The sequence below is a fragment of the Bacteroides sp. 4_1_36 genome (assembly GCF_003466325.1).
Lineage (GTDB): Bacteria > Bacteroidota > Bacteroidia > Bacteroidales > Bacteroidaceae > Bacteroides > Bacteroides uniformis.
Window position 1 is genome coordinate 57,985 of record NZ_QSOX01000002.1, and the last position, 115,343, is coordinate 173,327.

Below are 115,343 nucleotides of genomic sequence, written 5' to 3' on the forward strand. Positions count from 1 at the left end.
TTGGTTGAGGGCGTTCAGCTCTTTCAGGCGCTTGTCGGCATTGGTGTACATGGAGCGGAACTTCAGGAAGTTGAATATCTGGTAGTTGCTGCCCACACGCTGGGACTTGTAAATCACTCTTCCCTTGCTTTCCACGCGGATGGCTATGGCTGTCGCGATGAGTATGGGAGACAGCACAATCAGTACGGCAACGGCAAAAAGGATGTCGAAGATACGCTTCCACATAGGCAGGTGGAAGGTGTTGAATATCTTACGGTGTGACTGGCTGAATTCCTGCAACTTATGCTCCTTGCGCAGTTGGAGGAATTTTGTCATTTGTTGCAGATTCCCCTCATGGGTCGTAGGGGAGAGGGTGTTATTGACACCTGCCTGCAGATAGAGCTTGCGGTTTTCCTTCTGCAGCTCCTCGGTGACAAGGATGATGTAGACGCGTGGGAAACGCTTGTGCAGGAAAGTGATGTTTTCACAGTCTTTTTGAGGGTCGCTTTGTTCGTAAAGGATAGATGTGTTATATCGTTCGCGGATACCGTCGATGACTTTCGCCGCTTTGTTGCAGGATGAAACAGCCATGAACATGCCTCCCGTAATTTTGCTCAAGTGGTCGATGGTGACGCGGTTGCTACCTATGTAGATATAATATAACATATCCATTGATTTTGTCGTTTAGAGAAATTTCTTGATACGGGCCTTCAGCTCCATAGGATTGAAAGGTTTCAGTATGAAATCCTCGGCTCCGGCTTCGAGCAGGTTGATGCGCTCGGTGGTACTTTCTTCACTGGAAAGCATCACAACCGGAATGTCCTTGAAAAGTGAATTGCTTTTCAGATATGCCAGGAATTCACTGCCGGTCATCTTGGGCATGCGTATGTCCGAAATGATGAGAGCGGGTTCGTTCCCCTCATTCAGCCATTCTATGGCCCTGACGGGATCTTCGAAATAAACCAGCTCATTCTCTTTCCCTAAATAGACCGAGAGTACCTTGCCTATGGCAGGTTTGTCATCTACAAATAATATTTGTTTCATTGTTTATGATAATTGTTTGCTATATTTATCTATATACATTTTCTTCTACCGGGTGTTCGTACCATTCCGTATACTGGGTTCTGTCTTGGGCCCAATAGATGAATTCCGGATATGCGCTTGCCTCGGGGATATCAGTACGTGACACATTGATTGTTTCTTTGGGATAGCGGAAGCCATACGGCACGCAGATTGCCCACGTGTTGTTGCCTGCCAAGTCAAGATTCTCTTGCTGTATGGTTCCGGCGGCAGTGGCGCCATATCCCCAAAATTCGTAAAGATGGACTTCCATGCGTTGTTCCATGCTTTTATATTGATAACAGATGAAGAAGTCCAGATTGTCTTTTGAGAATGGGGGCTCTGTCCGGGTTTGGTCTGCCAGTTCAATAATGACTTCATAAGTGTACTTTTTGGCGGTTACTCCAATGCCGGTATTTACCATCTCACCCGGTTCAACTCCGAATACATTGTGCACCTCGCCTGCGATGGGGATTACGACACTCGGATCGGAATCTTCCATGTAAGTAACGTTGTTATACCTGAATTTGTTGTACGAGCTGTTGAATGACTCCTGGAAACGCGAATCGTCGCCTCCGGTCTTGACTTCCCGGATATCGGATTTATTGATTCCGGTAATCCGGAGCCCTACGCCCAACGGCTTGCTTGCTCCTGCTGCAGCAAGGGTCACGTCGAGCTGTATGCGCTTGATGTGGTTCGTCTTTTTCTCGCGGTGATAGTAGGTCTCCACGTCCAAGACCACGTCGTTGAAGTCATAGTCGCCTACCAACGGGAAGTTGTCTTCGAATACGTACGTATAGGAGACCGGGTCTGTAGGGGTTTCTGAGCCGGACTCGTCCGGAGTATTGCCTTCGCCCGTACAGTCTCCGGCAGGAATGGTGATGGGGGATTCTCCCCATTTGGATATGGTTCCTTCGGTGTTCTTGATAGCATCAAGGAATTTGGCTTCCCACCAGATGTCCTCGGTGATATCATCGTCAATTTCTTTCACTTCATAATGAATGTTTCCCTGGCTGGAGAAATTCCCTATATCTTCAATTTTATTGATTTTTACCAGTGCATATTCATTGTTTGGACCCATAAATTGTGCTTGTGACAATTCTGCTTCATCAAGTACGGTTATCATGGAGTTGTCACCCATCGTGATTTGGGTGTTGTAATTGTTGCTATGGTCCCCGAAATCCTCTATCTCTGCAGAAGAGGTGTCTCCCATGTTCAGTGTGCCTACAAATTCTTCCGCATATAGATAGCATCCGTTGTCTATAGTGATGTTGCTGTCGGTTTTCCCGATATAGGCTTTGCCCTGGTTGATGAATTTGCATCCGCTGTCGAAATTCATTTCATCGACACGCACGGTACCGCAATTATAGAATGCTCCTCCCTGGCTGACATGGAAATCGTCTATTTCCATAGTGCCGGCATTGTAGTTGTAGCTGCCTCCGGATGCATTGGTCAATTCGATGTCGTTCCCTTTGATGGTTCCACCCGCGTAGACGATAAACCGGCTGGATTGCACTAAAGTGAAGGTGTGCTCGTCCGGTATCACGATTTCCCCTCCGTCAATCACATAGAATTCGAAGCCTCGTTCAACGGTCATGTTGTTTCCATTGGGTTCCCAGCTGCCTTCAATGATGATGATGGCCGGATTGTCACTTCCCATGCCGTCCTTGCTGATTTTATTCCTATATATATTGTCTTTGGAGATTTTGTAGGCTTTTCCGTTTTGAAAATCGGTATTCGGCCTTATTTCTTCGGCACTTGATAGCATTGCGGTGATTTCCGCCTCAGACTTTTCCGGTGAATAGGTCTCGATGCTGACACTGCGTGTCCATGCGGCACGTGTAGTTGCAGGGGAACTGCCGAAAGCGGCATGGAGCTGACCGTTTTGGATGGATACGTATTTTACTATGTTGCGGCTGTGTGCATCGGTGCGGCACACAAAAGCGCTCGTCAGCACAGAAGGGCAGTCCATGACGGTAGTAAATACTGTTGTATTATTGGCGGTGCCTTCTGCCAGCAGTTTGGCAGATGACCGGCTGATTAAGGGGTTCTTGTCGTAAATACGTATGGTGTAGTCGATGCCGGTATCTTCGGATACAGAAACATTGACCCGGACCTGCTGAGTCATTTTCCAATCCATAGCCGGGTCTATGTTCTTGACCGGAAACCTATCCTGATAGGCTGCTTTCACTTTTTCGGGGTTAAAAACATCGTCTTTACAACCCTGCAGCAGTATGCCTACTGTAAGAATAACAAGCGGCAGAAAGCGTTTGTATAGGGTATTTTCTCCCATATTTTACATTTGTTTTGCTTGATTGTAAGCAAAAGTACGTTTATTTAAACTAATAAGCTTTATTAATGGGGGATAAAAGCGTGTTGGTTAACGCTTTTTAACGATTTTGTATGGATAGATAATGCAAGTTTGTCTTGAAAATTATCAATATTACTAAATGCCCTCTGTATTGCCGCTTTACTAAATCTTGGTGATTTCTCCTGCCAGGTCGGAATTCATGCGGTGGCGGATTTCGGCTTGGTCCAGTCCATGTCCCAGGAGGAACATGAGTTTGGTGACGGCACATTCGGGGGTACTGTCATAGCCGCTGATGACACCTGCCTGGAGAAGTTGCAGACCGGTTTCGTAACGTCCCATCTCGACGGCGCCACTTTGGCATTGGGTGATGTTGACGATGACAATGCCACGTTCGCTGGCTTCTTTCAGCTGGCGGATGAACCATTCTTTCTGGGGGGCATTGCCGGAACCGAAGGTCTTGAGGACAACAGCTTTCAGGCCGGGAACATGAAGCACGGAGTTGATGATGCTTTCCTGGATGCCGGGAAAGAGGGTGAGCACTACGACATTGGTGTCGAAAAGGTAGTGCGGCTTCATGGGGCGTGACGGGTCGGGACGGTGGATGAGGTGCTCGTTATAACGGATATGGATGCCTGCCTTTGCCAGTGCGGGATAGTTGAAGGAGCGGAAAGCATTGAAATTCTCGGCATTGATTTTGGTGGTACGGTTGCCCCGCATCAGCTCGTTCTCGAAGAAGATGCACACTTCGGGGACGATAGGAGTACCGTCCGGATGCTTGGCGGCGGCTATTTCAATGGCGGTGATGAGGTTCTCTTTCCCGTCGGTGCGCAGGGTGCCGATGGGAAGCTGGGAACCGGTGAGGATGACCGGCTTGGAAAGGTTCTCGAGCATGAAGCTGAGGGCGGAGGCTGTATAGGCCATCGTATCGGTACCGTGCAGGATGACGAAACCGTCGAAATTGTCGTAGTTGTAGTTGATGATTTTTACAATCTTTGCCCAGAGGGAAGGCTCCATATCGGAAGAGTCGATCGGTGGGTCGAACTGATAGGAAGAGATGCGGTAGTTGAAGCGCTTCAGTTCGGGAACATGCTGTAGCAGTTGGTCGAAGTTGAAGTTCTCAAGCGCACCGGTCTCGGGATTTTCTATCATTCCGATAGTTCCGCCAGTGTAAATCAATAGTACGGAAGGGCAATCGACTTTCATGATATTCGTATTAGAGCTTTTTTCGGGCACAAAGATAGTGAAATATGAGATGGGGAGAAAATAAAAGAGACAAGTCTTTGCAGATTTTGTCTCTTTTATTTTTTCATTGCGAAAAATATATTGTATGAAATTTGAATAAGCTCACTGTTTCAAATCTTCCTTCAACTGCCTGATAGCCTTTTCCGCATCTCCTTCCTTCTCGTTGAGCAGCGTGACGAAGCGGCTGCCGATAATGGCACCGGATGAGTGGGCGCAAGCGGCATCGAATGTCTGCTTGTTGCTGATGCCGAAGCCTACCATGCGTGGATTGCGCAGGTTCATATCCTCTATCTTCTTGAAGTAGGCTTGCTTCCGGGTGTCGAAGTCTTTCTGGGCACCGGTGGTGGCGGCACTGGACACCAGATAGATGAAGCCGTCGGTGTGGGCGTCTATTTCGCGGACGCGGGCTTCGCTGGTTTCGGGGGTAATGAGCATGATGACACGGATGTCATACTTCGAGGCGATGGCTTTGTAACTCTCTTCGTAATCGCGGAAAGGGAGGTCGGGAATGATGACGCCATCGATGCCGCATTCCACGCACTTCTGGCAGAAGGCTTCGAAGCCGAACTGCATGATGGGATTGAGGTACCCCATAAGGATGAGGGGGATGCGGACATCGCGACGGATGTCGCGCAATTGTTCGAAAAGCAGGCGGAGGGACATGCCGTTGTGCAGGGCGCGGGTGGCGGCGTTCTGAATGACAATGCCGTCGGCCATGGGGTCACTGAACGGAATTCCGATTTCAATCATGCTGACTCCGTTTCTTTCGAGGGCACGGATAACGTCGGCAGTACCGTCGAGGTTGGGACAGCCTGCACAAAAGTAAATGGACAGCAGATTCTTGGGGCTGTCCTGGAAAAGTTGGTTAATGCGGTTCAACATACTATTTTTATTTACTATTTTACAATTTACTATTTACTATTTGGCTGCGCAATAACGCTGCATGGTACTATTTACTATTTGACAATTTACTATTTACTATTTACCATGTACAATGTACAATTTGCCATGCGGCGTATATTGCGCAGCCAAATAGTAAATAGTAAATCGTCAAATCATACCTCCCTTCAGTTCTTTCAGGAAGTTTGAGATGCGTTCCACATCCTTTATTCCCGGTGCCGTTTCGAAACGGCTGTTGATGTCGATACCTGCGAAATAGGGATGGCGAAACTCCCGGAGGGCTTTTACGCTGTAGGGGTTGATGCCACCGCTAAGCAGGAACGGGGTGGGACCGTTGTAGCGGTGCAGGAGGTTCCAGTCGAACTGGTTGCCGGAACCGCCGTACTGCGGGGTCTTGGTGTCGAAGAGGTAGTAGTCGCACAGACCATTGTAGGCAGATACGGCAAGCAGGTCCTTGGGCAGCAAGATAGAGAAAGCCTTGATGAGGTGCAGGCCTGCATTGCGCAGGGAACGGCAGTATTCGGGAGCTTCATGGCCATGCAGCTGGATGTAGTCAAGGCCGAAACGGTCGGTATACATTAGGATGTTTTCCTTACTTTCGTTGACAAAGACGCCGACGCGCTTGGCGCAGGCTGGCAGATACCCGGGCATCTGGCACAGACAACGGGGAGATTTGGGGTAGAAGATGAAACCAATCATATCTACACCTTGCAGTTCTACATTGCGGATGTTTTCTGCTTCGGTCATTCCGCATACTTTGATGAGAGGAGACATTTTATTTACGATTTACAATTTGGCTGCGCGATATAACGCTGTATGAGAGACTTTTGTATTTACAATTATCAACTTTCAATTATCAACTTTCAACTTTTAATTATCAATTAAGAGACTGTCTTGGATGAACTCTTTCAGGGTTTCGCCCGGGTTGGCTGTTTTCATGAAGGTTTCGCCGATGAGGAAACCGCGGAAGCCGGCGGCACGCAGGCGGCAGATGGTTTCGGGGTCGGAGATGCCGCTTTCGGAGACAAGGAGCGGGGATGCCGGTCCGTGGGTGGCTTCGCGCAGTTGCCGGGCTATCCGGAAGGAGTTTTCTACATCGGTGACGAAGGAGCCGAGGTTGCGGTTGTTGACACCCACCATGTCGACCTCCTTATTTATATAGGAGAGTTCCGAAGGGCTGTGGATTTCGAGCAATACCTCCAGCCCGAGTTCGTGGGCTTGGGCGGTGAGGGTGCTACACTGCTCCGGACTGAGGCAGGCGGCAATGAGCAATACGGCGTCGGCACCTACAATGCAGGCTTGCAGAAGCTGGTACTCGTCGATGATGAAGTCTTTGCGCAGGATGGGGATGCGGACGAGCGGACGGGCCGTGCGGATGTCGCGCAGCGTACCGCCGAAGAACCTCTCATCCGTCAGGATGGAGAGGGCGGCGGCGCCGGCGGCTTCGTAGGAGGCGGGTATTTCCTCTGCCCGGGCAGCCTCGTTTATCCAGCCTTTGGAGGGTGAACGGCGTTTGAACTCGGAGATGATTCCTGTAGAAGAAGCGGCAAGGGCCTGCTTCATGCTGCGGCGGTGGGCTGCATTCTCCCGGATGATGATTCCGGCTTGCTCCTGCAACTGTTCCAGAGAGACGGTTTGCTTTTGCAGTTCAATCTCTGTTTGCTTATGGGCGATGATTTCGGACAGTATATCTTTCATTGCTTCATTTATTAATCTCGATAAATTTTTTCAGTGTCGCCAGCGCCCGTCCGCTATCCAGCGATTCGCGTGCGATGGCGATGCACTCTTCAATCTCTTTCTGCGGCTCCATCACCTGGATGGCAAAGGCGGCGTTGACAATGACGCATTGCGTTTGTGCAGGTGTGGCATGCCCCGTAAGGATATTGTCGAAGATGCGGGCGGCATCTTCCTTGCATGCGCCGCCGAAGAGTTCTTCGGGACGGGCATCCTTGAAGCCGAGAGCCTGCGGACGGTAGATGCGCTCGTAGTTGCGGGTCATCACCTTGAACTCGTCCGTCAGGGAGATTTCGTCGTAGCTGTCGAGGCTGTTGACCACGGCAAAGTCAATGCCGAGTTTATAGAATACGTTGGTGTATAGGCGCATCTGCGAGAGGTCTGCCACACCGAGCAGCTGGTATGCCGGACAGCATGGATTCACCAACGGGCCGAGCAGATTGAACAAGGTGCGTACTCCCAGCGTCTTGCGTACGGGACCGACAAACTTCATCGCCGGATTGAAAAGCTGGGCATGAAGGTAGGCGATGTTGCACTCCTCCATGCTGCGTTTCAGTGTGTCGGGGTTGTTGGTGAAGCGTACGCCGTGCTGCTCGATGACATTGCTGGCTCCGCTCACGGAAGTGGCTCCGTAGTTGCCGTGCTTGGCAACCTTGTAGCCGGCTCCCGCCACCACGAAGCAAGCGCAGGTGGAGATGTTGAAGGTGTTCTTTCCGTCGCCTCCCGTACCCACAATGTCGATGGGGCGATAGGGGGCGAAGTCGATGGGAAGGCGTGTCTCCATCAGTGCTTCGCGGAAACCGATAAGCTCGTCCACAGTGATGCTTCGCATCTGGAAGGCAGTGAGCAAGGCTGCTATCTGCGCCTCAGGATACATTTCCTTGGTGATGTTGAGGAGGATTTGTTTGGTCTCCTCCGACGTAAGCTCTTCGTGATTGAAGAGACGGGTGAGTATTGCTTTCATCTATTTATTTACGATTTGACGATTTACGATTTGACGATTGAATTTACTCTTTTTCTGAAGTGCCTCATTTGAAAAGCCAGTTTTTTATGATTGTTTTTCCGTCGGGTGTCAGTACCGATTCAGGATGGAACTGGATGCCGTGTATGTCATACTCCCGATGTTTCAGCGCCATGATTTGTCCTTCGGGGCTGATGGCGGTAATGGCCAGCGCTTCGGGAAAGTCCTTCGTATCCACTACCCAGGAGTGGTATCGTCCGACGGGAATCCTATTGGGTAAACCGCAGAAGATATAGTCTTCTTCGAGAGAAATACCTTCATAATCCTTTCCCCCTAATCCTTCATCCCTAATCCTTAATCCTTCCTCCTTCCTCCTTATCTCCGTCTGTACCCCATGGAACACCTCTTCCAGATTGACCAGCTTTCCACCGAACGCTTGTCCGATGGCTTGTTCGCCCAGACAGACACCGAGTATGGGTTTCCGTCCGGCATAGGTGCGGATGACATCCAGCAACAGTCCGGCTTCCTCGGGGACACCGGGGCCGGGTGAGAGGATGATTTTATCGTATGGCTCCAATTCTTCGAGCCGGAATTTATCGTTGCGCAGCACATCCACTTCTGCGCCAAGCTCTTTCACCAGATGGGCAAGGTTGTAGGTGAAGGAGTCGTAATTGTCTATGATAACTGTTTTCATCTATTTATTTACTATTTACAATGTACAATGTACCATTTAGCTGCGCAATGTACGCCGCATGGCAAATTGTACTTTGTACATTATACATGGTACATGAACTCACATTTTTTCTGCCATCTCAATCGCCTTTTTCAGTGCGCCGAGCTTGTTGTTCACCTCTTGCAGTTCGTACTCGTCGTTGCTCTTGGCTACGATGCCGCCGCCTGCCTGGAACCAGAGGACACCGTTGCGGCTGACAAAAGTACGAATCGTAATCGCCTGGTTCAGCGAGCCGTTCAGTCCGATGAAACCGATGCAGCCGCCGTAGGCTCCACGGTTGTGCGGTTCCAGCTGGCTGATGAGTTGCATGGCGCGTACCTTGGGGGCACCGCTCAGGGTACCGGCAGGGAAGGTGTCGATGAAGGCCTTGACGGGGTCGGCCTCTTCGCGGAGCGTTCCGCTGACACGGCTGACGAGGTGGATGACATGGCTGTAATACTGCATCTCCTTATAGAAATCCACCTTTACATCGTGGCAGTTGCGGGAGAGGTCGTTGCGGGCAAGGTCCACCAGCATCACGTGTTCGGCGTTCTCTTTGGGGTCGTCGTGCAGGTACCGGGCATTGAGGGCGTCCTGCTCTGCATCGCCGGTGCGCTTCGTGGTTCCGGCAATGGGGTCGATGTAGGCATGGCGGCCTTCGATGCGGCAATGGGTTTCGGGGGACGAGCCGAAGATACGAAATCCTCCGAAGTCGAAATAGAACAGATAGGGCGAAGGGTTGATACTGCGCAGGGCACGGTATAGCTTGAAGTCATCGCCCGTGAAACGCTGCTCGAAACGGCGGGAGAGGACTATCTGGAAAACGTCGCCGCGCAGACAGTGGGCGATGCCCCGGCGGATATTCGCCTTGTGCTCCTCGTCCGTAAGCGGAGAGGTGGTGGGGCCGATGGCGCGGAAATCGTAGGCGGTGTAGTTGCGGTTATGGATGGCCTTCTGTACCTGGTCCAGTCCGCTGGTCTCGCCGGGCGCCAGCATCTCGAGGAGCAGCATCTCATTCTTGAAGTCGTTGAAGACGATGAGGTACTTATATAATATGTACAGCATGTCCGGCGCATCGTTGGTAGCTTCGCGGCTGTCCTTCACGGGGATATTCTCGAAGTAGCGGACAGCATTGAAGGAGGTGTATCCGTAGAGTCCGCAGTAATTGCTGTATTCGCCCTCCACGCGGAAGCGGGCGCGGAAATCGTTCAAGGCATTCTCCACCCGGTATGCATCGGTTATGGGATGCTCTTCGCGGCTGTCGTCCGGCAGGCGGAAGATAGCCGTGCCGTGGTCTATGCTGACACTAGCCAGCGGACACAGAGCGATGAACGAACGGTTGTTCTCACTGCCGTGATAGTCGGAACTCTCCATAAGTGCGCTCTGCGGAAAGATGTCACGCACCTTCAGATACGTGCTCACCGGCGTATGCAAGTCACCGAGCATGGTGCGGCTGACTGTTTTATAATCATATTGTTTCATTGTATCTTGTATTTTATTTCATTGCATCTCGTATTTTCAAATAGCTCATCACTTATCACTTATAACTCATCACTCAAATACGTCTCTATATCCTTATCCCCCCGTCCCGACACCGTCAGCACCACCACGTCCGTCGGCTTGAACCTCATCTTCTCCAACGCACCCAGTGCGTGGGCGCTTTCCAATGCGGGGATGATGCCCTCGAGCCGGGTCAGTTCGTAGGCGGCGCGGATGGCTTCATCGTCGTTGACGGCGAGGACGATGGCACGTTTCTGCTTGGCAAGGTTGGCGTGCATGGGGCCGATGCCCGGATAGTCCAGTCCGGCAGAGATGGAATAGGGCTCTTCTATCTGTCCGTCCTCGTTCTGGATGACGTAGGTGCGCGAGCCGTGGATGATGCCCATCTTGCCGAGGGCGATGGTGGCGGCTGTCATTCCCGTTTCAATGCCTTTTCCGCCGGCTTCGGCGAGGACGATTTGCACGTGCGGGTCGTTGACGTAGTGATAGATGGTGCCGGCTGCATTGCTTCCTCCACCTACGCAGGCGATGAGGTAGTCGGGGCATTCGCGTCCCTCGTGTTCAAGGAGCTGCTTCCTGATTTCTTCGCTGATGACGGACTGCAGGCGTGCCACCATGTCGGGGTACGGATGCGGGCCGACGGTGGAACCTATCACGTAGTAGGTGTCCGAGGGATGACAGCACCAGTCGCGGATGGCTTCGTTGGTGGCGTCCTTCAACGTCATATTGCCACTGGTGACGGGAACGACGGTGGCACCGAGCATCTTCATCTTCTCCACATTGACGCGCTGGCGCTCTACGTCGGTCTTACCCATGTAGACGATGCATTCCATGTTCATCAAGGCGCAGACGGTGGCTGTGGCCACACCGTGCTGTCCGGCTCCGGTTTCGGCGATGATGCGGCGCTTGCCCATGCGGCGTGCCAGCAATACCTGCCCGATGCTGTTGTTGATTTTGTGGGCACCGGTGTGGTTCAGGTCTTCACGCTTGAGGTAAATCCGGCAACCGTACTTCTCGGACAAGCGGTGTGCCAAGTAGAGTGGGGAAGGGCGTCCCACGTAGTCGCGCAGCAACTGGTCGTATTCACGCTTGAAGTCCTCACTTTGCAGCACCTTGAGGTAGGTGTTCTGCAACTCTTCTACACATTTGTGGAGGATTTCGGGAACGTATGCCCCGCCGAACTCTCCGTAATAACCTTCTTTGTCAACTAAGAAATTCATCATGTTATTTACTATTTGACGATTTACTATTTACTATTTCAGAAATCAAAACGCATTATTGCTTAAACGAAAAAAGCCCCGTCGCTTGGTGCGACAGGGCTCTTTTTGTTTTTTACTATATATTACATATATACATACGAGCGCTGCTCCCTTACGACTGTCGGAGTTGTAACGGGTGCCACCACCAATATGTATTTACGAACATTGTTTTCATTGACTTTTTTTGTTTTATCGGGGGCAAAGACAGTGCAAACCGAATGTATAATAAAATGAACTTGTTCATTTTTTATGCTGAGGTGCAGCCTGTCTTCGTTTTCGCGACAAATATAAGCACTTTGTTTTAACTGCCAAAATAAATATGACTTTTTTTCTGGATAAGAACATTTTTCTTGAAATATTGTTCTTATAAGTGTAGTAAAAACGAATATTCATTCAAAAAAAGAAAGGAACAAACTATGAATAGAAAACATTTAGTTGCCATAGGCGTGGTTATTGCTGTACTATTGTTATTATACTGGCTCTTTGTGGCCGAAGATATGAATGCCTGGCTGAATGTAAACTGATTTTTCGGGATTTTCGTGTGGAGTTATTCGGATAAAGATGTATCTTCGCAAAAAAACATAAACTCATGAAAGGATTAAGTTATTCATTTTTGCGTGCGATATGTGCGCTGGTTATCGGTTTGGTGTTGGTGATGTTTCCCGACCAGGCCGGTGATTACTTTGTGATTACGATAGGTGTCATTTTCCTGGTGCCTTCGCTTGTCAGCATCATAGGCTACTTTGCACAGAGCACGGAGATGCGCAGCCGTTTCCCTATCGAGGGGGTGGGCAGCCTGCTGTTTGGCTTGTGGCTGATTATCATGCCCGGTTTCTTTGCCGACCTGCTGACATTTGTATTGGGATTTATCCTGGTGATGGGAGGAGTGCAACAGATTGCCTCGCTTTCCGCTGCCCGTCGCTGGATGCCGGTACCGGGAGGTTTTTATGTGGTTCCGGTATTAATTCTGCTTGCCGGCTTGGTTGCGCTGTTCAATCCTACGGGAGTACGCTCCACGGCATTTATTATTATCGGTATCAGCAGTCTGGTCTATGCGGCTTCGGAACTGCTGAACTGGTTCAAGTTTACGCGTCGCCGCCCGAAGACACCGGATGCTTCAGTAAAGGCAGTGGACGATATTGAGGATGCACAAATTATAGAATAAAAAAACAGACCATCTGTTGAGGTTGAACAGATGGTCTGTCAGGAGTAAACGGATGGTCTGTTCATGCCACACGGACCATCCGTTTTTATTGTTTCAACCATTCATTTATCAGCTCCATCACTTGCTTCTTTTCCTCTTCGGGCAGTGTGCCGATGCGTGCCCGATGGCTTCCGCCGGGCTCGACGAATACATGGATGTTCTTCTTCCCTTTCAGCCAGGTCACTCCGGCAGCCGTCCACGGGTCGTTCTGTCCGTAGATGAATATCATTTTCGGGTCATTCTCTTTTAGGAACTTCGTGATTTTCTTGCTTAGGGTCTTGTCGAAGGGCATGTCTTTCAGCTCTTCGGGAAGCATCAGGCGATGCAGGTAATCCTTGCTCGATTGGATGGAAAGATACTTCTTGAAAGGCTTCGTATCGTAGCCGTAATAGCCCAGTTCGCGGGCGGCCTGCACGAAGAATGAGGCTGTGGGACTGTCGGCAATGAAGTAGTCGGGATTACTGATGTTGAGCAGATGGGCAAATATCTCATCGTCCGAGGCCGTGGTGGCAGGGATGCTGCTGACGGGAGTTCCCCACTGCCAAAGGGCAAAAGAATACTCCAGCACGCAATAGTCGTATATCTCTTCAACGGGCGCACGGAACTTGAGTCCTTTTTCATTGCAATATTTCTCAAAGCGGGGGAGCAGTGCGGCTTTCCGTTTCAACACTTCCAACTGGAAGTCCTCAATCCGTTTGCGGTCCTCCGGAGTAGACACTTTCCTGAGGAAAGGCTCGTGGCGTCCGTCTTCCACCCCGTAGCAGAGCGGAGCTACATAAGGCACGGAAATATCCACGTCGTCCGGATAGAACGTGCGGTAGAGCAGGGTAGTCTGCCCGCCCTTGCTGATGCCGGTCGCAATCCATTTGCCGGGATAGATGCTTTTAAAGGCGTTGCGGACGGCGTGCAGGTCGTCTGCGGAATTCTCGGCGGTGAGGTATTGCCAGTCTTTGGGCTCAGGGGTGGATTCCAGGAAATAGCGGTATTCCACAAAAATCATGTTGGCATCGAGCAACTCTGAAAGTTCCTCGCGATACTTGGGGTTGAGGGCATAGGCAGCTCCATAGCCTTCGGTTACAATCACCGTGGGACGGTCGAAGCCGACGTGGGAGACAATCACGCGCTGGCGGAAACTGCCCTTTTCGGGACGACGGTGGTCCAACGGCTGGGTAAAATAGGTTACATACTTCTCGGAGAACCGGGTGGACTCCAACGGACGGGTTTCCGTAATAGCGGAAATCCGACCCAGTTTTTGCTGCAGATCGGTTTGTGCCGGGGCGGCAGCCGAAACGAACAGCAAGGCAAACAGCAGGAACGCTGCATAGCAGTTACGTAAATTCTTCATGATGACAGGATTGTTTTATCTGACGGGCAAAGATAGGTTATTTCCCGCTTACCGCCAACAGTTGGCATGGACGAAAAAAGAGAGAGAACTGCCTCGCGGCACCTCTCCCCCCTGCAAACTTAAAACAACCAACAAAAGAATGAGATAGGGATTAAGGATTCATCCTTCATCCTTCATTTTTCATCTTATAAACAGTAACTCGCGATATTTGGGCAACGTCCACATCTGATTGTCGACGATGAGTTCCAGCTTGTCGATGTGGTAACGGATTTCCTCCATCATCGGTACGATGTTGTCGTGGTAGGCGATGGCTTTTTCACGTTCACTCTCAATTTTGTTGGCCACTTTGCGCGCCTCGATCATGGCATCCACATGCTCCTTGATGAAGGCGGTACGGTCGGCAATCTCTTCGATGAGTTCCAGATTCTTGGCAGACAGTTTTGCAGCCTTCTCTGCGGGGAACAGGTCTTTCATCTTGTAGACGTTGTCAATCAAATCCGACTGATACTGTGTAGCTACGGGGATAATGTGGTTCATGGCCAAATCTCCGAGCACGCGGGCTTCAATCTGTATTTTCTTGGTGTACATTTCCCATTTCACCTCGTTGCGGGCTTCCAGTTCCTTCTTCGTCATGACACCGATGGACTCGAACATCCGGATGCTTTCCGGTTTCAGGTAGTTGTCGAAAATGACGGGAACACTTGTCTCGCAGTCCAGACCGCGGCGGGCTGCTTCGGCTTTCCATTCATCGCTGTAACCGTTGCCGTCAAAGTGGATGGGTTTGCAGACTTTGATGTACCGGCGGATGACTTCGAGGATGGCGGAGATTTTCGGCTCCCCCTTTTCAATCAGTTCGTCCACATCTTTCTTGAATTCCACCAACTGCTCGGCAAGGGCGGAGTTCAGCGCAATCATGGCACTGGCGCAGTTGGCCTCGGAACCCACGGCGCGGAACTCGAAGCGGTTGCCGGTGAAGGCGAACGGGCTGGTGCGGTTGCGGTCGGTATTGTCTATCATCAGTTCCGGAATCTGCGGGATGTCCAGCTTCATGCCTTGCTTGCCGCTGAGGCTGACGAGGTCGTCCTTGGTGCTCTCTTCGATGTGTTCCAGCACCTGGCTCAACTGCTTGCCCAGGAAGGAAGAGATGATGGCCGGAGGCGCTTCGTTGGCACCCAGCCGGTGGGCGTTCGTCGCACTGGAGATGGAGGCTTTCAGCAATCCGTTGTGACGGTATACGGCCATCAGCGTATTCACTACGAAGGTGATGAAACGCAGGTTCTCTTCGGGCAGTTTGCCGGGTGCGTGGAGCAGGATACCGGTGTCCGTACCCAGCGACCAGTTATTATGCTTGCCGCTACCGTTGACACCTTTGAAGGGCTTTTCGTGCAGCAGTACGCGGAAACCGTGGTTACGTGCCACTTTACGCATCAAGGCCATGATGAGCATGTTGTGGTCTACCGCCAGGTTGCATTCCTCGAAGACGGGAGCCAGCTCGAACTGGTTGGGAGCCACTTCGTTGTGACGGGTCTTGACGGGGATGCCGAGTTTCAGCGCTTCGATTTCCAGTTCCTTCATGAAAGCGGCCACACGGCTGGGGATGGCCCCGAAGTAGTGGTCTTCCAACTGCTGGTTCTTGGCGCTGTCATGGCCCATCAGCGTGCGTCCGGTCATCAGCAGGTCGGGGCGTGCGGCGTACAACCCTTCGTCAACCAGAAAATATTCCTGCTCCCAGCCCAGATAGGCAACCACTTTCTTTACTTCCGGATTGAAATAGTGGCATACGTCGACGGCAGCCTTGTCTACGGCACGCAGGGCTTTCAGCAACGGTGCCTTGTAGTCCAGAGACTCACCGGTATAGGCGATGAAAATAGTCGGGATGCAGAGCGTGTCGTCTACGATGAATGCCGGGGAGGAGGGGTCCCATGCCGAGTAGCCACGTGCCTCGAACGTATTGCGGATACCGCCGTTCGGGAAACTGGAAGCGTCCGGTTCCTGCTGCACGAGCAGTTTGCCGGTGAATTCCTCCATCACGCCGCCTTTGCCGTCGTGTTCCACAAAAGCATCGTGCTTTTCGGCAGTACCTTCGGTCAGCGGATGAAACCAGTGCGTATAGTGGGTCGCCCCCATTTCAACCGCCCATTTCTTCATACCTGCGGCAACCTCGTCGGCTATGCTGCGGTCCAGCGGAGCTCCGTTGTCAATCACATCCGTCAGTTTGGCATACACCTTGCTCGGCAGATAGCGGAACATCTTCTCCTTGTTGAATACATACTTGGCAAAATACTCTGACGGACGTTCCGCCGGGACTGCCACTGCAACGGGTTTCTTCTTGAACGCCGTCTCTACTACTCTGAATCTCAATTTTGACATAATACCTTAGAGTTGTAATTGTTGGTTTAATAAAATATAAAATCATTATGCACCGTAGGCAGACTCGCCGTGTTCGTAAATGTCGAGTCCTTCTTCCTCCACACGTTTGGAAACGCGGAGGCCGTGGATTTTGTCGAGTCCTTTGAAGATGATGAATCCCATGCCTGCTGCCCATGCGCCTACTACGAGTGCACCGAATACCTGCGCTCCGAGAAAGCTCCAGCCTGCACCGTAAAACAGTCCCTCACTGGTGGAAAACAGTCCGGTGAGGATGGTTCCCGTGAAACCGCAGACGCCGTGTACGGAACTGGCCCCTACGGGGTCGTCAATTTTCAGTGTCCGGTCGATGAATTCCACCGAATAAATCATCAGGATGCCGCAGATGGTGCCGATGATTACCGCCCCGAAAGGAGAAACCATGTCACAACCGGCCGTGATGCCTACCAATCCGGCCAGAATGCCATTCAGTGTCAGAGACAAGGAGGGTTTGCCATATTTCATCCAGCTTACCGCCAATGCAAAGAAACCGCCTGCGCAGGCTGCCAGATTGGTGGTGAGGAATACATGCGAGATGGCCCTTGCATCGTTCGTAGTGGCTGCTGCCAACTGTGAACCGGGGTTGAAGCCGAACCATCCGAACCAAAGGATGAATACACCCAGTGCCGCAATCGTGAGGTTATGTCCCGGAATGGCTCTTGACTTGCCGTCTTTGCCGTATTTTCCGATGCGCGGGCCGAGGATGGCCGCACCTACCAGGGCAATCCAGCCGCCTACGGAGTGGACGATGGTGGAACCTGCGAAGTCATGGAAAGTTGTTCCGAATGTTTCCATCATGAAGGAACCTGCCTCACCGTTCATCAGCCAGCCGCCGCCCCAAGTCCAGTGACCGGAAACGGGATAAATCAGCACACTGATGAAGATGGTGTAAACCAGGTACATGGAGAATTTGGTACGTTCTGCCATAGCGCCGGACACGATGGTGGCAGCCGTTGCGCAGAATACAGTCTGGAATACCAGGAAACCTTCCGTGGGAAGCCCGCCTCCGTCGTAGAACGAGAGGTCGAAGAAATGGGGCATTCCTATGAATCCGCCTGCACCGAACATCAGTCCGAAACCGATGAACCAGTAGAGCAGGCTGCCAAACATGAAGTCAACGAAGTTCTTCATCAGGATATTGGCCGTATTTTTTACTCTGGTGAAACCGGCTTCGACCAGTGCAAAGCCCGGCTGCATGAAGAATACCAGCATGGCTGCAAGCAACATCCATACAGTGTTCAGTCCGTTGGTCAGTTCACTTAAAATAAGTTTATCCATAATTTCTTGTTGCTTTTAGTTGTATTGTATTTTCTTAGTTGTGGTTTGTAGCTGCCCGTTATCTTTCTTGTTCGGCATTGTAGAGTGCGATGTCGCCTCTCTCTGCAGTACGTATGCGTATGGCATCCTCAATGGGGATGACGAAGATACGTCCGTCGCCGATTTCACCGGTTTGTGCAGATTTGATGATGGCTTGTACGGTCTTTTCCGCATTCTTGTCGCGCACCACGATGGAGATAAGGATGCGCTCGATGGAACTGGTGTCGTACATGACACCACGGTAGATACGGGCTTGCCTGGATTTCCCGATGCCCCGTACATCATAATAGGAGAACCATTCGATGTCCGCTTCGAGCAGCGCGTCCTTCACGTCCTCGAACTTGGTCTTTCGGATTATAGCTTCAATCTTTTTCATACCTTAAATAATTTACGATTAGACAATTTACGATTTACTATTTGCCTTTCGGTGTGTGTAAATCATAGGTTTTTCATCTTAGAAACTTAGTCCGACTACGAAATAGGCACCTTCAGACCTTGGATTCCAGGTTGCTTTGGCAAACAACGGGAGGGAGAAGGAATCGGTGATTTTGATGTCTTTTGATACTCCCAGGCTGACGTCGCATACGGCAAATCCGTTGGCTCCATAGAAGTCCGTGGCCCAAGGGGTAGCGCCTATCTCGGCCGTCCAGTCCAGACCGCCCAGTGTGAAGGGGGCTGCCACGGAGATGTAGGATGAATAAGCACGGTCACCGTCTTTGTCAACACCGTCGTCGCCTGCAAAGTTGGTGTACCAGTTTACGGCTACGGGGCCGAAATCATAGCCGATTTGCGCCTCGAACAGATGTGAGTTGGCAGCATTGTGTGCACCGTACTGGAAGTATTTGGCTGTCACCCCATCTCCGGTCACATTGTACCAGTAGTCCGTCACCGATACGCTGAAGCCTCCGGTTGAATATCCCAGTATGAGGTCGAACTCTTTCGTGTCCGAACTCTCGATGCCTACGGAGCCCCAAGCTCCCAGAGAGAAACCTTTGTAGGCGATGGATGCGCTCGGCTGGAGACTTACCCCTCCCAAATCCTGGCCACGCCACACGTAACCGCTTACGAGGTCGACACCTGCCGACGCTTCCACTTTATCCTGAGCCTTTGCCGTGAAAGGCATTGCCATTGATAACAGCGCCATTGCCATTATTCCCCATTTTACACTTTTTGTTTTCATACCTTTTTACCTTTAAGTTTAGAAAAATTCCGGATGATCAGTCCGACTCGATTATAGCAAGTACCTCGCTAATTCAATTGTTTTTTTATTTCAGCCACTTCCGGATGCGCTTCATGGCTTCCACGCAGTCTTCGTGCTTGCCGAAGGCCGTCAGCCGGATATATCCTTCACCGCTGGGGCCGAAACCTACACCCGGTGTGCCCACTACATTGGCTTCGTACAGCATCTGTTCGAAGAACCGCCAGGAACTTGTTCCGTCAGGTGTTTTCAGCCAGATGTAAGGAGCGTTCACACCACCGTAGACTTTCAGCCCGGCCGCTTCAAGGCCCTGCTTCATGGTCCGGGCATTGTCCATATAATAATCTATCGTTTCCTTTATCTGCCGCTGTCCCTCCGGTGTGTAGATGGCTTCCGCCGCCCGCTGGGTGATGTAGCTGGTGCCGTTGAACTTGGTAGATTGGCGGCGGTTCCAGAGCTTGTTCAGCGGGATGCGTTCGCCTTCCAGCGTGGCGGCAGTGAGTTCTTTCGGCACAACGGTGTAGCCACAGCGTACTCCCGTGAATCCGGCAGTCTTCGAGAAGCTGCGGAACTCGATGGCGCATTTCTTCGCTCCCTTTATCTCATAGATGGAGTGGGGCACGTCGTCTTCGCGGATGAAGGCTTCGTAGGCGGCGTCGAACAGAATCAGCGTGTCGTTGGCGAGCGCATAGTCCACCCATTTCTTCAGCTCGGGCTTGGTCAGGGTGGTGCCCGTGGGGTTGTTGGGGTAGCAGAGGTAGACGATGTCGATGCGCTTGTCCGGAATCTCCGGGATGAAGTCGTTCTCGGCGGTACAAGGCATGTAGGTGACGTTGCTCCACTGGCCGTTTCCTTCCAGTACTCCGGCACGTCCGCACATCACGTTGCTGTCTATATAGACCGGATAAATAGGGTCGGTCACTCCCACGCTGTTGTCGTGGCGGAGAATGTCGCCGATGTTTCCCGTGTCGCTCTTTGCTCCGTCGTTCACGAAGATTTCCGTAGGACCGAAGTGGATGCCTCGCGGAAGGTAATCGTGCTTGATGATGGCTTCTATCAGGAAGTCGTATCCCTGCTCGGGACCATATCCACGGAATGTCCGTGTGTCAGCCATCTCCTCCACTGCCTTGTGCATCGCTTCGATGCAGACCGGTGGCAGTGGCCGGGTAACGTCTCCGATACCCAGACGGATGATCTCTTGCTTGGGATGTGTTATCCTGAAAGTATTTACCTTCTTGGCTATGTCTGAAAACAGATAACTACCCGGTAGCTTTAAAAAATGTTCGTTTACTAATGCCATAATCTTTTCTTGGTTGATAGTTGGTGGTTAGTCAATTAATTCAATTTTGCCGTCGAATACTTTGGTGGCTTCTCCCGTCATCAGTACATGCCTGGTGGCGATGTCCCATCGGATGGTGAGTGAGCCTCCGTCCATGATGATGATGGATTCCCTTCCTGCGCGTCCGGTGAGGAAGGCTGCCACGGCGGTGGCACAAGCTCCGGTTCCGCAGGCTTGGGTGATGCCCGAGCCTCGTTCCCAGACACGCATCCTTATTTTTCCTTCTCCCAATATCTGGGCAAATTCTACATTGATGCGTCCGGGGAAGAGAGGGTGATTCTCCAGTTTGGGACCGATGACTGTAAGGTCGATGGCTTCAATATCATTGACAAAGATTACCAGATGCGGGTTTCCCATGGATACGGTGGTCCCTACATATCGTTCTCCGTCCACTTCGATGGGCTGTTCTTTCATCGGTTTGGCTCCTTTGCCGTCGTAGTCTGCCGGTTCGTCGGCAGGTATGCCCATGTCTACGGTTACAGAGTTGACCTTTCCGTCTGCCAAGTGCAGGTTTAGCATCCTTATACCTGACAGTGTATCGAGTGCGATTTCTGTTTTGGAGGTCAGTCCGTAGTCAAAAAGATATTTTCCGATGCAGCGGCTTGCATTGCCGCACATCCGGGCCTCCGAGCCGTCGGCATTGAATATCCGCATGCTGAAATCGGCCTTGTCCGAAGAACCGATAAGTACCAGACCGTCACTTCCAATTCCCGTATGCGGTGCACTCCATGCCCTCGCAAGTTCTTCCGGATGGCTGATAGGATATTGGGTCGTATCTACATAAATGTAGTCGTTTCCGGCACCGTGCATCTTGGTGAATTTTATAGCTCTTGTCATTTTGTCCTTTATCGGTTGGTTAATATATCCTTTTGTTTTATTTCGATGCAAATATATGACGTTTTGTTTTATAATTAACTGTAAAGCATATCTATTTTCTATTATTTTTTAGCGAAACTTTCATTCAATGAGAATATCTACTGTCAGGCTTTCAATTTAAAAGCATATGGCTTTGTTTTTATATAAATTGTAATCCATGTGAAAGTTTAGTTTGATTCAAAATAAGAAAAAAGATTTTTTATAAGACTAATTGCTATCTTTTTGAAAACAAGAAACCGCTCCATTGCGGACATAATGAAGCGGTTTGTTTGGTTTTTGTTTCTAAATGTATAAGGAGCGGCTATTTTTTCTTTAAAATTTCTTCCAGCACTACCGGTTCATTGGTTGTGATGAAATCTACTCCTTGGCTGATGAGCCATTCCATGTCTTTGGCTTCGTTTACGGTCCAGGCGTTTACTTTCATGCCGAGGTCGTGGCATTCCTTTATCCATTCGGGATGTTTTTGGAAGACACTGAAGTGATAGTCGGGACCGGCACAACCCCATGCTTTCAGCTCCTTGGGGGTAAGGTCACCGGTCAGGTAGTAGACGGGGGTGCCTTTGGGTGCCAGACGGATAAACTCCTTGGTGGCATGTTGGGAGAAGGTGATATATTCCGTACGGTCCTCCAGTCCTTTGTCCTTTATCATTTTTACGATGCCCTCTACGGCTCGTGTTTCCTGTTCGGGAGTCTTGTGGGCTTTCAGTTCGAGGATAAGGCGGGTTTTCAGGCTTTTTGCCTTGTCCAGATACTGTTGCAGGGTAGGGAGTTGTTCGCCGTTGTCCAGTTGTACGGCGGTGCATACCTTGGCTGTGGCATCTTGCATAGTCACGCCTTTAAAGGTGGCGTCATGATTGACGACCAGCTGATTGTCTGTGGTGAGCCAAACGTCGAACTCGGAGCCGTAGCAGTGGATAGAATCGGCCTTTACAAGTGCGGCAAGGGAGTTCTGGGCCGAGCCGTCCGTAGTCCAGAAACCACGGTGGGCAATGACTTCCTGGGCCTGGATAGTGCCGCATGCAGCAAAGAGCAGGGCGGAAGCAAAAAATAGTTTTTTCAGATTCATAATGATTAGGGTGTTTTGTTATGGACACAAAGATAAGTATTATATTTCTTTTATTAAATCTAACCCCTGAGTAATTTCAGTATGTACTTTCCAGGCATCACGATACGGGCTTTCAGTTGGGGTGAGCTGTTCAACTCATATAGGATTTTCCAGATTTTCCCTCCCAGTTTTCCAAAATCCGTCAGTCTCAGGATGGCATTCAAATCGTGGATGTCGGTTACTTTCTGCCTTGCCAGCTCTTCCATCAGGCCTTGGTAATTATGCGTCTGTCTGTTGAGCGTGTACTCCGGTGGAGTCAGAAGAATCTCCTCCTTCCTTCTTCCCGTCTCCCCTTGGGGAGATAGAGAGGGGTTTTCTTTATTCTCTTTATTTAGTTTATTTGCTAAAGCGCTGCTTGTCTTGGCATCCCTGATTCTCTGCTGGTTAACCAGTCCACCGCGACGTCCGGCCTCTTTTTTAGCTTCTTGTTGGGCGTCCCATGGCTCCATGCGGCGGCTTAGTCCGGGGGATGAGAAGCTTGTCTCGTTCACCTCGAACAGCGCATAGTCATAGATGATTCGCTTCAGTGTGGCGGTTGTCACCCTTGCTTTTTGTGCTAGTATGGGAATCACTTTCAGGCTGGCTTTATATTCGTTCTGCAATCTGAGGAATTCGAGCACTGTCCAGTAAATGCCATATCCTTTCATACCTTCTTCTTGTATCATAATCATTAATTTTAAGTTGCTGCCGGCATTGGCATCATGTAGTAAATAAGCCTCCATAGCTTTTGATATTGGTGTTTTTTATTAGTTTACTATCGGTCTCCACTCCATAAAATTCTCAATCAGAAAAGTCCGCCAGCCTTGTTGTTCCGCGTCCCAATAGGCTACGTGAGCTTTAATGCTTGTCACGTCATGTTTCTTTTTGAAGTCGTTTTCGTAGGAAACAAGGGTTCCTTTTCCCATGTAGAAGCTACCGTCCTGCTTTCGGTAGGCTATCAATGCATATCCGTATTGCATGTATTCCAGTAGGGAATTTATGCGCTGTGCCATCCATTGTACAGACTCCATGCTCAATGTCGTGTTTTCCGTAATCCGCTTTTCCCATAGTTTTTTTGTTTTTTCTGTTTTGGATACAAATTGCTCCTCAAATTCAGTTTTCTCTTTTCCCATTTTTTATGTTTTTAGGGTTATTAAATGTATGATAATCAGCAATGAAAAAGGGCTACTCCTTTCAGTACGGATGGCTACGCCCTTGCCTTGTTGAGGCTACACCATCCGACGAGAAAGGTGTAGCCCTTCTGTCCGGTTGCTGACGGGGGCAAAATTACTGCCTTTCCAGGTACTGAACTATCAGTGATTTATCCTTACATCATATCCGTATGGGTCAATCAGTGTGGTATCTTCCCGTTTTATGATGGCCCATACCTTCTCCAATTCGGTAATTATCGTACTGTAAGTCAAAGGCTTTTGCTCTCCTCTGGTTCTCTTTGTGAAGTTTTCGGAAGCAACGAATAGTTTGGCTATATCTGTAATTTTCTTGATATTTGTTCCTTCAAAATAGCCTGATTTAAAGGCTCTTAAGTAACCTACATAAACATGGGTCTGGTCTCCGTAGTAAACCCGTTCTGCCAATAGCTTTTCATCCACTATGGAGCTGTGTTCTTTTACTTTTTTTGTTTTTAGTTTCTGTGTATCAGATTGATACGACATGCTTCTCTGCTCGTTACTGTTGAGATGCTTCTTTTTTTGAGTTCTTTCATTTGTGTAATTCTTCGTTCGTTTAACTGTTTTTTATTCTGGTTAAAAAATGCGAAAGTATAAAAAGTGTGGGAGAAATAAGGGAATTTTGGAGGGAAATGTGAAGGGTGAGTTGTAAATGGTTGATATATAAGATGATATGCTGTTTAAAAAACGTACGTTTAATGAACGCAAAGATAGAGACGTTTTTTGTAATGGCAAAATGTTTGATAGAAAAATGTTCCTAATAATAAATAATGATAAGTATATTGCATTGAATTTCAGTAGTATATACAATATATGTAATCAGTTAAAATCTTCTTATTTTTAGCTCTTTGAGTATGTCTTGTATAAGTTCGAAATAGCTGTTTTTTAAACGTACGATTAAAAAACGCTTTTTTGTTTCTAATGCGTTCGTTTATAGTCTCTTACCAAAAGGTAATGAACAACTGCAGAGAATCTGTTGACAAGAAGAGCATAGTGCTTGTCAAACTTCCCATAAAATGCTCGCAAGTGATTGAACTACAGTCTTGTAATGGTAGTTCAAAGCCCCCAAGGAATACCTTTTTCTAAGTAAAATTAGCAAGAATAGAAATGGATAAAGAGACCGAAGTTTGGTTTGCCATGCGTGCCACATACCGCAGGGAGCTTGAAGCTATGCATCTTCTCGAAAAGGCAAATCTTGGCTGTTTCATTCCCATGCAATATAAGATAAGTATCCGTAGGGGCAGGAAAGTCCGTGCTTTGGTTCCCGTCATCCGTAATCTGGTTTTTGTCCACGCATGTCCTTCCGAAGTACAGCGATTTAAGTCTCAAATTACTTATTTGCAATATATCACCGATACCCGTAGCGGTCAGAAAATAATCATTCCCGACCATGATATGCAGCGTTTCATAGCCGTCGCCGGTACCTACAATGACCATCTTCTCTATTTCCAGCCCGAAGAACTGAATCTCTCCAAAGGTACGAAAGTCCGTATCACCGGTGGCGACTTCGAGGGTCAAGAAGGCGTTTTTCTAAAGGTAAAAGGCGCCCGTGATCGTCGTGTAGTGATTGCTATACAAGGTATCATCGCCGTTGCCATGGCGACCATCCATCCGGACCTCATCGAAGTAATCAAATAATCGTCGATAATCAATGATTAGTCATTGGTGATAGATAAATCATAACTCTGAAATCATAAATCAAAATAGCATGTCTCTTTTAGAAGAAGCACTCCTCCTTCAGCGTGCCGCGCACGATCTGATGTATTTGGGTATGGACGGCAGTCCTGTCTATAGCGATGACTTGTCTCGTCGTAACAGCGAAGTCTATCGCTTGACCACAACTTTGTATAATTCTGGCACTTGGGGCACCACGGTGGAAGAGCAGGCAAATGTATGTCTTGCGCTCTTGAAGGGGTATAGTGCCTCGTTCATTGACCATGGTGAAAAACAACAGCATGTGCAGGAGGTATTGAGGCGTTGCTGGGATACCCTTGATACCCTTCCTTCCTCTTTGTTGAAACTCCGTTTGCTTACGGCTTGTTATGGAGAGGTTTTCGATGAGCCTTTGGCCGACGAGGGCCGTTCTATCATTGCTTCCTGGAGTGTTGCATCACTGACTGCCGAGCAGCAGGAAGCAGTTGATGAGTTTCAGAATGTGGTGGATAATCCTTATCCGTGGGAAGAACTGGAGGAGTGAAAGCATAAGGTTGAAGAAAGACAGAAATATGAGAAACTTTGAAGATTTGCAAATAGCAGTTGCTGGTACCGGTTATGTAGGTTTGAGCATTGCTACTTTGTTGTCACAGCATCACAAGGTGACAGCCGTTGATGTGATACCTGAAAAGGTGGAAAAGATTAACAATCGTATATCTCCGATTCAGGATGAATATATAGAGAAGTATTTTGCGGAGAAGGAACTGAACCTCACTGCAACTCTTGATGGGGCATCTGCTTATAAGGATGCAGACTTTGTGGTTATTGCAGCTCCTACAAACTACGATCCGGCTAAGAACTTCTTCGATACACATCATATAGAAGACGTTATTGACCTTGTACTATCAGTGAATCCTGAAGCAACAATGGTTATCAAGTCAACCATTCCAGTTGGCTACTGTCGTTCCCTTTATGTGAAGTATGCTCAGAAGTTTGCTCAGATGGTACCATTGCCAGATGGAAAACGTCGTGAATTCCGCCTTTTGTTTTCTCCTGAGTTCCTTCGTGAATCGAAAGCCCTTGAAGACAATCTCTATCCTTCACGTATTATCGTGGGTTATCCAAAGATGATGTCTGCTGAATGGGAGGAGGAGAACGAGGCAATCCGCAAGATTCAAGGTAATCACATGAAAGAGTCTGCTGAGATATTCGCTAAGCTTCTTCAGGAAGGTGCCATTAAAGAAAACATTGATACTCTCTTTATGGGACTGAAAGAAGCCGAAGCAGTCAAACTCTTTGCCAATACTTATCTTGCCCTTCGTGTAAGTTACTTCAATGAGCTTGATACCTATGCCGAAGTAAAAGGTTTGGATTCAGCTGCCATCATTCAGGGAATTGGTCTCGATCCTCGTATTGGCACTCACTACAATAACCCATCATTTGGTTATGGTGGCTACTGCTTACCAAAAGATACTAAACAGCTCCTTGCAAATTATGAGAGCGTACCCCAAAATATGATGACAGCGATTGTAGAGTCAAATCGCACTCGTAAGGATTATATAGCAGATGCTGTTCTTCGCAAGGCTGGCTACTACAATGAGAATGCCGTATGGGATGCGAACAAAGAGCATGAGTGTGTAGTAGGTGTTTATCGCCTAACTATGAAGTCAAATTCAGATAATTTTCGTCAATCTGCGATTCAGGGCATCATGAAACGTATCAAGGCAAAAGGTGCAGAGGTGATTGTTTACGAGCCTACTCTTGAGAACGGCACCAGTTTCTTCGGCAGTCAGGTAGTCAACAACCTCGATGAGTTCAAACAAAAATCGAAAGCTATCATTGCCAACCGTTATGACTCTTGCCTCGATGATGTGGTAGGGAAAGTCTATACTCGCGACATTTTTAAGCGCGATTAATCTATGGTAACATATAATGTAAATTTGGAGGGCAAAACAGTCCTCGTGACAGGTGCTGCTGGTTTTATAGGTTCTAATCTTGTGAAGCGCCTTTTTAAGGATATAAATAACATCAAAGTAATCGGCATTGATAGCATTACCGATTATTACGATGTGAATATTAAGTATGAACGCCTAAAAGAGATTGAGGTTTTAGGTTGCGACTGGCAGTTCTATCAGACTTCGATTGCTGATAGAACATCATTAGAGAATATTTTTACGGAGAACAAGATATCCGTTGTTGTAAATCTCGCGGCTCAGGCAGGTGTGCGTTATAGTATCACCAATCCCGATGCCTATATTGAGAGTAATCTCATTGGTTTTTACAATATTCTTGAGGCATGCCGTCATCATGAAGTGGAGCATCTGGTATACGCTTCTTCGAGTTCGGTTTATGGCTCGAACAAGAAAGTACCGTATTCTACCGATGATAAGGTGGATAATCCTGTGTCGCTCTATGCAGCTACGAAGAAGAGTAATGAACTGATGGCGCATGCTTATTCAAAACTGTATAACATTCCAAGTACGGGTTTGCGATTTTTTACGGTCTATGGTCCCGCAGGGCGTCCTGATATGGCATACTTTGGCTTTACAAATAAGTTGCGTGAAGGCAAGACGATTCAGATATTCAACTACGGAAACTGCAAGCGTGACTTTACGTATGTGGATGATATTGTGGAGGGTGTAGTTCGTGTGATGCAGCATGCTCCTAAAAAACAGGGTGGCGAGGACGGACTGCCAATCCCACCTTATAAGGTGTATAACATTGGTAACAATTCTCCTGAGAATCTATTAGATTTTTTGATAATCCTTCAGGAGGAGTTGATTCGTGCGGGTGTGCTACCTGCGGATTATGATTTTGAGTCACACAAGGAACTTGTGCCCATGCAGGCAGGTGATGTGCCTGTGACATTTGCAGATACTACTCCTCTAGAGGAGGATTTTGGGTTTAAGCCATCAACTTCGCTTCGAGTTGGTTTGAGAGCGTTTGCTGAGTGGTATGTTAAGTATTACGGTACGTGCAAATAAATATTTGATTAAGATTTATAGATATATAGGGAAAAGACTACGTTAATGTATGTTAGAGAAAAATCAAAAATATACGTTGCAGACCATAGAGGGCTTGTTGGATCAGCAATATGGAACTATTTTTTTCAGAGAGGTTACACCAATCTTATAGGTCATACCATAAGGAGCTTGACCTTACAGACCAAGTGGCCGTCAAGAACTTCTTTGACGAGGAGCAGCCTGATGCAGTAGTTCTTGCCGTAGTTTTGTTGGTGGTATAATGGTCAATTCGCTCTATCGTGCCGATTTCATTATGATGAACATGAAGATTCAGTGCAACGTCATATAAGAGGCTACGCTCATGGTGTGGAGAAGCTCCTCTTTCTCGGTTCTACCTGTATCTACCCGAAAAATGATCCACAGCTTATGAAGGAGGATTGCCGTCTTACTAGCGAACAGGAATACGCCAACGAGGAGTATGCCATTGCTAAAATTACAAGGTTCGAGATATGTGAGTCATATAATCTGTAGTATGGCACCAATTACATTGCCGCAATGCCTGCCAACCTTTACGATTCGAACGATAACTTCCACTTGGTCTGCCATGATGCATAAAGTTTATCTTGCAAAACTCATTAACGACGGTAACTGGGAAGTAATTTGCAAAGCCCTTAGTATCCGCCCTGTGGGAACTAATATCAAGGAGAATGGTGAGACTTTCCGTTACGTTATTGATAGCAATAGCTCAGAGGTGGACATCTTTAGAGTATAGTATTAAGAACAATAAGGTTTCTCTCTGGGACACAGGTAACCCTCTTCGTGATTTTTTTTGTAACGAGGATATGGCCGATACAAGTGCTCATATCCTTCTTAATGTTAACTTCTCCGACGTCATTGGTGTCGAGGAATACTCATCCGTTCACTACGGTAACAAGGTCAATGGAGTCGTTGATTGCAATCATTCAATAGGTCGAGGTGGAGCTATCCCGAGCCTTGGTGAGATTCGTAACTGCCGTATCAACGTCGGTACAGGCAAGGAAAACTCACCATTCGTCAACTTTCAGAACTTGTAGTAAAGGCGGTTGGTTTCATAGGAGCCGTAGAATTTGACACTACCAAGCCCGATGGTACCATGCGTAAACTTATTGATGTTAGTAAACTTCATTCACTAAGCTAGACTCACAAGCTTGAGATTGAGGAAGGTGTACAACACTTGTTCCATTGGTACACTGAGAGTTTGAAGGTTTAAACGTAATTGAAAAATATAGCATATTTATGTCACAGAACATTGCACTTATTACCGGTGTTACCGGTCAGGACGGTAGCTATCTTTCTGAGTTCCTTCTCGCTAAGGGTTACGAAGTTCATGGTATCATCCGTCGTTCATCCGTTGATTACCGTGAGCGTATCGCACACCTCGAAGGTACCTCTAACTTTCACCTCCATTATGCCGATATGGGCGACTCAATGTCACTTGTGAAACTTGTCGGCAAGGTGCAGCCTACTGAGATTTACAACCTCGCAGCACAATCGCACGTTCAGGTGAGTTTTGATGCTCCGGAGTTTACGGCCGATGTTGATGCTGTAGGCGTCCTTCGCATCCTTGAGGCTGTTCGTACCAACCATTTGGAGAAAACTTGTAAGGTTTATCAGGCATCAACTTCTGAGCTCTATGGTAAGGTCGAGGAAGTTCCACAGAACGAGAATACTCCTTTCCATCCATATTCTCCATATGCAGTAGCAAAGCTTTATGGTTTCTGGATTGTAAAGGAATATCGTGAGGCATATAATATGTTTTGTTGCTCAGGTATCCTCTTTAACCACGAATCTGAGCGTCGAGGCGAAACTTTTGTAACCCGCAAAATCGCCCTTGCTGCTGCACGCATTGCTCAGGGAAAACAAGATTGCCTCTATCTTGGTAACCTTGATTCCCTCCGTGACTGGGGGTATGCCAAGGACTATGTAGAGTGTATGTGGCTTATTCTTCAGCACGATAAGCCTGAAGATTTTGTGATTGCAACAGGTGTTCAGCATACTGTACGTGAGTTTGCTACTCTCGCTTTCCATTATGCAGGCATTGAACTTCGTTGGGAAGGGGAAGGCGTAAACGAAATAGGGGTTGATGCAGCAACTGGTAAGGTTGTAATTGCTGTAAGCGAAGATTTCTATCGTCCTACAGACGTAGTTAACCTTTGGGGTGATCCTACCAAGGCAAAGAAAGAACTAGGCTGGAATCCTCAAACCACCAGTTTCGAACAGCTCGTTGAACTCATGGTAAAGCACGATATGGCCAAGGTTGCTGCTGATAATGCCGCAGCTGATATTCGCAAGATGAATCTTGCTGAATATCTTGAGAAGGGTATAGTCAAATAATATTTATAGTTCATTGTGGTATATGTTCAGAAATCAATAGTAAAATCTTTAGGAAATGCAAGATAAAAAACAAGAACATATTACATATTTTTATTTTTTGAAAGGATTACTGACCATGGAAGCGATAATAAACTTGAGGACAAACCTGCTGCAGGGGTTGAAAAGTGAGGAGGAGCAGAAAAGTTGTTATATGCGGGAGGCCCTGAATTATCTTCACAAGTTCTGGAAGGAAACCTTCACTTGTAGATCACTACAATAAAGTTCATAGAAAAAAATCCAATGATAAATATCATTAATAAATCAGAGTGTTGTGGCTGCAATGCCTGTGGCGACATTTGTCCTAAGGGGGCTATCTCATTCAAAGAGGATATAGAAGGATTCTTATATCCTGTTGTGGATAGAGATACTTGCATAGATTGTCATCTCTGTGAGAAAGTTTGTCCTGTGATACATGCGGGAGAACTAAAAAAAAACGATTTTGAAAAGCCCAAATGTTTTGCTGCTCAATGCAAGAACTTACAATCACTTTTTGACTCAACTTCAGGAAGTGCATTTGCTACGTTAGCAGAAAAGATGTACAAATGTGGAGGATATGTAGGAGGTGCCGTTTTTAATGATGATTATTCTGTAACTCAATTTTTATCTTCTGATAAGGCTGATTTGGAAAAACTGCGTAATTCCAAGTACGTACAAAGCGATTCACAGGGGTTTTTTAAGCAAGTACAAGAGTTGCTTAAGGCTAGAGAAAAAGTATTGGTGTGCGGTCTTCCTTGTCAGATGGCCGGTTTGCGTTCTTTTTTAAGAAAAGAGTATGAGAATTTGATTATTCTTGATTTAATCTGTTTGGGCATTAACTCTCCAAAGATACTTCGAGGCTATCTTGATTATATGGAAGAAAAGCATAATAGCAAGATAGTCTATTATAAGGCAAAAAATAAGGAACTTGGGTGGAGGCAACTAACTACCAAGATTGTTTTTGAGAATGGTGATGTAGAATATGATAAGAAGGATACCAATTACTTTACTTACGGATTCATTGGTACACATGCCTATGCGCGTCCATCTTGCTATGAATGTAAGTTCAAAGGGTTCCCAAGAATAGCGGATATTACTATAGGTGATTTATGGGGAGCAGAAAGAATTGTAGGTAAGGAGTATGACCATGATTTGGGAACTTCTGTAATTCTTGTCAACTCCCAAAGGGGGGGGGACTTTTTCAATTCTGCACAAAGCTCCTTCAAGGTACAAGAAATATCTTTAGAATCAGTGGTAAGAAGCAACCTACCATTGGTTACACCAATATCAAAACCTGCAATTAATAGAAATGCGTTTTATAACGATTTAAACAATCTGAAGTTTGTTGATTTTGCTAAGAAATATATAAAGATTCCTGTAGATCAGCCTTTGTCATTTAAGGCGATTCTTAAGAATTACGTGCGTTACTTTTATCACATTGCACGAGCCTCAAGATTAAACCCATTAGTGTGGATAAAGAATATCTATTATAACACTCTTAATAGAAGAATAAAAACGAATATTTCGAAGGGGTGTTTCTTGATTATCCAAAAACATTGTGTGTTGGATATTGCGAAAGGTGGACAGATTGTAGTCGAGGGAACTGTGAATTTGGGTTATAAGCGTGTTAAAGGTTCAAAACTGGAAACTCGATTACTTGTTGATAAAGGTGGCACATTACAAATAAAGAGTTGTTCAATCGCCTATGGAGCAGACATAGAAGTCTTTAATGGAGCTAAGTTGGAAATAGGTTCGAATAACATTTATAACATAGGGACTACAATTATTTGTGGCAACCACATTACTATCGGCGACGACGTGTATTTTGGTCGAAATGTGACGATTCGTGATAATAACGGTGGTCATTTTATGTCCCGTCGAATATATAAGGACAAACGACCAGTAAAGATTGGTCAACATTCATGGCTTACAGAGCAAGTAACAGTCATGCCAGGGGCTAAGATAGGTATAGGCGTAATTGTGGGTGCGCGATCTATGGTATATGGAAAATTGCCTAATTTTACATTGGCCATTGGTTCTCCAGCTGAGGTAGTTGACGAAGATATTTATTGGAAAGCATAATCAAAATGATAACATTCAAAGAACTAAAACGTAACTTGAAGAAGGAGGTGTTTAACCTTCCAATCGTCAAGGTTTCGCTCCTTGGTGATTCGGCTACTCAGTTCCTTGCAACTTCCATCAAGGGTATGGGCATTGAGAGAGATTACAACATCGATCTTTTTGAAGCGGAATACAATCAGGTGGAACGTCAAGTGCTCGACCCTACAAGTGACCTTTATCAGCATGATGCGAAGTACACCATTGTGTTCCAATCTACTCACAAGCTGCTGGAGAAGTATGCAATGATGTCTGCTGATGAGCAGGCGCGTATGGCAGACGATCGTCTTGAGTTTATCCGTACCATTTGTGCGCAAGTTTCAGGGTACATCATCTATTATAACTATCCTGAAATAGAGGATACTGTCTTCGGTTCATATGCCAACAAGGTGCAGACCAGTTTCACCTATCAGCTTCGCAAACTTAACTATGAGCTGATGAATCTGGCTCAGGAGTGTCGGAACCTTTTCATTTGCGACCTCTGCAGTTTGCAGAACAAGTTCGGTCGCGACATGATGTTCGACTCTACCGTCTATGTCAGCACCGAAATGCTCCTATCGCTTGATGCGCTTCCATACGTTGCATCACGTACCATGGATATCATCGGCTCTATTGAAGGTAAGTTCAAGAAGTGCTTGATTCTTGACCTTGACAATACTATTTGGGGTGGTGTCGTAGGAGATGACGGTTGGGAGAACATTCAAATAGGCCATGGATTGGGTATTGGTAAGACATTTACCGAGTTCCAAGAGTGGGTGAAGAAACTGAAGAACCGTGGAATTATCGTGTGCGTATGTTCGAAGAATGATGAAGATAAGGCTAAGGAACCTTTTGAGAAGAATCCTGAAATGGTCTTGAAACTCGATGATATTTCTGTTTTTATTGCCAATTGGGAAAACAAAGCTGACAATATCCGCACTATCCAAAGTATTCTGAACATTGGCTTTGATTCGATGGTCTTTCTTGATGACAATCCTTTCGAACGCAATATGGTTCGCGAGAATGTACTTGGGGTGACGGTGCCTGAACTTCCTGAAGATCCGGGAGAGTATCTTGAGTTCCTCTATACTCAGAACCTTTTTGAGACTGCATCTTACAGTAATGCCGACAAAGACCGTACAAAGCAATATCAGGTAGAGGCAAAGCGTGTGACGGCAGCCAAGACATTCGCCAATGAAGCAGAATTTCTCAAGTCGCTCAATATGGTAAGTGAGGTTAAAGGCTTCGATAAGTTCAACATTCCTCGTGTGGCCCAACTCTCGCAACGAAGCAATCAGTTCAACCTTCGTACCGTTCGTTATACCGAAGATCAGATTACTGCCATTGAGCAAAGCGACCGATACGTGACTTGCAGCTTCACTCTTGAAGATAAGTTTGGTGACAATGGTCTGATTGCTGTCGTTATTATGGAAAAGTCCTTTGATAATGCTCAAGAACCAGCATTGTTCATTGATACTTGGTTTATGAGTTGTCGAGTACTGAAAAGGGGAATGGAGAACTTCACGCTCAACACCCTTGTAGAGTATGCACGTCAAAATGGCTTCAAGAAGATTATTGGGGAGTATCTTCCAACCGCAAAGAACGGAATGGTAAAGGAGCACTATTCCAACCTTGGTTTTGAGACAATCGAGGGTATCGAAACTGATCAATGGATGCTTGATGTGGAGAAGTATCAGAATAGAGAATGTTATATTGAAAAGAAGTAAAGTTAAGTATGTCTGTTAGAAAATCAAATTTTGAGCTTCTCAGAATTATAGCTATGATGATGGTCATTATGTGGCATTTCATCGTGAGGTGTATTATAAATACTGTTTATGGGGTGCAAATATCTGTGTATCAATGTGATATAAATGAGTTGGGGTAATATTGCCCTGCAGTTTTTTATGTATCGCAGTAAACCTTTTTGTCCTTATATCAGGTTATTGGAGTATAAGGTTGACTGTTAAGAATGTTTTAAACCTTTACTTTTTATGTTTATTCTATAATTTACTGGCATTCGTTGTTCTGAGTTACACAGAAAGCAATAGTATCAAGGATTTAGTGAAATGCTTCTTCATTACAAAGACTGATAATTGGTTCTTTCCAACGTGTAAGCAGTCAAAAATTGGCTCATAATTGAAATCTCTATCTTCGCTGCGAACAAAAATTTTAGAATTTATGTATAGCAGTGAAGATCTTGAAAGGTTTTACTTTCAGTACCAGACCGAGGCTTTGCCTCATGGAGAATCTCTCCAATCGTTTTGTGTTAAGAACAAAGTTCCTTATAACATCTTTCAGAAATGGTACAGGGATACCCGGAAAAAAGTAGTTGGAGTCCAGGTTGATGGTGTTCCTGTAATCGGTCATGAGGAAAAATCCAGTGCCATTGATCAATCTCAACCGGTATCACCAGGCAGAAATGATCACCCGGTTCGTATTTGGGTTGAGATTCGTATCAGCAATGGCTTGCATTTGTCCCAAAAGAATTTAAGCTACCCGGATTTGGTTCGTATGGTAGAGCAGTTGGAGGGGTTATGTTGAGTGTTACCGGTCTGAATCATTTTTATTATGTCCGTGACTTTACCGATATGCGTTGTAAGCACAGCCGTGTGCTGTCTGTCATTCGTGAACGGCTTCACCGTGAGCCCAATGATGGAGACGTCTTTATAGTCATGTCTCGCAATCGCAGAATAGTCCGTATGTTTTCATTTGATAATCGTTCATATAGTCTGTTCGAAAAGAAGTTTGTGGCAGGCTATCAGTTCATGAAGGTGGAGCGGAACGGGGCAGATACTGTTTATCGGATTGCCTGGAAGGACGTGGTTTTGATTCTTGAGAATCCTATAGTTAAAACATTAAAAATCAGATAATCAATCTATTTATCCACTTGCGGTTTTGTGATTATTTTATTACCTTTAATGCTGTAAATCAAAGGTTTAAGTGTGATCGATCTGCAAGATATAATTACAACAAAACGAGAGTTGTTGAGTAGGGAAACCTACTCACGCAACCCTATAAATTATAGTGCAGGTATGGCAGAGGATCAGAAAGAGCGATACATACAATACCTTGCCGAACAGAATCAGGATCTTCGGTTGACAAGTGATGCCATGAAGCTTGTTTTGGAGGATTTTATGGCTCAGATGAAGGATCTGAAGGCTCAGGTGTCCTCTATGGAATCGAAACATGCTGACCTTGAAAATCGGTTATCGGAAGAGCATAAACTTCGCAAATCGGCTGAGCGTAAGATAAAATCACTTCAGGAAAAACTTGATTATGCCCATCAGGAACGTTTTGGTGATAGACGTCAAAAGATACAATCTAAAGCTAAAACAAGTGATTCAGACCGCCGGAAGGAGAAAGATGATTATGATGGAACCGATGATACGCTTCGTACGGATTCGGTTGATCATGCTCTATCTCAAGAGGTAAAAGAGTCTTCCAGGAAAGAGCGTGATTTATCCAATCGTCCTGACGGTTATAAAACGACGGGAGTATCCGGAGAAGTAATAGAGCATCCTTCTGACTTGACAAAGGTTCCCGGTCGCCTCATTGAAAGAAGAATGGTACGGGTATTCAGTTTTCGTACTTTCCTGACGGAAGAATGTTTTGAGATGGTTCATTATGCAGAGCCTGGTAAAAAGCCGAAGTGGGGCTATTTCCCTTCTGAAGTCCATCCGGAGGTAGTAACCAGTTTTGAAGGCACTAGGGCCACTCCTGAATTTCTGCAGGCTATTGCCTATGAAGTTTATGTAAAGAATGTGACTTTTGGTCTTCTTCACCAATGGCTGACAGATATGGGCATGACCATTTCTAAAAACACGTTGCGCAACTGGCTTAAGAAAGGTAAGACATACCTGGACGAACTGGTTTGTGTATTGAAGTCTATAGCTTTGGAAAAAGATTCGATTGTGAACTGCGATGAGACCTGGTGTAAAGTGCGCAAATACGATCACTATAAGAAGTGCTACATTTGGGTTCTGGTCAACAAGGCTCAGAAAACAGCCATTTTCTTCTATGAGAATGGCTCGCGCGGTCGTGATGTACTTACAGACTTTTTGGGCGATGCAGAGTTGAAGAGTATTATGTCCGACGGATACAATGCTTATGTATTTATCGGCAATGAGCTGAAATCAGCCCGGTTTAAAGATACTGTACACCAGGTTTGTATGTCACATGCCAAGAACAAGTTTGTCAAGGCTTCCAATCAGGGTGGTGAACCGACTGCAGAACGCTTTTCCGAAATTTTAAAGGAGTTCTTTATGAGGGAGCGTAAATACGATGATGCCGGATTAACTCCCAAGGAAAGGTTCCGAGAAAGGCAAAGCCTGGCAACGAAGGAACTTCTGATAGAGTTACGCAGCTTGTTGGACAGTGAACTGACAAAGGATTCAGAATTTAGAAGCCGGTATTATAAAGAAGCTCTCAATTATCTGAACCGGTTCTGGAAAGAGCTCTTTGCTTACTTGGATGATGGTGAATTACCGATAGACAACAACCTGGCTGAGCGAACCATTCGAAAGCTGACCACTCAACGCAACAATTCACTTCATTATGGTAGTGATGCCGGTGCAGAGATGGCAGCAACTTATCACAGTGTGATAGGAACGGTAAAGCTTCATGGCAGTTCTATCTGGAACTTCATCGGAACTTTTTTCAAAAATATCTTTAACGGGTGCAGGGATTATGTTAACATGGTTCCTGACAAAATCACTTTGGCTGCCAGCCAATGTTAAATTCAAGACTAATTAATTAACAAAACTCGGTTTAGGGCACTGAAAAGTGCCCTTTCAAAGGGGGATGCCCTAAATTGAGTGCTTACTTCCAACGTGTTTCTGGCTTATGTTCTTTGCTCCTATTTGTAACTTTTGTATACAAAGCATGGAAATAAACAAGCTGAGAATCGTTGTTGGTCTATTAGTCTTTTTGAATGTGTTTTCGGGGTATTTTGCAGGTTTTAATGCAAATGCAAATGGATATACGGTTCAACATTTGATTTTGATTTATATGATAGGTGGATACATTCAAAGAGATGCAATAGAACTGAAAAGTAAAATTTGCATATTTGGATATGTATTAATCGCTGTAATAAACGCTTTACTTTGTTTCTTTTTTGTTAAATATACCCATCTTAATGGTATGTATTTCTTTGGGTACAATAATCCATTGGTTATTGTTGAGTCTGTACTTGTATTTTTGTTTTTCAAAAACATACAGTTTCAATCAAAATCTGTCAACAGCCTCGCAAAAACCGTAGTAGCCGTTCTTTTGATACAGGATGTTGTACTACGAAATATAATGGTCGAAAATTTGAAGTCACGTTTGCAAGATAGTTATTTGAGCTTCTTATCACATGCTTCTCTTTGGTTAATATTCTTTTTTGTTGCAGCTTATGTAATTGAGCAGATACGTAGACGAATAGCTAATAGAATTATTGAGCAGATAATCGGTGTGTTGCCAAAGAAAATATCGAAAATTCAATTATAAATATATTACCGTAATGGAAAAGAAAGAAATTATAGAAAAGTTGCAGGAGATTTTCCGGGACGTTTTTGATAATGAGGAAATAGAAATATCCAATAATACTGTAGCTGAGGATATTGATGAATGGGATAGCCTCGCACATGTGCAACTCATTAAAGAGATTGAAGTCGTATTTGACATAAAACTCACATCAAAGGAAATCCTTTCGTGGGACAATGTCGGTGAAATGGTTGACGCAATTCATGCTACACTTTAATACGTATGAAGCTTACAAACAAAAAGGGTGTTGAGATACCGATGATTGGTCTTGGCACTTTCCCGTTCCAAGGGAGAGTTATGGCTGATATGGTGTTTAATGCTTCAAAGATTGGCTATCGACTCTTTGATACTGCCGATGATTACAGGGGTGAATTCGGAATTGGATTGGCTGTTTCTGAACTTGGCTCCCTCGGTCTTACAAGAGAAGACTTGTTTCTTCAGACTAAAATTTCTGACAATAATGCTCATGCTGATGAACCACTGATAGGGGTCTATTTCAATGAGAAAAGCATGTTTATGAAACGGCATACAGCCGCTGAAGTTGTTCGTGAGAAAGTATCAATATCGCTACGTGAGATGAGGACAAATTATATAGACTCTTTGTTAATACATTATCCTTATCCTGCCTACTATATAGACATTTGGAAAGAAATGATTAAATTGAAGGAAGAAGGAATTGTTCGATATATTGGCGTTTCTAACTTTCATGAGCGTCACATTGAGAATCTAATTCATGAAACTGGAGTATGTCCTGAAATAAATGAGGTATATGTTAGTCCTATAGGAACGAAACAAGGAATTATTGATTATTGTAATGAACATAATTGCTTAATTATGACATATTCCCCTTTAATGGATTTGGCCTCAGATAGGATTCCACTCGAACCTTTGAAAACAATTGCCACGAAATACAGTAAATCTATTGCACAAATAATACTTAGATGGAATGTCGAAAGAGGATGTTTACCTTTGCCAAAATCAAAAAAAACGAATCGTCTTGTCGAAAATTTTCAGATTTGGGATTTTGAAATCACCAAAGAGGAAGTTGAAGAGATTTCTGCACTAAATAAAGACTATCAGTATATAGTAGAATCAAAAACTTGTCCAGGAATATGATTAGAAATATATTCAAAAAGATATTCCATATTTTTAATGCGATAATCCGACGTAGCCGATGGTTTAATGATATCTTGTTTCAAGATTGTCGCAAGCTAATAATTCATTCAACTTTTAATCTTGATGTTGTCAATCTTGGAAGTACTTCTGGGGTTTATGCTTTTAATTATGAGGGCATGAATATCAAAGCGGCAAATTGGGCTCTTTCTTGCAATCCGCTTGTTTGTGACGAAGAAGTGTTGAAAAATTATGTCAGTTACTTAAAACCCGAGGGCACCATTGTGATATTGTCTTTGTGTGTTTTTAGTGCGCTTTCAGGAAGATATGATTGTTTTGAGGATAGGTATTATGCTATTCTTTATCCAAGTTCTATACCTAATTTTTCAAAGAGAAAGCAGAATGAGGTGATGGCAAGGTATAATAGACCATTATTGTATATGCCCCTTTATAATATGGTAAAAGAATTTTGGTATCTTTTAAAGAGACCATTCATTAAAGGGGAAAAAATTTTATCAGAAGAACAACTGCAGAAAGATGCACAACGATGGTTTGATGGTTGGTTGAAGGAGTTTAACGTAAATGATTTTTCTTTACCGTTGTCTTTGGTAAATCAAGATAGTGTGTTGGATGCTGCATATCATCTTAATAAAATAATTACATTTTGTAAGGAGCACAATGCCACTCCTGTTATGGTATTACCTCCTATGTATCATACTCTTGCCGAAAAGTTCTCAATAAAAGCTCGCGAAATTCTACTTGATTCTTTATTTGCCCAAATTGATGACCAATCTGTTCGTTTCATTAATTATATGGACGATTCTGAATTCTCAAATGATAGAACATTTTTTTTAGATTCATTCTTGTTGAATCAGATAGGAGCTAAGGCTTTTACAAAGAAAGTGTTAACTGATATTGGGATAATGAGGAATTGAAGTAAATAATAGTTGATTTGCAAAAACTGAATGAGTTACTTCTGAAATATATGCTTGTATTGACTTTATGCAAAAATGTATTCGAGGAACTTGCTGCTTTCAGAGGAAGCAAATATGTGTATCCAAGATATGCGAGAAACTTTTTTGAAAAAGGATAGAACTATGTTGATGGATGGGAATAAGAATTATGAAAGCTTCGATCTTATGCTTTTAGCTGTATAATCTAGTTATAAATAATTAATAAAAACAAAGAATTATCCTCTTGATTTTCAGGAGGGTGTATAACACTGAGTACTTATTATAAATATGAATAAAATAGTTATTGTAAATCATGTTTTCACAAAAGAATATATTAGAAAACGTTGGTTATTATTTGCTAAAGAGCATAAAGATATTGATTTGACTTTAATTTCGCCCAAAAACTGGCAATATGGAGGAGTAGGCGCAATGACAACTGGTGGTAATGACTTATCTTATTGCCCCAAAATTGACGACAATAATTATCATGTATTACCTGTAGAGTACTCAATTGATAGAACTGGTTCTTGGCAATCAACAGAAATGTTATACGAAATTGAGAAAATAAAACCTCAATTAGTATATCATGTTGGAACTCATCTTCAATCATCTTTGTTTCCTGTTTTGAAGTTATCAAAGATACTGCCCAACACCAAGTTTGTAACTTTTAGTATGAGGGGACCAAACTGGGATATTTTCTATAATTGGGAGAAGCATCCTATAAAGTCTATGCTTAAATTTTTTTACCACTTCAATCATTTAAGGTGCTTAAATAATTATAGTGATGCTATTATATGCCATTATCCAGATGCAATAAAAAGTTTTAAGAAAGAGGGGTATAAAGGTCCAATTTATATGTGTACACAAGTTGGTGTTGATACAGACGTATATAAACCTAATGGTGACTTTAGAACTGAAATCCGGAAAAAATATGGGTTAGGGGATTCTTTTGTATTTGGAAGTGCAACAAGATTCACGGCAGCCAAGGGGCTTGATGACATAATCGAGGCATTACCGAAAGAAGGGGATTGGAAGTATCTGATGATTGGTGGTGGTCTCGAATCTGATGAAAATCGCTTATTACAACATTTAAAAGCTAGAAAAATCGAAAACAAGGTTATCATGACAGGACATATTAGTCAGCAGGAAATGCCTAAATATTGGAATGCAATGGATTGTGCGTTGCACACACCTAGGACTGCCGATTGGATTGAAACTTTTTCTGTTGCTCTTGTACAAGCAATGGCAACAGGCCTTCCTGTGATTGGATCTGATTCTGGTTCTGTTCCTTATCAGTTAGGTCCTGATGCATTAATCGTTAAAGAGAGAGACACTGTAGCTTTAAAGGATAAAATACTTTGGGTACTTAATAACCAAGAGGAAGCAAAAAATATTGGATTTAAAATGAAATGGCGAGCAGAACATTGTTTCTCAACTCGCCATCTTAATGATTGTATCTATGATATATTCATGGATATTATCAATGATACTTTTGATCCTAATAAAATAGACCAAGCACAATATAAAGTGCCAGTGGAAAATTTATCTATCAGCAAGTAGTTTGCCTATTCAATGAAGTTAGATAGTAGAAAACAAATAGCTTTGGGAGCTATCATGTCATACATATCTATAGGAATAAACATTGTTACTGGATTAGTGTTTACTCCCTGGATGATTCATTCTATTGGGAAGGAGAATTATGGATTATTTACATTAGCTCTTTCTGTAATTTCTCTTTTTGTATTTGACTTCGGGTTAAGTTCTGCGGTTACTCGATTTTTGTCCATTTATCTGGCAGATGGTAAGAAAGACAAAGTGGAACAGTGTCTTGGACTTGTACTTCGTATGTATCTTGTTATTGATATATTCTTGTTTTTAGTTTTATGTAGTGTATATTTCTTTATTCCATATATATACAAAGAATTAACCTTAGAAGAAATAGAAAAGTTCAAGGTTATCTATATAATGGCGGCTTCATTTTCTATTTTTTCTTTACCATTTATTCCTGTAAATGGAGTCTTAACAGCTAATGAGAAATTTGTACAAAACAAAGTGTGTGACATAATTCATAAGATATTAGTTGTTTTGACTATGACAATTGTGTTGTTATATGATGGTGGTTTGTATACTCTTGTGATGGTCAATATTTGGTCTGGAATGATTGCATATTTGGCGAAATTATGGTGTATATATAGGTTTACAGATACAAAAGTTGATTTGCGTTATTTGAATAGATTGGAAATTAAGGAAATACTTCACTTTTCTGGTTGGATTACAATTGTATCTATATGTAAGAGATTAATTTTTACTATAGCACCTACGATATTAGGAGTCTTCTGCGGTTCAGCCAGTATCGCAATATTTGGCATTGCTAATGCCATAGAAGGGTATGTGTTTTATTTTGCAGACGCTTTGAGTGGATTGTTCTTGCCACGAGTTTCTAGGGTGTATATTAAGGAATATGGAAATGTCCTGCCTTTGATGATAAAAGTCGGGCGTATGCAATTTTATATAGTTTCTGCTATTGTTTTTGGATTTATAACCCTAGGGCAGGATTTTTTAAATTTGTGGTTAGGTGAACAATTCGCCGATTCGTATATTTGTATAATATTATTAATTCTTCCATGTGTTTTTCAACTACCACAAGAAGTAGGATCTCACGCAATAGTTGTTCAAAATAAGGTTAAAGAACAAGCGAAAGTCTTTATAGTCATGGGGGTGCTGAATATAGTATTAGGTATTATACTAACTTCATTTTTTGACGTTTTAGGTATGTGTCTATCTATATTTATCTCTTCCTTTGTGAGGACAATAGGACTAGATATAATTATGTACAGGAGTCTTAAAATAGATGTTTTTAAGTTCTTTAAGTATACATTTGTAAAACAAACAGTACCTCTTATCTTGCCCATGATAATAAGCATATATATCAATACATTCTTTGAATGTAGTGGATGGTTGTTATTTGCAGCAGAGAGCTTACTCTATTGCATATTATTTTCAGTTTGTTCGTTTGTTGTTATGAATGAAGACGAAAAAAGAATAACTAGTAATTTTTTGTCTAAAGTTAAAATATGAAAATCGGTATTATGACAATGTGGAATGCTATTGATAATTATGGTGGTATTCTGCAAACATACGCACTTCAACGATATTTACGAGATTTGGGACATGATGCCTATGACATCAGATTCACAAATCTTGAAGGAAGATATAGATATTTAAAGTTTTGTATCAAAAAAATAATCTCTTTTTTACATATTAGCTTGAGAGATGTAGACCGTGCTGAATTTGATGCAAAAAAAAGGCGATTTGGTGATTTCAAAAAAAAATATCTAAATTTAAGTAAGGACACCTATGTTTCTCTACAAGAGCTTCAAACTAATGCTCCTATAGCAGATGTTTATATAACAGGTAGTGATCAAGTTTGGGCCAGATCTTTGAAAAAATCTATAAATGAAAGAGCATGGTATTTGGATTTTGGATTAAAGAATACAATTCGAATTGCCTATGCTGTAAGTTTTGGACATAGCTATTGCCCAGTAGAAGATGATGTATTATTTAAACAATTGGTAAGTAGATTTTCCTATGTTTCTACAAGAGAGATAAACGGAATTCGATTCTGTCGAGAAAGAGGTATAAACGCAGAAAGATGTATAGACTCAACTTTTCTTTTGTCAGCAGATCATTATATAGGGTTAGCGACAAATAGGAAATATCAATCTGATTTCGCATACCTTTATTTATTAAACGTAGGGACTCCAAACGAAATCCATTTCAATGAGGTTCTCAAAGAAATTAATAAAAAAGGCTATAAAGCCATTTGTACGACAGCTTCTGGTTATAGTCCAGCAAAAGAGATTTATGAAGGAGTTGTCTATGATTATGCATCGGTAGAGGAATGGTTAAGTAATATTTTATACTCAAGTATTTTTTTTACCACATCATTTCATGGTATAGTTTTCGCACTGATGTTAAAAAAACAATTTATTTATTTGCCATTACAAACTAATGGTTCTGGTAATGACAGAGTGTTTGATCTATTGGATTGTGTTAAACTAAAGAACAGAACAGCATCAATAAATAATATTGTTGAATTGATGGAAAATTCAATAAATTATGATGATGTGGATTTTTCATCTATTATTTCAATGATAGCCCAATCTAAATATTTTTTAACTAAATCATTAAGCGTTAATGATAAAGAAAATTTTGATTAAGATATATAATAGAGTCTCTAACTTTCAATCCCTTTTGTTGACTATTTTGTATAAGAATATTTTCGGACAGGTCGGTTCTATTAGAATTTGGGGAAGTATAAAAGTTTTGTATCCTCAAAATATAAGCATAGGTGATAGATGTAGCATTAATCATGGCGTGTATTTAAATGCATATAATCCTATTATTATAGGAGATGATGTTACTATTTCTGCAAACTCAATGCTTGTTGCTACAGGTATAAATATTCAGTCATGGCTACGCAAAGAAACAGGTGACAAACACTTGCACAATACAACGATTAAGATAGGAAATAATGTGTGGATAGGTGCTAACTCATTGATATTAGGGGGGGTAAATATTACTGGTAGTAATGTAGTCATTGCAGCCGGCTCAATTGTTACTAAGTCTTTTAGTGAATCCAATGTTGTTTTGGCTGGATGTCCTGCAAGGATAATCAAGCAAATTAATGAATAAATTAACAGTGTAATAAATGATAGTATGAAAGTAATACAAGTTAACTGTATGTATAAAAGGGGAAGTACAGGTAAAATTGTATTTGATTTACATAACGAATTGTTATCAAAAGGGTATCACGATTTAGTTTACTATGGTAGAGGAGCATCCTCCCAAAGCGATAATGTAAGAAAATTCTGTTATGAAATAGAAGCTCATATTCATCATTTTTTTGTTAAGTATTGTGGAATATTAAGATATGGAGGTAATTTTATATCAACTTATCGTGTAATAAAAGCGATTGAAGAGCAGAAACCGGATATAGTACATATTCATTGCATTAATTGTTATTGTATAAATATATATAGACTGTTGTATTATCTTGGTTCGAATGGCATCAAAACAGTTATTACGCATCATGCGGAGTTTCTTTATACGGGCAATTGCCCTCATGCATACAACTGTAATAAATGGCAGAAACCTAATGGATGTTTTGATTGTAATAATTTGGAGGAAGCCACAGGTACTAAGATAATAGATAGATCCCATATATCTTGGTTAAAAATGAAGAAAGCATTTGATTCTTTTCAAGAAGACAAATGTATAAATGTTGCAGTATCTCCTTGGGTGAAAAGCAGAATAAAACTATCAATTATTGCAAAAAGACTAAATTGTGTTGTAGTTAATAATGGCGTTGATACAGATATATTCAAATACAGCCCGACAAGAAAATTACATTTTGAAGGTGATTATGATACAACAATCTTGCATGTAACGTCATCATTTTCTCTAGATAGGAAAGATCTTAAGGGAGGGTGGATGATTGTTCAACTAGCAAAAATGATGCCTGACATTCGTTTTGTTGTGGTTTGCTTGAATAATCAAGTAGAAGAAGGCAAATTACCAAATAATATTCATTTATGGGGAGCTGCAAAAAGCCGAGAAGAATTAGCTTCTTTGTACAGTGTTGCTAATGTTACTTTGATGTTGTCAAAAAGAGAAACTTATTCTATGGTAACAGCAGAGTCTCTTTGTTGTGGAACGCCAGTTGTTGGATTTCTGGCAGGAGGGCCAGAGAGTATAGCAATAGAGAAGTTCAGTGCCTTCGTTGAGTATGGTGATTTAAAAGCAATAAAAGCATCAATCTGTAAAATTATTACTGCTAATATACAAAAAACAGATATTGAACATGAAGCAAAAAAGGTATATGCAAATTCTACAATGCTAAGTAACTATTTAAGTATATATAATTCTTTATATAAAACGAATCAGTAATATGAGTTTTGATATATTTTTTTTTCTGTTTCTATATCTTATTTTAGTTGGTTCGTTTGTTAGCAACGAGAAGAAAGTCTCAAAAATTATATTATTATGTCTTGGACCTGTTTTAGTACAGTCCTTAAGATCTCCAACTTGTGGTACAGATGTATGGGGTAATGGTTATGGTTACTATCAGAAATTTACATTAATAAGTGAAATACCATTAAACGCAATATTCACTGAAAAAATAAATAGTTTTGAACAAGGTTATGTTGTTTTTAATAAATTGATATCTTTTATATCTGATAATCCTCAGATATTTTTGGCTGTAACGTCGTTATTTATTTTTTCTTTGATTGGTTATATATATTATCGTTTCTCTGTTAATGTTTATTTGTCAATAATCATTTTCGTGTGTTTTGGCCTTTATGTGTTTAGCTTTACAGGCTTAAGACAAACTATAGCATTTTCAATAACACTATTTTCATTTAAATTTATTGTAGAGAGAAAAATTAAATATTTTTTAGTTAGTGTATTTTTAGCTTTTTCTCTTCATTCTTCAGCTATTATTTACTTTTTTGTGTGGCCTTTATGGAATATAAGGCATACGAATAAACTCACAATTAGTTTATTAGGTATTACGCTTCTTTTGTTACCTTTCTATGGTGCAATATTTTCGTTTATCGTACCATTATTATTTAGAGAAAAATACCTTATGTACATGAATGGAGGAAGCGCTATTAATCTTATAATTTTATATTTATTTATATATCTATTGCCACTATTTATTAAGTCTAACGATTTTTCTGTTAAAAATGAGGTTTACAAAAATAACGTTGAGCTTCAAATAGAAAATTTTATAAGGTGGATGGCATATTGTTCTTTTTTATTTCAGAGTTTAGGTTTGATAGGTGGAGATTCAATAACTCGTATTGCTTTTTATTTTAGCGTTTTCTTACCACTATATATACCGATAATCTTCAAACGTACAAAATTCAAATCACTAATATATCTATGTATAACAATATCGTTTATAGCTTTTTTTTATTATGATACATCTAAGGAATTTTACAATGTTGTTCCGTATATGTTTTTTTGGGAATTAATATACCCCAAATGAATAAAATTTGAATTTCCAATAATTTTTTTTGAATGCTTTTTTCGATAATAACAATTTGCTTTAATAGCGAAAGAACTATTGAACGTACAATAAAGTCGGTATTGGTGCAAACTTTTAAAGACTATGAATATATCATTGTAGATGGAGGATCGAAGGACTTAACTCTTGATATAGTCAAGAAATATGAACCTCTGTTTGAAGGTCGTATGAAATGGAAAAGCGAGCCTGATAGAGGAATATATGATGCCATGAACAAGGGTATCATGCAATCCTCTGGTACAATCATAGGTATTGTGAATAGTGACGACTGGTTAGAACCAGATGCTTTATGTCTTGTGGAGGATTGTTATCGTAATAATGATAGCAAGTACATGTCTATTTGTTGTGGTTGGATGAACTTTTATTATGATAATGGTGCCATTCAGGTTCTTAAAACAGATGAGAAATTGATGAAATCAATGGCGAAAGTATATGAGATGGGTGGTATTAGACATCCTGCAACATTTGTTCCAAAGTCCTTATATGAAAAAATAGGGTTGTTTGACATCTCAATACGAATAATGGCAGACACTGATTTGATCTTAAGGTTTGTAGAGAATGACGTGAATTTTATTTTCCCGAATAGAATTATCACAAATATGAGTGATGGAGGTGCTTCAAATCTTGGATTGATGAAAGCTTGTAGAGATTATTCTATAATTTTAAAAAAACGCAATGTAGTGGGAGGGAAATATCTTTTGCTTTATTACAAATGGTGTACCAAAAGATATATTAAAGGACTTTTACCCATAAGAATTATTGAGATAATCAGAGACATAAAAAAGAGTTAGTTTTCTATATATTATATATTGTTGTAGAAATGGGGATAGAACAGAAAATCAACTATCAGTTGAACAAGTATCCAGCTGTGAAGAAATATATCAAGCGTGTATACCAGTTGGGGTGCTACGCTGTGAGCTCGAAAATTAAGTCGGAGGGAAATATTGTACGTGTATCGCCTAACGACCCTAATCATGAGTATTTCTTTGGTTATTACGATAAGTCGCCTTGGGATGCAAGTATGCGTTATATGATTTGCATGAGGGCTAAAGATACTTGGTCTAATCCTGATCCAATTGGAAAAGCAGATATTTGTTTACTCAACCTGAATTTTGATTCTAACAATGAAAGGTATTGTAAGAGGATTGCGACTACTCACACATGGAATGTTCAGCAAGGTTGTATGGCTCAGTGGTTGGGACCTGATTTCAAAAGTCGCATTCTGTATAATGATATGCGTGATGGTAAGTACTGTTCAGTAATCTTGAACATTGATACCATGGAGGAGCGTGTATTGCCAATGCCTTGCTATACAGTTTCAGTTGATGGTAAGACAGCCTTGAGTTTGGATTTTTCTCGCCTACATTCGCTTCGCTTGGGTTATGGCTATGCAGAACTTCCTGAGGTAACAAAGGGGGTAGCGCTTCCTGATACTATTGCTATATGGAAAATGGATATTGAAACTGGTGAGGTAACAGAATTGTTGAAATATACCGACTTTGCCAACTTCCAACTTCGACCAGAAATGTTGGAGAAAGGAAGCGTACATAAGGTGAACCACCTGATGCTGTCACCTAACGGCAAGCGCTTTATGGTGTTGTACCGTTGGTTCTGCGGTCAGAGAAAGTACACTCGTCTGGTGACCTGCAATGTGGATGGTACGGGTATGTACGTGCTGTCTGACGATGATATGGTGAGTCACTGTTATTGGAAGAATGATGAGGAAATCATCGCCTTCGAACGTAAGAAGGAGTGGGGTCCTGGATATTATCTAATGAAAGACAAGACTCAAGAGTGGCAGCACCTGTGGGGGCAGTTGAGCAACGACGGTCATCCAAGTTACTGTCCTACGGATAGCAGTTTGGTGGTGACGGACTCATATCCTAATCGTGCACGTGTAGCTGATATCAAGTTGCTCAGAGATACCGATTCTGACGCAAAGGATATGAAGGTGATTGCTCGTGTGTTTGCGCCTTTCAAGTATGACAATGATACTCGTTGTGACCTTCATCCACGTTGGCGGCAAGATGGTAAGGCGGTTTGCTTTGATTCAATTTTCGAAGGTCACCGTGGATTATATATCGTGAACTTGGATTAAGGCGAATATATTTCGATTAACTCAGCATAAATGAGTTGAACGAATCAAATACTTCAATAATGGAAAAAATAGCGGTAATATTACCAGTATACAAGAACGATAAAGCGCCTCATGTACGCTTGTCTCTTAATAGTATCTTAAATCAGACTTACAAGGGGGATTTCAAACTTATCATTGGAGTAGATGGGCCTGTGGAAGAAGAACTGGTTTCTTGTTTAAAAGACTATGAAACCAAGGACAATGTATCCGTACAGTGGTTCTCCAAGAACAGAGGCTTGGCTATTGTGCTGAACGACCTACTTGACATCTGCTTCAAGGAAGGCTATAAATATATCGCTCGTATGGATGCGGATGACATTTCAATGCCTGAGCGTTTAAAGAAACAGATGGCATACTTATTGGCTCATCCTGAGATAGATGTAGTGGGAGGGGCTATTGAGGAGATTGACGAGAATAGCGAGAGCCGTGGTAAGATGATTGTCTATCCTGAAGGTTCGAAGGAGTGCTATGAGTTCTTTGCTCGTAGAAATCCTCATGCGCATCCGGCGGTTCTGTTCCGCAAGAGCTTCTTCGATAAGGCTGGATGCAAGTATCGTCCAGAGTATCGCCAAAATCAAGACACGATGCTTTGGGTGGATGGTATGAGCAAGGGAACGAAGCATGCTAACATTCCAGATGTTGTTCTTCGCTTCCGCTTCACCAATGCTCTCTTCAAGAAGAGACGCAATGGTTGGGCTTTTGCCAAGAAGCAACTCAAAGATCGCAAGAAGATCAACAAGACTCTGGGTTATGGCTTTGGAGCAACAGTCTTCGGTTATATGATGTTCATCGTGCTGGTAAGTCCTGCATGGGTGAAAAAGATTGCATATAAAGTGTTCAGATGACAAGTCTTGAAAATTTAGCGAAATAGTATGTAAAAGAATATTGAAATAGCTGATATCATAGGTAGTGCACTCTCTCATGGAAGAACAGATACTTAGTTTACTTTTGAAGAAATTGAAGTGGATTCACAGAAAGACCAGTTTATCAGCATTGGAAGCAAGAACAAGTCATTCAACATATAATGGATATGGTGGAGGTTGATAATGTAATACATTGTTCTCCCAAAAAACAAGGCTATACAAGATTGCTTTGAACGTCAGTTCTATCGTCTTCGAAACACGAGACTCACTTTCTGAAATCGTTAAAAACATCTTTGAATTATGAGAGAAAAGAAATTTTTAGATACAGTACATGGGCATATCTCGGTTCCTGAAACTTATATTAGATGTGTTTCATCTTGGCAGTAAGATTGTAGCCTCTATATTACGTCGTTGAGATATCCGAACCTCTTAAATATGCATTGGAAGAGCTGTTTGGAACACGTAAAAAACTTTTTGATGCGTATAAGCAGGAGATTCATGATAGAAAACTTGATGTAAGAATTGCAGATGTAGATATTACAGATGAGTGCTTACTGGCGAAGTTTCAAAATTTGAATAAATACAAGAAAAATGATACTAAAATGGCTATTTGACCGAATCGTAGCGCTTTGGGGATTACTTTTTCTTTGGCCGGTATTACTTGTAGTGGCAATAATGGTAAAGGTAAAGATGCCAGGAGGATCAGTATTCTTTGTTCAGAAGCGCGTGGGGAAAAATGGTAAGCTGTTCAATTGCCATAAGTTTCGTACGATGACTGTCAAACATAATGGTTCTACTGTTTCTGTGGCAGGCGATAGCCGTATTACTCCCTTTGGCGCAACTCTTCGTCACTATAAGTTGGATGAACTTCCCGGTCTTTGGGATGTACTGATTGGCAATATGTCTTTCGTGGGGCCACGCCCTGATGTGCCTGGATATGCCGATAAACTGACAGGCAATGATAAGGATGTATTGAAACTTCGCCCAGGTATTACTGGCCCGGCGACGTTGAAGTATCGACTGGAAGACGAAATGATTAGTGAATTTGTGGCGAAACGTCAGGCAGAGGGTGATGTTCGTCCGATGCAAGAAATTGCTACAGAATATAATGATACTGTTATCTATCCAGATAAGGTACGCCTAAACTGCTATTATTATCGTCATTATAGCTTTATCAAGGATATTGAGATAATCTTTGCTACGCTACTTGGATTCAAAGTGAAATTTGCCGGTGAGGAAGTCTAATTGATTGAAAACAACTAATCAAAATATTATGTCTACGGAAGAAAGAAAAACAATATACCTTTGCCTTGCTCATATGAGTGAGGAAGGCTATGAACAGAAATATGTCAAAGAGGCATTTGACACCAATTGGGTGGTTCCGATGGGGCCAAATGTTAACGCATTTGAACAGAATCTTGCTGATTTTGCAAATGCGAATTCTGATGGCTCAAAGCTTGCCCGAAAGGTGGTGTGCCTCTCTGCTGGTACTGCTGCTGTTCACTTAGCATTGATTGCATGTGGCGTAAAGACGGGGGATGAGGTGTGCGTGCAGTCGTTCACCTTCTGTGCTTCTTCGCATCCTATTACTTATCTTGGTGCAAAGCCAGTGTTCATCGACTCGGAGCGAGAAACTTGGAATATGGATCCGGAGCTGTTGGAAAAAGCTATCATTGAGCGCAAGGCGGCTATAGGTAAGTATCCGAAGGCAATAATTCCTGTGGCACTCTATGGTATGCCTTACGACTGTGAGCGCATTATGGCGATAGCAGACAAGTATGGTATTCCTGTGATTGAGGATGCCGCCGAAGGGCTGGGTTCTCGCTTCAATGGTCAGGTGCTGGGTACGTTCGGTCGTTTTGGTGTGTTGTCGTTCAACGGCAACAAGATGATTACGACTTCGGGTGGTGGTGCGTTGATTTGCCGTAACGAGGAGGATGCAAACAATATTATGTGGCACGCTACTCAGGCGCGCGATGCGTACTCTTATTATCAGCATACGGAAATCGGTTACAACTACCGTATGAGTAACGTGTGTGCAGGTGTTGGTCGTGGTCAGATGAAGGTGCTCGATAATCATATTGCGCATCACAAGCATGTGCAAAAACTATATAAGGAACTGCTGAAGGACGTTAAAGGTATACATCTGCATGAACAGCCTGCCGATTCTCGTTACGACTCAAACTTCTGGCTCTGTGCAGCTACTCTTGATGAGGACATTTATATCCAAGGTCAGGAGAAAGCTTACAAGGAAGTCATCAAAACTGCCGTAGGTGGTGCTGCCGGTGTGGTTAAAGAGGTAAATTCGGCTGTTACGGATTGTCAGCCTAACGCCAATGTGGAGGCTCTTCGCATGTTCATGTTCTCGAAGAAGATTGAATGTCGCCCTGTGTGGAAGCCGATGCATAAGCAACCGGTATACGCTGATGCTGTGGCATACGTGAGTGGTGTGTCGGAAGAAATCTTTAAGATTGGTTTCTGTTTGCCAGCTGGTCCGTATGTGACGGATGATGATGTACGTTATATTGTTGATTGCATCAAGGAGGCGATTATCAATTAATATGAAACAGTTTTTTATTGGTGTTTGGCAGTTCATTAGTTATTTGTTCTGGCCTCAGAAGACAGATAAATCAAGGTATGACGCTTAAATAGTTGATTATGATTTTACTATTATTCTTAAAATCAATACTTTATAAATCATTTTCAAAAAACAGTTCTTGTAGGGCTGTTTCCTTTGTTTAGTACCCTATATGTTCTCACCTTTGCGTCGTTGATTGGGATGGAAAAATAAAATATTTGAGAATATATTTTGTAGTTTAAGAGATAAGCTTATTCGTACTCAGTAGAACCTGCCAAGCCTCTTCACCATGCTTAAATTGGCAGGTCGTTTTATATAATATACCTATGAAGCTTCATTTCAACAAGACTTGTTACACTCCTGAACAGCATATCAGTATCTTGAAAACGAGAGGATTGGCGATTGAAAGCCATCAGCTACTTGATGAATATTAGCTATTTTCAGTTAAGTGCTTACTTTTATCTTTTTTGAGAATTTCCCCAAGAACAACATAAATACAAGGTGGATGCTATTGAGATACCCCAGCAATGGGATTCCCAAAAGATTGGGAAAATGGAAAACTATGATGAAGAGATTCTTTGTTCAGCATCAATTATCTTATAATTAATACTTTATCACTTTTCTCAGAAAAACTACTCCCAAACGTCTTTTTTCTTTGGCTACATAGTTTTTAATCCTCACCTTTGCATCGTTGATCAACGAAACGTGTGAATAGGAAAACGAATTTAAATCTCTAAAGAAAAAAAGTATGAGTGTAATTTTCAGGACGGTGGAGAGACCGTCGGACCCCAGGGTTGAAAACTCTCCCAAGAAGTATTATCCGCAGTTGGTAACATTGGGGCAAAGCGTGGATTTGGCGTTTATTGCACAGAAGATGCAGGACCGCTCTTCTCTGTCTATCGGTGACATCAAGAGTACGATGCAGAACTTTGTGGAAAAGCTGAAAGAGCAGTTGCTGGAAGGAAAGACGGTTAATATAGCCGGGCTGGGTGTCTTTATACTGGCAGCCAAATCGAAAGGTGAGGAAAAGGCTGATGACGTGACAGCCAAGAGTGTGGAGAGCGTCCGTATCTGTTTTCAGGCGAATAGGGAACTGAAGATATCGAAGGCTGCTACCCGTGCTGGAGAAAGGCTGGATTTGGTGAGTTTGGATGATTATCTTAAGGGGAAGACTTCTACAGATGGCGGCTCCGGTTCGGAAGGAGGAGGCTCGGATTCGGATGGAGACCAAGGTGAGAATCCACTGGGATAACAGTAGCGATGAATTATTAATCAGATAATGGATAATCTTTATGAAGAAAACGTGGAATGTGATTTTGAAACTTATTATTGCCGTAGCGAGTGCTGTGGCAGGTGTGATTGGTGGACAGACAATGATGTTTTAGTCCGATAGGATTTGATAAATAAAAAATGAGAAGAGCTGCTGGCAGGAAATCTGTCGGCAGCTCTTTTTTTAATCCTTGTATGCTTCTTCGTGTACCCCCGCTACTGCTCGTCCGCTGGGGTCGTTCTTTCCTTGGAAAGAGGCGTCCCATGCCAGCGCTTCGGCGGTGGAGCATGCCACACTGGGTACGCTGGGAACACTCCGGGCTGCGCTTTCACTGGGGAAATGCTCTTCGAAGATGGTGCGATAGTAATACTCTTCCTTATTTTGCGGGGTATGTATCGGGAAGCGTTCGGCGGCATGTGCCATCTGTTCGTCGCTGACGGCAGCGGCAGTGACGGCTTTCAGCGTATCAATCCAACTGTAGCCCACACCGTCGGAGAACTGTTCTTTCTGCCGCCAGGCAACGCTCTGTGGGAGCATGTCGGCAAAGGCTTCGCGGACTACTTTCTTTTCTATTTCCTTGCCGGGGCACATCTTGACTGCCGGATTGATGCGCATGGCAACATCCAGGAATTCTTTGTCGAGGAAGGGGACACGTCCTTCCACTCCCCAGGCTGCAAGGCTTTTGTTGGCACGGAGGCAGTCGTACAGATGCAGTTTGGAGAGCTTGCGCACGGTTTCTTCGTGAAAGGCTTGCGGTGTGGGCGCCTTGTGGAAGTAAAGGTAACCACCGAACACCTCGTCCGCACCTTCGCCGCTGAGTACCATCTTGATGCCCATGCTTTTGATGACACGTGCCAGCAGATACATGGGGGTGGAGGCGCGGACAGTGGTTATGTCGTAAGTCTCAATGAAATAGATGACGTCGCGGACAGCATCGAGGCCTTCCTGAACGGTATAGTTTATCTCGTGATGCACGGTACCGATATGACGGGCCACTTCGCGGGCTTTAATCAAGTCGGGAGCACCCTTCAAGCCGACGGCGAAGGAATGGAGCTGTGGCCACCAGGCATCTGCCTTGTTGTCTGTCTCGATGCGTTTGGCGGCATATTTCTTGGCGATGGCAGAGATGACGGAAGAATCGAGTCCGCCACTGAGCAGGACACCGTAGGGGACGTCGGACATCAACTGGCGCTGTACGGCGGCTTCAAGGGCGTCGTGCACAGCCGTGACTTGTGTGCTGTAGGCTGTCCGGCCTATCGAAGCCGGCGCGGCATTGCGTTCGGCGGCAGGGGTGTAGTTGTCTTTCACAGCGGCATAGTCCATCCAGTCGCGGGTGTACCAGCGGTGCATCTTGCCCTCGCGCCCACGGTAGTAGTGGCCGGGAAGGAAAGGCTCGTACTCATCGCAGAAACCCTCAAGGGCTTTCAGCTCACTGCCGAAGTAGATGTGTCCGTCTTTGTCGCGTCCTATATAAAGGGGGATTACGCCGATGGGGTCACGGGCGATGAGGTAATCGTCCGTTTCTTCATCATAGAGGGCGAAGGCGAAGATGCCGTTCAGCTCTTCGAGGAAGCGGATGCCTTTGTCTTTGTAAAGGGCAAGGATGACTTCGCAGTCGGAACCTGTCTGGAAGGCGTATTTTCCGGCATAGCGGGCACGGATGTCGCGATGGTTGTAAATCTCGCCATTGACGGCAAGCACCTGTTTGCGGTCGGGTGAATATAAGGGTTGTCCGCCGGATTCCGGGTCGACAATGGAGAGGCGTTCGTGGGCGAGGATGGCGGAGCCGCCTACGTAGATACCACTCCAGTCCGGTCCGCGATGACGGATTTTCTGCGCCATCCGTAGCGCTTTGTTTCTCAATTCAGGAGTTTGAGACTGTATGTTGAAGATTCCTGCTATTCCACACATGAGAATTAAAAATTAAAGGTTAAAAATTAAAGAAAGGGAAATCATTTCTTGCTTTCTTTTAGAGGTTCGAGGTAACGGTCTATTTCTGTTGCCACTCGTCGTCCGTCGGCCAAGGCACGTACCACGAGGCTGGCGCCGTGGGCGGCATCGCCTGCCACGAATACGTTCTCTGCAAACTTCGGTTGCTCGGGCTTGAGGAAACCCATGGCAAGAAGCACCATATCGGCTTCGATGACCTCTTTCTTACCCGTAGATTTCATGGTAGGGCGGTTACCGTCTGTTGCCGGAAGCCACTCCACTTCTTCCACTTCCACACCGCATACCTTGCCATTCTTCCCGATGAACCGGGTAGAGGCGAGGGACCATCGACGGGTACAGCCTTCTTCGTGGCTGCTGGTGGTTTTCAGTACGACGGGCCATTGAGGCCAGGGAGTATCTGGGTTGTGTCCTATGGGCGGTTGGGGCATGATTTCAATCTGGGTTACGCTGACGGCTCCCTGTCGGATGCTGGTGCCTATGCAGTCGGACCCGGTATCGCCGCCGCCGATGACGAGTACCCGTTTGCCGCGGGCGTTGACGAGTTGGTCTTTCGGGAAGGTATCTCCATCCAGAATATGGTTCTGCTGTGCCAGCATGTCGAGGGCAAAGTAGATGCCTTTCAGCTCCCTGCCCGGAATGGAGAGGTCGCGGGCGGTGGGCGTACCGGTACAAATGGCGTAGGCATCGAATCCGGCGGGCAGTTTCTGCACATCGACATGGACTCCCATCTTGAACAAGATACCTTCGGCCTCGAGGATTTTCATGCGGCGGTCGATGACGGCTTTGTCCAGCTTGAAGTTGGGGATACCATAGCGCAGCAGTCCTCCCGGCATCGGTTTGCTATCGAATAGGGTAACTTCGTAACCTTTGGCGTTCAGCCGTACGGCAACGCTCAATCCGGCAGGGCCGGCGCCGATGACGGCTACTTTCTTTCCGTTGCGTTCGGGCTGGAGGGGGGTGATGTAGCCCTCGCGAAAAGCAGCCTCGGCGATGGCGGCTTCGTTCTCGCGGATAGTGACCGGTTCGTTGCACGAGAGTTTCAGTACGCACGACTTCTCGCAAAGGGCAGGGCAAATGCGTCCCGTAAATTCCGGAAAATCATTCGTACTGTTCAGTATTTGATAGGCTTCGCGCCATTTGCCCCGGTAGAGCGCGTCTTGGAATTCCGGGTCTTTATTGCCTAGCGGACATGCCCAGTGGCAGAAGGGTACGCCGCAGTCCATACAGCGCGAGGCCTGGAGCTTGCGGTCGTGGCTGTTCAGTGTCTGTTCCACTTGGCTGAAGTCTGTGATACGTTCGTGTATCGGACGGTAACCCGCCTCTTGGCGGGGGATATTGAGGAATGCTTTTGGATCTCCCATGATGAACAAATTAAAAAGTTAAAGAATTAAAGAATGAAAGGGGAATTTCCTCAGTCTTTCATTCTTTCATTATTAATTCGCGATTCAATAATCGCGTTGCATTTCTGCAATCTTCTGTTGCAATTTCTGCATCTGCTCCTCTTGCAGCACTTTTTTGTATTCGATAGGGACTACCTGGATGAACTGGTCGGCATAGCGTGGCCAGTCATCGAGCATGGTGCGTGCCAGTTTGGAACCGGTGTACAGGTAGTGCTGGCAGATGAGCTCGTGCAGTTCCTTGCGGTAGGAGGCCTCTTCGATGAGGCTCAGTTCCACCATTTCCATGTTGCAGAAATAGTCGAAGTTGCCGTCCCGGTTCCATACGTAGGCCACACCGCCGGACATGCCTGCGGCAAAGTTGCGTCCCGTCTGTCCGAGTACTACCACGCGCCCGCCGGTCATATACTCGCAGCAGTGGTCACCTACACCCTCCACTACGGCTGTGGCACCGGAGTTGCGGACGGCAAAGCGCTCGCCTGCACGGCCGTTGATGTAAACTTCACCGCTTGTGGCGCCATAAAGCAGGGTGTTGCCTGCAATCGTGTTTTTCTCCGCCTCGAAGTTGCTCCGTACCGGGGGCAGGACGGCGATGCGTCCGCCACTCAGACCTTTGCCCAGATAATCGTTGGCCTCGCCTTCCAGCTTGAAGTTGACACCCGGGACAAGGAATGCCCCGAAACTCTGCCCGGCGGAGCCTTTGAACTTCACGTTCAGCGTATGTTCGGGCAGCCCTTTTTCTCCGTATTTTGCGGCAATGACACCAGAGAGCATGGCGCCGCAGGCACGGTCGGTATTGGCGATGGTGTACTCCAGCGAGATTTCCTTCTGGTTCTCTACGGCTTCGGCGGCGGCATGTAGCATCTCTACATCTTTCACATGGTCGATGCCATGCTGTTGGTCGGTGACGTGGCGGATGGCGGCTTCGTTGTCTACGCGTGCCAGTAGTTTGTCGAAGCTTATCAACTGATGTTTCTTGATTCCGTCATCCGGCTTGCGGACGATAAGGTCTGTGCGTCCAATGATGTCATCCAGGCGTTCCACACCGATTTCCGCCAGGTATTCGCGTACTTCCTGCGCCAGGAACGTGAAGAAGTTCACCAGATACTCGCTGCGTCCGCGGAAGCGTTTGCGCAGTTCTTCGTTCTGTGTCGCCACCCCTACGGGGCAGGTGTTCTGGTGACATTTGCGCATCATTACGCAACCCAGTACAATCAGGGCACTGGTGGCGAAACCGAATTCTTCGGCTCCGAGCATTGCCATCAGTATGATGTCGCGGCCTGTTTTGAGCTGTCCGTCCACTTGCAGCATCACTTGTCCGCGCAGGCCGTTCAGCACCAGTGTCTGCTGCGTTTCGCTCAAGCCGAGTTCGGGCGAGATGCCGGCATAGCGGATGGATGATGCAGGAGAGGCTCCCGTACCGCCCTCTGCACCCGAGATGACTATCAAATCGGCCTTTGCCTTTGCCACACCGGCGGCAATGGTGCCCACACCGCTTTCTGCCACCAGCTTCACGCTGATTTTTGCCCGTGGGTTCACGTTCTTCAGGTCGAAGATGAGCTGTGCCAGGTCTTCGATGGAGTAAATGTCGTGGTGGGGCGGGGGGGAAATCAGCGAGATGCCCGGAATGGAGTGGCGTGTCTTGGCAATCACTTCATCCACTTTGAAGCCCGGCAGCTGCCCACCTTCGCCCGGCTTGGCGCCTTGGGCAATCTTTATCTGTATTTCGTCCGCATTCACCAGATATTCTGCGGTGACACCGAAACGTCCTGAGGCCACCTGCTTGATGGCGCTGCGCAGATTGGTGCCGTCTTCGCGCGGCATGAAGCGTGCCCGGTCTTCGCCTCCTTCGCCCGTATTGCTCCGGCCATGCAGCTTGTTCATGGCAATAGCCATGGCTTCGTGGGCTTCGCGGCTGATGGAGCCGTAGGACATGGCGCCGGTGACAAAGCGCTGTACGATGTTCTCTACCGGTTCCACCCGGTCTATGCTGATAGGAGCGCGGCGGAAGTCGAGGAAATCGCGCAGGAAGATGGGAGATTCCTTGCTGTCTACCATGGCAGTGAACTCCTTGAATTTCTTATAGCTTCCCAGGCGTGTGGCAAGTTGCAGTGTGCTGATGGTTTCCGGGTTCCAGGCGTGCTTCTCACCATCCTTGCGGAAGGCATACAGTCCGCGGTTCGGCAATAACTCCGCTTCCCCCTTCTTTTTAAGAACCTCCATCCCTTCCTTGTGGAAGGCGATGGCGTCGCGTGCCACTTCATCCAGGCGTATGCCTCCGATGCGTGAACTCAGTCCGCCAAAGTAGGCATTGCTCAACTCCTCGCTCAGTCCTACGGTCTCGAAAATTTTCGCGCCCCGGTAAGAACGGATGGTGCTGATGCCCATCTTGCTCATAATCTTGAACAAGCCTTTGCAGACGGACTTGATATATTTCTTTTCGGCAGTGGCGTAGTCGAGCTGTATTTCCTTTTCGTTCACCAGTTTGTCGATGACGGCAAAAGCCATATACGGATTCAGTGCGCTGGCTCCGAAGCCCAGCAGCAGTGCGGCGTGCATCACTTCGCGGATTTCGCCGCTTTCTACAATCAGTGCCGTCTGCACCCGTTTGCCCACGGAGATAAGATGGTGGTGTACCGCCGACACGGCAAGCAGTGACGGAATGGCGGCATGGGTGGCGTCTACGTCGCGGTCGGAAAGCACGATGTAGTTCACTCCTTCGTTGACGGATTCTTCCGCCTGCTTGCAGAGGGTTGCCAATGCTTCCTGCAATCCCTGGCACCCTTTTGCCACTTCGAAGAGCAGGGGCAGTTTCACGGTCTTGAAGCCTTTGTACCGGATGTTGCAGAGAATATCCAGCTGGGCGTTGTTCAGGATGGGATGGTTCAACCTCACCATCTTGCAATGGTTTTCGCTGGGTGTCAGTATGTTCATGCCTACGGCTCCGATGTACTCGGTCAGCGACATTACCAGTTCTTCGCGTATCGGGTCGATAGGAGGGTTGGTGACTTGGGCAAACTGCTGGCGGAAATAGTTGTACAGTAGTTGCGGCTTGTCCGAGAGTACTGCCAGCGGGGTGTCATTGCCCATGGAGTTGATGGGTTCGGCACCGATGGTACACATCGGGACAATCAGCCGTTCCACGTCTTCTTTGGAGTAGCCGAAGATGCGCAGCATGCTGTCGTAGTTCTCCACGCTATGGGAGACTTTGCGACCGCTTTTCAGTTCGTCCAGCTCGATGCGGTTGCCGGCCAGCCAAGTGCGGTATGGTTTGGCTTCGGCAAGTTGTTTCTTCAGTTCGCCGTCATAATATATTTCGCCTTTCTCGGTGTCTATAAGCAGTATCTTGCCCGGTTGCAGGCGTCCTTTTTCCTTGATGTCTCCCGGCTCGAAATCCATCACGCCGACTTCGCTGGCCACTACCATCATGCCGCCCTGCGTAATCAGGTAGCGTGCAGGGCGCAGTCCGTTTCTGTCGAGCATGCCGCCTGCATAGCGCCCGTCGCTGAAAAGCAGTGCCGCCGGTCCGTCCCACGGCTCCATCAGGATGGAGTGGTATTCATAGAAAGCTTTTAAATCTTCGCTGATGGGATTCTTTTCGTTGAAAGATTCCGGCACGAGCATGGCCATGGCGTGCGGCAGGCTCAGGCCTGACATGATGAGAAACTCGAGCACATTGTCCAGCGAGGCACTGTCGCTCATGCCCGGTTGCACGATGGGGCGTATCTCCCGGATGTCTCCCAAGGCGGGAGAGGAGAGTACACTCTCACGGGCTTCCATCCAGCCGCGGTTGCCGCGGATGGTATTGATTTCGCCGTTGTGTGCCAGCAGGCGGAAAGGCTGTGCCAGTCCCCAGGTGGGGAAAGTGTTGGTGCTGAAACGGGAGTGCACCAATGCCAGTCCGCTGGTGAAGTAGCTGTTGGTGAGGTCGGGGAAGTAGTTGCGCAACTGCAAGGAAGAGAGCATGCCCTTGTAGACGATGTTCTTCGTAGAGAGCGAGACGATGTAGAAATCCTCGCGGGTGGGGATGTCCGACTTGCGTATTCTGTTCTCTATCCTTTTCCTTATTATATAGAGTTTGCGGTCGGCGGTTTCGCTTTCCGTAAATCCGGTGATGAAAATTTGCTTGATGTCCGGTTCGTTGGCAAGAGCCGCTTCTCCCAATATTTCGGGGCAAGTGGGCACGTTGCGCAGATGCATCAGGGTCAATCCCTCCTTTTCAATCTCTTCGATAATGACGCTCAAGATGACAGCCTGGTCTTTTCCGTCTTTGGGAAGGAAAAGCAGGCCGGTGCCGTATTTTCCCTTCTCGGGAACGGGAATGCCCTGCAACAGAATGAATTCGTGCGGTATCTGCAGCATGATGCCGGCGCCGTCTCCGGTTTTGTTGTCCGCCCCTTCCGCTCCACGGTGGCGCATGTTTTCCAGTACCTTCAATGCTGATTCTACCAGTTCATGTGATTTTCCTCCCTGGATATTGACCAGCATGCCTACTCCGCAGGCATCGTGCTCATGGGATGCCTCATACAAGCCCAACTGTTTGGGCTGTCGCTGGTAATCCTCTGCTTTTGTTTTGTTGTTAAAAAGTTCTTGTTTCATGATTATAAGCTTTCTTTATTGCTGTATAATATTGTTTGTGGTTTCAAAATGTTCGGCAAATATATGGTATTAATTGCAAAATGCTAATATGTATTCCTGCCTTCTTTCTTGCAAAATTCCTGCGATAGAAGATGAAGTTATGAATTGATAGAAAACACCCTCTGTTTTCTTTTAATCCTAAATCAAAATCAGACGGTTTGATTTGGATTTGTAAATTAAGCCTTTTGCTTTTAAAATAACACTTTCTTTAACTTTTTGATGTAAAAACAACTTTTTTCTATTCTTTTGATAAATAAATAGTGGAAAGATTAACTTTATGTTCTTAAGAATATGTATATTTGCAGCGCAAAATCAAATACTGATACATTATGTGTGGAATAGTAGGCTATATAGGTCAAAGGAAAGCCTACCCCATTCTTATCAAGGGTCTGAAGCGGTTGGAGTACCGTGGATATGATAGTGCAGGGGTAGCATTAATCAGTGATAACCGACAGTTGAACGTGTACAAAGCGAAAGGTAAGGTTTCGGAACTTGAAACTTTCGTTGCTCAAAAAGATATTTCCGGTAACATTGGTATTGCACATACACGTTGGGCTACTCATGGAGAACCTTGTTCCGTCAATGCCCATCCCCATTATTCCTCTTCCGAACGCCTCGCCCTCATCCATAACGGCATTATTGAAAACTACGCCGTCCTTAAAGAAAAACTTCAAGCCAAAGGTTATGTATTTAAAAGCAGCACTGATACCGAGGTGCTGGTACAGCTCATCGAATACATTCAGGTGACAAACCATATTGACCTGCTGACGGCAGTGCAACTTGCCTTGCAGGAAGTGATTGGGGCGTATGCCATTGCGGTGCTCGACAAGGACAATCCGGATGGGATAATCGCTGCACGCAAGAGCAGTCCGCTGGTGGTGGGCATCGGTGAAGGTGAGTTTTTCCTGGCTTCGGATGCCACGCCGATTGTGGAATATACGGATAAGGTGGTGTATCTGGAAGACGAAGAGATTGCCCTCATCCGCCGGGGAGAGAAGCTGAAGGTTGTTAACCTGAAGAATGTGGAATGTCCGCACGAGGTAAAGACGGTAGCGCTCAATCTCGGCCAGCTGGAGAAGGGAGGCTATCCGCACTTCATGCTGAAGGAAATCTTCGAACAGCCCGGCTGCATTCGCGACTGCATGCGCGGGCGTATCAATGTGGAGGGTACGAACGTGGTTCTTTCTGCAGTGATTGATTATAAGGAACGTCTGCTGGCGGCCAAACGCTTCGTCATCGTGGCATGCGGTACGTCATGGCATGCCGCCCTCATCGGCAAGCATTTGATTGAAAGCTTCTGCCGTATTCCGGTGGAGGTGGAGTATGCCAGTGAGTTCCGTTACCGCGACCCGGTGATTGACAGCAACGATGTGGTGATTGCCATCTCGCAAAGCGGTGAAACGGCCGATACGCTGGCTGCCGTGGAGCTTGCCAGAAATCGTGGGGCATTTATATATGGCATCTGCAATGCCGTCGGTTCCAGCATTCCCCGTGCCACGCACACGGGTTCCTATATCCACGTGGGACCGGAAATAGGGGTGGCATCCACCAAAGCCTTCACCGGGCAGGTAACGGTGCTTACCATGCTGGCCCTGACACTTGCCAAAGAGAAAAAGACGATGGACGAAGGGCAATACCTGGCAATTGTCAAGGAATTGGGACATATCCCCGACAAGATGAAGGAGGTCTTGAAACTGAACGACCGTATAGCGGAACTTTCCAAGATATTCACCTATGCACACAACTTTATCTATCTGGGACGCGGATACAGTTATCCCGTAGCCCTGGAAGGTGCTTTGAAGTTGAAGGAGATTTCGTATATCCATGCCGAGGGCTATCCTGCCGCCGAAATGAAGCACGGCCCCATTGCCCTGGTGGATGCCGAGATGCCGGTGGTGGTTATTGCCACCCGGAATGGGCTTTACGAAAAGGTGCTGAGCAATATCCAGGAAATAAAGGCGCGTAAAGGCAGGGTTATCGCCATTGTGACAAAGGGAGATACGGTCATCAGTAAAATAGCCGACACTTGCATCGAGCTTCCCGAAACAATGGAGTGCCTTGATCCGTTAATAACTACGGTACCTCTGCAATTACTTGCCTATCACATTGCCGTGTGCAAGGGAATGGATGTGGACCGGCCGAGGAATCTTGCGAAATCGGTGACTGTAGAATGAGGACATGTACAATTTACCATTTACAATGTACAATGTACAATGGGGCTGCGCTTGGGAGAGGTAAATGTAAATGGTAATTGTATGCTATAATAAGGAAAAGAAAATTGTACACTTAAAATTGTACATTGTAAATGGTAAATTGTAAATAAATAGATGGAACAACTGAAGCATGAATGCGGCGTCGCCATGATACGCCTGCTGAAACCGCTGGAGTACTATGAAGAGAAGTACGGAACATGGATGTACGGACTCAACAAGCTCTATCTCCTGATGGAGAAACAACACAACCGTGGGCAGGAAGGTGCCGGACTGGCCTGCGTGAAACTGGAAGCCAGTCCCGGCGAGGAATATATGTTCCGTGAGCGTGCTCTCGGCTCGGGCGCCATTACCGAAATTTTCGGTACGGTGCAGGGCCACTTCAAGGACTTGACCAAGGAACAGCTGCACGATGCGGACTATGCCAAGCGTGTGCTGCCCTTTGCAGGGGAGGTCTATATGGGACACCTGCGTTACTCCACTACCGGAAAGTCCGGCATCTCGTACGTGCACCCGTTCCTCCGGAGAAACAACTGGCGTGCCAAGAATCTTGCCCTCTGCGGCAACTTCAACATGACGAATGTGGATGAAATCTTCGCACGCATTACCGCCATCGGCCAGCATCCGCGCAAATATGCCGATACCTACATCATGCTGGAGCAGTTGGGACATCGCCTCGACCGCGAAGTGGAGCGCCTCTTCAACCTTGCCGAAGCGGAAGGGCTGGCAGGCATGGACATCACCCGTTATATAGAAAACCACATCGACCTTGCCAACGTGCTGCGCACTTCGAGCAAGGAGTGGGACGGGGGATACGTGATGTGCGGACTTACCGGCAGCGGAGAGACTTTCGCCGTACGCGACCCATGGGGCATCCGTACAGCCTTCTGGTATCAGGACGACGAGATAGCGGTGCTTGCCAGCGAACGTCCCGTGATACAGACAGCCCTTAATGTTCCTGTCGAATCCATCAAGGAGCTGCAACCCGGACAAGCCATGTTTATCAACAAGGCCGGCAAGGTGCGCACCGTGCAAATCAACAAGCCGCGCGAGGTGAAACCTTGTTCCTTCGAGCGCATCTACTTCAGCCGGGGCAGTGATGTGGACATTTACCGGGAACGTAAACTGCTGGGTGAGAAACTTGTACCCAACATATTGAAAGCCATCGACAACGATGTGGACCATACCGTCTTCTCCTTCATCCCCAATACGGCGGAAGTCGCCTTCTACGGTATGTTGCAGGGATTGGACGACTACCTCAACGAGGAGAAGGTGCAGCAGATTGCCGCCTTGGGGCATAGTCCCAGCCACGACGAACTGGAGCATATCTTGTCGCGGCGCATACGGAGCGAGAAAGTGGCAATCAAGGACATCAAGCTGCGTACCTTTATTGCCGAAGGAAACAGCCGGAACGACCTTGCCGCCCATGTGTACGACATCACTTATGGAAGCCTTGTCCCGGGAGTGGATAATCTGGTCATCATCGACGACTCGATAGTGCGTGGAACCACCCTGAAGCAGAGCATCATCGGCATCCTTGACCGTCTGGAGCCAAAGAAGATAGTCATTGTAAGCTCTTCACCGCAGGTACGCTATCCCGACTACTATGGCATCGATATGGCTAAGATGAGCGAATTCATCGCCTTCAAGGCTGCTGTGGAACTGCTGAAGGAGCGTGAGATGCGCGATGTGATTGCCGCCGCCTACCGCAAGTCCAAGGAGCAGGTAGGCCTGCCCAAAGAGCAGATGGTGAATTACGTGAAGGAGATTTATGCTCCTTTCACTGATGAGGAAATCTCTGCCAAGATGGTGGAGCTTCTTACTCCGAAAGGGACGAAAGCCAAAGTGCAGATTGTCTACCAGCCTCTCGAGGGGCTGCATGAGGCCTGCCCCAAGCATCCGGGTGACTGGTACTTCAGCGGCGATTATCCTACGCCGGGCGGTGTGAAGCTGCTGAACAAGGCATTTATTGATTATATAGAACAAGTTTATCAATTTTAATTGAATCAATGAGAAATGTAACTCTAATCCTCGACGACGGGAGCCGCTTCCACGGCAAGTCGTTCGGTTTTGAAAAACCGGTAGCGGGAGAGGTGGTCTTCAACACAGCCATGACGGGTTATCCCGAAAGCCTGACCGACCCTTCGTATGCCGGACAGCTGATGACGCTCACCTATCCGTTGGTGGGCAATTACGGTGTGCCGCCTTTTACTCTCGAACCGAATGGGCTTGCCACTTTTATGGAGAGCGAGCATATCCATGCCGAAGCCATTATTGTAAGCGATTATAGCGAAAATTATAGCCATTGGAATGCGGTGGAAAGTCTCGGTGACTGGCTGAAACGCGAACAGATTCCGGGCATCACGGGCATCGATACCCGCGAACTGACAAAGGTGCTTCGCGAGCATGGGGTGATGATGGGACGTATCGCCTTTGATGATGAATCGGATGAAATGCCTGAGGCCTCTTATGCCGATGTGAATTATGTGGATAAAGTTAGCTGCAAGGAGGTTATCCGTTACAACGAAGGAACCGGTAAGAAGAAAGTGCTCCTTGTGGATTGCGGCGTCAAGCATAACATCATCCGCTGCCTGCTGAAACGTGACGTGGAAGTGATTCGCGTTCCCTGGGACTATGATTATACTGGGATGGAGTTCGACGGGTTGTTCATCTCCAACGGCCCTGGCGACCCCGATACCTGCGATGCTGCCGTGCAGCATATCCGCAAGGCAATGCAGAACGAGAAACTGCCCATCTTCGGCATCTGTATGGGAAACCAGTTGCTTTCCAAAGCTGGGGGCGCCAAGATATACAAATTGAAATACGGTCACCGCAGCCATAACCAACCGGTGCGTATGGTGGGTACGGAACGTTGCTTCATCACCTCACAGAATCATGGGTATGCCGTAGACAACAACACGCTGACAGAAGACTGGGAACCGCTTTTCATCAATATGAACGATGGTTCTAATGAAGGAATCCGCCACAAACGCAATCCCTGGTTCTCCGCACAGTTTCATCCCGAAGCTGCCAGCGGGCCGACGGATACGGAGTTTCTTTTTGATGACTTTGTGAAGTTGCTTTAGTAAGAGAATTTTATCAAGAATGATTGCGTTCATAATCTCTTGATAATCAGTATGTAAAAGACGGTATAATGAGTCCCATACTGAATGTCATTCAGTCCCAGAGTGAATACCTTTCAGTCCTATACTGAATGCCATTCAATTAGTGACTGATTGTGTAAGGTAAGAGAAAGATAAGGTTTTATTACTACTATTACATTTTTAATAAACAGATATGCAAATGAAAGAAAACAATATAAAGAAAGTCCTGCTGCTCGGTTCCGGTGCACTGAAAATCGGTGAGGCAGGAGAATTTGACTACTCCGGTTCGCAGGCGCTCAAGGCATTGAAGGAGGAAGGCATCTACACGGTTCTCATCAATCCGAACATTGCCACGGTACAGACCTCGGAAGGAGTTGCCGACCAGATTTACTTCCTGCCCGTCACTCCTTACTTCGTGGAGAAGGTGATAGAGAAGGAGCGCCCGGACGGCATCATGCTTGCTTTTGGTGGGCAGACGGCACTGAACTGCGGTGTTTCCCTCTATAAAGACAAGATTTTCGAGAAGTACGGCGTGACGGTTCTCGGCACTCCCGTGCAGGCCATCATTGACACGGAGGACCGTGAAATCTTTGTGCAGAAACTGAATGAGATTGATGTGAAGACCATCAAGAGCGAAGCTGTGGAGAATGCAGCGGATGCCCGTCGCGCAGCCCGGGAACTGGGATACCCGGTCATTGTCCGTGCCGCATACGCGCTTGGCGGACTGGGTTCGGGTTTTTGCGACAATGAAGAAGAGCTGAATGTGCTGGTGGAGAAAGCCTTCTCCTTCTCCCCACAGGTGTTGGTGGAAAAATCGCTGAAGGGATGGAAGGAAGTGGAATACGAGGTGGTGCGCGACCGCTTCGACAACTGCATCACGGTCTGCAACATGGAGAACTTCGACCCCCTGGGCATCCATACGGGTGAGTCCATCGTTATTGCCCCGTCACAGACGTTGAGCAATACGGACTATCATAAATTGCGTGAACTCGCTATCCGCATTATCCGTCACATCGGCATTGTGGGAGAGTGTAACGTGCAGTATGCCTACGACCCGATGAGCGAGGACTACCGGGTAATCGAGGTAAATGCACGCTTGAGCCGTTCGTCTGCACTTGCCTCTAAAGCAACGGGTTATCCGTTGGCGTTTGTAGCGGCAAAACTCGGCTTGGGCTATGGCTTGTTCGACTTGAACAACTCTGTGACAAAGACTACAAGCGCTTTCTTCGAACCCGCCCTGGACTATGTGGTCTGCAAGATACCGCGTTGGGATTTGGGCAAGTTCCACGGGGTGGACAAAGAGCTGGGTTCGAGCATGAAGTCGGTAGGCGAGGTGATGGCTATCGGCCGTACTTTCGAGGAAGCCATCCAGAAGGGGCTTCGCATGATAGGCCAGGGCATGCACGGCTTCGTAGAGAACAAGGAACTGGTGATTGCCGATTTGGACAAGGCTCTGCGCGAACCTACCGACAAACGTATCTTTGTCATCTCCAAAGCCTTCCGTGCCGGGTATACGGTGGACCAGGTGCACGAATTGACCAAGATAGACCGTTGGTTCCTGGAGAAGTTGATGAACATCATGGATACCAGCAGGGAACTGCACTCTTTTATGGCTGATGGAGAGTTGCCAATGATTCCCGTGGACTTGTTGCGTAAAGCCAAAGTACAAGGCTTCTCTGATTTCCAGATAGCCCGTGCCCTCGGCTTGGAACAAGCAATGGACGGCGAAGAAGCCATCCTTGCCGTCCGCAATTTCCGCAAGAGTGCAGGCATTCTGCCCGTAGTGAAGCAGATAGATACCCTTGCCGCCGAATATCCCGCACAGACCAACTATCTCTACCTAACGTATAGCGGCACGGCAAATGATGTCCGTTACCTCGGCGACCACAAGTCCATCGTCGTATTGGGCTCCGGCGCCTACCGCATCGGTTCTTCCGTAGAGTTCGACTGGTGCGGCGTGCAGGCCCTGAACACCATCCGCCAGGAAGGCTACCGCAGTGTCATGATAAACTACAACCCCGAAACCGTGTCTACGGACTATGACATGTGCGACCGTCTTTACTTCGACGAGCTCACCTTCGAGCGCGTGATGGATATTCTCGAACTGGAGAATCCCCACGGGGTGATTGTCTCTACCGGTGGTCAGATACCGAATAACCTTGCCCTGCGCCTCGATGCGCAGAAGGTACCTATTCTCGGCACAAGCGCCAGGAGCATCGACAATGCCGAAGACCGTGACAAGTTCTCCGCCATGCTCGACCGCATTGGTGTAGACCAACCCGAATGGCGGGCGCTGACCTCCCTGGAGGACATCAACGCCTTTGTGGATAAGGTGGGCTTCCCGGTATTGGTCCGTCCTTCCTACGTATTGTCCGGCGCTGCGATGAACGTCTGTTCCAACCGGGAGGAGCTGGAACGCTTCCTGAAGCTGGCGGCGAATGTCAGCAAGAAACATCCCGTAGTGGTGAGCCAGTTCATTGAGCATGCCAAGGAGGTGGAGATGGATGCTGTGGCGCAAGATGGAGAGATTATCGCGTACGCCATCAGTGAGCATATCGAGTTTGCCGGAGTGCATTCCGGTGACGCCACTATCCAGTTCCCGCCACAAAAGTTGTATGTGGAGACGGTGCGCCGCATCAAGCGCATCAGCCGCGAGATTGCCCGTGAGCTGAACATCTCCGGTCCGTTCAATATCCAGTATCTGGCACGCGAGAACGACATCAAGGTGATTGAGTGCAACCTCCGTGCCAGCCGTTCGTTCCCGTTTGTCAGCAAGGTGCTGAAGATAAACCTTATTGAACTTGCCACGAAGGTGATGCTCGGCATTCCGGTACAGAAGCCGGACAAGAATCTGTTCGATTTGGATTACGTAGGCATCAAGGCGAGCCAGTTCTCCTTCAACCGTCTGCAGAAGGCCGACCCGGTACTGGGTGTGGATATGGCAAGCACGGGCGAGGTGGGTTGCATCGGCAGCGATACTTCCTGCGCCATTCTCAAGGCGATGCTCTCCGTGGGATATCGTATTCCAGAGAAAAATATCCTGCTTTCTACCGGTACTCCGAAGCAGAAAGTGGACATGCTTTCTGCCGCGCGTATGCTTCAGAAGAAGGGGTATAAGATATTTGCCACGGGTGGTTCCAGCAACTTCCTTACGGAGAACGGTGTGGAGAATACGCGCGTCTACTGGCCCAGCGAACCCGAACGCCAGCCGCAGGCACTCGACATGCTGCACCGCAAGGAGATAGACATGGTGGTCAATATTCCGAAGAACCTCACCGCAGGCGAGTTGGATAACGGCTACAAGATACGCCGTGCCGCCATCGACCTCAATATTCCGTTGATAACGAATGCCCGTCTGGCAAGTGCGTTCATCAATGCATTCTGCACGATGATGCCGGATGATTTGGCTATCAAGTCGTGGGCGGAGTACAAATGATGATTTAATTTGTTATCTTTGCCCGCGAATTGGTTCCGGATGCATGTTTCCATCATCTGGATTAAAAGGGAATCGGGTGTAAATCCCGGACAGTCCCGCTGCTGTGAAGCTCCGTTTATATCATGAAAAACACCCTTGCCACTGATATGCATTGAAATATCGGGAAGGCTTCAGGATTAGGAGTCAGTCAGAAGACCTGCCATTCATTAAAGGCTGCCTTTGCTCGTGGGTTAGGAAGACAGTACGAAGATATTAGTTGAACATTTAAACAAGAAATGGAATGCCTTTGTTAAAGGTATGTCCGCATTGTGGTGTGACTATATATATCCTTTATATATTAAAGAAAAAGTAAAATGATTAAGAAAGTATTGATTGCCAACAGAGGTGAGATTGCCTTGCGCGTCATGCGTTCGTGCCGGGAGATGGGACTGCTTACAGTTGCGGTCTTCTCCGAGGCCGACCGCACCTCTCATCATGTGGCATATGCCGATGAGGCTTATCCGATAGGACCGGCCGTGGCAAAAGAGAGTTATCTGAATATTGAAAAAGTGATTGCCACGGCAAAGCGATGCGGTGCCGATGCCATCCATCCGGGTTACGGCTTTTTGTCGGAGAACTCGGAGTTTGCACGCCGTTGCAAGGAGGAAGGGATTATCTTTATCGGTCCCGCCGCCGAGACGATGGAGGCGATGGGCGACAAGATAGCTGCCCGCAAGCGAATGATTGCGGCAGGCGTACCCGTGGTTCCCGGAACGGAACAACCTTTGCAGAGTGCCGAAGAAGCCGTGCGCATCTGCAACGAGGTAGGTTATCCCGTGATGCTGAAGGCGTCTATGGGTGGCGGTGGTAAAGGTATGCGCCTTATCCATAACGAGAGCGAAGTGGTGGAAGCCTACAACACGGCACGCTCCGAGTCCATGTCCTCCTTTGGAGACGACACGGTCTATCTGGAAAAGTTCGTGGAAGAACCCCACCACATCGAGTTCCAGATATTGGGCGACAACCACGGCAACGTCATCCACCTCTTCGACCGCGAATGCTCCGTGCAGCGTCGCAATCAGAAGGTGGTAGAAGAAAGCCCGTCACCCTTCCTTACGCCGGAATTGCGCCGGGAGATGGGGGAGAAGGCGGTTGCCGCAGCCAAGGCAGTGAACTACTCCGGTGCAGGTACCATCGAGTTTTTGGTAGACAAGAACCGTCGGTTCTACTTCCTCGAAATGAATACGCGCTTGCAAGTGGAGCACCCCATCACGGAAGAAGTGGTAGGCGTGGACCTGGTGAAAGAGCAAATCCGCATTGCTAACGACGAGGTGCTGCACCTCAAGCAGGAGGAACTGTTCCAGCGCGGCCATGCTATAGAGTGCCGCATCTGTGCCGAAGATACGGAAAACAACTTCATGCCGTCTCCCGGTGTCATCAAGCAACTGACGGAACCGAACGGAATCGGTGTCCGCATTGATAGCTACGTGTACGACGGCTATGAGATTCCCATCTACTACGACCCTATGATAGGTAAGCTCATCGTATGGGCAACCACCCGCCAGTATGCCATCGAGCGTATGCGCCGTGTGCTCTACGAGTACAAGATTACGGGCGTAAAGACCAACCTTGCCTATCTGAAGCGCATCATGCACGTGCCCGACTTTGTGAAGGGAGAGTACAACACCCTCTTTATCGAGAAGAACGCCCGCATGCTGGTACGTACCAACACTGCCAACGAAGAGTTGGAGAACATCGCCATGATAGCTGCCTATATGGACTATCTGGTCAATCTGGAGGAGAATGTTTCGGCACAGCTGTCCGATGGCCGCCCCATCAGCCGTTGGAGGGAATTTGGCTTGCAGAAGGGAGTGCTCAGGATTTAAGGAATGGATAATTGATAATGGATAATTAATAATGGAAATACATATAGGAGACCGTATCGCAGACATTACCCTGGTGGGTAAGGAAGGGAATAAGGTACAACTTACCATTGACGGAAAGCCCTACGAAGTGGACATTGTGATGGCAGAGAACGGAAGTTGCTCCATCCTGCACAACGGAAACTCGTTCAACGCAGGCCTTGTGCGCGGCGAGGGCGGCAAGAGTTATGACATCAGCATGCTCCAGCGTTCCTTTCATGTGGACATCGTGGACACGCAAGCCAAGTATCTGCACATGAAGAAAGGAGCCGACGAGAAGCAGGGCGACAAGATTCTGGCGCCGATGCCGGGCAAGGTAGTGAGCATCCCCGTCAAGGTGGGCGACCGACTGGCTGCCGGAGACATTGCCGTGGTGCTGGAAGCCATGAAGATGCAGAGTAACTATAAGGTAAATGCCGACTGCATCGTCCGCAACATCCTCGTGGGCGAGGGCGAACCGGTAAATGCCAACCAAGTATTGATTGAATTGGAGTTGATAAAGGAGGAATAATCCCGAGTCGCATTCAGTCCGTATATTATAAATCACTAAATTGTAAATGCAAATATGAACAGAGAAGAAATATACCGCCAGTTTGAGGAACTGGATAAACGTGCCTCGCTGGGTGGGGGCGTAGACAAGATAGAGAAACAACACGCCTCCGGCCGCATGACTGCCCGCGAACGTATTGACATGCTGCTGGACAAAGGCTCGTTCAATGAGCTGGACAAGTTCGTGAACCACCGTTGCACCAACTTCGGCATGGAGAAGAAACAGATTGCCGGAGACGGCATGGTGTCCGGTTACGGAAAGATAGACGGCCGCCTTGTATTTGTCTATGCCTACGACTTCACGGCGCATGGCGGTTCGCTCAGCGAGACGAATGCCGCAAAGATTGTAAAGGTGCAGCAGCTTGCCCTGAAGAACGGTGCTCCCGTCATTGCCCTCAACGATTCGGGCGGCGCACGCATCCAGGAAGGTGTGAACAGCTTGGCAGGCTATGCCTCCATCTTCTATCAGAACACCATTGCGTCGGGTGTCATTCCGCAGATATCCGCTATTCTGGGTCCGTGTGCCGGTGGGGCATGCTACTCTCCGGCGCTTACCGACTTTATCTTCATGGTAAAGGAGCAGAGCCACATGTTTATCACCGGTCCGGACGTGGTAAAGACCGTGACCCACGAGGAGGTGGACAAGGAGGAACTGGGCGGTGCCTATACGCATAGCAGCAAGAGCGGCGTTACCCACTTCATGTGCAATACGGAGGAGGAGACACTGATGAGCATCCGCGAGCTGCTGAGCTTCCTGCCGTCCAACAATATGGAGGATGCTCCCTTCACTCCCTGCTCCGACGATATCCATCGCCGGGTAGAGGCGCTTCAGACCGTCATTCCTGAGGACCCGAACATGCCCTATGACATCAAGGATATTATAGAACCGGTGCTGGACAACCAGTACTTCTTCGAAGTGATGCCTCACTTTGCCAAGAACGTCGTTATCGGTTTCGGTCGTCTGAACGGGCGTTCGGTAGGTATCGTGGCAAACCAACCTGCCTATTTGGCGGGTGTGCTCGATATTGATGCCAGCGACAAGGCGGCACGTTTCATTCGTTTCTGCGACTGCTTCAACATCCCGCTGATAACCTTCGAAGATGTTCCTGGCTTCTTGCCCGGAACGATGCAGGAGCACAACGGCATCATCCGCCACGGCGCCAAGATTGTCTATGCCTATGCCGAGGCCACCGTGCCCAAGATAACGCTGATTACCCGCAAGGCATACGGCGGCGCCTACATCGTGATGTCCAGCAAGCCGACGGGTGCCGACGTGAACCTGGCTTATCCGCAGGCGGAAATTGCCGTGATGGGTGCCGAGGGTGCAGTGAACATCCTCTACCGCAAGTCCTCTGCCGAAGAGAAGCAGGAGATTATCAAGGAGTACGAAAGCAAGTTCTCCAACCCTTACCGCGCCGCCGAGCGTGGCCTCATAGACGAGGTCATCATGCCGCGCGATACCCGCTACAAGCTGGTGCAGGCATTGGAGATGGCGCACAACAAGAATCAGAGCAATCCACCGAAAAAGCACGGCAACATGCCTTTATAATAGTAGTTATTTTTTATGTGTGAAATGCGTATCCCCGGAGAAGTGATTTCTGTGGGGATACACTTTTTAAATAGAGAATTAAGAATTAAACAATAAGGCTGAAAAGTAAAAACTAAAGATAGAAACTATGGAACTATTAAGAAACCTCTTTGAGGGTTATCCCAATCTTTGGGGCGGAGGAGTGGCACACTCTGTCCTGATTCTGTCCCTGGTCATCACCTTCGGTATCATGCTGGGCAAGTTGAAGGTGGCGGGTATCTCGCTGGGTGTCACCTGGATTTTGTTTGTGGGCATTGTCTTCGGACATTTCGACATGAACCTCGACGAACATCTGCTGCACTTCCTGAAGGAGTTCGGCTTGATACTGTTTGTCTATTCCATCGGTCTGCAAGTGGGACCGGGATTCTTCTCCGCTTTCAAGAAGGGCGGACTTACGCTGAACATGGTAGCAATGCTTTCTGTCTTCCTCAGCGTGGTTATCACCATTGTGTTGCACTTTGCCACCGGAATCCCCATTACTACGATGGTGGGTATCTTGTCCGGAGCCGTGACCAATACCCCCGGTCTGGGTGCTGCCCAGCAGGCAAACAGTGACCTCAACGGGGTGGATGCTCCGGAAATCGCACTCGGATATGCCGTTGCCTATCCGCTGGGTGTGGTGGGCTGCATCTTGGCGCTGCTTGCCTTGAAGTTCTTCATGCGGATTAATACCCAAAAAGAAGAGGAGGATGCCGAGCACGGGCTGGGTCATCTGCAGGAGCTGACCGTGCGTCCCATATCGGTAGAGATACGCAATGAGGCAATAGACGGCAAGCGGATCAGAGATGTGAAACCATTGTTGAACCGTGCGTTTGTCATCTCCCGCATCCGGCACACCGGCAGTCAGGAAACAGAACTGGCGAATGCCGATACGGTGCTGCACATGCAGGATGAAATTCTGTTCATTGCCAACCCGAAAGATGTGGAGGCCATTGTTGCCTTCTTCGGAAGAAAAATTTCGGTGGAGTGGGAACGGGAGGACAAGAACTTGATTTCACGCCGCATCCTCATCACCAAGCCGGAACTGAACGGCAAGTCTCTGTCTCAGCTCAAGATACGTAACAACTTCGGTGCCTGCATCACCCGTATCAACCGTTCGGGCGTGGATCTGGTGGCAACTCCCCACTTGCAGTTGCAGATGGGAGACCGTGTGACGATTGTAGGCAGTGAGCTTGCCGTGAGTCATGCGGAGAAGGTGCTGGGTAACTCGCTGAAGCGTCTCAACCATCCCAACTTGATTCCTATCTTCCTGGGTATTGCCCTGGGATGTATCTTGGGCAGTCTGCCGTTCATGTTCCCCGGCATTCCCCAACCCGTGAAACTGGGACTGGCCGGTGGACCGTTGGTGGTTTCCATCCTCATCAGCCGTTTCGGGCCTCAATATAAGCTGATAACCTACACGACGATGAGTGCCAATCTGATGATACGCGAAATCGGTATCGCCTTGTTCCTGGCCTGCGTGGGGTTGGGTGCAGGAAAGGGATTCATCGATACCATTATCTACGAAGGCGGCTATGTGTGGATTGGCTATGGGGCCATCATCACGGTCGTTCCGTTGCTGGTGACAGGATTCATGGGGCGCTATTTCTGGAAGCTGAACTACTATACGCTGATAGGTGTGCTGTCCGGAGCTAACACCAATCCGCCTGCATTGGCCTATTCCTCGGACTTGACATCCTGCGATGCCCCTGCGGTGGGATACGCCACAGTCTATCCGCTGGCTATGTTCCTGCGGGTGCTGACGGCTCAGTTGCTGATACTGGCGTTGGCGTAGTTTCACCATAGATAATCTATGGTACATAGGTTGATTTGATAACAAGTAATGTAAAGGGAGCTAACAAGTAATGTTAGGCTGCTTTACATTACTTGTTATTTTTGTTTGTAGTATTCCTCCGCTTGTGCCAGTGTCTCCGGTTTGCCGATGTCGAACCAGCGGAATCCTTGCAGCGGATAGCCTTGTATATGCACCTTTGTGCAGGCGGACAAGTAGAAAGGAATGATGGAGAACTTGCCGTCCCACTGCCCATCGTCCATCAGGTGGAAGAGGGAGGGGGAGATGATGTGGATACCTCCGAAGGCGAGTTCCCGGTACTTCGTTTCCCGGTAGTCGAAGCCTGCCGGTTTCACCTCTCCGGTGGACTTGTTTATCCAGCCGTGCAGGTGGTAGTCGTCGTCAAAAAGGAGATAGCGGGAAGTCTTGCGCTCGCTCACAAGCAGGGTAGACTCCGCATCGCTCTCCAGATGGTGGCGGTAGAGACCTGCAAGGTCAATGTCCGTCAGAATATCCGCGTTGTGCACCAGGAAAGGTTCTTGTCCGTCCAGAAAGGGGCGTGCCTTTTTGATGCCTCCTCCGGTGTCGAGCAGCATGCCGCGTTCGTCGCTGATGTGAATCTCCGTGCCGAAGTTGTCGTGGGCACGGAGGAAGTCGATAATCTGCTCCCCGAAGTGGTGGATATTGACCGTTATCTCGTTGAATCCTGCTTCCTTCAACCGCAGTATCACCCGTTCCAGCATGGGTTTTCCTGCTACGGGAACGAGGGCCTTGGGCATGTGGTCCGTCAAGGGGCGCAACCGGGTGCCCAGGCCGGCGGCGAAAATCATGGCTTTCATATTGGCATATTCTCACATTAGCACATTAAACTTTGGCCTTAAACGTCTGTTCAATATTCTGTTCTCTATGTATCAGGTTCACTTGCACGCCGAACTTCTTGTGCAGATGTTCCGCCAGGTGTTGTGCCGAGTACACGGAGCGGTGCTGTCCGCCGGTGCAGCCGAAGCAGACAGACAGATTGGTGAAGCCGCGTTCCATGTAGCGCTTCACGGAAGCGTCGACAAGGGCGTAGGCATGCTCCAGGAATACGGCTATCTCGCCGTCGTCTTCCAGGAAGCGGATAACGGGTTCGTCCAGTCCCGTGAAGGGTTTGTAACGCTCGTACTTGCCGGGGTTGTTCACAGCGCGGCAGTCAAAGACGAAACCTCCTCCGTTGCCCGTGGAATCTTCGGGGATACCTTTTTTGTAGGCAAAGCTGGTGACTTTCACCACGAGGCGGCGCTTTTGCAGGTCGTCTGTAAACTGTTTCAGCTCGGTGAGTTCGCGCAGAATCCGGCAGAGGTAGGGATATTCGGGATAAGGCTCTTGGAGCAGCTGGCGCAGGTTCTCGATGGCGAAGGGGACACTTTGTATGAAGTGGGGCTTCTTCTCGAAGTAACCGCGGAAACCATAGGCACCCAGCACCTGCATGGTGCGGAACAATACGAAGTGGCGAAGCTGGGCATAGAAATAAGCCTCGTCCACGGGCTGGTACTTGCGCAAGGCGTCGATGTATTCCTTCAGCAACTCTTGGCGCAGGCTGTCGGGATAGTTTGCTTTGGCCTGCCACAAGAAGGAGGCAACGTCGTAGTAGACCGGACCTTTGCGTCCGCCCTGGAAGTCGATGAGCCACGGTTCGCCGTCCTTTATCATGACGTTACGGCTCTGGAAGTCGCGGTACATGAAGGTGGCGGAGCTGCTACGGAGCAACACGTCTGCCATCTTCTGGAAGTCGTCTTCCAGCCGGTCTTCCTGGAAGTCCATTCCCGTAGCCTTGAGGAAGCAGTATTTAAAGTAGTTCAAGTCCCACAGAATGCTGCGGCTATTGAACTCTGCCTGCGGGTAGCAGTAGGAGAAGTCCATGCCGTCGGCTCCGGCAAACTGTACGGCAGGCAGCAGACGGATGGTCTTGCGCAGTAACTGCTTCTCATCCTCGCCGAATACGCTGGTCTTGCGGCCTTTTTCGATGGCATTGAATAGGAGCGAGTCGCCCAGGTCTTCTTGCAGATAATAGATATCATCTTCGGAGCGGATGAACACTTGCGGTACGGGCAGCCCTTTCTGTCGGAAATGTTCTGCCATGTAGAGGAAGGCGCGGTTCTCCTCCACAGACTCTCCGCTGACGCCGATAAGTGTAGGACTTCCGATGAGGCGGAAGTAACGGCGGTTGGAGCCGGAGGAGGGGAGTTCGTCAATCTGTTCCGGTTCGTGTCCGGTATGTGCGATGTAGAGTTTCTTAAGTTCTTCGGTTATCATGGTGGTATGTTTTATTTTTGCAGCTAAGATAAAACTTTTGTCGGAGATATGCTTACCTTTGCAGGAGGAAAATATTTAATTTGATAGCTTCATAATGGATTCCATTCCTCAGTTTCTCATAGCCGCCCCTACATCGGGCAGTGGAAAGACCACCGTCAGTCGTGGACTGATGGCATTGTTTGTGAAGAAAGGTCTGAAGGTGCAGCCTTTCAAGTGCGGTCCCGATTATATAGATACTAAGTATCACGAGGCGGTATGCGGCCGTCCTTCCATCAATCTGGATACTTTCATGGCATCTCCGGAGCATGTCCGCAGTCTGTATGCACGCTATTCGGCAGATGCTGATGTTGCCGTGGTCGAGGGGATGATGGGGATGTACGACGGGTACGACCGCGACCGGGGCTCGTCGGCAGAAGTGGCACGGCTCTTGGGTATTCCTGTGGTGCTGGTGGTCGATGCCAAGTCGGCTGCCTATTCCATGGCTCCTTTGTTGTCGGGGTTCATCAATTTCCGTCCGGATATACGTATTGCGGGAGTTATCTTCAATCGTGTCGGCTCACCCCACCACTACCGGATGCTGCAGGAGGTCTGTGAAGACTTGAACGTGACTTGTCTGGGCTATCTGCCCAAGCAGAAGGAACTGGAGCAGGAGTCACGCCATCTGGGGCTGGATTTCAGCCGTTCTAAGGAGACGGAGGGGCTGGACATGCTGGCAGGCTTGCTGGAGGAACATGTGGACTGGGAACTGCTGCTCTCGACAATCGGGCTTCCATTGCCTGCGGCGGCTGTGGAGGAGAAGTCGGTACTATCAGAGCCGGGGAAGCTACATATCTCGGTAGCGCGCAACGAAGAGTCCTTTTCCTTCCTCTATGCGGAGCATCTGGATATTCTGCGCCGTATGGGCACGGTCACTTTCTTCAATCCGGAGCAAGACCGGGCTATTCCGCAAGAGACGGATTTGCTCTATCTGCCCGGCGGCTATCCCGAGAACCGTCTGGAGGAACTTGCCGGGGCAAGGCTTGCCAGGGAGTCTATCCGCAGCTATATAGAGGCCGGTGGCAGGACGCTGGCAGAATGCGGGGGGATGATATATCTTTCGCAGTCCGTTCTTTCTGATGGGGATACGGACGGGGGAAGTATTAATACCGATGGAAGAAGCACCGGGAACAGTGTAAGCAATGTCGGAAATGAGATGGTGGGAGTATTACCTTTCAGCATCACGAACGAGCGTAAACGCAGGAAACTGACATTGGGATACCGTCGGTTCGACTATAACGGATGGCGGCTTAAAGGACACGAATTCCATTATACGCAGCTTGCTGTGCCCGAAGCTGGTGGAAAAGAAAGTGGTGCGTACAGTCTTACTCCCTCGATAGTGCAGGTTTTCAATGCCAGAGGAGAGAAGGTCGCTACTCCCATTTTTCGTTATAAGAACCTGATTGCCAGCTATACACATCTGTATTGGGGCGAGATGGATGTGATGTCTTTGTTCGGTGGAGCCTAATCTTGTAAAACATCTTTTGAATCTGCTGGACTTTCCTTCTTTTTCCTTTCATGTTTTGCTTGAAAAGTCCCGGTATTTCTGCATATTTATATTCCAAATTTGTTTGTATCTTTGCGATAGAGAAAAGGTCTACGGGCTGTGAGGGAGTCCCCTTTACAATCCGGGCTATAGTAGCTGATTTTGAAGAGTTATCCCATGCAGGAAAGTCCTCTACACGTACCTCTGTAAAGGATGAACATCTTAAAATGGAGTTTGTCGATGGTGATTCGATTGGTGTTTTTGCCATAAAGGACGGTGCTATAATGGATGATATTGATAATGCCAAATTGGTTTACAATAGGTCAAGCGGCAGTTGGAATCCGGTGGGAAATGGTACACTTTATTGGTATGATGGAGTGAGTTATGTCGCATACTATCCATATAGGAGGAATATCACAATAGATGTCTCAAAGGGTATGGACGGAGCTATTGCCTCACTGACCGGGAATGAAAAACTGCAACCTTCGAAAGACCAGTCCACAACAGAAAAGCATATTGTCAGCGACTTGTTGATTGCCACCGGCGTACCTGCTATTGACAATTCTTCCGGAATAATCTTGAGCTTGCAGTTTCAACACCAGTTTGCATTGCTTGTGTTGCAACCGCAAGTATACGTAGGTTGTTTTGCTCCTGAAAAGGCAGGCTTTGTTTACCATATGGAATCGAGGGTTTTAGGAACAGACTCGGTAGCTATTAATGTGAGTCTGAATGGTATTACTCCATATCAGATAGATTCTTTGAAATATTGTGCCATTGTTCCGCCACAAGCAAATGCACGGGTTACCGGAAACTATACGACTACCAATGGAAGAGATGATACGAATATAAAGATAAATTATTCGGGCAGCTCCATCACTCTTGTTTCTGGAAAATGCTATACTCTGAAAGTTATCAGTCCCGTACCCGGTAAAGGAAGTATAGAAAGAAAGCTTTATCCCGGGGATTTTATCTTTCAGAACGAAATCGATAGAAGAATAGAGGTACATCCAGGAAATGGAATGTTGGAAGAAGATGGGAAAATCTATGATTATAAAAATGCTATCGGAATGGTAATTACTTGCGATCCGAAAAGGATGACAGACAAGAAGTGCAATGAAAAGGGATGGAATCATGCCTATGTGATGATGTTGGATAGTTTGAAAGAAGGGAATTGGGGACCGGTGGATTTAATCGAAGTGGGTATTGACACAATATCAATAGCTGATGTAAAGTCAAAGCATGATTTTAGTAGAATCAAGAATAACATGAATGGCTACTCTGAAACTTTACAGATGCTGGCAAATCATGAGGGTGATGCATCTTTTGTAAGCGACTGTCGTGCTTTTTATCTGGTGAAAACTTACAATAACAGCAATAAGGTACCGGATGGGATTGAACGCAGTCCGTGGTTTCTGCCAAGTATAGGGCAATGGTTTGATATGTTGGTGAATATTTGTGGAAGATCTCCGGAAAACTTCCAACACAATACCGGTAATGGTTTACAAGATGAAAAGTGGGGACAGGAAACGTTAGATAAATTAGAAGGACAGTTATCCAAAGTTGGTAAATCGTTACCGCAGTTTAACGTGAACTACAGACTTGGTTTCAGTTGCAGTTCTCAATATGATAAAGATAGAAGCTGGATGCTTCTCTGGCATATTGATGATCCCTTATATAAGTGGGAAAGGGTTTGCTTACAAGGATATAATAAGACTTCTGCATGGCATGTCCGGCCGTTTTTTGCATTTTAATCATTCCTTGATTAAAAATAGTCCTAATCTAAGTTTGAATTCATTATGAAAAAGTCCGGATAGCGCATTGATATTTTATGTAATTTCGTTTGTGTTCTCGAAATAGTGGAGTATCTTTGTTTTCATTTAAATATATTATGATTATGAAACTGAATACTTATCGCTTGTCTTCTTTGGAAGACCCTACTGATGAACAACTGCATGCTTTGATGGAACAAGTGGCTGTTGCGGCCCGTGAAAGTTCTCGCAAGGCAAAAAGAGAATTGGAGCGGAGAATGCAAGAGGTGAGAGAAAAATTGAAAGCATATAGAGCTAAAAATGTAAGTGATATATCCATGTGATGAACGAAAAAAATCCGACACTTTGTATAGTAGCTGGTCCGAATGGTTCGGGTAAAACTTCTACGACAGTGCAACTGCTTCATAATGAATGGGCAGAAAATAGCCTTTACATTAATCCTGATAATATAGCGCAAGAACAATATGGTGATTGGAATTCTCCCGTTGCAGTATTGAAGGCAGCAGAATTGGCGACTAAAATGCGTTATGAGTGTTTAAGGAAAAGGCAAGATTTTGTATTTGAAACAGTCTTTTCCTCAGACGAAAAACTTGCATTTGTTGAAGAAGCAAAAAAAGCAGGATTTTTTATTCGCATTTTTTTTGTCTGTACAAATAATCCTGAGATAAATGTACGGCGTATTACACAGCGCTATTTGAATGGAGGGCATGAAGTTCCCATTTCCAAAATTATTTCCCGTTATTATAAATCGTTATTGAATATAGGCAAAGCAATATCCTTGGTTGATAGGGTATATGTCTACGATAATTCAATAGAAAATCAAATTCCTCGATTATTGTTCCGCACTGTAAACGGGACCCTCTTCAAACAATATGTAGAGGAAATCCCGCAGTGGGCACAGTTCCTTATCAAATAGAGAATGAAAAGAGTCTATACCAAAACTGGAGACAAAGGAACAACAGGTATTCATGGTGGCATGCGCGTGCCGAAAGACGATATCCGTATCGAGGCAAACGGATGTCTTGATGAATTGAATGCCGTGATTGGTATCGTGCGCTCCATGCTGGCGGCAAAAGATGCCTGGCAGGAGTTGCTGCATGCTGTCCAGCGGGAACTGATGGTGGTGATGAGCCATGTGGCCACTCCCTCGGGAGTGGTGAACCCTAATCCGCTTTCTGCCGCAGAGCTCACGCTGCGCTGTGAGCAGGAGATGGATGCCATGACCGTCCTGCTGACGGACAACGGCTACTTCCTTTTGCCTGGTGGCACTCCCATATCAGCCCAACTGCAGTTTGCCCGTACCGTGGCCCGCCGTGCCGAACGCCGTTTGTGGACACTCCATCGCCAAGACCCCGTGAACGAGGATATTCTGCGCTTCATCAACCGCCTTTCGGACTTGTTCTTCGTCATGGCCCGCATGGAGATGCAGCGGCAGGACTGGCCGGAGGAGAAATGGCAAGAGTTTGCCTACAAAAGGAAAAGACAGTAAGCACTTATCGCTAACCGCCGGGAAGCTGTTTTCAGCATAGGGGTTCTATTTGCTGTCCGAGCCTTAAATCATACAGACATGCCCGTACTTCCGCTTCGCTGCCGATATGCTTTCCTGCATCGTCGGACAGCTTCACGCATTCGCGCCATTCCTGGTTGACGTTCATCTTGCATTGCGTCAGTTTCATTACGATGTTGGAGGGCTTGAATCCGGTATCATTCGTCAGATTGGTGCCGATGCCGAAGGAGCAGCGGATTTTGCCCCTGCAATGCTCCTGGATGTCGAGTGCCTTGCCAAAATCGAGCGCATTGCTGAAGACGATGGTTTTAGTGGTAGGGTCGATACCCAGTTCGCGGTAGCGGGCAACGAGCTTGTCGGTGAAATCGAATTCATCGCCGGAGTCGCAGCGTACACCGTCGAATAGTTTGGCCTGCTTGCGGCTCAGGTTACTTAAGAAAATGCCGGAGGTATAGGTATCGGACAGTGCGATGCCCAAGTCACCGTCGTACACGTTCACCCAGTTTTCCAAGGCCATGTAGTTGGCGTGTTTGTAGCCGAACTGTGCGCCGTGGAACATGAACCATTCATGCGGATGCGTCCCCATAGGCTTCATGCCGTATTTCATGGCGAAGTGGCAGTTGGAAGTCCCGGTACAGTATTCGGCGGTTTCCTTCAGACGGTCTATGACTTTGTCCTGTACCTCGAACGAGAAGCGTCTCCGGGTGCCGAACTCCGAAAAATACAGCTGGTGTCGGTTGGAGAGTGCCACCTTTTCGGACAGTTTGCAGAGTATGCCGTCCATGTCGGCCACGTTTCCCAAAGAACGGTTCTTTATTTCGGATACGATGGAAAGCAGGGGGACTTCGTAAAGGGTGGCCTTGTACAGATAGTCCGTGATTTCAATGTTCAGGTGCCGGTCCTCGTCCAGATGGATGCTTACCTTCTCCGGCTGGAAGCGGAAGGAGGAGAGCCACTCCCAATAGACCCTCGGCAGGAAACGGCAGTGGCGGGTCATGTATTCCAGCTCTTCGGCAGTAAGTACGGTCTGTGCCAGGCTGTCCACCGCCTCTTGCAGTTCCTTCAGAAACGTGTCCGTATAGGCGGTGTCGTCTCTGTCCTTGAAGCTGAAAGTGCCCATGGCATAGGGAAACAATTTGATGTAGGCATACGAGGTGGTGAATTTGTAAAGGTCTGTATCGAGTATGGTATGAATCATGGCAAAATATTCTTTAGTTATGATGTTCGATTTTGGGGATGAAGATAGTGAAAATTTCTTATTTGACCAGCCTCTATCTGTTAACAACGGCATATTCCTATTAAACCATGTTATAAATGAGACCGTCATGGACAGAAATTTTGGATATTTCGGGGAAGTCCGTACATTTGCAATGTGTTTTTCATAGTATTAGATTTAAGGTTAACAAAAGATTGGCTGTCTGGGATAGATAGCCTTTTTTTATGCCTTCACTTTTCCTTTTCCGTAGAGGTGGCGTGTAGTGCAGAGCGCCAAAGTTCCATAGACCAATACTTGTATCCACATCGTCAGCATCTGCGGCCATACGTCGGCCAGCGTTCCACCCATTGAATTCAGTTTTACAAAAGCAAGTACGGCAGGACCTGCCGGAAACAGATAGTGGGCTGTCTGCCAATACCACGGCATCAGCTCCAGCGGATAGGACACGCCCGAAAGGAAGATATAGCCCACAGAGAAGAAGGCTATCATCAGCAACGGCGCTTCGGAGTCTGTAAACCAGCGGGAGACGGCCAGGGCAAGGAAACTCGTGCCCAGCAGGAAGGGTATCATCATTGTGACGATGTCTCCTCCGCTGCCGATGTGTGGGATGCTGAACAGGTGCGGCAACAGTCCCAGCAGGAATAGGGAAAACACCACGTAGAGCATGAAGTATACGAAGGTCCTGCCTCCGACAATCCGTAATGTATCCTTCAATGAGTCGGCACGCATCAGCCGTATTCCTTTTCTTCGGGCTTCCGCTTCCTCGCCCGTCAGCATGGCAATCACCATCAGCATCGTCTGGAAGATGATGACAATTAGGACGGCGGGAATCAGATAGGAACCGTAGCCCTCTGTATAGTTGTAGAGCGCCGTGCCGGACACGCTGACGGGAGCGGACGAAGCCACTGCCAGCAGTCCTTGCGGAGGTAGGAATACGGTGCCCTCCATGCGGTGGGCATCGTTCACGGCAAGCATGACGCGCGCACTGGATTCTTGCAGTCCTTTGAAGTTGAGGAAAGCGTCCGTGGCGGCATAGAGTACGAAGACCGAAGTCTCGCCCCGTGCCACACGTGCCTCGAAGTCGGCAGGCAGGTAAAGGATGCCTGCCACGTCGCCCTGCTTCATCCATTGGCGGGCTTCGAGGATGTTGGGTGTCTGGCCGTAGACGGCGGTCTGGGGAGTGGCGTCGAGCAGTCGGATGTATTCGCGGCTGAGGGCGGAGTGGGAGAGGTCTACCACTGCGACGGGAGCCTTGCGCACCAGGTTGGGGGCGTACATGTAGTTGTAGAGCAGTCCGTAGAGGAAGATACCGCCTGCCAGCACGAGCAGGATGGCGGGATTGGTGGCGATGGCATGCCACTCGTGGCGGATGACGGAAGCTGTTGACAATGCGGTAGGTGGGCAAGGTGATGGGGAGGCGGAGATTGCTTCTTCCCTTATCTCTTTTTTTATCCACCATTTCAGCAATGGCAGTATCAGCAGTGCTGCCAATAGGAAGATGAAGAGTGTAGCTACCGACTGCCAGAAGTAGGCAAACCCTGCATCGAAGTAAATCATGGCTTGTGCCGCCTCCGTGAAGTGCCGCACGGGGAAGAGGTAGGAGGCCGCATGCACGGGCGCATACATGGCTGTAACGGGAAACGTGACTCCGGACAGCGTAGCCCCCAACGACCCCACCATGGATACTACACTGATGATATAGGCAATCTTGGGAAAGATAGAATAGATAAAGACCGCCAATGCCTGGGTAGCGATGATGAAGAGCACGGTCACTGCATTCATCAGCCACAGACTGCCAGCGAAGGGGATATGTAGCGGGCCGAACAGTACATAGTTTGCCAGGATACCGATGGACGAGAAGATGAGGGTATAGGGCAGCAGTTTCCCTGCTACGGCAGTGAGGATATTGCCTCGTGCCATCTCCAGCCATTCGCCGGCGCTGCCGAATTTCAGTTCGCTGCCTATGGAGTAGACGGTGGTGAGCAGGATGAGTATCTGGAACAGTACGAAAAAGAAAGGCTGGCTCAGGTAGATGGAGTAGTCCATGTCCGGATTGTAGAGGGGATGGGTACTGGCTTCTACGGGGAGCAGAAAGGTCTGTATCTGTTCTCCGCTGACTCCCAGAGCTTCGGCCTGCATCACGATGGGCGAGAGCGCCACGGGGGCAAGCGTATTCTCGAACGCCGCCATCAGCTCGCTGCCTACCGAAAGAAGGGCATAGTGGTAATAATAGGTGAGCGTTGCGCCAGTTCCCGTCACCGCCTTCTGTTCGAAGCGGGGCGGGATGACGAGGTAGCCGTATATGTCCTTTTGTTGCAATGCCCGGCGGGCGTCGGCTTCGTCGGTGAAGTGCTCCGTCACACGGAAGGTGGGGGCGGCAGAGATGCGTCGGGAGATATTGCGCGAAGTGGCAGTGTTGTCCAGGTCGACGATACCCACGGGAATGTTCTCCATCTGTCCGTTTCCAAAGATGGTGGCCATGAAGAACAGACAGAGCAAGGGTAGCACGACGCAGACGCCGAGGTATAGACGGCGGGAGGTCATGCGGTGCCATTCGCGACGGATAACCATGCGGAGCGCTTTCATTGCGTAGCCAAATTCTTTATCTTTCATTTTTTATTCTTCATTTTTAAGAGTACGGACATCCCCGGTCTCAATCCCTCTACCTGCTGTGTGGGACGTGCGTGTATCTCGAACGTCTGCATGTCATAGCTGCCCGTCTGTTTGGTGGATTTCCAGGTGGCGAAGCTGCCCAGCGGACTGATGTAATAGATGCGGAATTCAATGTCCTTGCCGTCGATGGCGGGGACATCGGCACGGAAAGTGCCTCCCATCTTGAACTGCGGCATCAGGTCCTCGCGTATGTTCAGTACCACGTGTGCATCGTCCATCACGACAAGGCTCATGATGGGAGTGCCGGGGGCCACCAGCTCTCCGCGTTTGGGGAAGATGGTAGCTATCTGGCCGTCTTCGGGAGCAGTCAGGCGGGAGTCGACGAGGAGGGAGGAGACTTCATCGACGGTGCTTCGCGCCGCTTCCACCAGGCTGCGGGCCGAGGCGCGGTCCTCGCTCTGCGCTCCGTCTACGGCCATTTGGTATTGCTCGTAGGCGGCACGTTCGGCGGCTTGGGCGGCTTTGTACATGGCTTCCACCTCGTCACGCCGCTGGGAGGTGACGACACTGTCCTTATAAAGCGTTACAATGCGCTGGTAAGTGGTCTTGGCGAGGGCAAGGTCGCTCTGCGTCTTGTTCCAGAGTTGCCGGGCGGTGGCCACAATCTGGCGGCGGGTACCGGCGTCTATCTTCTTGTTCTGCTCCTGGGCCACCTGCTCCAGGGCATTCACCTGGCGGTATTTGGCTTCGATGGTGGGGCTGTTGATGACGACAAGCGTATCGCCTGCCTTCACCCAGTCGCCCTCTTGTACGAGGAAGGAGTCCACACGTCCGGGCAGCTTTCCGCTGATACGTATTTCCGTTGCTTCCACTTGTCCTTGCAGGACCAGGGGCTGCCGGCTCATGAGTAATATGCCGGCAAGCGAAATGATGACCGTTGCGGCCAGGATAATGACGAATGCAATGCTGATGCTTTTATTATTGATTTTCATAAAGGGTCGGTTTTAATAAGTTGTCTCGAAATATTTCTCGAACCGTTCCGGCGTTCCGCAGATAGCCAGCAGGTTCATCAGTGCCACATCATATTCGTAGTAGGCTGCCAGACGCGCCACGCGGACGGTTGCCAGCATCGTTTCCGCATCTACGACCTCGGTACTGGTTGCCATGCCTTCGGCAAAGGATTTCTTGCGGATTCGCACCAGCTCTTCGCTCAGCTCGATGGTGGTATTCAAGGCGCGTACGTTGTCTTGTGCCTTTTGCAGTTGGGTGTAGAGCTTGTCGATGCCTACGCTCAGGTCTTCTTTGGCTTTTTCTTGTCCCAGGGCAAGGGTCTGCTGGGCTATCTTCGACTGGCGGATGCGCTTCTCACGCGCCAGTCCGTCGAACAGGTTCCAGGTGAAGCCCACACCTACGATGGTGCGGGGGACAAGATTGCTTTGTATACCGTGGGCATAGAGGGTCTGCTTGCCGAATACGGCGATGTCCGGCAGGTAGCCGCTCTGGTCGATGCGGAGCTGCTGGCGGGCAATCTGTGACTGTAGTTGCAGTTGGTTCACGGTGTAGTTCTCCACCCGCATGGCTTGCAGGAACTCCTCTTTGGCGGGCAGTTGGTCGTTGATGAAAAGCTCCGAGGTAGGATGGATGCTGCATGTGTCTTGCAGGTTGAGCAGGGTGCGCAGGGCACTTTGCACGACGGAGGCCTCCTTCCGGGCAGCCTCCAGTGAACGGGCAGCTTCATCCATATTCACTTGGGCAAAGAGCCGGCCTGCCTTGTCTATCATGCCGGCAGCTTCCAGTTTAAGGGCATTCTGGTAATGGCGTTGCAGGCTGTTGTAAGTCTCCTGCCGCACGCGTACTACCTCTTGCGCAAGTTTCAGCCCGAAGTAGCTTTCTGCCAGCAGGGTGCGTTGCGTGGCATCGGTCTGTCCCCGGTTTTCGCGGGCAATGTCTATCATGGTGTTGCCTATCTTCGAGGCCCGGATGCGCTTGCCGCCGGAGAATACGACCCATTCGGCGGTCAGGCCGACGGAAGTCAGGTTGCGTGGAGCCAGTGGAAAGGCAAGGGTATGGGAGCCTATCTGGTCGAGTATGCTGCTGATGAATTGGTCGTCCGGCACGATGTTGTGCACAAAGTCCTTTGCCGGGTCGGTGAACTGGGAAAGGGGCTGTTTTACCTCTATCTTTTCGGAAAGATGCACGAACGTACCGGCACCTTGCAGGGAGGGGTACCAGAGGGCATTCAGTTTGTCACGTTCCGCACGGGCGGCTTCAATTCCCTTGTCGGCTATTTTCAGGCTGCGGTTGCCGTTTTGCATCTGCCTTAGGGCATCACCGAAGCTAAGGGGAAGGGAGGTTTGTGCGGCCACTCCACCGATGGCAAGCAGTACGCAGGCAGCAGCCGGAAAGAATCTCCGGCATAATAGATTATTCATAAGTTCGTTCGGTTTAGGGGTTCTTGTTTCTCTAAACAAGAGGAGGTGGGAATTGTTCAGTAGTCATCTTTTTGAATAGAACGTTACAAATATAACGAATAGTTTCCGAAGATATGGCTTATGAATGGGAGAGATATTCGGATTTGCACTATCTTTGCATTCGCTAAAATGGAATTTATGGAGAAACTTCATCCGATTATGTTTGCCGGGACGGGTAGTGATGTGGGAAAGAGCATCATTGCTGCCGCCTTCTGCCGTATCTTCAAGCAGGACGGCTATCAGCCCGCACCGTTCAAGGCACAGAATATGGCGCTCAATTCATTTGCCACTCCCGAAGGGCTGGAGATAGGCCGTGCCCAGGCTGTGCAAGCAGAAGCCGCCGGAGTGCCTTGCCACACGGACATGAATCCGCTGCTGCTGAAACCACAGTCGGACCATACCTCGCAGGTTGTTCTTAACGGGCGTCCTATCGGCAACCGCAATGCTTATGATTATTTCCGCAAGGAAGGACGCGACGAACTGCGCTGGGAGGTTTGTGCTGCCTACGACCGCCTTGCCGCCCGCTATAATCCCGTTGTGCTGGAAGGCGCGGGAAGCATCTCCGAAATCAATCTGCGGGATACCGACCTTGTCAATCTGCCGATGGCCCTGCATGCCGGAGCCGATGTAATTCTTGTGGGCGACATTGACCGTGGCGGTGTGTTTGCCAGCGTCTACGGTTCGCTGATGTTGCTTCGTCCCCATGAGCGGGAGCGAATTAAAGGAATTCTTATCAACAAGTTCCGGGGGGATATACGTCTCTTCGAGTCGGGCATTACGATGCTGGAGGAGCTTTGCGGCATTCCCGTTGTCGGGGTGGTGCCTTACTACCGTGATATCTACATTGAAGAAGAAGACTCCGTGGCGCTTGCCGCAAAGTCTGTCCGTGCCGAGAAGGGAAAGGTGAACATCGCCGTCATTCTGCTGCGCCACCTCAGTAACTTCACCGATTTTAATGTCCTGGAACGTGACCCGCGCGTACATCTCTTCTATACCAACAATGTGGATGAGCTGGCAAAGGCCGACGTCATCCTGCTGCCCGGCTCCAAGAGCACGCTTGATGACCTTTACGAATTGCGCCGTAACGGTGTGGCGGCTGCCATCATCCGTGCCCACCGTGAAGGTGCCACCGTGATGGGTATCTGCGGCGGCTATCAGATGATGGGGCAGGAGGTGCTCGACCCTGAGCATGTGGAGGGGGACATTGAACGCCTGCCCGGACTGGGGCTGTTGCCCATCAGTACCCGCATGTCGGGAGAGAAGGTGACCCGCCAGGTGAAGTTCGGTCTGTGCAATCCCCATTCTCCATCTTCCACTCTCCATTCTCCATTAATGCAGGGCTATGAAATCCATATGGGAGTGACCACCCCTGTGGAAGGTACTCCCGATTCTCCTTTGAATCTTCTGGAGAACGGCTCTACCGACGGTTACTACGTGGACTCCACCTGCATGGGGACCTATATTCATGGCATTCTCGACAATCCGGAATTCATAGATTTCCTGCTTGTGCCTTTTGCAGACAAACTGTCCGGGAATGCCGGCGCTTTCGATTACCATACATTCAAAGAAGAACAATACGATAGGCTTGCCGAGCACGTGCGCCGCCACGTCAACCTGCCGCTTATCTACCAAATATTGACAAAGAACCATGATTGAAGGACACGGAGACGATTCCTATAAATACAGCCGTCCCATTACGGCAAACTTCAGCTCGAACGTTTACAGCAGGGTAGACCTCTCTGCCTTGAAGGCGCATCTGTGTACCCGGATTGACGGCATCGGCAACTATCCCGAACCGGAGCCTTACACGCTTGAGGCCTGTCTTGCCCGCCACCACCGTCTTCCTGCCGAGGCAGTGTGCGTGACGAATGGAGCTACCGAAGCCATCTATCTTACCGCACAGACTTTCCGCGGGACAAACACCGCCATTGTGCAGCCCACTTTCAGTGAATATGCCGATGCCTGCCGCATGCACGGTCATCGGGTCACTTCCCTCTATCGGCTTCCTGCGGAGAGCGAGGGGTATCGCTTGCCGGAAGAGGTGCGCATGCTGTGGCTGTGCAATCCCAATAACCCTACCGGAACGGTTGTGGAGAAGGAATATCTGGCAACACTTATCAGTCATAATCCGCAGGTATGTTTCGTCATCGACCAGTCCTACGAGTTTTTCACCTTGCGTCCGCTTTTCTCTGCTGCCGAGGCTGCGGAGTTTCCCAACGTCTTGCTGCTGCACTCCATGACCAAGCGTTATGCCGTTCCCGGTCTGCGACTGGGATATGTCATCGGCGCCCCCCACCTGCTGCACCGTCTGCGTACCAACCGTATGCCCTGGTCGGTCAACCAGCTTGCCATTGAGGCAGGGCTCCATCTGCTGGAACATGATGTTCCCAATCCGCTGGATGTGGCGTCTTACTTGCAAGAGGCTGCCCGCCTGCGCAGTGCGCTCGAGGCATTGGGAGGACTGGAGGTATGGGCCACCGAAACCCATTTCATGCTGGTGTGCCTCCGTATGGGTAGGGCTTCCGCTTTGAAAGACTATCTGGCAGGGGAGCATGGTATCTTGATTCGGGACGCCTCCAACTTCGACGGACTGAATGAGCGCTTCTTCCGTATAGCCGCCCAGAGCCGGGAGGAGAATGACAGGCTTGTAAAAGTAATAGGACAATGGCTTGAGGAGGAATAACCGATGGAAGAAGATGTGCTTATACTTTTGGGTGTCGCCTTCAACTTGAACCTGCCGCTTCTCACTGCCTGGCTGCTCGACCATTGGCTGGGCGACCCGGCGTGGCTACCCCATCCGGTGGTCGCTTTCGGCAAAGCCATCTCTTTCTGTGAGCACCGGTTGAACCGGGGCGATTCGCGTTTCCTGAAAGGTGCGTTTGTGGCGGTGTCTCTTGTCTTGGGGGTATATGTCATTACGCTTTTGTTGCTCCGCTTGGCGGCACTCTTTTCTCCGGGCATGCTTCTGACGGTGCAAATATTGCTGATATTCTATTGCTTGGCGGGCACTACGCTGGTTCGCGAGGTGCGTATGGTGTTCAAGGCGGTGGACCGTTCCTTGGAGGAAGGGAGGATGCAAGTGGCACGTATCGTAGGGCGTGATACGTCTGCACTCTCGGCGCAGGAGGTGAGAACCGCGGCATTGGAGACTTTGGCAGAGAATTTGAGTGACGGGGTAGTTGCCCCCTTGTTCTGGTATCTGCTGTTGGGAGTTCCGGGCATGCTTGCCTATAAGATGGTGAACACGCTGGATTCCATGGTCGGCTACAAGAACGAGCGCTATCGTCGGTTCGGCTGTTTCGCCGCCCGTCTGGATGATGTTGCCAATTATATTCCTGCTCGTCTGACAGCCTTTCTGATGGTGCTGGTTTCCGGTCGTCTTTCCTTGTTTGCTTTTGTGGGCAGATATGGCAGCCAGCATGCCAGTCCCAATTCCGGTTATCCGGAAGCCGCCCTTGCCGGTATTCTGAATTGCCGTTTCGGGGGTCCGCACAACTATTTCGGCGAGGAGGTATGGAAACCTTATATCGGTTCTAATGAACGGCCTCTGAAGACAGAAGATATGCGTGTGGCTGTCCGCATCAACCGGCGTGTGGAGTGGTGGATGGTGGTTGCCGTAATAGTGACATCGACCTTGGCTTCCTTTTGTTTTTAAAATGTTGTTATTTTAACTGATTCTTTGTCCGTTCCAAAAAGATATAATATCTTTGCAAGACCGCGTTGCATTAAAAATGTAACTTTTAAAGCAGACAAAGTCTTATAAATGAGGATAAAGCAACTATATATATTCCTTTTCTTTATTTGGTTCGGGAGCACAATAATTGCATCGACAACAGATAAAGCGGATTCTTGGACTAAAGAAAAGGAAAGTATAGTCCATGAGGTCATCTCCACTTTTCACAATAGCCTCGGTTTCGACTATCTGACCCGGGAGGAGTGTGACTCGCTGAATGCCGACGGCCTTTTGTCCCAATTGGATGAATCCCAGCGCTATTACACCTATTTCGAACTGGAAAGAATACTTATAAAATCCTCCCTTTTCCGTGGAGAAATCCGTATGGCTATTGCCCAGAGCGACCAGATGTACTCCAAAGCCCGCGCGCTTGCCTACCCCTTCGGCAATGCCCTTGCGCTGAATGCCATGGGAGAGGTGTACAGCTATACCGGCAGGCTCCGGGAAGCCGGTGCCGCTTACGAAGAGTCTTTGAGACTGCTGGATGGGATGGACGGGGAGGATGTGCATATCCGTATGCTACTGGTGGAACTGATAGATTATAACCTGCGCATACGGAATGTAAACGGTGCCTTGCGTTATCTTGCACGTCTGAACCTCTATCCGGAAGACCGGCTTTCTCCGCTGGAGCTGGCCATGCGTCACACCTCCAATGCTTCCTGCCAATTATTCAAGGGTGACTTGAAAGCTGCCAGCCATTGTCTGGCACAGATAGGCCAGCTTGAAACGCAGCTGATTCCGGAGATACGGCAATACCTTCTGATTATAGATGCCCGTTATCTGGTGGCCACCGGAGAGCATGAGGCAGCCTTGACCGCCTACAATGATTTCCTTCAAACCGAATATGCCCGGATAAACCATAACATCTACAAGGAAGCTCTGCTCGAAAAAGCGGATTTACTGGTGAAGATGGGAAACAAGGAAGAAGCCTACGGACAGTACGGCAAGGTCTTTTCGTATATCAAGACTTCGTTCGAGAAGAACTATCCCAAGGAGATAGACCGGCTCTGTACCCGTTTCCAGGCCGACCAACTGGCCTACCAGAACGAACGCGACCGCATTGTATCCATGCGTTTCTATCTGGCAGGCATCATTGTGTCCGTACTGTTTCTGATATTCCTCCTGGTGCTGGGCTGGAAGAAGATATTCCGTTTGAAGCATTCCCAAATGCGGCAGGAGGCGATGAAGGAGAAAGCGGTGCAAGCCATACAACGGAAGAATATGTTTCTTTCGAACATGAGCCATGAGGTACGTACGCCGCTGAATGCCATTGTCGGATTCTCGGCGGTACTGACGGATGAGGACGAGTCGTTCGATGACGAATCGCGCCGGGAGTTCTCCGAAATTATCAAGGTGAATTCCTTTCAGTTGCTGAAACTTATCAATGACATTCTGGATTTCTCGGATTTCGAGAATGACAATATAACCTTCAACATCCGCACGCATGATGCCGTGAAGTTGTGTAATGAGGTCGTGGAGACCGTGATGGCCTCGCGCAAGCTGGAGGTTGAAATGCGTTTTGACACGGATTTGTCCGTCCTGATGCTGGATACGGACGATGCGCGCCTCCGCCAAGTCTTGATAAACCTGCTGGTGAATGCCGCCAAGTTTACGGAACAAGGCTCCATCGTGCTGGAACTGAAGATGGCTGATGCCGGTACGGCACTTTTCTCCGTGACGGATACCGGATGTGGCATTCCACCGGAAAAGCAGCACTTGATTTTTGAACGCTTTGAAAAGCTGAATGATTTTGTGCAGGGAAGCGGACTGGGTCTTTCCATCTGCCAACTGATTGTGAAATATATGAACGGCAAGCTGTGGGTGGACAGTGGGTACACCCGTGGCGCGCGTTTCTGTTTTACGCATCCTTTGAAGTATAATCCCGCATTACACGGAGGAACGGCGCAATGAAACGAATACTGATTCTCATCCATGTTTTGTTTTGCGGATATATTTGTCCGCTGCTGGCAGAAGACACGGGGGCTGTCCGGTATCAGGACAGCATCCTGAAGGTTGCCGATACCCTGCCGGCCACCCTTGTCCGGCTGACGTATCTCCGTGACATGGCCTACAAGCACCAGTATGCTCCCTATAACATGACTTTTTCCACCCGTTTGTACGAGGAGGCGCGGCGGCAGAAGAACGCTTTCTATGAGAATATGGGCGCTTACTATCTGGCGGCATGTTATGACAAGAAACACGACCCGGACAGTCTGTCGTATTGGGTGGATGTGCTGAAGGATTTTGTCTCCCAGGTAGGCACTTACGATTATTATCTGGAGCAGAAGGCTGCCATCAGCCGCGCCCTGGCTTCCAAGAGACAGATAGAGAAAGCGGTGTATGTGGCTAAGGAGACGTTGGAGGAATCAAAACTCCGCCATAGCAATAACGGGATGATAGCGGCGTATAACAGTCTGGGATGTGCCTACGGAGTGTCCAGCCGCCCGAATGAGGCACTGGACTCTTTCTTGGAGGCTTACCGGAATTTCTCTCCCCAGACAAAGGCCAGCCTGAAGGTGGATATACTGTCGCGTATTGCCCAGGTATACGGCAATGGCGGTAAAGACAGCCTGAAGCTGCCCTATTTGCATGAAATGGACACGACGTTGCAGACGGTTATTTCCAAAGAACCCGAGACACGGAAGAACTGGAGCAATTTCGAGATTGACTGCGAAGTGAAGTATATCCTGCACTACATGAACCAGAAGAACTTTACAGTGGCGCACGAGCATATCGAGAAAGTAAAGAAACTGCTTGAACCGCATGTAGATCCCGTCTTCTGGCTGAATGTCCAGTTGATACAGCTTCAATACTATGCCAAGACCGATGAGTATGACAAAAGCATCGCATTGATAGACGAGGTGACCCCTACGGTACTGAACAACTACGTCTCCACCTTTGCCACTTTGATAAACTACAAGGCGAGTACGCAATATGACAAGGGGGACATTGACGGGGCCATCGAGACCCGGCGCTACCTCATACGCAAGCAGGATTCGCTGAACAATGCCTTCTCGGCCAACCAGTTGAAGCAGGTGAAGGAGATTTACCACATTGACGAGCTGTTGTTGGAGAAGCAGAAGATTCAGGACATGAATTACCGTATAGGATTTATACTCCTGGGCGTCTGTCTGCTGCTGATGCTGCTTTTCTATCTGTATACGCGCTATGTCTCCGGAAAGATTGCTGTCGTAGAGAAGAAGACGGCTGAAGCCGCTTTGCAGGCAGAGACGGACAACATCGCGAAGGAACGTCTGAAATCGGAAATCAGCCATGATATACGTACCCCGCTGAGTGTGGTGGTGGGCTTTGCCGAATTGCTGACCGGGAAAGAGGAGCTGGATAAGGAGACTAAGAGGGAGTACGGACAGATGATTCAGACCAATGCGGAGAGCCTGCTGAATTATGTCAACAGCATTCTGGAGTTGTCCCGCTTGGAGTCCGGCAAGATTCAGTATGAGGACGAGGAGTGTGACATTATTCAGTTGTGCAGTGAGGTGCTGGATAAAGTGAACGGCCGTGAGGAGAGCACTGTGTCTGTCAGCCTGCAGACCGACCTCAAGGAACAGTTTGCGAGGACAGACCGGAGGTGGTTCGATACATTGCTTGTCAGCATGCTGACTCCGTCAGAGAATGACACTGCCCGTTATGAGGCGATTATCCGCATCAGACGGGACCGCACTAGGTCGGTCCTCTATATCGATGTGGTCAACGCCCCGTTTGCAAAGGTGCATTTTGAGAATAAAACGAGCTTGATTCGCCATGAAATCAATGCCCATTTTATTCATTATTTTGGAGGTATCTACAAGGTACAAACCGAAGCGGAGGAAGGCCCTACTATTTCGTTCACTATTCCTTGTCGAGATTGATGCGGACGATGCCGCCGTAGGGCGTCAATGCGTCGAAGGCTTCTTCGGCTTTGAGGATTCCGGCATAGAGTTGTGCGCAGATTAATACGCCTCCGTGTGCGAAGATGGCAACGCGTGTATAGGGCTTCTTCTTTAATTCGTCCAGAAACTGGCCGACACGCCGGTATTGCATAGTAAAAGATTCTCCACCGGTAGCTGCCACGTTCATGTAGTCGGCATACCATTCCTGCAAGCGTGGGTCTTCATTCTGCTCGAACGGCTTCATCTCCCAGTCGCCAAAATTGATTTCCATAATCCGTTTGTCCCGTTCTGCATCGGGATAGCCGCAATAGGTGGCGAGGCGCACGCAGCGGGTTAGGGGACTGGTGTAGACGTGGTCGAACGGAAGGTATGCCTTCAGGTTTTCTGCTGTCACGGCGGCTTCCGCTTCAAACGTTGGTTTCAGGGGAACATCGGTCTGTCCGTAGCATACGCCCGGAGGAACATCTACCGAAGTGTGTCGAATGAGTATTACTTCCATCTTTAATTTTTGGTTTTAATTTATAATTAGGATAAGGCTTCCCAAGTAGAAGGACAGTTCGCATAGCAGGAAAGTGGCCCCGCAGCAGTCCCCCGTATATCCTTGCAGGCGTCGCTTCATCAATCGGTAGAGCAGGAAGAAGGTGAGCAGTGGGAAGAGGGTGGCAATCCACAGTTTTATAGGCAGCAGCAGTACGAAAGGAAGCAGGCCGCAAAGAAATCCGGCCAGTAACTCGTGCCGACTCATGCGGTTGTAGACGGTTTTGCTTTTGCTGTCTTCCTCTTTCCGGGCATAGGGCAGGTAGTTGACAATCTGGGAGGCACAGAACTTGGACCAGCAGTCACCGCTGAGCACAAGGATGCAGAGAAGTCCCAGTGGCAGGTGATGAAGTTGGAGCAACAGCAGGAAATAGCATATCAATCCGATGACACCGTAGCTTCCGATGTGGGAATCCTTCATGATGGCAAGAGTCCGTTCTCGGGTGGTGCCGCCACCAAAGCCGTCGAAAAAGTCCGCCAGTCCGTCTTCGTGCAGGCAACCGGTGACAAGCAGGCGTGCGATGAGGGCAAGAATCCATGCCAATGACACCGGCATAATCTGTCCGGCAAGCCACAGCACTGCCGCCATCACGCCTCCCGTCAGCCAGCCTATAAGCGGCCAATAGGGAACCACATGCTTGAAACATTCTGCCGGTACTTCCTTGATTTTCCAGAAGGGCAGTCGGGTGAGCATTATGAATGCAGCCAAGACATTGTTCATGTTAAAAGTATTTGGTGATGGAGGCATGTACAAAGTTATCCATTTCATTGAGCATCCGCACGGCCGAGTCGACAATGGGATATGCACAGATGGCCCCTGTTCCTTCTCCCAAACGCAGCCCCAGATTCAGCAGCGGACGGGCATGCAGGGCGTCGAGCACCAGTTTGTGGCCCGACTCGTCTCCGCAGTGTCCGAAGATGGCGTAATCCGTCACTTCCGGGTAGAGCCTGGCGGCGGCAAGCAGGCAGTTGGTCATGATGAATCCGTCAACAAGGATAATCATCTTCAGCTCGGCAGCTTGCAGCATGGCGCCTATGGCCATTACCATTTCCAGTCCACCAAAGTAGCGGATGATGTCCCGGGGAGAGCCGTCGCCTTTGTAATTCTCCATAGACTGTTTCAGCACTTCGTATTTGTGGCGGATGCCCGCGCTGTCGAGTCCGCTGCCTGCGCCGACACATTGTTCCAGAGGAATACTGGTAAAGCAGGTCATCCACAGGGAGGATGAAGAGGTGTTTCCGATACCCATTTCACCGAAGCTGAGGACATTGCTGCCTTCTTCATGGCATTGGCGCACCACCTCGGCACCCCGTTCCAGGCACATCTCCATTTCCTCTTCCGTCATGGCTGCCTCGTGCAGATAATTTCTGGTACTTTTGCGCACTTTCATATTGATGATGCCTTTCTCGTAGGGGAGGTCGTAGTCTACTCCTGCATCTACTATTTTCAGGGTAAAGCCGTGCTGCCGGCAGAGGAAATTGACACCTGCCCCTCCATGAAGGAAGTTGCTGATTTGCTGCCAGGTGATTTCCTTTGGAGACAGACTGACACCTTCTTCTACAATGCCGTGGTCGGCGGCGAAGATAATGTTTTGCGGATGTTTCAAGGCGGGGGATAATGTCTGTTGTATGAGTCCGATTTGGAGTGCCAGTTCTTCTAAAATGCCCAATGAACCTTTGGGTTTGGTCAGGTTGTTGATTTTGTCAATCAATGCGGGACGGATTGACTCGTCCGGACGGGTGATATGAAATGTTTTCATCAGTCTGTTGAATTTTAATTGTTTGTTGTTTTATGAATGAGTGTTTTTTACGGTAAGTGGGATGCCGGATACCATCAGTATCACTTCGTCGGCACGGGCGGCTACATATTGGTTCATCCAGCCTTGCATGTCCGTGAACTTTCGTTGCAGTTCGTTCTCGGAAGCTCCTCCCATACCTATTTCATTGGTTACAAAGATGAAGGTTGCGTCTTGTGCCGTGAAGCGGTCGAACTCTGCCTTTACTGCGGCAAGTGCCCGGTCGGTATCTGAATGCAGGTCGAAGAAAAAGTTGGTACACCATAAGGTGATGCAGTCTATCAGGACGATCCGTCCCTCCAGCCGGTGGCGGCTGAGTTCTTTCTGCTCTTCGATGTTTGTCCATTCCGGTCCCCGGCGTTCCTGATGCCGGATTACCCTCTGGCGGAATTCTTCGTCCCAAATGCGTGCTGTGGCAAGATAAACGGGAGTGGGAGAGAGCTCGAGTGCCAACTTTTCCGCATAGGTGCTTTTGCCGGAACGTGCTCCTCCGGTGATGAGTATGATTCGTTTCATTGGTATTTAGTCTGTATTTTGAAAGAATATCTTTGTTTTCCCGAGCAAAAATAGGAAATATTTGACGAAACGTTTGTTTTTTTAGGAAGGAATTTATTAACTTTGCCACCGTTTTTAAGGCATGACCTTGGAAATGTTTATGCGGCAGTAGCTCAGTTGGTAGAGCATCAGCTTCCCAAGCTGAGGGTCACGAGTTCGAGTCTCGCTTGCCGCTCTTTATAAAAGGCTGAATACTTAGTTATTCAGTCTTTTTCTTTTTTAAGAACATTCATTCTCAGGTATTAATAATTCTTCTAAACTATTTTTTAAGCTGCACTTATATTGTTTTTCCCCTTTTTCTGTTTTTCTTATTGTTTGTTCGCATATGTAATATAGCCGAAACATATATTACATCGTGAATAGTAAATTTGCAAAAATGCAACACTTTAAAAGTTAATAAATATAAAAGAAGAAATAATATATTCTTTATATGTTGCTTTTATTAAAAATTATCCATTTATTTGTCTGACAAATAATACTAATAGGACTAATAATAACACGATTTAATATATGGAAAACTTAAAAATTGATGGGCAGTCGATTACTTTGGTAGACCAAGTGGAAGACAAGTTATTGAATTATTTCAGAAGTCAGGACTTGAAAGTGGGTGATTCTATCCCTAACGAAATTGAGTTGTCGTCAGCGTTGGGGGTAGCTCGTAGTGTTCTTCGGGAAGCTCTTAGCCGTCTGAAAATGATGGGAATGATTGAAAGCCGTACACGTCGTGGAATGATATTAACTGAGCCTTTCATCTTAGGGGGAATGAAGAGAGTGGTTGATCCCCGTATTATGAGCCAGGAATCACTTCTCGATCTTTTGGGATTCAGGGTTGCCTTGGAGATAGGAATCAGTAGTGACATATTTCATAATATTAAAGAGCAGGATATTATGGAACTGGAAGAGATTGTTAATGCAGGCGTTGCATTGGGGAACAACGAATATGCCAATCTCAGCGAATATACTTTCCATTCAAAACTATACGAAATAACGGGGAATAAGACGATTGTACAGTTCCAAAGCATCATTCATCCGGTTATGAACTTTGTAAAAACCAATTTGAGGGAACGGGTGGAAGCTATAAATATAGAACTGGAGAAAAAGGGAAAGATTGTAACTCACACCGATTTATTGAACTTTATCAAGAATAAGGATGAAATGGGCTACAGAAATGCTATCGAGCAACACTTTTATGTCTATAAGAAGCTGATTTATGATAGGGCAGTGTTAGGAGAACAGAATAAGGGTCAATCACAATAAAAATATGACAAATGACACGGATTGTAAATAATTGTGTTGCATTGGTATGCCTTTGTTTGTTTTGGGGGCAAAGCCTAAGAGCTGCAGATGCTTCTCATTCTGAGCAGATAAAGTGGGGCAACGAGAGTGTTTTTAATGAGGAACACAACACTTTGGGACTCTTTTCCGGAGTACTTGGCGGACAAATTGTCTTGGCAGGCGGCACTTCCGATGATTATAGCCGATGGGGAAGAAATGCGGTATGCCTTTCTGAAAATGCCGGATTCGCTTTGTATGAAGATGTGTTGTCCAAGCCGTTGGCTTATGGCGCTTCCATAACACTCTCTGACGGTATCTTGTGTATTGGAGGGCGTGATTCTTCCCAATGCTACGAAGATGTATTTCTTGTCACAATGCAGCAGGGCAAACTGAATGTTTCGGAAGATTGGCCGCCACTTCCTTTTCCGTTGTCTAACGTGGCAGGAGCACTACTGGACAATAAGGTATATTTGTTTGGAGGCAGGAAGTCGGTAAGTCCGTCTAGGTTATCGGATTCTTTTTTTGTGCTGGACTTGTCGAACAAGTCCAGAGGATGGAAAGAACTACCGGGCTATCCGGGATGCGTCCGGGAAGATGCAATTCTCGTGGTACAGAACAACGGCGTTTCCCCTTGTCTGTATTTATTGGGAGGACAGACGGAAACGGAAGAAGGGTTGTCTTCTTGCTTGACTGATGGATATGTCTATAACCCCCAATTGGGTAAATGGAGTTCATTAGGTTCGGATTTTCCGAAAGGAATATGTGCTGCTGTCGCCAGCGGAGCCAACCATATACTTCTTTTTCAGAAAGAGCCGGAAGATACACAGCATCTTAAAAAAGAGAATGCTTTATGGAAATACCATACAATTACGCAGACTCTTGTCAAGTCTGAATGTATTCCAGGTACCTATGACACCATGCAAGTCTTGCAAAGAAACCGTTCCTTCGTTATACTCGGTAGCAATGCCAGTTCCGGACCGAATAGACTGTACAGCCTTCAAGGGGATATTGTTCCTTTGGAAAAGGGGTTGGGACTTGTCAATATCCTTGTGATTATCGGTTATTTTGCCGTATTGGCCGGAATTGGAATTTACTTTTCACGGCGCCAGAAAAGTACGAATGACTATTTCAAGGGTGGAGGACGCATTCCGTGGTGGGCTGCCGGGCTGAGTCTTTTCGGAACCGCGTTGAGTGCCATCACCTTCATGGCTATACCCTCCAAGGCGTATGCCACTAACTGGAGTTATGTGTTGTTCAATACCGGTATTGTGTTTGTTGCCCCCGTCATTGTTTATGTCTTTATTCCTTTTTTCCGGAGATTGAATATAACGACTGCCTATGAATATCTGGAGATACGTTTCAATGTCTTTATCCGGGTTATTTGCAGTCTGGCCTTTATTATTTTCCAGGTAGGGCGTATGGGTGTCGTGCTTTTTTTGCCCTCCATTGCTTTGAATGTGGTGACTGGGTTGGATATATTCCTATGTATCGGTATTATGGGAGTTTGTAGTATTCTATATACAATGATAGGGGGAATAGAGGCGGTTGTATGGACAGATGCCATTCAAGTAATTATACTGTTGGGAGGAGCGATATTTGCAGTGATATACATCTCGTGTTCTCTTCCCGGTGGATGGGGTGAAACGATTGATATTGCCGTGGCAAACGGTAAGTTCGATTTGGGAGCAACGGACTTTGACTTGAAGGATGCTACGATGTGGACTGTCATTATTGCCGCATGTTTTACCCATCTTACCACCTATGGGACGGACCAAAGTATGGTGCAGCGCTATCTCACTACCTCTTCGATGAAAGAGGCACGGAAGAGTGTATGGACCAATGCGATACTGACTGTTCCCGCCACACTGATTTTCTTCTTTATAGGCACTGCGCTTTATGCCTATTACAAGGTGTATCCTGAGAATCTGAGTATCAGTATTCCTAACGGCGATGCTATTTTTCCGTGGTATATTTTTACCCAATTACCGGTCGGTATTGTAGGGTTGTTGTATGGGGCATAGAACGAAGCGGTTTTTTCAATGGTCGGGAAAAATGGGCGAAAGATTTTGAAAACCAAAGGGTTTAGGCATGATCGGGAAAATGGGCTGAATATTTCGAAGCGGTCTTTCTCTTTACATGGGCTTACATCTGCTTTACGTTTGAGGGGCTTTTCTTCGGATATTCGGGGGATTGCTTACATCGGGTTTGCAGATGGGGCTAAAACGGCCTGGAAGGGTTTTATTTTCGGCTGTGTGGCCGTTTTTATGGCTGGGTTGATGGATTTTGTTATATGATGGTGTGAACGGCTGTGTGGCCGTTTTTTTTGTGCCTATTTTTAAATATAGTGCCTTAAAATTCTTCCAAATAAGCATTATTTGGTATATTTGCAGCATAATAGAAATGAATATGGCAAAAGTGATTCATGTGCATTTGCTGCATAAAATAGACGGGACGAAGCAGAAAGATTGGTATTTCAGCAGTATATCGGCTGTTTATACGGTTCTGACGGCAGATCAGGTGGGGGCAACCAAGAATTACCTGCTTCATGCCGGGCTGTCTGGTAACGGCACAATATGCACGAAAAAGGCTATAATTAAGCAATCTACGCTCATTTCGGGCGGTAGTAAGGGTAATATTGGAACGATATAGTAACGCCGTTAGAAAGGCTTGTAGGCGTTATTTCTTTGAATGCTGATTGGGGAGCTTATGGCTCCCCTTTTTTATGCCCTTACGCGTGGTAATTTGGGATTTAGGGTTACTATTACGGTTACTGTTTAGGGTTACTACTTCGATGAGTTTAGGGTTACTTTTAGGGTTACTTTTTCGCTTTTTGGATGGTTCGCCCAAAATAGGAAAGAATGTAGCAAATGTAAATAAGTGCCGTTTTTCGCTGTTTTCAGAGAGGAAAAACGACACTCGTTTGTGTGATATACCTTATTATAATAAAATAAATCCTTTGATTTACAGTGTATTTACGAGTTTACTTCAGGTAAAATCCTTCAAAGGTGTGTGCGTGCGTCCTTTTTTAGCCTTTTGTAGGGGCATGCGTGTACCACTTAGAAGAACTTGCTGATACTTCCGATTACTTCAAAGACATTGATGATGCGTGATTTGTCGAATTCCTGTTCATCGTAGTCATTGGTGTTGATGGGAATGAAGCGCAGCTTGTCCGGATTTGGCGACCTGCGGAGGATTTTAATGGTGCGGATGGTATCCAACACCACTGCATAGATTTCGCCATACTGGATGTCGTTGAGTGTGCATTGGTGCAGGGCAATGATGTCGCCATGGTTTATTTTGGGTTCCATGGAGTGCCCGGTGACATTGCACCAGAGGCTGGCTTTCTCGAATCCCCTTATTACAATGTTGGTGGCAGGTATGTTTACCTGTGAATTAAACACTTCATCAAAGCCGCCGATGAAATCTACATCGTAATACGGTGTGCCGATGCCTGGGTTCATGGACGTGGTTGGCATAGATGAAGTGGTTGTATCATTCGATATTTGAATATCGGTAGAACCATCTTTTATCATACTTCCTTTGCTGGTAAGAAGCCATTCGATATTTACATCTGGAGCATAAGCGAGAAATCTTGCTATATTATCTTCGCTGATTCCATTATTTTGTTGTAGAATTCCCCTTGTGACCCCCGATTCTTTATAGAATTCATAGGGAGTTACACCTTTATTTTCTAAGTAAAGCAAGATATTTTGCTTTATAGGCGATTTTTCTTGTTGTTTTTCTTTCATAATCGAGAAATCTTGTCTATATTTGCAGCGTGTTTAAGATGTAAACAGCGCGCCAAATATACAAAAAAGGCGTGTGATTAGCGAATTTTAAGGATTAAAGAAAATGAAAGCAAAAGTAATTATAGCTCAAGCAACAGCTGAGACCGCCGAAGCTCTTTACGGACTGGTCAAGAAGATGGTAGATACAACAGCAATCAAGGCTTATCCCAGTGTAGATTATCAGGCAGTTTTCTTTTCAGCTGATAGATACGACTTAGACTTTGTAAAAAGAGTATTGGCGGATAAGTGCTTTTCTTTCAAAATTGAAGATGCAGAATAATACAATAAAATAAGTGAGTTTATGACACAGCAAGAATTTATGGAACGGACGGGGATAACCCCTACAGCAGAGGATTTTGATTACATCCATGCGGTTTATCTGAACACTTCGATGAACAAGGATGAGTTCTGCAAAGATTTCAAGAAACATGGGGACAGCCGGATTATCCGCGATGTCCATGTACGGGTGCTGAACTATGAGATGAAGTGTGAACGGCAAAAGGAAGTTATCGGCAACCTGACCGACTTCCTGATTGGCAAGGCGCATGCGTATGACGATACCGATTTCCGCAAAGAAGCGGTAGGGCTGGTCGGTGAGATGGAAGTGGTGAAACGGACCATTGAATTGGGGCTTCCGCTTTGGGATGAAGACAGGATGGTTGTCCTTTCGATGATAGAAGGACAAGGCAAATAGATTGCCGGATAACTGGCAGCCCGGAAAGACGGGCAGGGGCGGCAGGCACGGCCGGAGAGTTGGTAAATCGAAAATGAGAAAGCGTAGAAAGCCGTCGGGGTTCGATTCCCCGCGCCCCACGATATTAACCTCTAAAATTTAGATTTATGGCAAAGAATTTCAATCAAGGGAGAGCTGAACGCCAGTTCAAGCAGAAGCTTCGCACGATGATAAGCAGTGCGGCCCATACACAGAACATTGCCGACCAGGCTATGGATTTGGCCGGACAGTTCATGACAAAGGATGCGATCAGTAACTCGGATGCCTACCGGGTGTTGGAGAATGTGAGCTGTGTGTGCGAGGAAGCCATGCAAGTGCTGATTGAGGAACTGAAAAAGGGAACACGCCTTTACGAGATACTTCCGGATGATTCGGATGACATCAAGCGGAAAGCGATTGAGGAATTATAAATGAGCAATATATCAAGAGATAAACGATATGAGAAAGCAGATTTTGACAGATAACGAAACAAAGACCTTCCTGATGAAGACATTCGGATGCAGCCGTCAGGCTGTGTGGCAGGCACTGAATTTTGTCCGTGACAGCGACCAGGCGCGCCGGATACGCACTCTTGCCCTGAAGCGAGGCGGTAAACTGACTGACGGGAACTTCATTCCGAACTGCGAAACCACCTTCGAGGAGTGCGAGAAGACCATGACCTGCACTTTCGGTCCCCGTGTAAAACTCGTGGTCCACAGAAAGACCAATGATGTGGATGTGTACGTGGACGGAAAACGGACTGAAACCTACCAATGTGAATTTGTATCGGATTTCATGCAGCTGCAGCACGAGACCCAACAGATGGCAGCCGCCTTATAAACAGAAATGAAATGGAGTATTATGGAAAGATATTGTGCATATCCTACAATGACCTGACCTACGATGACCGACCGGTGATGGTGAACGGGAAGGCTGACTACAGCAGAAGCCGCACGCTGAAAGGTGTTCATCCTTCCACTCTTTCCGAAGAAGAACTTGCTCCCATCCTGTCGGTACCCAATTACAAGAAATTAGCGGCCAAGAAAGAAATCAACGTAGTGCGACCCGGCAAGGGGCTTGGAAGTTATGCACTGGTAGAAATAGCCACCATGCCCCTACGGTTTCAGGAAAGGATAAAACTAAAATACGGAGATATGAAAGAAGACGTAATAAGAAACTGGCTCGGCAGCCATTACCACATCGATGCGAAAGCCCGGGATTTTTACACCCGGTTCCGTTTTGACAACGGAGATACACTGCCACCGGAACACATCCAGGAATATACGGTAAACGCTTCGGTAATTGAGGCCGTGATGCGTGCCATGGAGGATGCCACCTTTATGCGTAAAGCGATGAAGGCAGGACCGGTGAACTGGGGAGAACTGGCTGGAGCCATCAGTTACTATCAAGCAGAGTTCGGCCATACCTTACCCGTGAGTTCCAACCGCTTCAAGAAGCGTGTGAATGACTTCAAGGCCAACGGCTATGAAAGCCTTATCAGCCGCAAGTTCATGAACCAGAACCGCCGGAAGGTGACCTACGACATTGAACGCCTGCTGCTGAGCATCGATGCCCAACCGGAACAGCCCTTCAATACCACCGTGTGGGAACAGTACAATCTATTTGTACAAGGAGAACTGGAGCTATATGACCCCGAAACCGGCGAGGTGTTGAATCCGGCAGACTTTACCGACAAGGATGGAAATCCGCTGGTATTGAGCCCGGCCACGGTAGCCAACTACCTGAACAACCCAAGGAACAAGGCTCTTCGCGGTAAGCTGCACATGAGCCAGTGGGACTTTAACAATGCCTACCGTCCTTATCATCTGCGCAGCATCGGTGAATATTCCTTGAGTAAGGTTTCGCTTGACGACCGCGACCTGCCGCGCCCGATGAAGGACGGCAACCGCGTGAAAGCCTATTATGCCTACGATGTGGTGAGCGGTGCTGTAGTGGGATATGCCTACAACCGGTACAAGACAGGCGAGCTGTTTTTGGACTGCATGCGAAACATGTTCCAGACTCTGGACCGGAACGGCATGTATATCCCCGCCGAGTTGGAAGTGGAACACCACCTGGTAAGCGACTTTGCCGACGGATTGATGCAAGCCGGTACCGTCTTCCCCCTGATCCGCTGGTGTAACCCCGGGAACTCGCGTGAAAAACGTGCCGAGCACAAGAACCGCGAAAAGAAATACGGTGTGGAGAAACGCACGCAGGTAGGCATTGGCCGCTGGTGGGCCAAGCTGGAAGCCAACCGCCCGAAGGAAGAGAAAGTGTATGACGAAAAGAACAACACCTACAAGGTGAAGACCTATAGCTATGAAGAACTGGTAGCCGATGATATACGCGCCATTCAGACCTTCAACGCACAGCCTCACCCAAACCAGAAGCGCTATCCGGGCATGAGCCGTTGGGATGTGCTTTGCGCTCATCAGAACCCGAACCTTGCCCCTTGGGATAAGGCCGTTCTTTACCGGTTCATCGGGCAGCACACCGAAACAACCATCCGGCAGAATACCTACTGTACGGTGATGTACAACCAATACGGACTGCCCAGCCCGGAAATCATCGAAAAACTGGAGCCGAGAAACTACAAGGTAGATGCCTATTATCTGCCCGATGCTGACGGAACCATCAGCGAGGTATATATCTACCAGAACGGACGATATATCGCCACCTGCAAGGCCGTAGCCCGTTACAATGAGAATACAGCCGAGCAGACCGAAGCCGACAGGGCAGCCTATACCGAACAGGCCAAGTATGTAGCCAAATTCGACAAGATGATGAAGGACGGAAAGATCAAGCGTATGGGCATCCTTGCCAAAGAGGAAGCGAAGCTGATAACAGAGGTACAAGCGGAAGCCGTTCCCCTTCCTGCACAAGCCGAAGAAGACGATTACTTAGCCTATATGGACATCAGTGCCTTCGAGCATGATGCGGTAGCCAAGATATAATTAACGACGTTAGAACGAATTTAAAACAGCATTCAAATGGAAATAACAAATGAAGTAAAGCAACGTATTGTGGCAGCGATAGCCGCCGACCGTGAAAATTATCCCAGTGACAACCGCCATGCCACGGCACTGGGCATAGCCCCCAGCGTTTACAACGCCATCAAACGGGGCAATTATGAAAAGCAGGTCAGTGATGCCAACTGGGTAGGCATAGCCCGAAGACTGGGCGTGCAACTGCGTACGGAAATGCCCTGGCTGGCAGCCCAGACCCCGACCTACGTGTTTGTGAGCAAGCAGCTGGAAGTGTGCCAGGGAAGCGGTTTGAGCGCCATCCTGTGCGATATGCCCAATATCGGCAAGACCTTTACAGCGAAAGCCTATGTGAAGCAGCACAAGCACGCCGTGTATGTGGACTGCAGTCAGGTGAAGACCAAGCTGAAGCTGATACGCTACATTGCCAAGGAATTCGGCGTGACCAGCAACGGACGCTACAGCGACGTGTATGAGGATCTGGTGGCCTACCTGCGCACGATTGATACGCCCCTGGTTATTCTGGACGAAGCCGGCGACCTGCAGTATGAAGCCTTCTTGGAGTTGAAGGCCCTGTGGAACGCCACGGAACGCTGCTGCGCCTGGTACATGATGGGAGCCGACGGGCTGAAGGAGAAAATCAATCGCGCCATCGAAGGCAAGAAGGTGGGTTATACCGAAATGTTGAGCCGTTACGGGGATTCCTACAGCAAAGTGACCCCGGATGATGCCCAGGAACGAGAAAAGTTCCTGAAGGCACAGGCTGCCATCGTGGCCAAAATCAATGCCCCGGACGGTGCCGACATTGCCAAGATTGTTCACAGTACCGGAGGCGGCTTGAGGCGCGTTTATACCGAAATCGAAAAATTAAGGAGGGTGCAGGCATGATAAGCAAGATAGAAATGCAAGCGATGGATGCTGTTATCGGTATCCATCGCGAGATGAGAAAAGCGAATGAGATAGACTGGGAACAGCGCAGATATGAAATTGCCAAAAGCATGCTTCCGGTAGTAAGAAGCAATTCATCAGGTATAATGTCTATAAAACAAGTTGCCGGACTTGCTGTGGACTATGCTGATGCTCTTATTGAAGAATTGAAAGGAGGTAGCCGTGAAACTGAAGAGAGCCTACAGCCCCGGTGAGGTGCTGAATATGAAGATACCCCGGTATGAATTTACCGGGGCTTGGCAAGCCTCGATTGGCAACCCTGCCAAGAGTGGCGTGTGGATTATCTGGGGTGCCAGTGGGAACGGAAAGAGCAGCTTTGTGATGCAGTTGGCCAAGTACCTGTGCAGTTTCGGACGCGTGATTTATGACAGTTTGGAAGAAAGTACCGGTTTGTCGTTCCAGATGAGCCTGAAACGGCATAAGATGTGTGAAGTGAAAAAGAAGCTGATGATCCTTGACCGGGAACCGATGGAGCAATTGGAGGAACGGCTGCAGCGCAGAGGCAGTCCCGGAATCGTGATTATCGACAGTTTCCAATACAGTGGTTTGAACTACAAGACCTACAAGGAGTTTAAGGAGCGCCACCCCAAGAAACTATTTATCTTCATCAGCCATGCTGAAGGGGCACATCCGGCAGGTAGAAGCGCCCGCAAGGTGGAATATGATGCCGATGTAAAAATCATGGTAAGCTGTTTCAAAGCCTGGTGCAAAAGCCGCTTTATGGAAAAGCCCGGTGAGCCCTACGTGATATGGGAAGAAGGTGCTGCCAAAACATTGAAGGACGATAATATGGAGGATTATTTGAATGATGGAATGGGAGAATAAGCTGTACCAGATACTCCTGAAAGGACAGGAGGCGGAGGCCGTGGTGGACGATTGGGTAGAGCGTAACATACAAAGTGACCTCCGTCTGCGCAGGGCCAAGACAAAGGGACACGTAGTGATAGAAACCAGAGATGTGATGTTTGCCCGGAATATTCAAGTATGGCATCCGTCCTGCCAAATAAACATTAAAGATTTGAAGTGATGGAAAAGAAAGAAGAAAAGAAAGTGTGCTGCATCTGCGGCAAAGAGTATGAGGGTTACGGATACAACCCGTTCCCCGTGAAAGAAGAAGGCTGCTGCTGCCAATCGTGCAACTACAGTGTGGTGGTTCCGGAACGGTGGGAACGACACAAGGCTTTTCAACGTGGTGAAGCGACCGGTGCCGGGAAAGTGTACATCAGCGGAGCCATCGCGCACTATGATATGAATGAGCGCAAGGAAGCCTTCAGCCGTGCCGAGGAGAAACTGATGACACAAGGCTATGATCCTGTAAACCCTTTCAAGAACGGATTGCCGGATGAAGCCCATTGGAGAGTCCACATGCGGGCCGACATTGCCCTGCTGTTGGCTTGTGACTATATCTACATGCTGAAGGACTGGGAATTGAGCAAGGGAGCCAAGCTGGAACTTGATGTGGCCAGTTCGTGTGGCATTAAAGTGTTGTTTGAATAACCTTTTAGTTTTTGAATTATGGCAAAAGAAATTACGGTACTTGTAAAGTTTAGAGGATCAGTTCCTGAAGATGCAAGCATTGCTGACATAGAGGAACAAATAGATTGCAGCCTTGAGAACAGCCTTCGTTTGAATTTCTCGGATTCCAAAGAAGAAGATGATGATTTGAGAGAACCGTGGATAGAACGTGAGGATATGTATATTACGGAAAAAGGATTCCAATTATTAATAGAATAAAGATGGCACAGGAAGTAACCAATTTCGCCCGGTTTTACACATTGTTCAACAAGCTGCCCTGTACAGGAGACCGGGAAGGGCTAAAGAAGCAAATCGTTCTGCAGTACACGTGGAACCGTACGGAAAGCCTCCGTGAAATGACATCCAAGGAATATGAAGCCTGCTGCTGTGCCTTGGAGAAACTGACCGGGCAGGATGAATGGCGGCAGAAACTTCGCGAGGAACTGCGACGGAAACGCAGCGTCTGCCTGAAGCTGATGCAGCAGTTGGGTATAGACACCACCGACTGGAACCGGGTGAACGAATTCTGCAACAACCCCCGGATAGCCGGCAAGCCCTTTGTTCAGGTTAGTACAGCCGAGCTGGAACAACTGGCCATCAAACTGCGGGCTATCCAACGAAAAGGAGGTTTAACCGATAAATAGAGCAATATGGATAAAAAAGCACATGAAGCGCTTGAGCGCATAAGAAAAGACGTGACCCTTACGACATCCGATATGGAGAACCAGGATGCAGCGGAGTTTTTCAACGAACTGGCCGACTGGGCGTATGCCAATGGGGAGGCCATGCTGATAGACGATGAACCGGAAAAGCAGGATGATTATGAGGATAGATGACCAAGACAAGCTGATAAAAGCGGGGTTCTGTATAATACGAAAGGATGATTATCCAGGCCCGAGGATAAAGATGTGTACCGGCATAAACGGTGGCTGGAAGACATACAAGAAGTTTGAAACCAAAGCAGAAAGAGACAGGACATTCGCTTTGCTGCTGAAGGATGACAAAGTAATAGCTGATTAACAACTAAAATGATTTAAAATGGAAAAGAACAATCAAAGTGTGGACATCAAGTCCCTGAGTAAAGAACAGCGAGCAGCCCTCATGGCCCAGCTGCAGCAAGAAGAGAAAGAAGACCGCATCGCCCGTCGTGAAACTTACGAGGCATTACGCGGTGAGTTTATGCACGAAGTAAAGACCAACGTCCTTGAGATGGTGAATGCCGTGACCGGGTTCCGCGGATGGCTGGAAAAAGAAGCCGATGCCTTTACCAAGGTGATGAAGGAATACGGCCAGGTGAAAAGCGACGAACAGCGCAGCTACACCATTACGGACGGTGACTTCCGTCTGGAGGTGAAAAGCAACAAGGTGAAAGGCTTCGATGAACGAGCCGACATGGCAGCCGACCGTCTGATTGACTACCTGAAGCGCTACATGCAGAACAGCGAGAAAGGTTCGGATGATCCGATGTATCAGATGGCCATGACCCTGCTGGAGCGCAACAAAATGGGCGACCTGGACTACAAGAGCATTTCAAAGCTGTATGAACTGGAAGATAAGTTCGATGAAGAGTATGCAGACATCATGCGCCTGTTCAAGGAAGCTAATGTAGTGCAGCGCAATGCCACCAACTACTACTTCAGCCGCCGCAACCCTGAAAACGGCGTATGGACCCGCATTGAACCCAGTTTCTGCCGTTTGTAGCCGAAACCCGTTAACCCTATAAACAGAAAGCGCCGCAGTTGTTATAATTGCGGCGCTTTTGTTCTTAAAATAGATGGAAATCAGTTATTTTTGTAAGAGAAATAAAATGTATGGGCAAAGGACGGGATAAAGAACTGATCAAGCTGCGTGACGAGGCACTATGCCGTCGTTACTACTATTGGACAGAAATACAGCGGTTGCGGTTCGACGATGCTTTAAAAGTGTTGTCGGAGCGCGAATTCTTTATATCCGAGGAACGTATCATGACCATCATCCGCCGGAAATCACGTGAGGGAACAGACTACAATCTGAAGCCTGTTCCCAAGGTGAAAGCCCCCCGTCTGACTGCCGCCCAGCTGGAACTATTCCCCATAAGATGACGGCATGGCCGATTCATCGTGCAGTGTGAATGAGAACGTCATTTCATAGACCTTGATGTAATGCGGCATGGCATACGAACGGCTTTTCTCGCGTACCAGCGGCGAAGCGTTGTCCGTGCATTGCAGACACTGCAGCGACTTGTATAATTTCTTGGCCAGCTGCTGCCTTTCCCTCACCTTGTCATACGTGCCGGATGCGTAGCTTGTATCGTCGTAACAATCGATGGCCAGCCGGACGGTCAGTGCGGATTCGCTTTTCTGTGCCCCGTATCCGAGGTCGTGCCAGTCGGAGTTTGTATTTCCGATTAATACACAAGGGAAAGTGACCGGGTACTGGTCTTCTTCTGCTCCCATTTCCAATTGTCCGTAGTCCTCGTCGATGAGAGAGAGTTCCGGCATTTCCTGTGCAATCTGTTCCATGATTGCGATAAAAATTTCGTCCATATCGTTATTGGTTTAAAATGTTGGTAATTTCCTGGTCCACCTTTTCCCGGATACGCCGGTTCAATTCTTCGCTTTCGCCCATGAACTGGCGCTGCGGGATGCGGATGTGCAGTTTCTTTTTTTGGGTAAGCGCCATGTTCCTCCAGAACTGTGCCTGCGGATTCAGTTCCTTCGGCTTGGAACGTCGTTTGACGCGTTTCTTTTGCCCTGTGCCGGCTTTTTTTCTTTTTCCCGAAGCCTTGTAGAACTTGGCCCATGCAAAGCGCCTCATGCGGTCTGTGACGGTGACATCGATTTCCCCGCCCCAGTTGTTGATGGGTGCATAGACCACCTCGTTGAATACCCTTACCCGGTAGTCTGCAGGTGTATATCCGACCGATTTGAACAGATGTTTCCTGCCGGAGAGCAGCGTTCCATAATTGCTGGCGGCATCGGAACCTCCCGAGGACAGCCGTTTGGCTTTGGGCCAAGGGTGAAGACCGCCATTGACAAATCCACCCTGCCGGAAGTTATCCTGAAAATGGTCTTTGGCCATTCGTCCTACCATGACTGGCATTTTGCGGCGCATCATACTGTCCAGCCTGTCACGTTTCCGCTTTATCATTTCCGTAAAATCTTTTATGTCCATAATCATCAGTAATTCAAGAATAATTTATAACTTTGCAACCGAGGCTTCCAATATGCCTTTTATGCGTTATGAATATACCGGAACAAGTAAAGAACGAGGCCCGTGTACTTATTGAGCAATACGGTGACACCTTCGAATACCTTGGTATTTATGAAGGCCAGGAAGCCTATGTGTTCAAGTTTCCGGGGGACTCCTGTACCGGTTATCCTTTCGTCTATCTGTATGACGGTAAAGACGCAACCGAAATAACCGGTCCGTTATCCCTTGACGTTA

105 protein-coding genes, 1 tRNA gene, 1 pseudogene and 1 riboswitch (2 of these 108 only partly in view) are annotated in these 115,343 nt (G+C 47.4%); of the genes and pseudogenes, 69 read left to right on the forward strand and 38 right to left on the reverse strand.

Going from position 1 to position 115,343, the window contains the following annotated elements; translation table 11 throughout:
- The 11 genes from DXD65_RS21510 to trpB form a co-directional block, all read right to left on the reverse strand.
- Positions 1-645, reverse strand: partial view of a sugar transferase gene (locus tag DXD65_RS21510; protein ID WP_117887379.1) — the 5' portion only. It extends 522 nt beyond the left edge of the window; 645 of the gene's 1,167 nt are visible here — the first part of the coding sequence; it begins with the start codon at positions 643-645; its stop codon lies off the left edge, out of view.
- An 18-nt stretch (positions 646-663) separates the two neighbouring features.
- Positions 664-1,023: a PleD family two-component system response regulator gene (locus DXD65_RS03065; protein WP_005827508.1), complete on the reverse strand. Its 360-nt coding sequence runs from the start codon at positions 1,021-1,023 to the stop codon at positions 664-666.
- Between the two features lie 25 nt (positions 1,024-1,048).
- Complete coding sequence (locus DXD65_RS03070; protein WP_035448692.1) at positions 1,049-3,331, reverse strand: LruC domain-containing protein; 2,283 nt, start codon at positions 3,329-3,331, stop codon at positions 1,049-1,051.
- A 180-nt stretch (positions 3,332-3,511) separates the two neighbouring features.
- Positions 3,512-4,552: an asparaginase gene (ansA, locus tag DXD65_RS03075; RefSeq protein WP_005827512.1), complete on the reverse strand. Its 1,041-nt coding sequence runs from the start codon at positions 4,550-4,552 to the stop codon at positions 3,512-3,514.
- Between the two features lie 141 nt (positions 4,553-4,693).
- Complete coding sequence (trpA, locus tag DXD65_RS03080; RefSeq protein WP_008664364.1) at positions 4,694-5,473, reverse strand: tryptophan synthase subunit alpha; 780 nt, start codon at positions 5,471-5,473, stop codon at positions 4,694-4,696.
- A 168-nt stretch (positions 5,474-5,641) separates the two neighbouring features.
- Entirely contained in the window at positions 5,642-6,265 is a 624-nt protein-coding gene (locus tag DXD65_RS03085) for a phosphoribosylanthranilate isomerase (RefSeq protein WP_057280998.1), read from the reverse strand.
- Between the two features lie 96 nt (positions 6,266-6,361).
- Positions 6,362-7,189, reverse strand: coding sequence for an indole-3-glycerol phosphate synthase TrpC (gene trpC / locus DXD65_RS03090; protein WP_117588553.1), 828 nt, complete (start codon positions 7,187-7,189; stop codon positions 6,362-6,364).
- Between the two features lie 4 nt (positions 7,190-7,193).
- The gene (gene trpD, locus DXD65_RS03095) at positions 7,194-8,189 is read right to left on the reverse strand and encodes an anthranilate phosphoribosyltransferase (RefSeq protein ID WP_005837316.1); all 996 of its coding nucleotides are present in this window, start codon (positions 8,187-8,189) and stop codon (positions 7,194-7,196) included.
- A gap of 64 nt (positions 8,190-8,253) precedes the next feature.
- Positions 8,254-8,880 carry an anthranilate synthase component II gene (locus DXD65_RS03100; RefSeq protein ID WP_057281000.1) on the reverse strand — a complete coding sequence of 209 codons (627 nt, stop codon included), beginning with the start codon at positions 8,878-8,880 and terminating at the stop codon, positions 8,254-8,256.
- A 99-nt stretch (positions 8,881-8,979) separates the two neighbouring features.
- A complete protein-coding gene (locus tag DXD65_RS03105; protein WP_117588554.1) occupies positions 8,980-10,380 on the reverse strand; it encodes an anthranilate synthase component I family protein in 1,401 nt (466 codons plus the stop codon).
- A gap of 59 nt (positions 10,381-10,439) precedes the next feature.
- Positions 10,440-11,618 carry a tryptophan synthase subunit beta gene (gene trpB, locus DXD65_RS03110; protein ID WP_171029006.1) on the reverse strand — a complete coding sequence of 393 codons (1,179 nt, stop codon included), beginning with the start codon at positions 11,616-11,618 and terminating at the stop codon, positions 10,440-10,442.
- Positions 11,619-12,246: 628 nt separating this feature from the next.
- Here trpB and DXD65_RS03120 point away from each other — a divergent pair.
- Positions 12,247-12,822 carry an HdeD family acid-resistance protein gene (locus DXD65_RS03120; protein ID WP_057256468.1) on the forward strand — a complete coding sequence of 192 codons (576 nt, stop codon included), beginning with the start codon at positions 12,247-12,249 and terminating at the stop codon, positions 12,820-12,822.
- Positions 12,823-12,907: 85 nt separating this feature from the next.
- Here DXD65_RS03120 and DXD65_RS03125 read toward each other — a convergent pair whose 3' ends face one another.
- The 11 genes from DXD65_RS03125 to DXD65_RS03175 form a co-directional block, all read right to left on the reverse strand.
- Positions 12,908-14,206: a S28 family serine protease gene (locus DXD65_RS03125; protein ID WP_117887333.1), complete on the reverse strand. Its 1,299-nt coding sequence runs from the start codon at positions 14,204-14,206 to the stop codon at positions 12,908-12,910.
- 180 nt (positions 14,207-14,386) lie between these two features.
- Positions 14,387-16,576: a glutamine synthetase III gene (locus tag DXD65_RS03130; RefSeq protein WP_005837309.1), complete on the reverse strand. Its 2,190-nt coding sequence runs from the start codon at positions 16,574-16,576 to the stop codon at positions 14,387-14,389.
- Between the two features lie 45 nt (positions 16,577-16,621).
- Positions 16,622-17,890 (reverse strand): ammonium transporter, encoded by a 1,269-nt coding sequence (locus DXD65_RS03135; protein ID WP_035448679.1) that lies wholly within the window; start codon positions 17,888-17,890, stop codon positions 16,622-16,624.
- Positions 17,891-17,948: 58 nt separating this feature from the next.
- Positions 17,949-18,305, reverse strand: coding sequence for a P-II family nitrogen regulator (locus tag DXD65_RS03140; protein WP_005827548.1), 357 nt, complete (start codon positions 18,303-18,305; stop codon positions 17,949-17,951).
- A 78-nt stretch (positions 18,306-18,383) separates the two neighbouring features.
- Positions 18,384-19,109, reverse strand: a complete 726-nt coding sequence (locus DXD65_RS03145; protein ID WP_005837306.1) for a hypothetical protein — start codon at positions 19,107-19,109, stop codon at positions 18,384-18,386.
- 85 nt (positions 19,110-19,194) lie between these two features.
- Positions 19,195-20,427 (reverse strand): LL-diaminopimelate aminotransferase, encoded by a 1,233-nt coding sequence (locus DXD65_RS03150; protein WP_117887334.1) that lies wholly within the window; start codon positions 20,425-20,427, stop codon positions 19,195-19,197.
- Between the two features lie 27 nt (positions 20,428-20,454).
- On the reverse strand, positions 20,455-21,303 hold the full coding sequence (gene dapF / locus DXD65_RS03155) for a diaminopimelate epimerase (RefSeq protein WP_005827555.1): 849 nt from the start codon (positions 21,301-21,303) through the stop codon (positions 20,455-20,457).
- Positions 21,304-21,643: 340 nt separating this feature from the next.
- A complete protein-coding gene (locus DXD65_RS03160; protein WP_005837303.1) occupies positions 21,644-22,408 on the reverse strand; it encodes a glycerophosphodiester phosphodiesterase family protein in 765 nt (254 codons plus the stop codon).
- A 59-nt stretch (positions 22,409-22,467) separates the two neighbouring features.
- On the reverse strand, positions 22,468-23,169 hold the full coding sequence (locus DXD65_RS03165; RefSeq protein WP_005827562.1) for a Lin1244/Lin1753 domain-containing protein: 702 nt from the start codon (positions 23,167-23,169) through the stop codon (positions 22,468-22,470).
- Between the two features lie 24 nt (positions 23,170-23,193).
- Entirely contained in the window at positions 23,194-23,559 is a 366-nt protein-coding gene (locus DXD65_RS03170) for an SH3 beta-barrel fold-containing protein (protein WP_044468832.1), read from the reverse strand.
- Between the two features lie 180 nt (positions 23,560-23,739).
- A complete protein-coding gene (locus tag DXD65_RS03175) occupies positions 23,740-24,099 on the reverse strand; it encodes a hypothetical protein (RefSeq protein WP_035448669.1) in 360 nt (119 codons plus the stop codon).
- A 615-nt stretch (positions 24,100-24,714) separates the two neighbouring features.
- Here DXD65_RS03175 and DXD65_RS03180 point away from each other — a divergent pair.
- From DXD65_RS03180 to DXD65_RS20985, 29 genes and pseudogenes are all read left to right on the forward strand, one after another.
- Positions 24,715-25,251 carry a UpxY family transcription antiterminator gene (locus DXD65_RS03180; RefSeq protein ID WP_117887335.1) on the forward strand — a complete coding sequence of 179 codons (537 nt, stop codon included), beginning with the start codon at positions 24,715-24,717 and terminating at the stop codon, positions 25,249-25,251.
- Positions 25,252-25,321: 70 nt separating this feature from the next.
- The gene (locus DXD65_RS03185) at positions 25,322-25,810 is read left to right on the forward strand and encodes a UpxZ family transcription anti-terminator antagonist (RefSeq protein ID WP_117887336.1); all 489 of its coding nucleotides are present in this window, start codon (positions 25,322-25,324) and stop codon (positions 25,808-25,810) included.
- 28 nt (positions 25,811-25,838) lie between these two features.
- Positions 25,839-27,182, forward strand: coding sequence for a nucleotide sugar dehydrogenase (locus tag DXD65_RS03190; RefSeq protein WP_035448664.1), 1,344 nt, complete (start codon positions 25,839-25,841; stop codon positions 27,180-27,182).
- Positions 27,183-27,185: 3 nt separating this feature from the next.
- On the forward strand, positions 27,186-28,250 hold the full coding sequence (locus DXD65_RS03195; RefSeq protein WP_035448662.1) for an NAD-dependent epimerase/dehydratase family protein: 1,065 nt from the start codon (positions 27,186-27,188) through the stop codon (positions 28,248-28,250).
- Between the two features lie 45 nt (positions 28,251-28,295).
- Positions 28,296-29,478 (forward strand): annotated as a pseudogene (locus DXD65_RS03200) (NAD-dependent epimerase/dehydratase family protein).
- Between the two features lie 26 nt (positions 29,479-29,504).
- Positions 29,505-30,602, forward strand: coding sequence for a GDP-mannose 4,6-dehydratase (gene gmd, locus DXD65_RS03205; protein WP_051642925.1), 1,098 nt, complete (start codon positions 29,505-29,507; stop codon positions 30,600-30,602).
- 279 nt (positions 30,603-30,881) lie between these two features.
- A complete protein-coding gene (locus DXD65_RS03215; protein WP_035448659.1) occupies positions 30,882-32,699 on the forward strand; it encodes a Coenzyme F420 hydrogenase/dehydrogenase, beta subunit C-terminal domain in 1,818 nt (605 codons plus the stop codon).
- A gap of 5 nt (positions 32,700-32,704) precedes the next feature.
- A complete protein-coding gene (locus DXD65_RS03220; protein ID WP_117887337.1) occupies positions 32,705-34,441 on the forward strand; it encodes an HAD-IIIC family phosphatase in 1,737 nt (578 codons plus the stop codon).
- Between the two features lie 451 nt (positions 34,442-34,892).
- On the forward strand, positions 34,893-35,255 hold the full coding sequence (locus DXD65_RS21095; protein WP_199670704.1) for a hypothetical protein: 363 nt from the start codon (positions 34,893-34,895) through the stop codon (positions 35,253-35,255).
- A complete protein-coding gene (gene tnpB, locus DXD65_RS03230) occupies positions 35,249-35,584 on the forward strand; it encodes an IS66 family insertion sequence element accessory protein TnpB (RefSeq protein ID WP_007761176.1) in 336 nt (111 codons plus the stop codon). The genes DXD65_RS21095 and tnpB overlap by 7 nt, the downstream gene beginning before the upstream one ends.
- A gap of 72 nt (positions 35,585-35,656) precedes the next feature.
- A complete protein-coding gene (tnpC, locus tag DXD65_RS03235) occupies positions 35,657-37,450 on the forward strand; it encodes an IS66 family transposase (protein ID WP_117887339.1) in 1,794 nt (597 codons plus the stop codon).
- A 145-nt stretch (positions 37,451-37,595) separates the two neighbouring features.
- Positions 37,596-38,201, forward strand: a complete 606-nt coding sequence (locus tag DXD65_RS03240) for a hypothetical protein (RefSeq protein ID WP_035448655.1) — start codon at positions 37,596-37,598, stop codon at positions 38,199-38,201.
- A gap of 13 nt (positions 38,202-38,214) precedes the next feature.
- Entirely contained in the window at positions 38,215-38,454 is a 240-nt protein-coding gene (locus DXD65_RS03245; protein ID WP_035448653.1) for an acyl carrier protein, read from the forward strand.
- A 5-nt stretch (positions 38,455-38,459) separates the two neighbouring features.
- Positions 38,460-39,353 carry an aldo/keto reductase family protein gene (locus DXD65_RS03250; protein ID WP_233556112.1) on the forward strand — a complete coding sequence of 298 codons (894 nt, stop codon included), beginning with the start codon at positions 38,460-38,462 and terminating at the stop codon, positions 39,351-39,353.
- Entirely contained in the window at positions 39,350-40,285 is a 936-nt protein-coding gene (locus tag DXD65_RS03255; RefSeq protein WP_035448649.1) for a hypothetical protein, read from the forward strand. The genes DXD65_RS03250 and DXD65_RS03255 overlap by 4 nt, the downstream gene beginning before the upstream one ends.
- A 306-nt stretch (positions 40,286-40,591) precedes the next feature.
- Positions 40,592-41,863, forward strand: a complete 1,272-nt coding sequence (locus DXD65_RS03260; RefSeq protein WP_035448647.1) for a glycosyltransferase — start codon at positions 40,592-40,594, stop codon at positions 41,861-41,863.
- A 12-nt stretch (positions 41,864-41,875) separates the two neighbouring features.
- Positions 41,876-43,381, forward strand: a complete 1,506-nt coding sequence (locus tag DXD65_RS03265; RefSeq protein WP_035448645.1) for an oligosaccharide flippase family protein — start codon at positions 41,876-41,878, stop codon at positions 43,379-43,381.
- Positions 43,378-44,523: a polysaccharide pyruvyl transferase family protein gene (locus DXD65_RS03270; protein ID WP_035448643.1), complete on the forward strand. Its 1,146-nt coding sequence runs from the start codon at positions 43,378-43,380 to the stop codon at positions 44,521-44,523. Before DXD65_RS03265 ends, DXD65_RS03270 begins: the two co-directional genes overlap by 4 nt.
- Positions 44,501-44,998, forward strand: a complete 498-nt coding sequence (locus tag DXD65_RS03275) for a DapH/DapD/GlmU-related protein (RefSeq protein WP_051642924.1) — start codon at positions 44,501-44,503, stop codon at positions 44,996-44,998. Before DXD65_RS03270 ends, DXD65_RS03275 begins: the two co-directional genes overlap by 23 nt.
- A gap of 24 nt (positions 44,999-45,022) precedes the next feature.
- Entirely contained in the window at positions 45,023-46,252 is a 1,230-nt protein-coding gene (locus DXD65_RS03280) for a glycosyltransferase (RefSeq protein WP_035448642.1), read from the forward strand.
- A gap of 1 nt (position 46,253) precedes the next feature.
- Positions 46,254-47,357 carry an EpsG family protein gene (locus DXD65_RS03285; protein ID WP_035448640.1) on the forward strand — a complete coding sequence of 368 codons (1,104 nt, stop codon included), beginning with the start codon at positions 46,254-46,256 and terminating at the stop codon, positions 47,355-47,357.
- 32 nt (positions 47,358-47,389) lie between these two features.
- Complete coding sequence (locus tag DXD65_RS03290; RefSeq protein ID WP_035448638.1) at positions 47,390-48,187, forward strand: glycosyltransferase family 2 protein; 798 nt, start codon at positions 47,390-47,392, stop codon at positions 48,185-48,187.
- Positions 48,188-48,630: 443 nt separating this feature from the next.
- Positions 48,631-49,494: a hypothetical protein gene (locus tag DXD65_RS03295; protein WP_230589375.1), complete on the forward strand. Its 864-nt coding sequence runs from the start codon at positions 48,631-48,633 to the stop codon at positions 49,492-49,494.
- 59 nt (positions 49,495-49,553) lie between these two features.
- Entirely contained in the window at positions 49,554-50,378 is an 825-nt protein-coding gene (locus tag DXD65_RS03300; RefSeq protein WP_117887340.1) for a glycosyltransferase, read from the forward strand.
- Between the two features lie 458 nt (positions 50,379-50,836).
- Entirely contained in the window at positions 50,837-51,010 is a 174-nt protein-coding gene (locus DXD65_RS20980; RefSeq protein WP_155270087.1) for a hypothetical protein, read from the forward strand.
- A complete protein-coding gene (locus DXD65_RS03305) occupies positions 50,988-51,641 on the forward strand; it encodes a sugar transferase (RefSeq protein WP_117749585.1) in 654 nt (217 codons plus the stop codon). Before DXD65_RS20980 ends, DXD65_RS03305 begins: the two co-directional genes overlap by 23 nt.
- A gap of 28 nt (positions 51,642-51,669) precedes the next feature.
- Positions 51,670-52,956, forward strand: coding sequence for a DegT/DnrJ/EryC1/StrS family aminotransferase (locus tag DXD65_RS03310; RefSeq protein ID WP_035448630.1), 1,287 nt, complete (start codon positions 51,670-51,672; stop codon positions 52,954-52,956).
- 766 nt (positions 52,957-53,722) lie between these two features.
- Positions 53,723-54,226, forward strand: a complete 504-nt coding sequence (locus DXD65_RS03315; protein WP_005827604.1) for an HU family DNA-binding protein — start codon at positions 53,723-53,725, stop codon at positions 54,224-54,226.
- A gap of 40 nt (positions 54,227-54,266) precedes the next feature.
- Positions 54,267-54,359, forward strand: a complete 93-nt coding sequence (locus DXD65_RS20985) for a smalltalk protein (RefSeq protein ID WP_005837261.1) — start codon at positions 54,267-54,269, stop codon at positions 54,357-54,359.
- Between the two features lie 68 nt (positions 54,360-54,427).
- On the opposite strand, the gene asnB is transcribed toward DXD65_RS20985, so the two are convergent.
- From asnB to gltB, 3 genes are all read right to left on the reverse strand, one after another.
- Positions 54,428-56,155, reverse strand: a complete 1,728-nt coding sequence (gene asnB, locus DXD65_RS03320) for an asparagine synthase B (RefSeq protein WP_057253067.1) — start codon at positions 56,153-56,155, stop codon at positions 54,428-54,430.
- A 41-nt stretch (positions 56,156-56,196) separates the two neighbouring features.
- Positions 56,197-57,555: a glutamate synthase subunit beta gene (locus tag DXD65_RS03325; RefSeq protein ID WP_117887381.1), complete on the reverse strand. Its 1,359-nt coding sequence runs from the start codon at positions 57,553-57,555 to the stop codon at positions 56,197-56,199.
- 84 nt (positions 57,556-57,639) lie between these two features.
- Complete coding sequence (gltB, locus tag DXD65_RS03330) at positions 57,640-62,193, reverse strand: glutamate synthase large subunit (protein WP_369904459.1); 4,554 nt, start codon at positions 62,191-62,193, stop codon at positions 57,640-57,642.
- Positions 62,194-62,558: 365 nt separating this feature from the next.
- On the opposite strand from gltB, the gene glmS reads away from it, so the two are divergent.
- From glmS to DXD65_RS03370, 8 genes are all read left to right on the forward strand, one after another.
- Positions 62,559-64,403 (forward strand): glutamine--fructose-6-phosphate transaminase (isomerizing), encoded by a 1,845-nt coding sequence (gene glmS / locus DXD65_RS03335; protein ID WP_057253065.1) that lies wholly within the window; start codon positions 62,559-62,561, stop codon positions 64,401-64,403.
- 153 nt (positions 64,404-64,556) lie between these two features.
- Entirely contained in the window at positions 64,557-66,440 is a 1,884-nt protein-coding gene (locus DXD65_RS03340; protein ID WP_005837255.1) for an amidophosphoribosyltransferase, read from the forward strand.
- A gap of 8 nt (positions 66,441-66,448) precedes the next feature.
- The gene (gene carA, locus DXD65_RS03345; RefSeq protein ID WP_008664430.1) at positions 66,449-67,525 is read left to right on the forward strand and encodes a glutamine-hydrolyzing carbamoyl-phosphate synthase small subunit; all 1,077 of its coding nucleotides are present in this window, start codon (positions 66,449-66,451) and stop codon (positions 67,523-67,525) included.
- Positions 67,526-67,742: 217 nt separating this feature from the next.
- Complete coding sequence (gene carB, locus DXD65_RS03350) at positions 67,743-70,979, forward strand: carbamoyl-phosphate synthase (glutamine-hydrolyzing) large subunit (RefSeq protein WP_035448620.1); 3,237 nt, start codon at positions 67,743-67,745, stop codon at positions 70,977-70,979.
- Between the two features lie 13 nt (positions 70,980-70,992).
- Positions 70,993-71,198: riboswitch (cobalamin riboswitch) on the forward strand.
- A 134-nt stretch (positions 71,199-71,332) separates the two neighbouring features.
- On the forward strand, positions 71,333-72,844 hold the full coding sequence (gene accC / locus DXD65_RS03355; protein WP_057252490.1) for an acetyl-CoA carboxylase biotin carboxylase subunit: 1,512 nt from the start codon (positions 71,333-71,335) through the stop codon (positions 72,842-72,844).
- Between the two features lie 31 nt (positions 72,845-72,875).
- Positions 72,876-73,391, forward strand: coding sequence for a biotin/lipoyl-containing protein (locus DXD65_RS03360; protein ID WP_005829357.1), 516 nt, complete (start codon positions 72,876-72,878; stop codon positions 73,389-73,391).
- A 54-nt stretch (positions 73,392-73,445) separates the two neighbouring features.
- Entirely contained in the window at positions 73,446-74,978 is a 1,533-nt protein-coding gene (locus tag DXD65_RS03365; protein ID WP_005829355.1) for an acyl-CoA carboxylase subunit beta, read from the forward strand.
- 127 nt (positions 74,979-75,105) lie between these two features.
- A complete protein-coding gene (locus tag DXD65_RS03370) occupies positions 75,106-76,791 on the forward strand; it encodes a putative transporter (RefSeq protein ID WP_008663430.1) in 1,686 nt (561 codons plus the stop codon).
- Between the two features lie 95 nt (positions 76,792-76,886).
- Here the strand turns inward: DXD65_RS03370 and DXD65_RS03375 are convergent, their stop codons facing one another.
- Together DXD65_RS03375 and DXD65_RS03380 are read right to left on the reverse strand one after the other, a co-directional pair.
- Positions 76,887-77,627: a nucleotidyltransferase family protein gene (locus DXD65_RS03375; protein WP_057252485.1), complete on the reverse strand. Its 741-nt coding sequence runs from the start codon at positions 77,625-77,627 to the stop codon at positions 76,887-76,889.
- Positions 77,628-77,652: 25 nt separating this feature from the next.
- The gene (locus DXD65_RS03380; RefSeq protein ID WP_008663434.1) at positions 77,653-79,083 is read right to left on the reverse strand and encodes a phosphotransferase; all 1,431 of its coding nucleotides are present in this window, start codon (positions 79,081-79,083) and stop codon (positions 77,653-77,655) included.
- A gap of 94 nt (positions 79,084-79,177) precedes the next feature.
- Here DXD65_RS03380 and DXD65_RS03385 point away from each other — a divergent pair, with 94 nt between their 5' ends.
- The 5 genes from DXD65_RS03385 to DXD65_RS03405 all read left to right on the forward strand — a co-directional run bounded on the left by DXD65_RS03385 (position 79,178) and on the right by DXD65_RS03405 (position 83,863).
- Complete coding sequence (locus DXD65_RS03385; RefSeq protein WP_117887341.1) at positions 79,178-80,587, forward strand: cobyrinate a,c-diamide synthase; 1,410 nt, start codon at positions 79,178-79,180, stop codon at positions 80,585-80,587.
- Between the two features lie 50 nt (positions 80,588-80,637).
- Complete coding sequence (locus DXD65_RS03390) at positions 80,638-82,356, forward strand: fimbrillin family protein (RefSeq protein ID WP_035448418.1); 1,719 nt, start codon at positions 80,638-80,640, stop codon at positions 82,354-82,356.
- 143 nt (positions 82,357-82,499) lie between these two features.
- Positions 82,500-82,697 (forward strand): hypothetical protein, encoded by a 198-nt coding sequence (locus DXD65_RS03395; RefSeq protein WP_005836934.1) that lies wholly within the window; start codon positions 82,500-82,502, stop codon positions 82,695-82,697.
- Positions 82,697-83,290, forward strand: coding sequence for a zeta toxin family protein (locus DXD65_RS03400; RefSeq protein ID WP_005829300.1), 594 nt, complete (start codon positions 82,697-82,699; stop codon positions 83,288-83,290). The genes DXD65_RS03395 and DXD65_RS03400 overlap by 1 nt, the downstream gene beginning before the upstream one ends.
- 3 nt (positions 83,291-83,293) lie before the next feature.
- Positions 83,294-83,863, forward strand: a complete 570-nt coding sequence (locus DXD65_RS03405) for a cob(I)yrinic acid a,c-diamide adenosyltransferase (RefSeq protein ID WP_035448420.1) — start codon at positions 83,294-83,296, stop codon at positions 83,861-83,863.
- 31 nt (positions 83,864-83,894) lie between these two features.
- Here DXD65_RS03405 and pncB read toward each other — a convergent pair whose 3' ends face one another.
- The 4 genes from pncB to DXD65_RS03425 form a co-directional block, all read right to left on the reverse strand.
- A complete protein-coding gene (pncB, locus tag DXD65_RS03410; protein ID WP_057252480.1) occupies positions 83,895-85,079 on the reverse strand; it encodes a nicotinate phosphoribosyltransferase in 1,185 nt (394 codons plus the stop codon).
- A 240-nt stretch (positions 85,080-85,319) separates the two neighbouring features.
- A complete protein-coding gene (locus DXD65_RS03415; protein ID WP_117887342.1) occupies positions 85,320-87,710 on the reverse strand; it encodes an ABC transporter permease in 2,391 nt (796 codons plus the stop codon).
- Entirely contained in the window at positions 87,707-88,702 is a 996-nt protein-coding gene (locus tag DXD65_RS03420; RefSeq protein ID WP_009038534.1) for an HlyD family secretion protein, read from the reverse strand. The genes DXD65_RS03415 and DXD65_RS03420 overlap by 4 nt, the downstream gene beginning before the upstream one ends.
- A gap of 12 nt (positions 88,703-88,714) precedes the next feature.
- The gene (locus tag DXD65_RS03425) at positions 88,715-90,142 is read right to left on the reverse strand and encodes a TolC family protein (protein ID WP_016273658.1); all 1,428 of its coding nucleotides are present in this window, start codon (positions 90,140-90,142) and stop codon (positions 88,715-88,717) included.
- Positions 90,143-90,319: 177 nt separating this feature from the next.
- Between DXD65_RS03425 and DXD65_RS03430 the strand changes: the two genes are divergently transcribed.
- The 5 genes from DXD65_RS03430 (at position 90,320) to DXD65_RS03450 (ending at position 97,783) form a co-directional block, all read left to right on the forward strand.
- Complete coding sequence (locus DXD65_RS03430) at positions 90,320-91,837, forward strand: cobyric acid synthase (protein WP_005836942.1); 1,518 nt, start codon at positions 90,320-90,322, stop codon at positions 91,835-91,837.
- Positions 91,830-92,864, forward strand: coding sequence for a threonine-phosphate decarboxylase (locus tag DXD65_RS03435; protein WP_117887343.1), 1,035 nt, complete (start codon positions 91,830-91,832; stop codon positions 92,862-92,864). The genes DXD65_RS03430 and DXD65_RS03435 overlap by 8 nt, the downstream gene beginning before the upstream one ends.
- Before the next feature lie 3 nt (positions 92,865-92,867).
- Positions 92,868-93,836, forward strand: coding sequence for an adenosylcobinamide-phosphate synthase CbiB (gene cbiB / locus DXD65_RS03440; protein ID WP_005829281.1), 969 nt, complete (start codon positions 92,868-92,870; stop codon positions 93,834-93,836).
- 108 nt (positions 93,837-93,944) lie between these two features.
- Positions 93,945-95,825 carry a sensor histidine kinase gene (locus tag DXD65_RS03445; protein WP_117887344.1) on the forward strand — a complete coding sequence of 627 codons (1,881 nt, stop codon included), beginning with the start codon at positions 93,945-93,947 and terminating at the stop codon, positions 95,823-95,825.
- Entirely contained in the window at positions 95,822-97,783 is a 1,962-nt protein-coding gene (locus DXD65_RS03450) for a sensor histidine kinase (RefSeq protein WP_117887345.1), read from the forward strand. Before DXD65_RS03445 ends, DXD65_RS03450 begins: the two co-directional genes overlap by 4 nt.
- Here DXD65_RS03450 and cobC read toward each other — a convergent pair.
- Genes cobC through cobU form a run of 4 tightly spaced genes read right to left on the reverse strand, consistent with a single transcriptional unit; the run spans position 97,764 to position 100,653 of the window.
- On the reverse strand, positions 97,764-98,303 hold the full coding sequence (gene cobC, locus DXD65_RS03455; RefSeq protein WP_057255888.1) for an alpha-ribazole phosphatase: 540 nt from the start codon (positions 98,301-98,303) through the stop codon (positions 97,764-97,766). The genes DXD65_RS03450 and cobC overlap by 20 nt on opposite strands.
- A gap of 15 nt (positions 98,304-98,318) precedes the next feature.
- Complete coding sequence (gene cobS / locus DXD65_RS03460; RefSeq protein ID WP_009038526.1) at positions 98,319-99,062, reverse strand: adenosylcobinamide-GDP ribazoletransferase; 744 nt, start codon at positions 99,060-99,062, stop codon at positions 98,319-98,321.
- Position 99,063: 1 nt separating this feature from the next.
- Complete coding sequence (cobT, locus tag DXD65_RS03465; protein ID WP_009038525.1) at positions 99,064-100,101, reverse strand: nicotinate-nucleotide--dimethylbenzimidazole phosphoribosyltransferase; 1,038 nt, start codon at positions 100,099-100,101, stop codon at positions 99,064-99,066.
- Positions 100,102-100,131: 30 nt separating this feature from the next.
- Positions 100,132-100,653 (reverse strand): bifunctional adenosylcobinamide kinase/adenosylcobinamide-phosphate guanylyltransferase, encoded by a 522-nt coding sequence (gene cobU, locus DXD65_RS03470; protein ID WP_044467842.1) that lies wholly within the window; start codon positions 100,651-100,653, stop codon positions 100,132-100,134.
- Positions 100,654-100,794: 141 nt separating this feature from the next.
- Here cobU and DXD65_RS03475 point away from each other — a divergent pair.
- The 4 genes from DXD65_RS03475 (at position 100,795) to DXD65_RS03490 (ending at position 104,616) form a co-directional block, all read left to right on the forward strand.
- Positions 100,795-100,867 (forward strand) — tRNA-Gly (locus DXD65_RS03475).
- Positions 100,868-101,202: 335 nt separating this feature from the next.
- Positions 101,203-101,949, forward strand: a complete 747-nt coding sequence (locus DXD65_RS03480) for a FadR/GntR family transcriptional regulator (RefSeq protein WP_005829254.1) — start codon at positions 101,203-101,205, stop codon at positions 101,947-101,949.
- 11 nt (positions 101,950-101,960) lie between these two features.
- The gene (locus tag DXD65_RS03485; protein ID WP_233556113.1) at positions 101,961-103,988 is read left to right on the forward strand and encodes a sodium:solute symporter family transporter; all 2,028 of its coding nucleotides are present in this window, start codon (positions 101,961-101,963) and stop codon (positions 103,986-103,988) included.
- A 385-nt stretch (positions 103,989-104,373) separates the two neighbouring features.
- On the forward strand, positions 104,374-104,616 hold the full coding sequence (locus tag DXD65_RS03490; RefSeq protein ID WP_007763215.1) for a hypothetical protein: 243 nt from the start codon (positions 104,374-104,376) through the stop codon (positions 104,614-104,616).
- Positions 104,617-105,023: 407 nt separating this feature from the next.
- Here DXD65_RS03490 and DXD65_RS03500 read toward each other — a convergent pair whose 3' ends face one another.
- On the reverse strand, positions 105,024-105,716 hold the full coding sequence (locus DXD65_RS03500) for a helix-turn-helix transcriptional regulator (protein ID WP_117700140.1): 693 nt from the start codon (positions 105,714-105,716) through the stop codon (positions 105,024-105,026).
- Between the two features lie 103 nt (positions 105,717-105,819).
- Between DXD65_RS03500 and DXD65_RS03505 the strand changes: the two genes are divergently transcribed.
- From DXD65_RS03505 to DXD65_RS03580, 16 genes are all read left to right on the forward strand, one after another.
- Entirely contained in the window at positions 105,820-106,035 is a 216-nt protein-coding gene (locus DXD65_RS03505; protein ID WP_007751500.1) for a hypothetical protein, read from the forward strand.
- A gap of 21 nt (positions 106,036-106,056) precedes the next feature.
- Positions 106,057-106,449, forward strand: coding sequence for a hypothetical protein (locus tag DXD65_RS03510; RefSeq protein WP_117700139.1), 393 nt, complete (start codon positions 106,057-106,059; stop codon positions 106,447-106,449).
- Between the two features lie 146 nt (positions 106,450-106,595).
- A complete protein-coding gene (locus tag DXD65_RS03515; protein WP_117700138.1) occupies positions 106,596-106,898 on the forward strand; it encodes a hypothetical protein in 303 nt (100 codons plus the stop codon).
- Between the two features lie 28 nt (positions 106,899-106,926).
- On the forward strand, positions 106,927-107,307 hold the full coding sequence (locus tag DXD65_RS03520) for a hypothetical protein (RefSeq protein ID WP_007763199.1): 381 nt from the start codon (positions 106,927-106,929) through the stop codon (positions 107,305-107,307).
- Positions 107,308-107,318: 11 nt separating this feature from the next.
- Positions 107,319-109,424 (forward strand): hypothetical protein, encoded by a 2,106-nt coding sequence (locus DXD65_RS03525; RefSeq protein ID WP_117887346.1) that lies wholly within the window; start codon positions 107,319-107,321, stop codon positions 109,422-109,424.
- Positions 109,425-109,460: 36 nt separating this feature from the next.
- Positions 109,461-110,342 (forward strand): AAA family ATPase, encoded by an 882-nt coding sequence (locus DXD65_RS03530; RefSeq protein ID WP_117700136.1) that lies wholly within the window; start codon positions 109,461-109,463, stop codon positions 110,340-110,342.
- The gene (locus DXD65_RS03535; protein ID WP_117887347.1) at positions 110,339-110,596 is read left to right on the forward strand and encodes a hypothetical protein; all 258 of its coding nucleotides are present in this window, start codon (positions 110,339-110,341) and stop codon (positions 110,594-110,596) included. The genes DXD65_RS03530 and DXD65_RS03535 overlap by 4 nt, the downstream gene beginning before the upstream one ends.
- Positions 110,565-111,227, forward strand: a complete 663-nt coding sequence (locus DXD65_RS03540; RefSeq protein ID WP_117887348.1) for an ATP-binding protein — start codon at positions 110,565-110,567, stop codon at positions 111,225-111,227. Before DXD65_RS03535 ends, DXD65_RS03540 begins: the two co-directional genes overlap by 32 nt.
- Positions 111,208-111,429 carry an RNA polymerase subunit sigma gene (locus DXD65_RS03545; protein ID WP_117741854.1) on the forward strand — a complete coding sequence of 74 codons (222 nt, stop codon included), beginning with the start codon at positions 111,208-111,210 and terminating at the stop codon, positions 111,427-111,429. The genes DXD65_RS03540 and DXD65_RS03545 overlap by 20 nt, the downstream gene beginning before the upstream one ends.
- On the forward strand, positions 111,429-111,899 hold the full coding sequence (locus tag DXD65_RS21555) for a DUF4406 domain-containing protein (protein ID WP_117887349.1): 471 nt from the start codon (positions 111,429-111,431) through the stop codon (positions 111,897-111,899). The genes DXD65_RS03545 and DXD65_RS21555 overlap by 1 nt, the downstream gene beginning before the upstream one ends.
- 18 nt (positions 111,900-111,917) lie before the next feature.
- On the forward strand, positions 111,918-112,136 hold the full coding sequence (locus DXD65_RS03555) for a hypothetical protein (protein WP_117887350.1): 219 nt from the start codon (positions 111,918-111,920) through the stop codon (positions 112,134-112,136).
- Between the two features lie 2 nt (positions 112,137-112,138).
- On the forward strand, positions 112,139-112,561 hold the full coding sequence (locus tag DXD65_RS03560; protein ID WP_117887351.1) for a hypothetical protein: 423 nt from the start codon (positions 112,139-112,141) through the stop codon (positions 112,559-112,561).
- A gap of 6 nt (positions 112,562-112,567) precedes the next feature.
- The gene (locus tag DXD65_RS03565) at positions 112,568-112,753 is read left to right on the forward strand and encodes a hypothetical protein (RefSeq protein ID WP_007562531.1); all 186 of its coding nucleotides are present in this window, start codon (positions 112,568-112,570) and stop codon (positions 112,751-112,753) included.
- Positions 112,740-112,937: a hypothetical protein gene (locus DXD65_RS03570; protein ID WP_007562529.1), complete on the forward strand. Its 198-nt coding sequence runs from the start codon at positions 112,740-112,742 to the stop codon at positions 112,935-112,937. The genes DXD65_RS03565 and DXD65_RS03570 overlap by 14 nt, the downstream gene beginning before the upstream one ends.
- 18 nt (positions 112,938-112,955) lie before the next feature.
- Positions 112,956-113,618, forward strand: coding sequence for a DUF3164 family protein (locus DXD65_RS03575; protein WP_007751532.1), 663 nt, complete (start codon positions 112,956-112,958; stop codon positions 113,616-113,618).
- 110 nt (positions 113,619-113,728) lie between these two features.
- Positions 113,729-113,998, forward strand: coding sequence for a hypothetical protein (locus tag DXD65_RS03580; protein ID WP_007562525.1), 270 nt, complete (start codon positions 113,729-113,731; stop codon positions 113,996-113,998).
- Here the strand turns inward: DXD65_RS03580 and DXD65_RS03585 are convergent.
- Complete coding sequence (locus DXD65_RS03585; RefSeq protein ID WP_007562523.1) at positions 113,981-114,442, reverse strand: hypothetical protein; 462 nt, start codon at positions 114,440-114,442, stop codon at positions 113,981-113,983. The genes DXD65_RS03580 and DXD65_RS03585 overlap by 18 nt on opposite strands.
- 4 nt (positions 114,443-114,446) lie before the next feature.
- A complete protein-coding gene (locus DXD65_RS03590) occupies positions 114,447-115,070 on the reverse strand; it encodes a hypothetical protein (RefSeq protein WP_181975829.1) in 624 nt (207 codons plus the stop codon).
- Between the two features lie 68 nt (positions 115,071-115,138).
- Here DXD65_RS03590 and DXD65_RS03595 point away from each other — a divergent pair, with 68 nt between their 5' ends.
- Positions 115,139-115,343 carry the 5' portion of a hypothetical protein gene (locus DXD65_RS03595; RefSeq protein WP_007562519.1) on the forward strand. Its footprint extends 44 nt past the window's final position, so 205 of the gene's 249 nt are visible here — the first part of the coding sequence; the start codon lies at positions 115,139-115,141; the stop codon falls past the right edge of the window.

Bases quoted from the DNA above. Each gene is read 5' to 3' on its own strand.
- DXD65_RS03065 (WP_005827508.1), bottom strand. From the start codon at position 1,023: ATGAAACAAATATTATTTGTAGATGACAAACCTGCCATAGGCAAGGTA.
- DXD65_RS03070 (WP_035448692.1), bottom strand. From the start codon at position 3,331: ATGGGAGAAAATACCCTATACAAACGCTTTCTGCCGCTTGTTATTCTT.
- ansA (WP_005827512.1), bottom strand. From the start codon at position 4,552: ATGAAAGTCGATTGCCCTTCCGTACTATTGATTTACACTGGCGGAACT.
- trpA (WP_008664364.1), bottom strand. From the start codon at position 5,473: ATGTTGAACCGCATTAACCAACTTTTCCAGGACAGCCCCAAGAATCTG.
- DXD65_RS03085 (WP_057280998.1), bottom strand. From the start codon at position 6,265: ATGTCTCCTCTCATCAAAGTATGCGGAATGACCGAAGCAGAAAACATC.
- trpC (WP_117588553.1), bottom strand. From the start codon at position 7,189: ATGAAAGATATACTGTCCGAAATCATCGCCCATAAGCAAACAGAGATT.
- trpD (WP_005837316.1), bottom strand. From the start codon at position 8,189: ATGAAAGCAATACTCACCCGTCTCTTCAATCACGAAGAGCTTACGTCG.
- DXD65_RS03100 (WP_057281000.1), bottom strand. From the start codon at position 8,880: ATGAAAACAGTTATCATAGACAATTACGACTCCTTCACCTACAACCTT.
- DXD65_RS03105 (WP_117588554.1), bottom strand. From the start codon at position 10,380: ATGAAACAATATGATTATAAAACAGTCAGCCGCACCATGCTCGGTGAC.
- trpB (WP_171029006.1), bottom strand. From the start codon at position 11,618: ATGAATTTCTTAGTTGACAAAGAAGGTTATTACGGAGAGTTCGGCGGG.
- DXD65_RS03120 (WP_057256468.1), top strand. From the start codon at position 12,247: ATGAAAGGATTAAGTTATTCATTTTTGCGTGCGATATGTGCGCTGGTT.
- DXD65_RS03125 (WP_117887333.1), bottom strand. From the start codon at position 14,206: ATGAAGAATTTACGTAACTGCTATGCAGCGTTCCTGCTGTTTGCCTTG.
- DXD65_RS03130 (WP_005837309.1), bottom strand. From the start codon at position 16,576: ATGTCAAAATTGAGATTCAGAGTAGTAGAGACGGCGTTCAAGAAGAAA.
- DXD65_RS03135 (WP_035448679.1), bottom strand. From the start codon at position 17,890: ATGGATAAACTTATTTTAAGTGAACTGACCAACGGACTGAACACTGTA.
- DXD65_RS03140 (WP_005827548.1), bottom strand. From the start codon at position 18,305: ATGAAAAAGATTGAAGCTATAATCCGAAAGACCAAGTTCGAGGACGTG.
- DXD65_RS03145 (WP_005837306.1), bottom strand. From the start codon at position 19,109: ATGAAAACAAAAAGTGTAAAATGGGGAATAATGGCAATGGCGCTGTTA.
- DXD65_RS03150 (WP_117887334.1), bottom strand. From the start codon at position 20,427: ATGGCATTAGTAAACGAACATTTTTTAAAGCTACCGGGTAGTTATCTG.
- dapF (WP_005827555.1), bottom strand. From the start codon at position 21,303: ATGACAAGAGCTATAAAATTCACCAAGATGCACGGTGCCGGAAACGAC.
- DXD65_RS03160 (WP_005837303.1), bottom strand. From the start codon at position 22,408: ATGAATCTGAAAAAACTATTTTTTGCTTCCGCCCTGCTCTTTGCTGCA.
- DXD65_RS03165 (WP_005827562.1), bottom strand. From the start codon at position 23,169: ATGGAGGCTTATTTACTACATGATGCCAATGCCGGCAGCAACTTAAAA.
- DXD65_RS03170 (WP_044468832.1), bottom strand. From the start codon at position 23,559: ATGGGAAAAGAGAAAACTGAATTTGAGGAGCAATTTGTATCCAAAACA.
- DXD65_RS03175 (WP_035448669.1), bottom strand. From the start codon at position 24,099: ATGTCGTATCAATCTGATACACAGAAACTAAAAACAAAAAAAGTAAAA.
- DXD65_RS03185 (WP_117887336.1), top strand. From the start codon at position 25,322: ATGTCTCTTTTAGAAGAAGCACTCCTCCTTCAGCGTGCCGCGCACGAT.
- DXD65_RS03190 (WP_035448664.1), top strand. From the start codon at position 25,839: ATGAGAAACTTTGAAGATTTGCAAATAGCAGTTGCTGGTACCGGTTAT.
- DXD65_RS03195 (WP_035448662.1), top strand. From the start codon at position 27,186: ATGGTAACATATAATGTAAATTTGGAGGGCAAAACAGTCCTCGTGACA.
- gmd (WP_051642925.1), top strand. From the start codon at position 29,505: ATGTCACAGAACATTGCACTTATTACCGGTGTTACCGGTCAGGACGGT.
- DXD65_RS03215 (WP_035448659.1), top strand. From the start codon at position 30,882: ATGATAAATATCATTAATAAATCAGAGTGTTGTGGCTGCAATGCCTGT.
- DXD65_RS03220 (WP_117887337.1), top strand. From the start codon at position 32,705: ATGATAACATTCAAAGAACTAAAACGTAACTTGAAGAAGGAGGTGTTT.
- DXD65_RS21095 (WP_199670704.1), top strand. From the start codon at position 34,893: ATGTATAGCAGTGAAGATCTTGAAAGGTTTTACTTTCAGTACCAGACC.
- tnpB (WP_007761176.1), top strand. From the start codon at position 35,249: ATGTTGAGTGTTACCGGTCTGAATCATTTTTATTATGTCCGTGACTTT.
- DXD65_RS03240 (WP_035448655.1), top strand. From the start codon at position 37,596: ATGGAAATAAACAAGCTGAGAATCGTTGTTGGTCTATTAGTCTTTTTG.
- DXD65_RS03245 (WP_035448653.1), top strand. From the start codon at position 38,215: ATGGAAAAGAAAGAAATTATAGAAAAGTTGCAGGAGATTTTCCGGGAC.
- DXD65_RS03250 (WP_233556112.1), top strand. From the start codon at position 38,460: ATGAAGCTTACAAACAAAAAGGGTGTTGAGATACCGATGATTGGTCTT.
- DXD65_RS03255 (WP_035448649.1), top strand. From the start codon at position 39,350: ATGATTAGAAATATATTCAAAAAGATATTCCATATTTTTAATGCGATA.
- DXD65_RS03260 (WP_035448647.1), top strand. From the start codon at position 40,592: ATGAATAAAATAGTTATTGTAAATCATGTTTTCACAAAAGAATATATT.
- DXD65_RS03265 (WP_035448645.1), top strand. From the start codon at position 41,876: ATGAAGTTAGATAGTAGAAAACAAATAGCTTTGGGAGCTATCATGTCA.
- DXD65_RS03270 (WP_035448643.1), top strand. From the start codon at position 43,378: ATGAAAATCGGTATTATGACAATGTGGAATGCTATTGATAATTATGGT.
- DXD65_RS03275 (WP_051642924.1), top strand. From the start codon at position 44,501: ATGATAAAGAAAATTTTGATTAAGATATATAATAGAGTCTCTAACTTT.
- DXD65_RS03280 (WP_035448642.1), top strand. From the start codon at position 45,023: ATGAAAGTAATACAAGTTAACTGTATGTATAAAAGGGGAAGTACAGGT.
- DXD65_RS03285 (WP_035448640.1), top strand. From the start codon at position 46,254: ATGAGTTTTGATATATTTTTTTTTCTGTTTCTATATCTTATTTTAGTT.
- DXD65_RS03290 (WP_035448638.1), top strand. From the start codon at position 47,390: ATGCTTTTTTCGATAATAACAATTTGCTTTAATAGCGAAAGAACTATT.
- DXD65_RS03295 (WP_230589375.1), top strand. From the start codon at position 48,631: ATGCGTGATGGTAAGTACTGTTCAGTAATCTTGAACATTGATACCATG.
- DXD65_RS03300 (WP_117887340.1), top strand. From the start codon at position 49,554: ATGGAAAAAATAGCGGTAATATTACCAGTATACAAGAACGATAAAGCG.
- DXD65_RS03305 (WP_117749585.1), top strand. From the start codon at position 50,988: ATGATACTAAAATGGCTATTTGACCGAATCGTAGCGCTTTGGGGATTA.
- DXD65_RS03310 (WP_035448630.1), top strand. From the start codon at position 51,670: ATGTCTACGGAAGAAAGAAAAACAATATACCTTTGCCTTGCTCATATG.
- DXD65_RS03315 (WP_005827604.1), top strand. From the start codon at position 53,723: ATGAGTGTAATTTTCAGGACGGTGGAGAGACCGTCGGACCCCAGGGTT.
- DXD65_RS20985 (WP_005837261.1), top strand. From the start codon at position 54,267: ATGAAGAAAACGTGGAATGTGATTTTGAAACTTATTATTGCCGTAGCG.
- asnB (WP_057253067.1), bottom strand. From the start codon at position 56,155: ATGTGTGGAATAGCAGGAATCTTCAACATACAGTCTCAAACTCCTGAA.
- DXD65_RS03325 (WP_117887381.1), bottom strand. From the start codon at position 57,555: ATGGGAGATCCAAAAGCATTCCTCAATATCCCCCGCCAAGAGGCGGGT.
- glmS (WP_057253065.1), top strand. From the start codon at position 62,559: ATGTGTGGAATAGTAGGCTATATAGGTCAAAGGAAAGCCTACCCCATT.
- DXD65_RS03340 (WP_005837255.1), top strand. From the start codon at position 64,557: ATGGAACAACTGAAGCATGAATGCGGCGTCGCCATGATACGCCTGCTG.
- carA (WP_008664430.1), top strand. From the start codon at position 66,449: ATGAGAAATGTAACTCTAATCCTCGACGACGGGAGCCGCTTCCACGGC.
- carB (WP_035448620.1), top strand. From the start codon at position 67,743: ATGAAAGAAAACAATATAAAGAAAGTCCTGCTGCTCGGTTCCGGTGCA.
- accC (WP_057252490.1), top strand. From the start codon at position 71,333: ATGATTAAGAAAGTATTGATTGCCAACAGAGGTGAGATTGCCTTGCGC.
- DXD65_RS03360 (WP_005829357.1), top strand. From the start codon at position 72,876: ATGGAAATACATATAGGAGACCGTATCGCAGACATTACCCTGGTGGGT.
- DXD65_RS03365 (WP_005829355.1), top strand. From the start codon at position 73,446: ATGAACAGAGAAGAAATATACCGCCAGTTTGAGGAACTGGATAAACGT.
- DXD65_RS03370 (WP_008663430.1), top strand. From the start codon at position 75,106: ATGGAACTATTAAGAAACCTCTTTGAGGGTTATCCCAATCTTTGGGGC.
- DXD65_RS03375 (WP_057252485.1), bottom strand. From the start codon at position 77,627: ATGAAAGCCATGATTTTCGCCGCCGGCCTGGGCACCCGGTTGCGCCCC.
- DXD65_RS03380 (WP_008663434.1), bottom strand. From the start codon at position 79,083: ATGATAACCGAAGAACTTAAGAAACTCTACATCGCACATACCGGACAC.
- DXD65_RS03385 (WP_117887341.1), top strand. From the start codon at position 79,178: ATGGATTCCATTCCTCAGTTTCTCATAGCCGCCCCTACATCGGGCAGT.
- DXD65_RS03390 (WP_035448418.1), top strand. From the start codon at position 80,638: ATGTTTTGCTTGAAAAGTCCCGGTATTTCTGCATATTTATATTCCAAA.
- DXD65_RS03395 (WP_005836934.1), top strand. From the start codon at position 82,500: ATGAAACTGAATACTTATCGCTTGTCTTCTTTGGAAGACCCTACTGAT.
- DXD65_RS03400 (WP_005829300.1), top strand. From the start codon at position 82,697: ATGAACGAAAAAAATCCGACACTTTGTATAGTAGCTGGTCCGAATGGT.
- DXD65_RS03405 (WP_035448420.1), top strand. From the start codon at position 83,294: ATGAAAAGAGTCTATACCAAAACTGGAGACAAAGGAACAACAGGTATT.
- pncB (WP_057252480.1), bottom strand. From the start codon at position 85,079: ATGATTCATACCATACTCGATACAGACCTTTACAAATTCACCACCTCG.
- DXD65_RS03415 (WP_117887342.1), bottom strand. From the start codon at position 87,710: ATGAAAGATAAAGAATTTGGCTACGCAATGAAAGCGCTCCGCATGGTT.
- DXD65_RS03420 (WP_009038534.1), bottom strand. From the start codon at position 88,702: ATGAAAATCAATAATAAAAGCATCAGCATTGCATTCGTCATTATCCTG.
- DXD65_RS03425 (WP_016273658.1), bottom strand. From the start codon at position 90,142: ATGAATAATCTATTATGCCGGAGATTCTTTCCGGCTGCTGCCTGCGTA.
- DXD65_RS03430 (WP_005836942.1), top strand. From the start codon at position 90,320: ATGGAGAAACTTCATCCGATTATGTTTGCCGGGACGGGTAGTGATGTG.
- DXD65_RS03435 (WP_117887343.1), top strand. From the start codon at position 91,830: ATGATTGAAGGACACGGAGACGATTCCTATAAATACAGCCGTCCCATT.
- cbiB (WP_005829281.1), top strand. From the start codon at position 92,868: ATGGAAGAAGATGTGCTTATACTTTTGGGTGTCGCCTTCAACTTGAAC.
- DXD65_RS03445 (WP_117887344.1), top strand. From the start codon at position 93,945: ATGAGGATAAAGCAACTATATATATTCCTTTTCTTTATTTGGTTCGGG.
- DXD65_RS03450 (WP_117887345.1), top strand. From the start codon at position 95,822: ATGAAACGAATACTGATTCTCATCCATGTTTTGTTTTGCGGATATATT.
- cobC (WP_057255888.1), bottom strand. From the start codon at position 98,303: ATGGAAGTAATACTCATTCGACACACTTCGGTAGATGTTCCTCCGGGC.
- cobS (WP_009038526.1), bottom strand. From the start codon at position 99,062: ATGAACAATGTCTTGGCTGCATTCATAATGCTCACCCGACTGCCCTTC.
- cobT (WP_009038525.1), bottom strand. From the start codon at position 100,101: ATGAAAACATTTCATATCACCCGTCCGGACGAGTCAATCCGTCCCGCA.
- cobU (WP_044467842.1), bottom strand. From the start codon at position 100,653: ATGAAACGAATCATACTCATCACCGGAGGAGCACGTTCCGGCAAAAGC.
- DXD65_RS03480 (WP_005829254.1), top strand. From the start codon at position 101,203: ATGGAAAACTTAAAAATTGATGGGCAGTCGATTACTTTGGTAGACCAA.
- DXD65_RS03485 (WP_233556113.1), top strand. From the start codon at position 101,961: ATGACACGGATTGTAAATAATTGTGTTGCATTGGTATGCCTTTGTTTG.
- DXD65_RS03490 (WP_007763215.1), top strand. From the start codon at position 104,374: ATGGCAAAAGTGATTCATGTGCATTTGCTGCATAAAATAGACGGGACG.
- DXD65_RS03500 (WP_117700140.1), bottom strand. From the start codon at position 105,716: ATGAAAGAAAAACAACAAGAAAAATCGCCTATAAAGCAAAATATCTTG.
- DXD65_RS03505 (WP_007751500.1), top strand. From the start codon at position 105,820: ATGAAAGCAAAAGTAATTATAGCTCAAGCAACAGCTGAGACCGCCGAA.
- DXD65_RS03510 (WP_117700139.1), top strand. From the start codon at position 106,057: ATGACACAGCAAGAATTTATGGAACGGACGGGGATAACCCCTACAGCA.
- DXD65_RS03515 (WP_117700138.1), top strand. From the start codon at position 106,596: ATGGCAAAGAATTTCAATCAAGGGAGAGCTGAACGCCAGTTCAAGCAG.
- DXD65_RS03520 (WP_007763199.1), top strand. From the start codon at position 106,927: ATGAGAAAGCAGATTTTGACAGATAACGAAACAAAGACCTTCCTGATG.
- DXD65_RS03525 (WP_117887346.1), top strand. From the start codon at position 107,319: ATGGAGTATTATGGAAAGATATTGTGCATATCCTACAATGACCTGACC.
- DXD65_RS03530 (WP_117700136.1), top strand. From the start codon at position 109,461: ATGGAAATAACAAATGAAGTAAAGCAACGTATTGTGGCAGCGATAGCC.
- DXD65_RS03535 (WP_117887347.1), top strand. From the start codon at position 110,339: ATGATAAGCAAGATAGAAATGCAAGCGATGGATGCTGTTATCGGTATC.
- DXD65_RS03545 (WP_117741854.1), top strand. From the start codon at position 111,208: ATGATGGAATGGGAGAATAAGCTGTACCAGATACTCCTGAAAGGACAG.
- DXD65_RS21555 (WP_117887349.1), top strand. From the start codon at position 111,429: ATGGAAAAGAAAGAAGAAAAGAAAGTGTGCTGCATCTGCGGCAAAGAG.
- DXD65_RS03555 (WP_117887350.1), top strand. From the start codon at position 111,918: ATGGCAAAAGAAATTACGGTACTTGTAAAGTTTAGAGGATCAGTTCCT.
- DXD65_RS03560 (WP_117887351.1), top strand. From the start codon at position 112,139: ATGGCACAGGAAGTAACCAATTTCGCCCGGTTTTACACATTGTTCAAC.
- DXD65_RS03565 (WP_007562531.1), top strand. From the start codon at position 112,568: ATGGATAAAAAAGCACATGAAGCGCTTGAGCGCATAAGAAAAGACGTG.
- DXD65_RS03570 (WP_007562529.1), top strand. From the start codon at position 112,740: ATGAGGATAGATGACCAAGACAAGCTGATAAAAGCGGGGTTCTGTATA.
- DXD65_RS03575 (WP_007751532.1), top strand. From the start codon at position 112,956: ATGGAAAAGAACAATCAAAGTGTGGACATCAAGTCCCTGAGTAAAGAA.
- DXD65_RS03580 (WP_007562525.1), top strand. From the start codon at position 113,729: ATGGGCAAAGGACGGGATAAAGAACTGATCAAGCTGCGTGACGAGGCA.
- DXD65_RS03585 (WP_007562523.1), bottom strand. From the start codon at position 114,442: ATGGACGAAATTTTTATCGCAATCATGGAACAGATTGCACAGGAAATG.
- DXD65_RS03590 (WP_181975829.1), bottom strand. From the start codon at position 115,070: ATGGACATAAAAGATTTTACGGAAATGATAAAGCGGAAACGTGACAGG.